The organism is Rhodovulum kholense (assembly GCF_003053725.1).
Lineage (GTDB): Bacteria > Pseudomonadota > Alphaproteobacteria > Rhodobacterales > Rhodobacteraceae > Rhodovulum > Rhodovulum kholense.
In genome coordinates, this window is the sequence record NZ_QAYC01000014.1 from 1 (window position 1) to 111,302 (window position 111,302).

Consider the following 111,302-nt stretch of genomic DNA (forward strand, 5'->3'; position numbering starts at 1 on the left):
GATCGAACCAGACGGCCAGCGAGCCGCGCTGCCTCAGCGCCTGGTTATACGCTTGCCAGTTGATCGTCTTGCAGGTCGGCTTCGGAGGTCTGCTCGTGCTGCCCGGCTAGCATGCTGGATTCACGAGATGAATCCCCTGGATTTGCGCAACAACGCCATCACGGCCTCATCGTCGTGGTTGCCGATGATCAGGTGCTTACGGCCGGGGAGACTGTGAAACCAGCTCTCGAACTGTGCCGTATCATCAGCGCGGCCGAAGGCGAAATCTCCCAAGATCCAGAGGCCGTCATCATGGGCGACACAGGCCTGGAAGTTGGCGATCAAGGCCGCGTTCATCTCCGCGGTTGAGGCGAAGGGGCCCTTGCAGAAGTCGATGATGCGGTGGTGGCCGAAGTGCAGGCCGGCCGAATACCAGCTGGCCATACCTGTGCCGTCCCGTGTTCGTCAGGCCTCAGTCCAGGGACGAGGTCGCACGGGCGCAAATGCCTGGTAGTTCGAAAGGATTCAGGACGAGGAGGCGCTCGGAACGTCAGAAGATGCCAGTCTTGCCCGAGCAAGATGCCAGGTCGGACCGGATAGGCGCCAACCTTGGGCGAACATGACAAAATGAGATTTGGCTGGGGCGGTAGGATTCGAACCTACGGTGCGCGGTACCAAAAACCGGTGCCTTACCACTTGGCTACGCCCCAACGGTGGAGGCGTAGATACGGGATGCCCGGACGGGCTTCAAGCCCAATTTGGCGAAAAAATGCGCCCGGGCCCCCAGATCTCAGACCGATAGAGGATGGGCCTTGGCCAGTCGGTCGAAGCCCATCAGCGTTTCGATCAGGCCGGGCATCTCGGCCAGCGGAATCATGTTGGGACCGTCCGAAGGCGCGCGGTCGGGCGCCTCGTGGGTCTCGATGAAGACCGCGGCAACGCCCACGGCCACGGCCGCGCGCGCCATCACCGGGGCGAATTCGCGCTGGCCGCCGCTCGACCCGCCCTGACCGCCCGGCTGCTGCACCGAATGGGTCGCGTCCATCACCACCGGGTAGCCCAGACGCGCCATGATCGGCAGGCTGCGCATGTCGGCGACCAGCGTGTTGTAGCCGAAGGACACGCCGCGCTCGGTCAGCAGGATCCGCCGGTTGCCGGTCGATTCGATCTTGGCCACCGCATTGGCCATGTCCCAGGGCGCGAGGAACTGGCCCTTCTTGACGTTGACCGCGGCCCCGGTTTCGCCCGCGGCCAGCAACAGGTCGGTCTGGCGGCAGAGAAAGGCCGGGATCTGCAGCACGTCGACCGATTCGGCCGCGGGCGCGCATTGCTCGGCGGTATGGACATCGGTCAGAACCGGCACGCCCAGCTGGCGGCGCAGCTCGGCCAGGATCTCGAGCCCCTTGTCGATGCCGACGCCACGGCGCCCCGACAGCGAAGTGCGGTTGGCCTTGTCGAAGCTGGCCTTGAAGATATAGCCCGCACCGGCCGCCGCGCAGGCGTCCTGCATGGCGCGGCCGATCATCAGGGCGTGGTCCAGGCTTTCAAGCTGGCAGGGGCCAGCGATCACCGTCAGCGGGCGGGCATTTCCGACGGGCAGGCCGCCGATCTCGATATGTTTCATGTCAGGCTGATACTTGTTCGCGTAAGATGGACAGGGTCAGCGAGATCATGAGGTAAATGCCGCCGAAGATCAAAAGGGCAAGCGCGGTATTTTCGAAGGCGCGCGGATAGGCCGCCTTGTCCGGCGCGACCGGGCTGACCCCGAGCGACAGGTAGCGGACCTGACGGTTGGCCTCGATCCGGGCGGTTTCAAGCTGTTCCAGCGCCTGTTGCAGCAACAGCTGGCGGTTGCCCAGATCGGCTTCGGCGATCCGCAGCTCGGCCGAGACCCTGGCCAGCGAGCCACCGCTGGAACTGCCCTCTGTCATGACCGCGCGCAGTTCGCGCACCATGGCATCCAGCCGGCGGATGTCGCCCTCGACGCCCGAGACGCGCGCGGCATTGGGGGTGGCATTGTCCAGAAGCTGCTGCAGTTCCAGCCGCTTGTGTCGGAGTTCGATCTCAAACGTATTGATCTGGCCCATCAGCGCGGCGGTTTCGCTGGCGGGGTCGATCACGCCCAGCTTTTCCTGCAGTGCCAGCACCCGGTTCTGAGCCACGGCCACGCGCTCTTCGGCTGCATCGTAGCTTTGCCGGGCGCCCGCCATCTGGTCCTCGCGCAGGCGCTGGGTCAGGCCGTCGATCCGGTCCTCGGCATAGGAAATCAGCGCCTTCGAGAACGCGGCCGAAACCTCGGGGTCGGCGGCCAGAACCTCCATCTTGAGGATGCCCTCGGTCGGGTCGTAGCCGATCTCGACGGCGTGGCGGTAGACCTTGTAGGCGTCCTCGATCCCGCCGCTGCCGCGCAGGCGCTGGATCGGGTCGATCGAGGGCTGGCTGAAATGCGCGCGGAACTCCTGATCTTCGTCGAGGCGCAGCATCGCATCGCGCGATTGCAGATAACTCTGGACCGCGATCGAATCCTGCTGCATCGCGAGGCTGCTGCCCTGGAAAAGGCTGCCCAGCCCGCCGCCGCCGCTGGGCGCGTCGGCCTGCTGGATGACGAATTCGGACAGCGTGGCGTACATCGGCGTGGCCACGGCGAAGAAGTAATAGCCCGCCAGTGCGGTCGGCAGGACCACGAAAACCGACAGCCGGGCCATCAGCATGGTCAGCGCCCGGCGGCGCCGGTGGGCGATGTCGCGCTGGATGTCGCTGACCGCGCTGGCGCGTTCGGCGGCGGGCGAGGTCAGCGCGGCAGGACCCGGTGCCGGGGCAGGGGCGGCAGGGGCGGCAGGGGTGGCCTGCGAACCGGAGGCCTTGGCGGGGCCGGGTGTCGCCCCCGCCGGAGCGGCAGGGTCGTTGGCCCCGGGCGCGATGGGCCGGCCCTCGCCGAAATTCAGCACGGCGTTGCGGCTGAACTGGTGGATCCCGCGGCTGCGAAGCTGCCGGACGGCGTCGAAGTCCGATGTGATCGACAGGCCCTGTTTTTGCGCGATGCGGCGGGCCATGCGCAATTCCCTGCCGGACAGACCTTCGCGGCGGATCTGCTCGATTTCCTGGAGCGGGGTTTTATCGGCTGAGGCAGAGGCCGGGGCCGGGGCAGGGGGCTGCAGCGCCGATCCCGCCACCGCCCGGCCGTCCCGGGCTGCGCGGGCACGCGCCGCCGCGGCCAGCACGGCCTCGGTGGTCCGGGTGTTGAACGTCCTAGCCTTGGCTTTGGTAGTCATAGAGGGATCTTGCCTCTTCCAGGGTATCGAACAGATGCAGCTGGCCATCCCTGAGCACCGCTGCCGAGCGGCAGAACTTTTCAAGCGTCTCGGGTTGGTGCGAGACAATCACGACCGTGGTGGTTTCCAGCCGCTCGCGCAGGATCGCCCCCGCACGGCGGTTGAACTCGACATCGGTGGTCGAGGGCATGCCCTCGTCGATCAGGTAGATGTCGAAATCGAGCGCCAGCATCAGCGAGAAGGTGAACCGCGCCCGCATGCCCTGGCTGTAGGTGCCGACCGGCATGTCGTAATATTCGTCGATCCCGCACAGCCAGCGCGAGAACGCCTCGACATAATCGGGGTCGAGCCCGTAAAGCCGGGCGATATAGCGGGCGTTTTCGGTGCCGCTGTGGCGGTTGACGACGCCGCCCATGAAGCCCAGCGGAAACGAGATCCGGCAATCGCGCTTGATCCGCCCCTCGTCGGGCTTCTCGATCCCCGCCATCATGTTGATCAGCGTGGTCTTGCCGGTGCCGTTCGGAGCCAGCACGCCCAGCGAATGGCCCAGCTCGACGCGGAACGAGACGCGGTCAAGGATCACCTTGCGCTGCTTGCCCGTCCAGAAGCTCTTGCTGACCTCGATGAACTCCAGCATGCCCCGATCGTCCGCGCGCCCACAGGGGGAACGGCGGTCCAGAATTGTTTCCGGATCGGAGCGTAAAGGACGATTTGGGCCAGATTATGTCCGGCAGCCGGGGCCGATCCCGGCTGCCGAAGCGGTCAGTCGCGCTTCTGCACGCGCATCAGCTTGCCCGCGCCGATGGCCATCAGGGCGGCGGCGAAACTGAACAGGGCGCCCATCTTGGCGGCTTCCTGCACATCGATGCCGTCAAGCGTGATGCCCGAGTTGAAGGCGACGGACGCGATGAACAGCGACACCGTGAAGCCGATGGCGGCGACGCAGCCGACCACCAGCAGATCGGCGGTGCGCATCCCCTGCGGCAGGCCCAGCCGCAGCCCGCGCGCGGCGATCCAGCCGAAGACCAGCACCCCCAACGGCTTGCCGATCAGCAACCCGAGGAAGACCAGCCAGGTCGGCACCCCGATCGACGAGAACTCGACCCCGGCATTGCAGAGCCCGAAGAAGAACAGCACGATCTCGACCGGCACCTTCAGATTATGCTCGATATGGTTCAGCAGGTCGGTCAGGTACTGCTCGGCCTCGGAGAAGATGCCGAAGGCGCGATCCGCATGCGGGATCGCGGGCACCACCGGCAGAAGCCCCAGCGCCGGGTGCAGGCCCGCCTCCTGAAAGCCGAACCAGCTTGCCGCCCCGGCCAGCGCATAGGGCCAGACGTTCAGATAACGCCGCACCCAGCTCGAGACCGGCCGCATCTGCCGGCCCCGGTCCAGCCGCCGCGGCAGCCAGTTGCACAGAACGAACACCGCCAGCGCCGCCCCGCCCGACAAGAGAAGCCACAAGGGCTGCAAGTCGCCCGACGGGTAGAAGACCGCAAGGATGATCAGCCCGGCCGCATCGTCGGCGATGGCCAGCAACAGCAGGAACCGCACCGCCGGATGCCCGGCCCCGAAGACGATCCGGCCGACCAGATAGGAAAAGGCGATATCGGTCGCCGTCGGGATCGCCCAGCCGCGATGCACCGCATCGAAGGTGGTCGAGCCGAGGATCGCCGCCAGCCCCAGATAGACCGCGATGGGACCAAGCATACCGCCCAGCGTGGCGAAAAGCGGCGTTGCTGCTTTCCGCCCCCGCAACGACCCGTTCCGGAGGATGATCGCCTCCCAGACCTCCTTGGCGGCGATGGCGAAGAAAAAGGCCATCAGCAGGTCGTTGACCAGATAATGCACGGTCAGGGTCCGGGTGACATGGCCCTCGACCTCATGCGCATGGCCGATGAAAAAATCGTCGATCAGAACGTATTCGACGAAATCATGATACGAATTCGGGTGCAGGTTGACCCAGACCAGTGCCGTGACGGCGCCCCCGATCAGCAACAGCGAATAGGCCGTCACGAAATTCCAGACTCGGTACATTCCCCCGTCATTCCCTTCCGTTCCGTTTGCCGTGGCTTAATCGAACCCTTGCCGATGGGCAACCTGCCCTGCGGTCATATGCCCGCTGGTCCCCGGCCAAAGACCGCCGGGTGCCTCGATCCGGGCGCCGCGCGCGCCCGTCGCCTTTCGGCGGATGCCGCGGACACGACCCCGACCGCGCGTCTCCGGCCGCCCGCCGCCCCCACCTCACGCGCGATCCCGCCAGCTCGCTTCCGGCACCCCGCCCAAGGCGCGATCCTGCCACCCCACCTCCGGTCGTGTCCAACCTCAGCGCCCCACACCGCCGATGCGCGCGCGATTGCGCGGCCGCCCGTTTCGCCCTAGGTCCGGCCCATGACCGCCGCCCTCGACGATCTGCGCGGCCGCATCGCGGCCTGCCGGCTTTGCGCCGACCGCTTCGCCGCGACCGCCACCGCCCATGCGCCGCGCCCGGTGCCCTGGTTCGGCCCGGCGCCGCGGGTGCTTGTCTGCGGCCAGGCGCCGGGGCTCCGGGTGCACAAGGCCGGGCGGCCCTTCCTCGACCCCTCGGGCGACCGGCTCCGCGCCTGGATGGGGATCGGCCCAGAAACCTTCTACGACCTCTCCCGGATCGCGGTGCTGCCGATGGCCTTCTGCTTCCCGGGCTATGACGGCGCAGGCGCCGACCTGCCGCCGCCCCCGCTCTGCGCCGAGACCTGGCACCGCGCCGTCCTGGCCGCGCTGGGTCCGGTGCCGCTGACCCTGCTGATCGGCGGCTATGCCCAGCGCTGGCATCTCGGTCGCGCGGCCCGGCCGGGCGTGACCGCCACCGTCGCGGGCTGGCGCGCCCATGCGCCGCAAGTCTTCCCCTTGCCACATCCCTCCTGGCGCAATACCGCCTGGCTCAACCGCAACCCCTGGTACGAGGCCGAACTGATCCCCGCCCTCCGCCAGCGCGTCGCCGAGGTTCTCGCATGACCGCCGACACTCCCGCTTCCCAGCCGCGCGGCCGCGCCGCGGCCCTCGACCGCGCCCACGCCGCGATGACCGCCGCGCCCGACGATCCGGGCCCCCGGCTCGCCTATTACGGCCGCCTCGCCGCCAGCGAACTGGTGCTCCTGCTCGACCGCGATGCCGAGGACGACCGGATCGCGCCCTGCATCTTCGACCTCGACGAAGGCCACGTGGTGCTGGCCTTCGCCGACGAGGGCAGGCTGACCGATTTCACCGGCACGCCCTCGCCCTATGCGGCGATGCCGGGCCGGACGCTGGCCGCGATGCTGGCCGGAACCGGCCTCGGCCTCGGCGTCGATCTCGGCACCGAGGCGGGCGAGCTTCTGCCCGCCGCGGCGGTCGAGTGGTGGGCCGGGATGCTGGCCGCGGCGCCAGAGGCGCTCGATCTCGTCCCCGAGGCGCTGACCCCGCCGGGCGATCTGCCCGCGCCGCTTCTGGCCGCGCTCGATACTTGCCTCGCCGATGCCGCCGGGCTCGCCGCCTGCGCCTGGCTCGCCGGGCTTCGCCACCCCGCAGGCGAGACGACGCTTCTGCTCGCCTTCCTCGACCCGGCCGAGGGCGCCGAACCCGCGCTCGCCCGCGCGGTCTCCGAGGCGGTCCGCTTCAGCGGTCTCGACAGCGGCGCGCTCGATCTGGCCTTCTTCGCGTCCCAGGCACCGATGGCCGCCCGGCTCTCGCGTCTCGGTCTCCGCATCGACTTGCCCCAGCCCGAGCCCGAAACCGTGGCCCCGGTCGCCGATCCCGACGCCCCCCCCCGCCTACGTTAGACCGCCTCTTCTTCTTGGCGAAAATACCCCCCGCCGGAGGCGCCGCGCGCGCCCAGCGCGCGGCCGGGCCCAAGGCCGGACCAGCAGGGCGCAGCCCTGTGCAGGCCGGGGGCGGGAGCGCCCGGGCCTGACGCCCCTCAGTACCCTCGCGCGCGGTCGACCCGGAACAGAAGCGGCTCGCCCGCCTCCGAGCGGCGCACATTCTCGGCGATCACCCGCGCGGCCGAGGCAGGGCGGGTCTCCGAGGCGATATGGGGCGTCACCGTGACCCGCGGATGGGCCCAGAACGGATGATCGGGCGGCAGCGGCTCGACCCGGAAGACGTCCAGCGTGGCATGGCCCAGCCGCCCGGCATCAAGCGCCGCCAGAACCGCCGTCTCGTCCAGCAGCGCCCCCCGGCCCGGATTGAGCAGCACCGCGCCCTGGGGCAGCCAGGACAGCCGCTCGGCGTCGATCAGCCCCTCGGTCTCGGGCGTGCGCGGCAACAGCAGCACCACGATCTCGGCCCGCTCCAGCACCGGGCGCAGCCCGTCCTTGCCGTGATGGCACTCGACCCCCACTACGGACCGCGCCGTGCGGCTCCAGCCCAGCACCCGGAACCTCAGCGCGGCCAGCGCCTCGGCACAGGCCCGACCGAGTTCGCCCAGCCCCAGCACCGTGACCGTCCGGTCGCGCGCCAGCGGCGGCACGCGCTTGTCCCAGTGCGGGCCGTCGGCGCGGATGTAGCGGTCGATCCCCAGATGATGGCGCAGCACATGGCCCGTCACCCATTCGACCATGCCTTCCTCGAGGCCCGCATCGACCATCCGGCAAAGCGGTTGGGTCAGGGTCGGGTTGCCGACCACGGTCTCGACCCCGGCCCAGAGGCTCAGGACCGCCTTTGCCCCGGTGAAGGGCGTGAAATCCGAAATCCCGCCCCTTGGCGCGAAGACCACATAGTCGATGGCCGCCGGATCGCCGGTCTCGGTCGTCACCTCGACCGCGATCCCGGCCTCGCCGAAGGCGCGGGCCAGCGGCGCGCGATACTCGGCCCAAAGCTCGGGCGGGGCCGAAAACAGGATCCTTGGCATCAGCGTCCCCGCGGCCGGTGGATATGCGCGCTCTGCACCAGCCCGAAGGCCGCCAGCAGCACCAGCATGGCCGAGCCGCCATAGGACACCAGTGGCAAGGGCACCCCCACGACCGGCGCCAGCCCCATCACCATCGACATGTTGACCGCGAAGAACAGGAAGAAGGTCGCCGCGATCCCCAGCGTCAGCAGCGACGAGAACCGGTCCTTGGTCTGCATCGCCGACGAGATGCAGAAGACGATGATCAGCACGTAAAGCGCCAGCAGCGAGACCCCGCCGACAAAGCCGAACTCCTCGGCCAGCGTGGTGAAGATGAAATCGGTATGCTTCTCGGGCAGGAAGTTCAGCCGCGACTGCGTCCCCTGCATGAAGCCTCGGCCCGCCCAGCCGCCCGATCCCAGGGCGATCTTCGACTGGGTGATGTGATAGCCCGCCCCCAGCGGGTCCGAGGACGGGTCGAGGAAGGTGTCGATCCGGCGGAACTGGTAGTCCTTCAGCAATTGCCAAGGCGTGCCCCGGCTGGCGAAGACCGCCGAGACCAGCCCCACGCCCCCCGCGACCACCACCGCGAAATAGGCCCAGTGCACCCCCGCAAGGAACATGATGATCCCGCCGCCCGCGATCAGCAGAAGGGCTGTGCCCAGATCGGGCTGCTTCAGCACCAGCGCCGTCGGCAAGAGGATCAGCAAAAGCGGCAAGGCCACGAATTGCGGCTTCGAGACATGGCGGATGTCGAGCCAGTCGTAATAGGCGGCCAGCATCATCACCAGCGTGATCTTCGACAGCTCGGAGGGCTGCAGCCGGAAGACCCCCAGATCGATCCAGCGCTGGGCGCCCATCCCGACCGTACCGAAGAAATCGACCGCGACCAGCAGCAGGACCGAGATCCCGTAGGCCAGCGCCGCCATGTTGCGCCAGAACCAGATCGGCACGAAGGCGACGACGAACATCACCGTCATCCCCAGCGCAAAGCGTTTCATCTGCGGATCGGCCCAGGGTTCCAGCCGCCCGCCCGCCACCGAATAAAGCATCATGAAGCCGATGCCCGCCACCGCCGTCAGCAGCAGCACCAGCGCCCAGTTGACATACAGCACCTTCGACAGGCCGGTCGGCACGCGCTTGACGTTATATTCAAGATAGCTCACGCTCGGCTCCTCCCGCCCGACGAGAACGACCCGGGATCGCGCAGCGGCAAGTCGTTCAGGCGCCGTTCGGCCTCCCAGCGCTGGTCGCTCGGATAGGCCTCGCCTGGCGGCACCCGACCATAGAGCGCGCGCAGCGTGATGTCGCGGGCGATGGGCGCGGCCACGGCCGAGCCGCCGCCGCCATGCTCGACCACGACCGCGACCGCGACCTTGGGCGCCTCGACCGGGGCGAAGGCCACGAACAGCGCATGGTCGCGCCGCTCCCAGGGCAGATCCTCGTTGCGGAAGACGCCCGCCGCGCGCTCGGCCGCGGTGATGTTGCGCACCTGGCTGGTGCCGGTCTTGCCCGCCATCGCCATGCCCTCGGCCACGACGCGCGAGCGGTGCGCCGTGCCGCGCCGCGAATTGACCACCGCATCCATGCCCTTGCGGATCCGGGCGAGGTTCACGGGATGAATGTCCAGGGCCGCGCCCGCGCCCGAGGGCTGCTCGACCCCGTCGATCGAGCGCACCAGCCGCGGTGTCACCGCCCGCCCGCTGGCGATCCGCGCCGACATCACCGCCAGTTGCAGCGGCGTCGCCAGCACATAGCCCTGGCCGATCGAGGCGTTCAGCGTGTCGCCGACCTGCCAGTCCTGCCCGTAGCGCGCGCGCTTCCACGCGCGGTCCGGCGCCAGCCCTTCGGCCACCGCCGACATCGGCAGCTCGTGATGCACGCCGATCCCCAGCTTGCGCGCCATCGCGGCGATATTGTCGATGCCGACGCGCTGGCCGACGTCGTAGTAATAGACGTCGCAGGACTGCTGCAGGCTCTCGGTCAGGTCGACATGGCCATGCCCGCCTCGGCTCCAGCAATGGAACCGCCGTTCGCCAAGCTTGAGATAGCCCGGGCACCAGACCGTGTCCTCGGGCGTGATGACGCCTGCTTCCAGCGCGGCCAGCGCGGTCACGACCTTGAAGGTCGAGCCCGGCGGATAGGCCCCCTGCACCGCCTTGTTCGACAGCGGCCGGTAGGGCGTGCCGGTCAGCGCGCGGTAATCGGCGACCGAGATGCCCTGCACGAACTTGTTCGGATCGAAGCTCGGCGACGAGGCGATGCCCAGCACGTCGCCCTGCTCGATGTCCAGCACCACGGCGGCGGCACTTTCCTCGCCCAGCCGGGCCTGCATGAAGTTCTGCAACCCGGCATCGATGGTCAGCTGCAGGTCCGAGCCCGGCTGCCCGTCGATCCGGTCAAGCTCGCGGATCACCCGGCCCGCGGCATTGACCTCGATCCGGCGGGTCCCGGCCTTGCCGCGCAACAGCTCTTCTTCCTTGGCCTCGACCCCGGTCTTGCCGATCTGGAACCGCGGGATCTGCAACAGCGGGTCGGGGTCCTCGAGCTTCGACAGGTCATAGTCCGAGACCGGCCCGACATAGCCCACCACATGGGCGAAATCGGGCCCCATCGGATAGTGCCGCGACTGCCCGACCTCGGGCGTGATGCCCGGCAGGACCGGCGCGTTGACCGCGACGCTCGCGACTTCTTCCCAGCGCATCCGGTCGGCGATCGTGACCGGCACGAAGGGGCTGTGGCGGCGGATCTCCTTCAGCGCGCGTTCGACGGTCTCGTCGTCCAGCCGCACCAGCCGGGTCAGCCGCGCCAGCGCCTGTTCGGGATCGCCCGCATCCTCGCGCACGATGACGATCCGGTAATTCTGCTCGTTCTCGGCGATCACATGGCCCTGGCGGTCATAGAGGATGCCGCGCGCGGGCGGGATCAGGCGGATGTTGATCCGGTTCTCTTCGGCCAGCAGGCGGAACTCGTCGGCCTGGGTCACCTGCAACTGCCGCATCCGCAGTGCCAGCACCCCGGCAAACAGCGCCTGGGCCCCGCCCAGCACCAGCGTCCGCCGTGCGATCCGGCGGCTGCTTTCCTCGGCCTCGCGTTGCGACCGCTTCATCGGTTCAGCCCCCTCGGGTCCAGATCGCCCGGCGTGACCCGGCGCACGCCCAGCGCATAGCGCGAGGCCAGGGCGACCAGTGGATAGACCAGCGCCGTCACCAGCGCGAGGAACATCTGCCGCCCGAAATCGGCCTCGGGCACCGAGAACAGCGCCAGCACCAGCCCGTCGGCCAGATAGATCGCGAAGATCGTGCCCCCGGTCAGCAGCCATTCCGGCCCGAAGGCCGTCTCGACCGAGACCTGCTGGCGCGCGCGCAGGAATTCGGACCCGACCAGCACGAGCGCGGTCATCAGCCCCGGCGGGCGCATCAGCAGCATGTCGAGCATCAGGAACACACCCGCGATCAGCCAGGGCGGCAGGTAGTCGGGGCGGCGCTGCAGCCAGGCCAGCGTCAGGCACAGCATCCAGTCGGGGGCGGGCAGGCGGCCCGGGCGGGTTTCCAGCGGCAGGATCATCACGAAGACCGCCAGCACCGCGAGGCCCAGAAAGATCAGCCGGTACAGCCAGCGGTCCAGCGTTGTCGGGTCAACCATTGCCGGGCTCTCCGCCCGCATCGGCCGCCGGGGCGGGCATCGGCTGCGGCCCCACCGGGGCCGGGATCACCAGCGCGCCGGGATCGCGGATCACCTCGTTGGCGTGGCTTCTGAGCACCCGCAGGAATTCCAGCCGGTCGTATTCGGCGGCCAGCCGCACCCGCAGCCGCTGGTCGCGGCCAAGCGCGAGATGGCCGACCAGAAGCCCTGCCGGAAACACCCCGCCATCGCCCGAGGACACCACCCGGTCGCCGGGCCGCACCACGGCCGGGTCCTCGACGAAGTCGAGCACCGGCGCCGTCGAGTTGTCGCCCGCCAGGATCGCGCGCTGGCCCGAGGGCTGGATCGTGACGGGCACGCGGCTGTTGGAATCGGTCAGCAGGATCACCCGCGCCGTGGTCTCGCCCACGCCCGAGATCCGGCCCACCAGCCCCAGCCCGTCGGTGGTGGCCCAGCCGTCGACGATGCCGTCGCGCGCGCCCACGTTCAGCAGCACCGATTGGCGGAAGGGCGACCCGCTATCGGCCATCACCACGCCGGTCACATAGGTCAGGCTGGGATCGAGCCGCACATTGTTCAGATCCAGCAGCTTGGCGTTTTCCTGTTCCAGCTGCAGCGCGGCCTCTTTCCAGGCCTTCATCTGCCGCAGCTCGCGGCGCAGCTCCTGGTTCTGCTCGGCGAGGCGCGCATAGGACTGAAAGCCCTCGACCAGCTCGGCGCCCTTGGTGATCGGCGCCATCGCCCAGTCGAAACTGGGGACCACCCGGTCGATCAGCGCGGCGCGCATCCGTTCGACGCGCGGGCTGTCGATCCGCCACAGCACGAACAGCGCCATCAGCACGAAAACGGTGCCGCCGATCAGGATGCGGCGGATCGGGCGGGCATAGTCGATCTGGGTGTTGCGATCTGCGGCCAAGTCAGCCTCGCTTGCGGCACGCGCGGCCCGCCGGTGTCATGCCGGGGTCAGGCCGGGCTCAGCTCTCGTAATCTATCACATGCCGGAGCTGTTTTTCGTATTCCAGCGCCTTGCCGGTCCCCAGCGCCACACAATTGAGTGACTCATCGGCGACCGAAATCCCAAGCCCCGTCTGCTCGCGCAGCGCCAGATCCAGCTCGCCCAGCAGCGCGCCGCCGCCGGTCAGCATCACGCCGCGGTCGACGATGTCGGCGGCCAGATCGGGCGGGGTCGCCTCAAGCGCGGTCATCACCGCCTCGCAGATCTGCTGCACCGGCTCGGCCAGCGCCTCGGCGATCTGGGCCTGGTTGATCTCGATTTCCTTCGGCACGCCGTTCAGAAGGTCGCGGCCGCGAATGTGCATGACCGCGCCGCGCCCGTCATCGGGCATCCGCGCCGAACCGATCGAGGTCTTGATGCGTTCGGCCGTGGCCTCGCCGATCAGGATGTTCTGCTGGCGGCGCAGGTAGTTGATGATGGCGTCGTCCATCCGGTCGCCGCCGACGCGGACCGAACGCGCATAGACGATGTCGCCCAGCGACAGGACCGCGACCTCGGTGGTGCCGCCGCCGATATCGACGACCATCGACCCCGTGGGATCGGTGATCGGCATGCCCGCGCCGATGGCCGCGGCGATCGGTTCGGCGATCAGCCCGGCGCGGCGCGCGCCCGCCGACAGCACCGACTGGCGGATCGCGCGTTTCTCGACCGGGGTCGCGCCATGGGGCACGCAGACGATGATCTTGGGCTTGGTGAAGGTGGTGCGTTTGTGGACCTTGCGGATGAAGTACTTGATCATCTCTTCGGCCACGTCGAAATCGGCGATCACGCCTTCGCGCATCGGCCGGATCGCCTCGATGGACCCGGGCGTCCGGCCCAGCATCAGCTTGGCATCCTCGCCGACGGCCAGCACCTGCTTGCGCCCGTCCTTGACGTGGAAGGCCACCACCGAAGGCTCATTGAGGATGATGCCGCGTCCCTTGACATAGACGAGCGTGTTCGCCGTGCCGAGGTCGATCGCCATGTCCGACGAGAACAATCCGCCAAATCCTGCCATGTCGTGGAGTCCCGCTATTGAAAGTCTGGGTCCGCGAGTCAGCCACCGGGACCGGCCCACGTTATAGGCGGTCGGCGGCGGGGCGGTAAAGGGCGCATTCGGCTGGGTGGAAGCGTCTTTCCGCCGCTTTCACCAACCGAACATCTGCCTTGCGGGATTCCCAAGGATCTGCGGAGCGGAATTTCAGTTTTCGAACATCAGCTGGCCGGGGCAGGGCGCTGGACGCTCCGCCCCGGCCGCCGGGGCGCGGATCAGATCGCGGCCAGGTTCCCTTCGGGCTTGGTCTTCTCGCGCCGGACCATCAGCCGATTCAGGGCGTTCACGTAGGCCTTGGCGCTGGCCACCACGGTATCGGTGTCCGAGGCCTGGCCGGTCGCGATCTTGCCGTCTTCCGACAGGCGCACGCTGACCGTGGCCTGTGCGTCGGTGCCTCCGGTCACCGCATGCACCTGGTACAGCTCCAGATGGGCGTGGTGCTCGACCAGCTTCTTGACCGCGGCAAAGGTGGCGTCGACCGGCCCGTCGCCCTGCGCCGTGACCCGGTGCTCGACCCCGTCGATCGACAGGATCAGGTCGGCCGATTGCGGCGCCTCGGTGCCGCAGATCACCCGCAGGAACTTGACCTGGATGCGGTCATGTTCGGCATCCAGATCGCTGTCGCGCATCAGCGCCAGCAGGTCGTCGTCATAGACCTCCTTCTTGCGGTCGGCGAGCGCCTTGAACCGCACGAAGACGTCCTTCAGCTGGTTGTCGCCCAGATCGAATCCCAGCTCCTTCATCTTCGAGCGCAGCGCGGCGCGGCCCGAATGCTTGCCCATCACCAGGTTGGTGGCATTGAGCCCGATATCGGCGGGGCGCATGATCTCGAAGGTCTCGGCATTCTTCAAAACGCCATCCTGGTGGATGCCGGATTCATGCGCGAAGGCGTTCTTGCCGACGATGGCCTTGTTGAACTGCACCGGGAACCCCGAGACGGTCGCGACCTTGCGGCTCAGCCCCATGATCCGGGTGGTGTCGATGCCGGTCTGGAAGGGCATGATGTCGTTGCGCACCTTCAGCGCCATCACCACCTCTTCCAGCGCGGTATTGCCCGCGCGTTCGCCAAGCCCGTTGATGGTGCATTCGATCTGCCGGGCGCCCGCCTCGACCGCCGCCAGCGCGTTCGCCGTCGCCATGCCCAGATCGTTGTGGCAGTGCGTGGCAAAGACGATCTGATCGGCGCCGGGCACGCGTTCCAGCAGCATCTCGATCAGCTTGGCGCTTTCGCGCGGCGCGGTATAGCCCACAGTATCGGGGATGTTGATGGTGGTGGCCCCCGCCTTGATCGCGGTCTCGACCACGCGGCAGAGGTAATCATGCTCGGTCCGGGTCGCGTCCATCGGCGACCATTGCACGTTGTCGCACAGATTGCGGGCATGGGCGACGGTCGCCTCGATCCGCTCGACCATCTCGTCCTGCGTCAGCTTGGTGATGTCGCGATGCAGCGGCGAGGTGCCGATGAAGGTGTGGATGCGCGGCCGGGCGGCATGCTGGACCGCTTCCCAGGCGCGGTCGATATCGGGGAACTGGGCGCGGGCCAGCCCGCAGATCACCGCGTTGCGCGAATTCTTCGCGATGTCGCGCACCGCCTCGAAATCGCCTTCCGAGGCGATCGGAAAGCCCGCCTCGATGATGTCGACGCCCATCTCGTCGAGCATCGCCGCGATTTCCAGCTTTTCGTCATGGGTCATGGTGGCGCCGGGGCTTTGTTCGCCGTCGCGCAGGGTGGTGTCGAAAATCAGGACCCGGTCCTGGTGCGAATTCTCGGTCATGGCAGAATCTCTCTTGTCTTTAGCCTTAGCCTACGGGGGAGTGCGGCGCGGAAGATACCCTCTGAGCGGTCGCGCCTGTCCGGCACGCTCAGAGGCGGCTAAGGAGAAGAAGAAGGCCGAGGGACAGCGTCCGCGCAGGCTGCGCGGTAATGATCGCAATATGTCCGTGGCGTTCCATGGGACGAAGTATAAGCGGCCCGGCCGCTCAGGGGAAGGGTCTTTCGCGGGGCCCGCCGTGCGGTCTGGCCGCAGCCCGGTCGGCCCGGCGGAACGCGTTACAATATGACTTGGAGATTTCCCTCACGGCGTGCATTCGGAAAATTGAATATGTCAACGGTCAAAGCCGGGACGAGTCGCCGTCGGAGGAGGAGCGCGCCCGGCCCGGGGCCTCGCGGGAGGAGCGTGAATGGTGCATGTCGTCGTGTTGGGGGCGGGTCTCGGCGGCACGCTTCAGGCCTTCGAACTGAAGCAGGATCTTGGGCCGGACGACCGGATCACGGTGATTTCGGACAAGCCCTGATTCCAGTTCACGCCGTCCAATCCCTGGGCCGGGATCGGCTGGCGGCGGATGGAGGATGTGACCGTCGATCTGGCCCCGGTGATGGCGCGCCGCGGCATCGGCTTTCTGTGCGCCGGACCCATGTCGAGCCGTTCCGCCATGCGATGATGCTGCCCGCCTTTCGCGGCATTCCGGCATTCCGGCGTTGCGGGGGATCGAGGGGCTGGTCAATTCCCGCGGCTTCGTGCTGACCGACGCGTTCCAGCGCAACCCCGCCTTTCCCAACATCTTCGCCATCGGCGTCTGCATCGCCATCGCCCCGCCCGCGCCGACCCCGGTGCCGACCGGGGTGCCCAAGACCGGGTTCATGATCGAAAGCATGGTGACCGCGACGGCGCGCAACCTGCCGCGGGTGATCGCGGGTCAGGCCCCGGTCGAGGAGCCGACCTGGAACGCGCTGTGCCTGGCCGATTTCGGCGATCGCGGCGCGGCCTTTCTGGCGATGCCGCAATTGCCGCCGCGCAATGTCGGCTGGTCCTCGAAGGGCCGCTGGGTGCATTATGCCAAGCTTGCCTTCGAATGGTATTTCCTGCGCAAGGTCCGCACCGGCATCAGCGAACCCTTCTACGAGAAATTCGTGATGAAGACGCTGAAGATCACCAAGATCAAGGCCTGAGAAGCCCTATTCGCGATCCTGGCCGAACCGACCGGGCGGACCGGATTTGCCAGGCGACGCTGCGTCGTTTTGCGTCGCGCGGCCTTTTTCTTTTGCGTGGCCCGGGTTTTCAGAGACTGTTTTCTCCGGTCGATCCGATTGCGGGAGAGGGAAGGATCCCGCATCGGCGGACTTACAAAGAAAGCCGGTTGCCGGTTCCCGGTCATTTGCAGGGATTTCGGCTGTTCGGCGAAATTACGATTGCAATTTTCACCGCAGGTTGAAATCCGATGCGCATCGCAATTGTCGATCTGAACAATTTCTCCCGCTATCCCACGCTTTCGGTCGGCCAGATCGCCGCCATCCTGCGTCAGGCCGGCCACGAGGTCACTGTGATCTCGCCCTTTGCCGTGGGGGTCGGCAGCTACCGGCGCGTGACCCGGCCTCATGCGCTGGGCTATTACGAATCGGTCCTGCGCCATGCCACGGCGGTCAGCGGCGTCCAGGCGGTGCGCGCGCTGCGCCGGAAACTCGCCGCCGCCCGCAGTCCCGCCCGCGCCCGCGCCCAGGCCGCAACCCTGGCCGAGGTGCAGGGTGTGCTCGACCGCGGCACCGATCTCTTGCTGATCTCAGCCTACAGCATGTATCGCGAGGTGTGCGGGGCGATTGCCGCCGAGGCGGCGCGCCGCGGCGTGCCGGTGGTGGTCGGCGGGCCGATGTTCGGCATGCCAGAAATCGCGGCGCACTGGCTCGACCTGCCGGGGATGTCCGGCGTCTTCGCGGGCGAGGCCGAGGGGCATCTGCTTGATCTCGTCGACAGTGTCATGGGCGGCGGGCACGCGGTGCCCGGGCTGGCCACGCCCGACCGGCCGGACCTTGTCCCGGCGGCGCCCTTTGCCGATTTCGACGCGCTGCCCTTTCCCGACTATGCCGACTTTCCCTGGGACCGCTATCCCAACCGGATCGTGCCGATGATGACCGGCCGGGGCTGTGGCTGGGGGGTATGCACCTTCTGCAGCGACGTGCGGACAAGCGCGGGCCGGACCTTCCGCAGCCGGTCCTTCGCGCATGTGCGCGACGAGATGGCCTGGCAAAGCCGCCGCCACCGCACCGGCATCTTCACCTTTCTCGACCTCAAGCTGAATTCGGACCTCGCGGTCTGGCACGGGCTGATCGACGAGGCCCAGAGCGTGGTTCCGGGCTGCGAATGGACGGCCTCGGTCCATGTCCAGACCAATGGCGAGACCGGGCTGGGGTCCGAGGCGCTGAAGGCGGCGCGCCGCGCCGGGCTGTCGCGCATCACGACCGGGCTCGAATCGGCGGCGCAGGGGGTTCTGAACGCGATGGGGCGGGGTACCACGGCCGAGGCGCTGTCGCGCTTCGTGCGCCACGCCTCCGAGGCCGGGATCAGCGTGCGCATGACCTCGATCCTCGGCTATCCCGGCGAAACCGCCGAGGATGTGCGGCTGACGGCCCGGTTTCTGGCAGACCACCGGCCCTATATCGACCGCGTGGTGGTCAACCGGCTGGCCATTGTCGGCGACACGCCGCTGGGCCAGGCGATCCGGCGCAGCCCCGAGCGCTATCCGCAGATCGGGGCGCTGGCGCCGAACCTCGAGACCGGGCTGATCGACCACGAGAACGCGACCTTCCGCAGTCCCGGGCATCTGCCCGCGGTCCTGCAGATGCTGCACGAGGTGTACCGGATCAACCGCAAGCCGCTGAAGGGCGCCTCGCTGACCTTCGAAGGGGTGATGTAGTCCGCCGCCCCGCCGGGCGCCCAAAGGCGTCGGGGCGCCGACGATCGTCACACGGTCCGAGGGGTTCAGCTGGCGAAAGCTCAGCCGGTGGAAGATCAGTCTGTGGAAGATCAGTCTGTGGAAGATCAGTCGGCGGGCGGCGGGGCGCTGGGTGCCTCGGGGCGGTCTGCCGTGCCCGCGGGCGCCGTCGTCAGAACGCCGTTCGTCCAGGTGCCCGAGCGGATCTCGCCATCCGAGTATTTCATCACGCCCTCGCCCTCGTAGCGGCCATCCGAGAACATGCCCTCGTAGATGTCGCCATTGGCATAGGTGGCGCGGCCGCGGCCGTCGAACTTTCCGGCCTTCCAGCCGCCGGTATAGCTGAACCCGTCGGGCATGGTGATGGTGCCCTGACCCTCGCGCTGGCCCTTGACGAAGCTGCCCGAATAGACCGAGCCGTCGGCATAGGTCGCGGTGCCCTCGCCATGGCGCAGCCCGCCCATCCAGTCGCCGGTATAGCTGTAACCGCCGGCATGGGTCATCGTGCCCTTGCCGTCATAGGCGGCATCCTTGAACTGGCCCTCGTAGACCAGCCCGTTGGGGAAGGTGGCCTTGCCCTCGCCGCCGATCACGCCGGCCGTCCATTCGCCCTCGTAGGTCGAGCCGTCGGCATAGGTGACCTTGCCGGTGCCGTCAGGCAGATCGGCCCGGAACTGACCCTCGTAGACCGCGCCGTCGGGATAGGTCAGCTTGCCCAGCCCCTCGATCCGGCCCGCGACCCATTCGCCCTCGTAGCGATAGCCGTCGGCGCCGATCAGCGTGCCCTTGCCGTGGCGCTTGTCGTTGCGGTACTCGCCCTCGTAGACGTCGCCATTGGCGAAGGTCACCTTGCCGGTGCCGTGCCGCTCGCCATTGACGAAGAGGCCCTCGTAGGTGTCGCCGTTGGGCTGGGTCAGGGTGCCGAGACCGTTCATCTCGCCATCCTTCCAGGACCCGGAATAGCTCAGCCCCTCGGGCGTGGTCAGCGTGCCCTTGCCGGACCGCTGGTTCTGGGACATCTCGCCTTCATAGACGCGCCCGCCCGGATAGGTGATCTTGCCCTTGCCGTCCTTGACGCCGTTGACCCAGGTGCCCTCGTAGACATAGCCGTTGGGGCTGGTCATCTTGCCGATGCCGTGATGGACCGCGTTGCGGAATTCGCCCTCGTAGCGCACCCCGTTGGCATAGACCGCGACCCCGGTGCCGGTGATCTTGCCGTCCTGCCATTCGCCCTCGTAGGTGCCGCCGTCGGCGAAGGTGATCTTGCCGGTGCCCTCGGGCTTGCCGTCCCGGAACTGGCCCTCGTAGACCGACCCGTTCACGAGCCGCGCGACGCCGGTGCCCTCGATCCGGCCGTCGACCCACTGGCCCGAATATTCGTAGCCATTGGGCAGCCGGTATGTGCCGGTGCCGTCCTGCTTGCCGTTCTTGAAGGTGCCCTCGTAGATGCCGCCATTGTCGTATTGCTTGGTGACGACATCGCCATCGTCCTGGGCCAGAGCGGTTCCGCCCGCGGCCAGCGCCGCGACCAAAGCCAGACGCGCCGTGATCCTGCCTGTTTTCTGCACCCGAGCCCCCATCGCCCTGCCGTGTCGCGGTTCTCTTTGAAAGCGCGGAAACCCTAGTGGAGCCTCGGCGGGCTTACAACGCTTTTCACCACCCGATGTCTTTCACTTGGCCGTCAGTCTGCTAAGAGGCGGAACAGGACGCGACGAGGACTTCCATGGCCGACGACCGGTTCCGCCTGACCCTGGCCCAGCTCGACCCGACGGTCGGGGCGCTGGCCGAGAATGCCGCCAAGGCGCGGGCCGCCTGGGCGGCCGGGCGCGATGCGGGCGCCGACATGGTGGCGCTGCCCGAGATGTTCCTGACCGGCTACCAGGTGCAGGATCTTGTGCTGAAGCCCGCCTTCCTGGCCGATGTCGCCACCCATCTCGAGGCGCTGGCGCGCGAGTGCGCCGAGGGGCCCGCGCTGGGCATCGGCGCGCCGGTTGCGGATGAAGAGGGGCGCTACAACGCCTATTTCATCTGCGAGGGCGGCCGGGTCGCGGCCCGCATTCTAAAGCATCACCTGCCCAATGACGAGGTCTTCGACGAAAAGCGCGTCTATCGCAGCGGACCGATCAGCGGCCCCTACCGGGTCGGGCCGCTCCGGATCGGCACACCGATCTGCGAGGATGCCTGGTACGAGGACGTGGCCGAGGCGCTGGCCGAGACCGGGGCCGAGATCCTGCTGGTGCCCAACGGCTCGCCCTATCACCGGGGCAAGCTCGACCAGCGGAAGACCATCATGGTCTCGCGCGTGGTCGAGACCGGGCTGCCGCTGGTCTATCTCAACCTCGTGGGCGGGCAGGACGACCAGATCTTCGACGGCGGGTCGTTCGTGCTGAACCCGGGCGGGGCGCTGGCGCTGCAGATGCCGGTGCTGGACGAGGCCCTGACCCATGTCGAGTTTCGCCGCACGCCCGAAGGCTGGCGGGCCGAGCCGGGCACGCTGGCCCCGCTGCCCGATGCCTGGGAACAGGATTACCGCGCGATGGTGACCGGGCTCGGCGCCTATGTGGCGAAAAGCGGGTTCTCGAAGGTGGTGCTGGGGCTGTCGGGCGGGATCGACTCGGCGCTGGTGGCGGCGATCGCGGCCGATGCGCTGGGACCAGGGAACGTCCATTGCGTGATGCTGCCCTCGGCGTTCACCTCGGCCGCGTCGCTCGAGGATGCGGCGGCGGTGGCGACGGCGCTGGGCTGCCGGCTCGACGAGGTGCCGATCTCGGGGCCGCAGGCCGCGGTCGGCGCCGCGCTTGGCCCGCTTTTCGAGGGCACCGCGCCCGGCATCACCGAAGAGAACGTGCAGTCGCGGCTGCGCGGGCTGATCCTGATGGCGATCTCGAACAAGTTCGGCGCGATGCTCCTGACCACCGGCAACAAGTCGGAAGTGGCGGTCGGCTATGCCACGATCTATGGCGACATGGCGGGCGGCTACAATCCGATCAAGGATCTCTACAAGACCCGCGTTTTCGAGACCTGCCGCTGGCGCAACGCCCATCACCGGCCCTGGATGAAAGGACCGGCGGGCGCGGTGATCCCGCCCCGGGTGATCGAGAAGCCGCCCTCGGCGGAACTGCGCGCCGATCAGAAGGACGAGGACAGCCTGCCGCCCTATCCGGTGCTCGACCGGATCCTAGAGGGACTTGTCGACGAGGACCTGTCGGTCGCGGATCTCGTCGCGGAAGGGTTCGACGAAGAGACGGTGAAGCGGGTGGAGCATCTGCTTTACGTCAGTGAATACAAACGTTTCCAGTCGGCTCCCGGAGCCCGTCTGACGCCGCGGGCATTCTGGCTCGACCGGCGCTATCCCATCGTCAACCGCTGGCGCGACCCGTCCTGAACGGGACCCCGATTTTTCGCAGAAAAATCGCGCCCGGTCGTTCCGTGCCGCGCCGCACGGATGCCCTGCGCCTGTGGCGACTGGACCCAAGGCGCCCGCCCCATATCTCAGGACGCAGAACCACCTGACTGCAACCTGACCGGAGGGACCCGCCATGGCCCAACCCAAAGTCGCCGTGATCTTCTATTCGACCTACGGAACCAACCACCAGATCGCCGAGGCCGCCGCCGAGGCCGCTGCCGCCGCGGGGGCCGAAGTGCGCCTTCGTCGGGTGGCCGAGACCGCGCCGGAAGAGGTCGTCAAGGGCCAGGAGGCCTGGGCCGCCCAGGCCGAGAAGATGGCCCATATTCCCGAGGCCACGCCCGAGGACCTGGCCTGGGCCGACGCCTTCTTCTTCTCGGCGCCCACCCGGTTCGGTGTCGCCGCCAGCCAGTTGCGCGCCTTCATCGACACGCTCGGGCCGGTCTGGCAACAGGGCAAGCTCGCCAACAAGGCCGTGACCGCCACCTCCAGCGCGATGAACCTGCATGGCGGTCAGGAAGGGACGCTGCTGACGCTGTACCCGACCTTCATGCATTGGGGCTCGATCCTGGTGCCGCCGGGCTTTACCGACGAGTCCGTCACCGCGGCCGGGGGCAATCCCTATGGCTACTCCGCCAAGGCCGGCGAATTCGACGACGCGGGCAAGGCCGCTGTCACGCATCAGGCCCGGCGCCTAGTCGAGGTCGCGGGCAAGCTGATCGCCTGACCGCGCGGCGCCCGGCTGCCCTCAGAGTTCGGTGACCGGGCAGCGGTCGAGAAGCGCCTCGGTATCCTCGCGGGTGCAGAGCGCGGTGGCATCGGTCATCACCGCCGCGCTGGCCGCGGCCGCGCCCCATTGCAGCGCGCGGGCCAGTTCGGCGCCGCGCGCCAGCGCCAGCACGAAGGCCCCGACGAAGCTGTCGCCCGCCCCCACCAGCGAGCGCACCGGCACCTTGGCCGCCGCCACGTGCAGCCTCAGCCCCTCGGCCGCCAGCACGTTGCCCTCGGCGCCCCGCGCGATCACCACGACCGAGGCCACGCCCCGCGTCACCAGTTCCGAGGCGAAATCGACGCTGTCCTTGCGGTCGGGCAGGGCGCGGCCGGCCAGCTCCTCGGCCTCGAGCCCGTCCATGCGCAGCACATAGGGCACCGCGTCCCGCGCCTCGGCCAGCCGGGTCAGGGCCGGGCCCGAGGTGTCGGCGATGACCCGCGCCCCGCGCGCCCCGATCTTGGCGCAGACCCGTTCGGTGAAATCCTCGGGCAGGCCCCGCGGCAGGCTGCCCGAGACCACCACGTAGCCCGCCTCGGGCACCGCCGTCGTCACCGCCGCCAGCGTGGCCTTCAGCCCGGCCTCGTTCCAGATCGGCCCCGGCAGCACGAAGCGGAACTGTTCGCCCGTGGTGCTGTCGGTGACGGCAAGGCTCATCCGGGTCTCGCCCGGCGCCACCAGCGGAATGAGCCGGATGCCTTCATGTTCCAGCAACGCCCGCAGCTTGTCGCCGTTATGGCCGCCCAGCGCCACCAGCGCGAGGCTTTCGCCGCCCAGAAGCCTTATCGCGCGCGACACGTTGATGCCGCCGCCGCCCGGATCGGTCACCGGCGGGGCACAGCGCAGCTTGTCGCCGGGCACGACATGGGCGACCGAAGTCGACAGGTCCACGGTCGGGTTGAGCGTGACGGTCAGGATATCGTGCATGGGTGGGATGGTCCTTGGCATTCGCGCCGCGAGAGTGCCACCCCCGCCGCGCGAGGCCAAGCCCGTTTCCTGTCGCCTCGGCCGTCCGGGCCGCAACGACCTTCTGCCTGCCGCCTAGTCCAGCATCATCTGATAGCTGGCGGGCACATAGCGATAGCCGTCGTCCAGCGACTCGACAAAGCCCAGCGCCGGGAACGGCATGTGATAGCCGATGAAGGGCATCCGTTCCGCCGCCAGCATGTCCAGAAGCCGGCGGCGGGTGGCCGCCGCCGCCGCCTTGTCGCGGTCGTAGCGCACCTCCCAGTCGGGATGGGCCAGCGACCAGACATAGTGATTGGCGAAATCGGCGCCGATCAGCAGCGCCTTGCCCTGGCTTTCCAGCCGGTAGGCCATGTGACCCGGCGTATGGCCGAAGGCCGCCACCGCAGTCACGCCCGGCGCGGCCTCGCCGCCATCCTCGAGAAACCGCGTCTTGTCGGCCAGCGGCCGCATCTTGGCCTCGAAGCCCTCGTCGCCCGACATGTCCCAGGCGTCGAACTCGACCGCGCCGGTGACATAGCGGGCGTTCGCGAAGGTCTCGGCCCCGTCCTCCATCAGCCCGCCGATATGGTCGCCATGCATATGGGTTATGACGACGGTGTCGATCTGGTCGGGTGTGTAGCCTGCAGCCTCGAGCGCGGCGACGGTGCCCTGGGGGGCGAGACCGGTATCGAAGAGGATCAGTTCGGACCCGGTATTGACCACGGTCGGGGTGAAGAAGAACTGCGCCCGGTCGGCCGGGATCATCGCCTCTTGGGACACGGCGGCGAATCGTTCGGGCTCGACATTCAGCCCGAAGATCGTCTGCGGGTCGGGGACGGTGCGGCTGCCCGCGAGGATCGTCGTCACCTCGAACCCGCCCAGGACAAAGCGGTTGAAGGGCGGCCGGGCCGGGCCCATCATCGGGGCGGCGGCCCGGGCCGGCGGGGCTGCGGCCGCGCAAAGCGGCAGCGCGGCCCCGGCCAGAAGCGCGTGGCGGCGGGTCATGTCGGTCATCGCGTGTCTCCCTCTGCTGTCCCGGCACACGTCCGGATCTTCCCTGCGGGGAAGGATAGGCGCGATCCGCCGCCTTGCCATGTCACGACCCTGTCAGGACGGCGCGAGCCGCGGACAGGATCGCGGGCGGGCGCGCCCTGCAGCAAGAAGGCACCGGGGCGGATCATTCCCACCAGGGGTCGATCGAGGCGATGTCGTCGTCGGACCAGCCGAAATGATGCGCAATCTCGTGGATCAGCACATGGGTGACCAGCTCGGTCAGGGTGACCTCCTCGCGCTCGACCCATTCGTCGAGGATCGCGCGGCGGAACAGCCAGATCGTGTCGGGCCGGTCGGGCTGGTCCATCACCGATTTCTCGGTCAGCGGGATGCCGTCGTAAAGCCCGGTCAGATCGAACGGGCTGTCGATGTCAAGCTCGTCCAGCATCTCGTCGGGGGCGAGATCCTCGACCCGGATCGCGACTTCGCGGGCCGGGCCACGGAACGGTTCGGGCAGGGCGTCGCGGGCGGCCGCGGCAATGTCGGCGATATCGTCGAGCGAGGGCGGAAGGCCGTGGCGGATCGGGTCTGTCATGGGCCCGATATGGACAAAACGGCGCCGGTGTGGAAGAGCGGGCGCGCAAGGAGAATGCCCATGACCACCGTCACCCGTTTCGCGCCGTCGCCCACCGGCTACATCCATGTGGGCAACCTGCGCACCGCATTGTTCAACTACATGATCGCCCGCAAGGCCGGCGGTACCTTCATCCTGCGCTTCGACGATACCGACCCCGAACGGTCCAAGCAGGAATATATCGACGGCATCCGCGAGGACCTGGAATGGCTGGGCTTCAGCTGGGACCGCGAAGAACAGCAATCGGCGCGGCTCGACCGCTATGCCGAGGTCGCCGCCGAGCTGCGCGCCTCGGGGCGGCTTTACGAATGTTTCGAGACCCCGACCGAGCTGGACCTCAAGCGCAAGAAGCAGCTGAATATGGGCAAGCCGCCGGTCTATGACCGCGCCGCGCTGGACCTGTCCGAGGACGAGAAGGCCGCACTTCGCGCCGAGCGTCCCGGGCATTGGCGCTTTCTTCTGGACCGCGAGCGGATCGACTGGACCGACGGCATTCTGGGCGACATCTCCATCGACGCGGCCAGCGTGTCGGACCCGGTGCTGATCCGGGGCGACGGGCAGGTGCTCTATACCTTCGCCTCGGTGGTCGACGATGTCGACATGGGCGTGACCTATATCGTGCGCGGATCGGATCACGTCACCAATACCGCGACCCAGATCCAGATCATCGGGGCGATCGGCGGCACCGCGCCGCGCTTTGCCCACCATTCGCTCTTGACCGGCGCCCAGGGCGAGGCGCTGTCCAAGCGTCTGGGGCACCTGTCGCTGCGCGATCTGCGCGAGCAGGGGGTCGAGCCGATGGCGCTGTTGTCGCTGATGGCGCGGCTTGGGTCCTCGCAACCGGTCGAGCTGGCCGAAAGCCTCGACGAGCTGATCGAGGGCTTCGATATCGGTACCTTCGGCGCGGCACCGACCAAGTTCGACGAACACGACCTGTTCCCGCTGACTGCGAAGCACTTGCACGGGCTGCCCTTCGCGGCGGTGAAGGACGAGATCGCGGCGCTGGGCGTGCCGGATGCCCTGGCCGAACGGTTCTGGCAGGTGATGCGCGAGAACATCGTCACCCGGCGCGACCTGCCGGGCTGGTGGGCGCTGTGCCGCGACGGCGCCGAACCGCTGGTCGACGAGGAGGACCGCGCCTTCGTGACTGAGGCGCTGGCGCTGCTGCCCGAGCCGCCCTATGACGACGCGACCTGGGGCGCCTGGACGGCCGAGGTCAAGGCGCAGTCGGGCCGCAAGGGCAAGGGGCTTTTCATGCCGCTGCGCAAGGCCGTGACCGGCCGGGCCAAAGGCCCCGAAATGGGCGATCTGCTGCCGCTTCTGCAAAGGAAGCCCGGCTAGGCGCGCCCGTCCGGGTCCCGGCCGCGGAAAATTCGACCGGCCCCGGCCGCGATCCCTTCAGGAAGTTTGCGCGAGGGGCCCTGCGGGGCCCCCTTTTCTTTCGTTTTCCAGCCGCTTTCGGACAGGGTCCGCCAGAACGGCCCTTGCCGGAAAACGACGCATGATCTACGTCTCGCGGCATCCGTCCCCGGGAGAATCCGGCGCTTGTCGCCGGTGCCGAAGGAGCAACCGCCCCGGTAAACTCTCAGGCAGCAAGGACCGCGGACGGACACGGACTCTGGAGAGAGGCGCGCGAGCGTCCGCCGAAGGGATAGCGATCTCAGGCAAAGGGACAGAGGGGGCATCGGAAGGGACGTCCATGGGGGGCGTCTGCGATGCCGCGATGCAAGCACGCATCCGGCCAGGGGAATGGTTTGCCATGTCGGGCTTGCAGCGCACTGCGCTTTACGATCTGCATCTGGAACTGGGCGCGAAGATGGTGCCGTTCGCGGGCTACGAGATGCCTGTGCAATACGGGCTTGGCGTGATGAAGGAACACCTGCATTGCCGGGCGCGTGCGGGGCTGTTCGATGTCAGCCACATGGGCCAGGTCAGCCTGCGCCCGAAATCGGGCATGGTCGAGCATGCGGCCATCGCGCTGGAACACCTGGTGCCGGTGGATCTGGTCGGGCTGAAGCTCGGCCGCCAGCGCTATGCGATGTTCACCAATGAGGCGGGCGGCATTCTCGACGACCTGATGGTGGCGCGGCGCTGCGACGATCTGTTCGTCGTGCTCAACGCCGCCTGCAAGACGGCGGACATCGCCCATCTGCACGCCTCCATCGGCTGCGATTGCGACATCGTCGAACTGACCGACCGCGCGCTTCTGGCGCTGCAGGGGCCCGAGGCCGAGGCGGTGCTGGAAACCCTGGCGCCCGGCGTGTCCGACATGCGCTTCATGGATGTGGCGATCATCGACACGCTCGACGGGCCGCTCTGGGTGTCGCGCTCGGGCTACACCGGCGAGGACGGGTTCGAGATTTCGGTGCCGGTCGAGCGCGCCGAGGCGCTGGCCCGGCAGTTGCTGGCCCATGAGGCGGTGGAACCGATCGGGCTTGGCGCCCGCGACAGCCTCAGGCTCGAGGCCGGGCTTTGCCTGTACGGCCATGACATCGACACCACGACAACGCCGGTCGAGGCCGATCTGGCCTGGGCGATCCAGAAGGCCCGCCGCAGCGGCGGCGCGCGCGAGGGCGGGTTTCCGGGCGCTGCGCGCATTCTGGCCGAGCTTGACACCGGCGCCGCCCGCCAGCGGGTGGGGCTCCGCCCCGAAGGCCGGGCGCCGATGCGCGAGGGCACCGCGCTTTACGCCGCAGAGACCGGCGGCGATCCCGTCGGCACGGTGACCTCGGGCGGTTTCGGCCCGTCGGTCGAGGCACCGGTCTCGATGGCCTACGTGCCCGTTGATCTTGCCCTGGAAGGGGCCAAACTCTGGGGCGAGGTGCGCGGCAAACGCCTGCCGGCCGAAATCGTGCGCCTGCCGTTCCGCCCGTCGACCTACAAGCGCTGAGGGACACTAGCGATGAAATTCACCGAACAGCACGAATGGCTCCGCGTCGAGGACGATCTCGTCGTCGTGGGCATCACCGATCATGCCGCCGAACAGCTGGGCGACGTGGTCTTCGTCGATCTGCCCGAAGAGGGCACGACGGTCTCGAAGGATGACGAGGTCGTGGTGATCGAAAGCGTCAAGGCCGCGTCCGACATCCTGGCCCCGCTGGATGGCGAGATCGTCGAGGTCAACCACGCCCTGACCGACACGCCCGCCAAGGTGAACGAGGACCCGACCGGCGACGGCTGGTTCTTCAAGATGAAGATCGAGGACCTCTCGGCGCTCGACGAGTTCATGGACGAAGCCGCCTATCAGGCCTTCATCGACTGATTTCGGGACACTCATGCCTTATACCCCCAGCACCTACCTGCCCTACGATTTCGCGAACCGCCGCCATATCGGTCCCTCTCCGGAGGAAATGACCGAGATGCTGGAGGTGCTGGGGCTGCAAAGCCTCGAAGAGCTGATCGGAGAGACCGTGCCCGACAGCATCCTTCAGGCCGAGCCGCTCGATTTCGGCAAGCCCAAGTCCGAACGCGAGATGCTGTGGTTCATGCGCCAGATCGCGAAGAAGAACCGTGCCTTCACCACGCTGATCGGACAGGGCTATTACGGCACCGTCACGCCGCCAGCGATCCAGCGCAACATCCTGGAAAACCCCGCCTGGTACACCGCCTACACGCCCTACCAGCCGGAAATCAGCCAGGGCCGGCTCGAGGCGTTGCTGAACTACCAGACGATGGTGTCGGACCTCACCGGGCTTGAGATCGCCAATGCCTCGCTCCTGGACGAATCCACCGCCTGCGCCGAGGCGATGACCATGGCCCAGCGGGTGGCGAAATCGAAGGCGGGCGCGATCTTCGTCGACCGCGACTGCCATCCGCATAACATCGCGGTGATCCGGACCCGGGCCGAGCCGCTGGGGATCGAGGTGATCGTCGGCGACCCCTTCACCGATCTCGAGCCTGAAAAGGTCTTTGCCGGGCTCTTCCAGTATCCCGGCACCTACGGCCATATCCATGATTTCACCGGTCCGATTGCCGATCTGCACGCGGCCGAGGCGCTGGGCATCGTCGTGGCCGATCCGATGGCGCTGGTCGTGCTGAAGGAACCGGGCGCGATGGGGGCCGACATCGCCGTGGGGTCCACCCAGCGCTTTGGCGTGCCGATGGGCTTTGGCGGTCCGCATGCGGCCTACATGGCCTGCCGCGGCGCCTACAAGCGCGCCATGCCCGGCCGGATCGTCGGCGTCTCGGTCGATTCGCGCGGCAACAAGGCGTACCGCCTGGCGCTGCAGACGCGCGAGCAGCATATCCGCCGCGAAAAGGCGACCTCGAATGTCTGCACCGCCCAGGCGCTTTTGGCCGTCATGGCGGGCTTCTATGCGGTCTTCCATGGACCCAAGGGGCTGAGCGCCATCGCCCAGCGCATCCACCGCAAGGCGGTGCGCACCGCGCGCGGGTTGCAGGAGGCGGGGTTCGCCGTGGAACCGGCCGAATTCTTCGACACCTTCACCGTCGATGTGGGCCCGATGCAGGGCGTGATCTACAACGCGGCGCTGGCCGAAAAGATCAACCTGCGCCGGATCGGCACGACGAAGCTTGGCATCGCGCTGGACGAGACCACCCGGCCCGCGTCGATTGAGGCGCTGTGGCGCGCCTTCGGGATCGTGCGCAAGGACAAGGGCGGCGACGGCGAATACCGCTTCCCCGAGGGCATGATCCGCGAGAGCGACTTCCTGACCCATCCGGTCTTCCACATGAACCGGGCCGAGACCGAGATGATGCGCTACATGCGCCGTCTGGCCGACCGCGATCTGGCGCTCGACCGGGCGATGATCCCGCTGGGGTCCTGCACCATGAAGCTGAACGCCGCGGTCGAGATGATGCCGATCACCTGGCCGGAGTTTTCCAACATCCACCCGCTGGCCCCCGCCGATCAGGTCCGGGGCTTTGCCGAGATGCTGGACGATCTGGCCGACAAGCTGTGCCAGATCACCGGCTATGACGCGATGTCGTTCCAGCCCAATTCGGGGGCGGCGGGCGAATATGCGGGGCTCATGACCATCGCCGCCTATCACCGGGCGCGGGGCGAGGGGCACCGGCGGATCTGCCTGATCCCGACCTCGGCGCACGGGACCAACCCGGCCTCGGCGCAGATGGCGGGAATGAAGGTCGTCGCGGTCAAGTCGGCCGCGAATGGCGATATCGATCTTGAAGATTTCCGGGCCAAGGCCGAGGCTGCGGGCGGCGATCTGGCGGCCTGCATGATCACCTATCCCTCGACCCATGGCGTCTTCGAAGAGACGGTGCGCGAGGTCTGCGAGATCACCCATGCCCATGGCGGGCAGGTCTATCTGGACGGCGCCAACCTGAACGCGCTGGTGGGGCTCGTGAAGCCCGGCGAGATCGGGTCGGACGTGAGCCACCTGAACCTGCACAAGACCTTCTGCATCCCCCATGGCGGCGGCGGGCCGGGCATGGGACCGATCGGCGTCAAGGCGCATCTGGAGCCCTATCTGCCGGCCGATCCCGCGACCGGCGAGACCGGCGCGGTCAGCGGCGCGATGCACGGCTCGGCCTCGATCCTGCCGATCAGCTATGCCTATGTGCTGCTGATGGGCGGCGCGGGGCTGACCCAGGCGACCAAGGTCGCGATCCTGAACGCCAATTACATCGCCAAGCGCCTGGAGGGGGCCTATGACGTGCTCTTCAAGGGCCGCAAGGGCCGGGTCGCGCATGAATGCATCGTCGACACCCGCGATTTCGTGGACACGGCCGGGGTCACGGTCGACGACATCGCCAAGCGGCTGATCGATTGCGGCTTCCACGCGCCGACCATGAGCTGGCCGGTGGCGGGCACGCTGATGATCGAGCCGACCGAGTCGGAAACCAAGGCCGAGCTCGACCGCTTCATCACCGCGATGCTGGCGATCCGCGACGAGATCCGCGAGATCGCCGAGGGCGGGATCGAGAAGAGCAACAACCCGCTGAAGAAGGCGCCGCACACGGTCGAGGATCTGGTGGCCGACTGGGACCGTCCCTATTCGCGCGAGCAGGGCTGCTTCCCGCCGGGCGCGTTCCGGGTCGACAAGTACTGGCCGCCGGTCGGACGGGTCGACAACGCCTATGGCGACCGCAACCTGATCTGCACCTGCCCGCCGGTCGAAGAGGTCGCGGACGCGGCCGAATAGGCCCGCGCGGTCAGGAACGCGGCCCCGGCATCTGTCCGGGGCCGACGTCGTTTCGGGCTACGATCCGGCCAGACGTCTCAGCGCGGCCTTGTCCTCGTCGATCACCAGCGCGGTCTCGGCATGGGTCAGCGCCCGGCGGGTCATCGCCGCGGCGGCGCGGGCCAGGGCAGGATCGTCGCCCTGGCGCAGCGTGTTCAGCGCATGCATGAGCCGCAGTGCCACCTCGCGCATCGGCGCACCGTCGCGGGCGATGGCGGCGAAGGCGTCCTCGACCAGATCGTCGGCGCAGAGCGCCGGGGCATGGAGCCTCGGGTAGCGGATCTCGTCGCCCGCCGCCGGGCATTCGGCCAGAAGCCGTTCCAGCCGCCCGAGAATGTCGATGGCGGTGCCCGGGTCGTTGATCCCGGGAGACAGCGCGCGCGAGGCAATTTCGGACAGCACGATCAACGCGAAGCGCGCATCCTGGTCGAAGCTGCGCACCGCCTCGATCTCGAAGGCTGTGGCAATGCGGGCGGCGTCGAGCGCGCCGGGCGGATGGACATGGGCCAGAGCCCGCCCTGAGACGAGAAAGCTGCCGGGCACGGCCGTGATCCAGATTTCGGCCCCGGCCTTTTCGGCCTGCTCGGACAGGGCCGCCATGTCGACCAGCTGGACATAGCCGCCGCGCGGCGCGGGCACGGCCTCGGCGCCGTCGGGCGGGGTTTTGTCGTCGGGCAGGGGAGTGGCCAGCAGGCTTGGGGCGGTGCGGGCCGCGGTCAGCGTCGCGCGGGCGCGAAGGGTCGCCTGGGCGATGGTCTCGTCCATGCTGCCGAGCCGCGACAGATGGTCGATCCAGCGCAGGATCGCGATCACCACCAGCGCCACCACCAGCACGGTGAAGGCGAACAGCACGAAGGGGGCGGCGCCGGTATAGGCGCCCGCCCGGAACAGGATGATCGAGACCAGCGCGAAGATGAAGGCGCCGATGAAGGTCGCCAGCACGGTCTGGGTCGTGGTGTCCTCCAGCAGCAGCCGGTGCGAGCGCGGCGTCACCTGGCTTGAGGCCTGGCGGTGCGTCGTGACCATGATCGACAGCGAGAAGGTCGTGACCGCCAGCATTGACGAGGCCAGCACGTCAAGCACCGGCATCACCGCATCCTCGCCCAGCCGGTCCGCGAGCCCCTGCGGGATGACCGGACCCAAAAGCGCCGCGGCCCCCGCCGCGACGATCCCCAGCACCGCGATCAGGCTGCTGCGCACCCAGAGCCGGCGCGACAGGCGAACGACCTGCCAGAGCCGAAGCGATTTCATCCGTGGGTCTCCCGCTGCCGTTGCATGGGGTCGATCCTAGCCCGCGACCCGGACGGGTAAAGCCGGATGCGGGCCGGACGCCCGGGCGAATCTCCTTGAACGGGACTGGGCCGCCCCGATATATTCATAACACGGAATGTCTCGGAGGCTCGCCCGATGGCCGATGCGCTGAAACTGACCTGCCTTGCCTGCGGAACCGCCAACCGCCTGCCCGTCGACCGGCTGGGCGAGGCGCCCAGATGCGGCGTTTGCGGCACCCGGCTTGCCGACGGGCGGGTGCACGAGATCGACCTCGCCACGCTCGAGAAAAGCCGCAAGGACGATCTGCCGCTACTGGTCGATTTCTGGGCCGCCTGGTGCGGGCCCTGCCGGATGATGGCGCCGCAATTCTCGGCCGCGGCGCGGATGTTGCTGCCCGAGGCGCGGCTGGCCAAGCTGGACACCGAGGCCCATCCGGGGGCGGCGGACCGTTTCGATGTGCGCGGCATCCCGCTTCTGATCCTGTTTCACCGGGGCCGCGAGGTCGCCCGGCTGACCGGGGCGCGGCCCGCGGAAGAGATCGTGAAATTTGTGCGCCATCACGTGGGGCAGACCGCTTGACATCCCCCGCGCCATACTGCAAATGACCGCTCACCGGGGCCGTAGCTCAGTTGGGAGAGCGCGTCGTTCGCAATGACGAGGTCAGGGGTTCGATCCCCCTCGGCTCCACCAGATCACCCATGAAATTTGTGCAGATCAAGCCCTTCGGGGCCCGTCCGGCAGGTCACTGCCGGCAAGCGTTGCGCTTTTGCGCCTTGTTCCGCTTATCGGGAGGCGGACGGCATGACGCGCCTTTGCCCGCGTGACGTCCTGTGCTTTTCTGTCGCTGGTTCGGCCGCGTCGGCACCCCCTGCCATTGGGTCGGACCGGGGCGCCGGTGCGGCAGACCCCATCGTTGCCTTAGCCGAGTTGCCGTGTTTTTGGACCCTCAGACAGCCGCGGATCGCCAGCCATGACATACCCTTCCCGGGAGGGCGGAGCCGTGGCGCCATTGCGCCATGAGGCGGTGCTTGAGGCGGTGGCGGCCATCCGTACCGCCGGGGTGCTCGGGCGCAGCCCGCGCCGCGCCCGCCTGCTGGATTACCTGATCGACCGCGAACTTTCGGGCCATGGCGAGGATATCAAGCCCCATGCCATCGCGGTCGAGGTGTTCGACCGCGACCCGCGGTTCGATCCCGGCCGCGACAGCATCGTGCGGACCGAGATCGGGCGGCTGCGCGAGGCGCTGGCGCGGTTCTATGCGCTGGCCGATCCCGAACTGCCGGTGATCGAGATCCCCCGGGGCAGTTGCCGCCCGACGCTTCGGCCCGGGCCGGGCGAATCCGGGCCGCCGCCTTCGCCCTGGCCGCGCCGCCTTGCGGCTCTGGCCGGGCTGATGATGCTGATCGCGATCGTGCCGATGCTCTGGCAGGCCCATGTCCGCCAAGCCCAGGAGCGGGTCTTTGCCGCAGCGGCGCGCCCGATCGAGGAGGCGCCCTACCGGGTTCTGCGGGTCGCGGTGCTGCCGTTCCGGGCCGAGGGTCGGCTCGAGGGGATCGAGGATCTGGCCTATGGCTTCGGCGCCGAGATCGCCACCGACCTTGCCGCCCATCCCTGGATCGCGACCAGCGCGCCGCGCGATGCCGCGCGGGCGGCCGAGACCGCCGATTACCTTCTGCGGGGGCGGCTGATGTGGCGCCGCGACACGCTGCTGGCGCAACTTGAACTGATCTCGTTTCCCGGCCGCCGCACGGTCTGGACCACCTTCCAGCGGATCGGCGACTCGGCGGATGCGCTGCAGGAGACCGAACGCACGGTGCTGGGTCAGATCGTCCGGCGGCTGGGAGCGGCGCATCGCGTGCGCCCCGAACTGATGCGCGCGCCGCCCCCGCGCTATGCCGAGTCGGACCTGCCCGATCTGTCCTGCCTGATGGGCATTCACCGCTATCTTGCCGCCCCGGCCGCGCCCTCGCATGCGGCGCTGAGCAGCTGTCTGGGCCGGGTCGTCGACAGTCACCCGCGCTATGGCGAGGCCTGGGCGGCGCTGGCCTTGCTGCGTCTGGACGAGGCGCGGTTCGGGCGCAACCTGCGGTCCGGTCCGGGGGCGGTGGCGTCGGCCTGGGGCGATGCGGCCCGGGCGACCTCGCAGGCGCTGCGGCTGGCGCCGCAGGGGCTGATGACGCTGCACGCGGCCGCGATTCTGGCCATCGAGGGGCCGGGGCGCGACACGGCGGCGTTTCAGGCCCATGCCGCGCGGCTTTTGGAGCTTTACCCCCACCATCCGCCGAGTCTTGCGATGGTGGGTCTGGATCTGGCCGCCTATGAGGGGCGCTGGGACGAGGGGCTGGCGCTGGTCGCGCAGGCGCTGCGGCTTGAACCCGATGCGCCGGGCCGGTTCCATCTCGCGCCCGCGTTGAAGGCGCTGATGGGGGCCGACGATGCCGCCGCGCTGGCGGCGGTCGGTCGGCTCGATCCGGCGGGGTCGCCCCTCGAACGTCTGCTGGTCGCGCTGGCGCGGGCGCGCCTGCCCGGGGCCGCCCCGGCCGGGCCGCCCGCCGCGCTGGCCCTGGCCGCGACCGCCACCGATGCGCCGCCGCCGCCTGTCGTGGCGGGCGCATTGTTCGATCGCGCCGCGGCCGAGGCCTTCGTGCGCGGGCAGCGCTATACGCCCGGGCTCGAGACCGAATTGCTGCGCCAGATCGCTGCCGCCGACCCGGCTCCGGCCGCGGCCCTGCCCTGACCGGGCGTTCGCCCCGCGACCGGGCTCAGGTCCGGCACCGGTTCGGCCCCGGTTCGGAAGCGCCCCGCGGGGCCTTCCGGTCCCGGACGGCGGCGGCGTTCCGGCGCATTGAAGTCGGCAATTGTATGCTTATTATTTTCGCGTTATGGCAGAGTCTTGCGCATCGGGCGTATGGCGATGACTGGAAATCCGCTTGCCGCCGAGCGGGGGAATTGCAGCCGTTGTCAGATGCTCCAGATTCTGCGCAAGCATCGGGTTTTTCCGGCATGATTCTGCCACGCGGCACCCTTAATGGTGCGACGGGTCGGGACAAACGGAGAGTCTGGTGGCAATCAAGAATGACGAGCCTTGGTTAAGGGGTCCATTAATGTTTCCAGTCAGTTCCAGTGCCGCGGTCCGTTCCGGACGTTTCGGACCGTCCCGTCGTCGCCTGCTGGCGGCGCTGGCTGGCTCTGCTGCGTCCGTTGCCCTCGGTCTTCCCCGTTTCGCTGCGGCGCAGGAGGCGTCGCCCGAGCCCGAATCCGAGGCGCCTCTGCCGGTCCCCGAAGCCGCACCGGAGCCGGTGCCCGAGCCGGTGCCGTTCTCCTTTGACGTGTTGAGCGACCAGATGCAGGCCCGGGCGAAGGAGGCCTACAAGGCCGCCTCGCTGCCCGAGGGGCCGATCTCGGGGCTCGATTACGATGCCTACCGATCGATCCGCTTCCGGCCGGATCACGCCCGCTGGGCCGGGGACGGGTCGTATTTCCAGCTGCACGCCTTCCATCCGGGCTGGCTGTACAAGGAGCCGGTCGAGATCTTCGAGCTGGTCGACGGCGTCGCCCAGCCGATGCATTTCTCGGGGGCCGACTTCCAGTATGACGGCAAGGCCGCCGACCTGATCCCGCCCGATTTCGAGATGCCGGGCGTCGCGGGCTTCCGGCTGCATGCGCCCTTCAACCGGGCCGACACCTTTGACGAGGTCGTGGTGTTCCAGGGCGCCAGCTATTTCCGCGCCCTCGGCCGGGCCAATGTCTACGGGCTGAGCGCGCGCGGGCTGGCGGTCAACACCGCGTCGGGCAAGACCGAGGAATTTCCGCGGTTCAGCACCTTCTGGCTAGAACGCCCGGCGCCCGGCGCGACCTCGATCACGATCTATGCCGCGCTCGACAGCAAGTCGCTGACCGGCGCCTACCGCTTTATCGTCACCCCCGGCGCGACCACGGTGATGGACGTGACCGCGCGTCTGTTCATGCGCGAGGATGTCGATCAGCTGGGCATCGCGCCGCTGACCTCGATGTTCCTGCTGGGCGACAATGACCGCGGCGATTTCGACGATTTCCGCCACCGGGTGCATGACAGCGAGATGCTGATCCTGAACACAAGCGAGGGCGGCACCTTTGTGCGGCCCTTGAATAACCCGCCCCGACTGGCCAGTTCCTATCTGGCCGCCCGCGATCCGGAAAGCTTCGGGCTGATCCAGCGCAACCGGAACTTCGACGACTATCTCGATGCCGGCGCCCATTACGAGCGCCGCCCCTCGATGATGGTCGAGCCGGTGGGCAACTGGGGCCGCGGCACGGTGCGGCTGGTCGAGATCCCCTCGGATCTCGAGGCCAACGACAACATCGTCGCCTTCTGGGTGCCCGAAGAGAAGGCGCGCAAGGGCGACACGATGGAATACGATTACCGCCTGCACTGGGGAACCAACCCGCCCGGTGCGGTCGGGGAACGCGCCCATGTGGTGCGGACGCTTGTGGGACGGGGCGGTGTCGCAGGCGCCGCCAGCGGTCCCGGACTGCGGAAATTCGTGGTCGATTTCGAGGGGGGAACGCTCGGGGAACTTCCCGACGATGCGGACGTTAAGGCTGATGTATACGCAAGCACGGGACGAATGGAGAAGCCCGTCTTCAGCCGAATTCCGGGGTCTGATACCTGGCGTCTCGTCGTCGATATAACGGCCGACACGGGCGCTCTGGTTGAACTGAAGGCCGAAATAACGGGGTACGGGCAGACCTTGACTGAAACCTGGCTCTACCAATGGATCAACGAATGAGTGCAGATTCCACCTTCGATGCGCAGAACGCGATTGCGGTAGAAGGCCCGCATTGGGCCCCGCCGGTCGCTCCGATGGACATGCCCCAGCAGGTGCTGGAGGCGCGGCGCGAGCTGCGCCTGCCGATCTGGCTGGCCCGTCTGATGCGGCCGCTACAGCTGGGCTGACGGCGGACCAGATGTCCCGCATCCTTGCGTCCGGCCTCCGGACCCGCGTGCTTCGCGGGCTCGCGATCGGCTTTTCCCTTGCAGCCGCGACCGTGGCCGCGTCGCTTCTGGCAGAGGCCTCCACGCAGGATGGCGTCGATGCCTGGGACGTGGCGCGCACGACGCTGATCTTCATCACCACGGCCTGGCTGGCCTGGGGCGCGGCGGGGGCCTTCCTCGGCCTGCTCGGCCATCTGCGCCGCGCGCCCGAGCCGCAATTGCGGCTGCCGCACGAACCGACCGTGGTTCTGGTGCCGATCTGCAACGAGGACCCGGTGACGACCTTCGCCCGGATCGCGGCGATGGACGGGTCGATCCAGGCCGCGGGGCTGCGCTGCGACATCGCCGTGCTGTCCGATACCCGCGATCCGGCCAATGCGGCCCGCGAACGCGACGCCTTCGCCCGGCTTCTGGCCGAAACCGGCGGGGCCGGGCGGATCTTCTACCGCCGCCGGACCGACAATCGCGGGCGCAAGGCGGGCAATATCGAGGATTTCATCCATAACTCGGGTGGCGCCTACGAATTCGCCCTGATCCTCGATGCCGACAGCCTGATGGAGGGCGTGACCGTCCGCCGAATGATCGCGCGGATGCAGGCCGACCCCAGGCTGGGACTGTTGCAGACGCTGCCGAAGATCATCGGCGCGAGTTCGCTGTTCGGGCGGGCGATGCAGTTCTCGGCCAGTTTCCATTCGCCGGTCTTCGCCCGCGGTCTGGCGCGGCTGCAGGGCAATACCGGGCCGTTCTGGGGCCATAACGCCATGGTGCGGGTCCGCGCCTTCGCCGAAAGCTGCGGGCTGCCCGCGCTGGAGGGCAAGCCGCCCTTCGGCGGCCATATCCTCAGCCATGACTACGTCGAGGCGGCGCTGCTGGCGCGGGCCGGCTGGCGGGTTCGGCTCGACGAGACCATAGAGGGCTCGTTCGAGGAAGGCCCTGACAACATCCTCGCCTATGCGAAGCGCGACCGCCGCTGGTGCCAGGGCAACCTGCAGCACATGCGGCTGGTGCTGGCGCCGGGGCTTGCGGCCTGGAGCCGGTTCGTCTTCGTGCAGGGGATCTTCGCCTATCTCGTGTCGCTGCTGTGGGGGGCGTTCCTCATCGCCTCGCTGCTGGCCACGATCTTCGCGCCGGCACCGGACTACTTCCCCGAACCCTATCAGCTGTTCCCGGTCTTCCCCTCCGACCGCACGAAAGAGATCATCACCCTGGTGATCGGCATCTGCGGGCTGCTGCTTCTGCCCAAGCTGTCGATCCTCGCAGGTGCGATCCTGACCCGCCGGGCGCGGGGCTTCGGTGGCGGGGTGCGGGCGGCGGCCTCGGTTGTGACCGAGATCCTGCTGAGTTCGCTTCTGGCGCCGGTAATGCTGATGTACCAGTCGCGTGCGGTGCTGCAGGTGCTGTCCGGGAGCGATGGCGGCTGGCCCGCGAACCAGCGCGGCGAGGGCAAGCTGACGGTCCTGCAGGGGCTGCGCGCCGGGCTCTGGATCTCGCTGACCGGGGCGGCGGCGCTGGCGCTCGTCACCCGGATCGCGCCCGGCCTGACGGTCTGGATGCTGCCGGTCTGCCTGCCGATGCTGATCGCGCCGCTTCTGATCGCCTGGACCTCGCGCCCCCTGACACACACGCTTTTCGCCGTTCCGCAGGAAGCCGACGCGGCCCCGGTCATCCGGGCCTACCGCGACTGCGTCCGCCGCTGGATCGCCGAGGACGCCCGCAAGGAGGCTCTGGATGCAGCGGCCTGACACGGTTTCCGTGCCGAAGAAGCGGCCGCGCGATCCGCGGATCGACGCGTTCCGCGGCCTCGCGCTGGTGATGATCTTCATCGACCATGTGCCCGGCAACCCCTATGAAAACTGGACGATCCGGAATTTCGGCTTTTCCGACGCCGCCGAGGCGTTCTTCGTGATGTCGGGCATCGCCGCGGGGATGGCCTATTCGGGCCGCTTCGCCGCGCCGCAGATCCGGCTGAACGGGCTTTGGGCCGCGATCCGGCCGATCTGGGGCCGGTCCTGGACGCTTTACATCGTGCATGTGCTGCTGAGCGCCTGGGCCATCGCCATCTTCGCCTGGGGCGCGATGGCGTTCGACGTGCCGGATCTGCTGACCAGGATCAACCTGCGGCAGGTCTTCGAGAATACCGGAGAGGCGCTGATCGGCATTCCGCTGCTGACCCACCAGTTCGGCTATGTGAACATCCTGCCGGCCTATTCGGTGCTGCTGCTGTTCGCGCCGCTCGCGATCCTGATCGGCATGCGGGCGCCGCTTCTGATGGTGTCGATCTCGATCGCGATGTGGTTCGTGGCGGGGATGTGGCGGATCGACCTGCCGAACTACCCCAATCCCGGCGGCTGGTTCTTCAATCCGTTGTCCTGGCAGATCATCTTCGTTCTGGGCTTGCTGACCGGCATCCAGATGCGCCGCGGCGAACGCTTCGTCGCGCGGCGGCGCTGGCTGTTCTGGGCGGCAGCCGGGTTCCTGGGCTTCGTGCTGGTCTGGGCGCAGGTTCCGGCGCTGGGCGAGCGGCTGAACGCGATGATGCGGCAGGCGGCCGAGGCGGGGCTGCCCTTCCATGTGGTGGGCTTCGACAAGACCTATGTGTCGCTGCCGCGGATGCTGCATGTGCTGGCGCTGTTCTATGTGCTGTCCTGCCTGCCCTGGGTCACCCGGATCGCTGGCAGCGCGCTGGCCGCGCCGCTGCGGCTGATGGGGCGGCAGGGGCTTCTGGTGTTTTCCTTCGGTACGGTCGTGTCGCTGGCCTTCCAGGCGCTGATGTACGGGCGTCCCGATCTGGCGCTGCTGCCCTGGCTGCTGCCGCCGCTGGGTGTGGCCGCGATGCTGGTCGCCGCTGCGCTGGGCGAGGCGTCCCGCCGGGACCGGCGGACCAGCCCCGTTGCCGCGCCGGTCGAGGCGACGGTCGAGCCGCCGGCCGCGGTGCCCGTACCGCATCCGGGCCTGCCCGGCGATCCGCGCCCGGCGGCCGTTCCGGCTACGGACCGCGCCCCGGGGTTGCAGCCGGCCGAATAGCGCCGGTCCCGGCCATGAGACCACAAGGCGTCCGGCGATCCGGGCGCCTTTGTCTTGTCCGGCGGTCTTGTCCGGGGACGCCGATCAGGCGTAGTCCGACACCAGCAGCCGGGTCGCGGGCACGTCTTCCTCGATGTCGGGAAAGCGCCCGATCGGGTCGGCGAAGACATTGTCGGTGCGGTCGTCATTGACCGTCGAGACCTCGGCCAGCAGGACGTCGTCGCCTTCGGCCCAGAAGGCATGCCAGATGTCGGGGGTCAGCGTCACGCTGCTGCCCGGCGCCAGCCGCAGCAGGCCGCCGGGCGGCAGGTCCTGCGCGATCCCGTCGGACATCACCCGCGGATCGGCGGCGCGGTCGATCCCGCCTTCGGCATCGGCGGCGTAAAGTTGCAGCACCAGCGTGCCGCCGCCGCGATTGATGATGTCCTCGGTCTTCAGCCGGTGCCGGTGCATGGGCGAGAGCTGGCCCACCCGCGAGATCATGATCTTCTCGGCATAGACCATGCCGCGCCCCCGGGCGAGATCTTCGGCGCGCCCGTTTCGGGCTGTGAAAAGCACAAGCCCCAGCGTCGCGAACCGGCCCTGACCGTAATCGGTGATATCCCAGCCAAGACCCCGGCTGCGGATCTCGGCGGCCTCGGGTGCGGCGATCCTGTCGGGGCTCCAGTCGGCGAAGGGCGGCAGGGGCAGGCCGAAGGACCGGATGAAGGCCTGGCTGTCCGCAAGGATCGCGTTGATGTCCGAGCGTTTCACGCGGGCGTCCTGCCGGGCAGGGGCTCGGCGGTGCCCAGCGTCAGGTCGGCGGGCAGGCGCCGCGCGGCCAGCAGGCGGGCATTGGCCATGTCGTTGCGCTCGGCCCTCTCGCGCGCCGCCTCGGGGGCCAGCCCGTGGTCGAGCCAGCGGGTCGTGAGGCGGCTCAGCAGGTCTTCCTCGGGGACGGCCAGGAAGACCGAGACATCCCAGAACCCGGCCAGCGCGCGCCAGGGCGGGGCGTCGAACAGCAGGTAGTTGCCCTCGAGGATCACGGTCCGGTCGGTTTCGGCCACCACGCCGGCGCCGGCGATGGCGATGTCGCGGGCGCGGTCGAAGACCGGATGGATCACCTCGCCGCCTGCGGCGAGCGCCTCGACCAGCCTCAGAAGCCCGGCCGCGTCGAAGGTTTCGGGTGCACCCTTGCGGGCCAGCAGGCCGCGCGCGGACAGCAGCCGGTTGTCGAGGTGCAAGCCGTCCATCGGCACCACCGGCGCGGCATGGCCCGTTTCGGCCAGACGCTCGGACAGCCGCCGGGCGAGGGTGCTTTTGCCGCTGCCGGGCGGCCCGGCCAGCGCCACCAGCCGCCGCGCGCGGCGGGGGGGCGCGGCGAGCACGCGGGCGGCCAGGGTCTGGAGGTCGGGCGGGGCGCTCATGCCGCCTCCATCACGTCGGGCGGGGTGCGCGCCCCGGTCATGAAGGCCACCGCATCCGACATGGAATGATCGGCCGGGCGGATCGTGCACAGCCGCCGCCCGAGCCTGTGGATGTGAATCCGGTCCGCAACTTCGAAGACATGGGGCATGTTGTGACTGATGAGGATGATCGGCAAGCCCCGCGCGCGCACATCGAGGATCAGGTCCAGCACCCGGCGGCTTTCCTTCACCCCGAGCGCTGCGGTCGGCTCGTCCAGAATGATCAGCCGGGACCCGAAAGCCGCAGCCCGCGCGACCGCCACCCCCTGACGCTGGCCGCCCGACAGGGTTTCGACCGGCTGGGTGATGTTCTGGATGGTCATCAGTCCCAGATCGTTCAGCTTTTCGCGGGCGAAGGCCTCCATCGCCCGGCGGTCGAGCCTGCGGAAGAGGCTGCCCATGATCCCCGGACAGCGCAGCTCGCGGCCCATGAAAATGTTGTCGGCGATCGACAGCGCGGGCGACATCGCCAGCGTCTGGTAGACCGTCTCGATGCCCGCCTGCCGCGCCTCGATGGGCGAGGCAAAGCGGACCGGGCGGCCCTCCAGCCGGATCTCGCCCGCGTCGGGGATCACCGCGCCCGAGATCGCCTTGATCAACGTCGACTTGCCCGCGCCGTTATCGCCGATCACCGCCAGGATCTCGCCCGGCATCAGGTCGAAGTCGCAGCGGTCGAGCGCGGTGACGCGGCCATAGCGCTTGACCAGTCCGCGGGCGGAAAGAACCGGGTCCGTCATGCCGAGACCTTTCTGATCCACTGGTCCACCGCCACCGCGCCGATGATGAGCGCGCCGATCAGCAGGAAGGTCCATTGCGGGTTGGCGCCGGCCATCCTGAGCCCAAGTTCGAAGACGCCGACGATCAGCGCGCCGAAGAACGCGCCAAGGATCGAGCCGCGCCCGCCGAAGAGCGAGATCCCCCCGATCACGACGGCGGTGATCGACTGGATGTTGCCGATGACGCCGGTGGTGGCCGAGGGCGAGACCGACCCGAACCGGCCGATCATCACCCAGCCCGCGAGCGCGCAGATGAGGCCCACCAGCAGGTAGACCGACATCAGCGTCCGGTGCACGTTGACCCCGGCCAGCGCCGCCGCCTCGGGATCGTCGCCGACCGCGTAGACATGCCGCCCCCAGGCGGTCGAGCGCAGCGCATAGGCCAGGACCAGCACCAGCAGCAGCATCAGAATCACCCCGAAGGTGAGGGTGGCGCCGCCCAGTTGCAGCTTGCCGCGGAGGAATTGCAGGAAGGGCGCGGTCGCCTCGATATCCTGGGCACGGATGGTTTCGTTGCCGGAATAGAGATAGGTCGCGGCCAGCACGATCTGCCACATCCCGAGCGTCACGATGAAGGGCGGCAGGCGGACCCGGCTGACCAGCCAGCCGTTCAGCCCGCCGATGGCGGTCCCGGCGATCAGCCCGGCCAGCACCGCCAAGGGCGCGGGCAGGCCGACCTCGAAGACGAGCTTGCCCATGATGACCGAGCAGAAGACCGCGGTCGCGCCCACCGACAGGTCGATGCCCGCCGTCAGCACGATCAGGCTTTGCGCCGCGGCCAGCACGCCCACGATCTGCACCTGCTGCAGGATCAGCGTCAGCGCGAAGGGCGAGAAGAACTTGGCCCCCAGCACCAGCCCGAAGACCGCGACGGCGGCGATCAGCACGATCATCGGCACCAGCGCCGGGGTGGCATGCAAGAGGTCGTGGGCGCGCCCCATCGCGCCCTTGCGATGCGGCTGGAAGGCCGCATGCCGGTTCGGGGCGCGGGCCGCGATGCCCTCGAAATCGTCTGTCGGTTCGGCTTGCGACGACATGGTTCCTCCTTCCCCTGGAGCGGTCCGGCTCCGGCAGGGCCGTTGGCGCCTCCCCGCGCGGACGGGGAGGGGGCCGGTCAGCCCCAGCAGAGGCCAAGCGCCTCTTCGGCCGAGATCGACTCGACGCCCTCGACGGGGGCGTCCGTGACCAGGGTGACGCCGGTGTCGAAGAAGCTCTTGCCCTCGGTCGCCTCGGGCCGGGTGCCATCCGCCGCGAAGGCGGCGATGGCCTCGATGCCCTTCGAGGCCATCAGCAGCGGGTATTGCTGCGAGGTGGCGCCGATCACGCCCGCCTTGACGTTCTCGACGCCGGGGCAGCCGCCATCGACCGAGACGATGGTGACGGCGCCGTCGCGGCCGACCGCTTTCAGCGCCTCATAGGCCCCGGCGGCGGCCGGTTCGTTGATGGTGTAGACGAGGCTCAGCGACGGATCGGTCGCCAGCAGGTTCTCCATCGCGCGGCGGCCGCCTTCCTGATTGCCCTGGGTGACATCGTGCCCGACGATCCGCGGGTCGCTTTCGTCGCCCCATTTCTTCGGATCGGCGATGTCGATGCCGAAGCCCTCAAGGAAGCCCTGGTCGCGCAGCACGCCCACCGTGGGCTGGCTGATGTCGAGGTCCAGAAGCGCGATGCGGGCGGTGTCCGCGTCGGTGCCAAGCCGGGCGCGCGCCCATTGGCCGATCAGCTCGCCCGCCTTGAAATTGTCGGTGGCGAAGGTCATGTCGGCCGCCTCGATCGGGTCGAGCGGCGTGTCGAGCGCGATCACCAGAATGCCCGCCTCGCGCGCCTGCCGCACCGCGGGCACGATGGCCGAGGTGTTCGACGCGGTCAGCAGGATGCCCTTGACGCCATTGGCGATGCAGGTCTCGATGGCCGCGACCTGAGTCTCGTTGTCGCCGTCGACCTTGCCGGCATAGCTGTCGAGGTCGATGCCCAGCTCGCGGGCCTTGACGGCCGCGCCCTCGCGCATCTTGACGAAGAACGGATTGGTGTCGGTCTTTGTGATCAGGCAGGCCCCGACGGGATCGGCGGCTGCCGCCCCGGAACCCAGAAGCGCAAGGGTAACAGCCCCCAGCGTCAGGCCCGGCCTTCTGGCGGGTCGTGGCATGGTCTCTCCTCCCAAAGCAGCGACTCGGCCGGTTTTCCGGTTCCGGGTCGGGCGAATTTGGGGGCAGTCGGAGGGCTTTTGTCAATAAATAAATCCAAATGAATTATTTATTGACAAAATGGCATACCATGGGCATTTTCGCGGCGATTTCGGGATGGAGACCCCTGTGAACAAGCTTGCGCTGCTGCAACGACCCATGGTCCGCGGAACCAATCAAAGCGGGATGCGGGCGCATAACGAGCGGCTGGTGCTGACCATCCTGCGCCGGACCGGGCCGTTGCCCAAGGCGCAGATCGCACGGATGACCGGGCTGTCGGCGCAGACCGTGTCGGTCATCATGCGGGCACTCGAGGCCGACGGGCTGCTGGTGCGCAACGCGCCGGTGCGCGGCAAGGTCGGCCAGCCCTCGGTGCCGATCGGGCTGGCGGCGGACGGGGCTTTCTTCTTCGGGCTCAAGGTGGGGCGGCGCAGCCTGCAACTGGTGCTGACCGATTTCCTGGGCGATGTGCTGGCCCGGGTCGGCACGCGCCATGCCTATCCGACCCCCGATTCGGTGCTGCGATTCGCGCTGGCCGGGATGGAGGAGATCATGGGGCAGGTGCCGCAGTCCCATGCGGACCGGATCTCGGGTCTTGGCATCGCGATTCCGTTCCGGATGTGGGACTGGATCAAGTCGATCGGGGCGCCGCGCGCAGATATGGATGCCTGGCGGGTGCGCGATTTGCGGAGCGAACTGGCCGAGCGGGTCGATTTTCCCGTCTATCTGCAGAACGATGCCTCGGCGGCCTGCGGCGCCGAGCTGGTGCTGGGCAGCGCCGAGGTGCCGCCCGATTTCGTGCATTTCTTCATCGGTTCCTTCATCGGCGGCGGCATCGTGCTCAATGGCAGCCTGTTCACCGGCAACACCGGCAATGCCGGGGCGCTGGGCTCGATGCCGGTGCTGTGCGACAGCCGCAAATGCACGCAGCTGATCGATGTCGCGTCGCTGGCGACGCTGGAACGGATGCTGGCCGAGAACAACGAGGATGCCGAGGCGCTCTGGACCTCGCCCGACGCCTGGGCGATCGACGAGATCATCCTGCAGGAATGGATCCTGCTGGCCGCGCAGGCCATCGCGGTGGCCATCGCCGCCACCGGATCGGTGCTCGACATCGGCGCGGCGCTGATCGACGGCTGGATGCCGGCCTCGGTCCGGGCCCGGCTGGTCGAGGAGGTGCGCGTGGCCTTCAGCCGGATCGACACGACGGGCATCCAGCCGCCGGTGATCATGGCGGGCACCGTCGGCCCCGATGCGCGCGCCCTGGGCGGGGCCTGTCTGGCCATGTCGGAACGCTTCCTCGTCGATCAGAACGCCTTGCTGGCGCCGCTCTGAGAGACTGCGCCGCCGGGGTCAATCAAGTGATTGAATTTGGTCAATCGTTTGATTAATGTCGGGCCATGTCCGACGATCCCGCCCCCCGCAGCACGCCCGAGACCCTGATCGAGGCCGCCCTCCATCTGTTCGGCCATCGCGGCTTTGCCCCCACCTCGACCCGCGAGATCGCGGCGCGGGCGGGTACCAATGTCGCCTCGATCGCCTATCATTTCGGCGGCAAGGCCGGGCTGCGCCGGGCCTGTGCCGAGGCCGTGGCCGAGAGGATCGGCAGCGCCATCGGCCCCCTTGACGGGGCCGGGGCATTGCCCGAGACGCCCGAGGGCGCGCAGGCGCTGCTGGATGCCGCGCTGCGCCGCTTTGTCGGCTTCATCGTCGCGGACCCGGCGGCTGCGGATGCGGTGGCCTTCATGCTGCGCGAGCTGACCGACCCGGGCGAGGCCGCCGACGTGATCTATGCCTCGGTGCTGGAACCCCGCCACCGCGCGCTTTGCACGCTCTGGGGCCGGGCGACCGGGCAACCGGCCGAGAGCGATGCGGTCAAGCTGGCCGTCTTCGCGGCCATCGGCCAGGCCGTCTATTTCCGCATCGCCCAGCCGGTGATCGCCCGGCGGCTCGACTGGGCTGCCGTCGGGCCGGACGAGGCCGAGGCCATCGCCAGGCTGCTGGCCGCGAACCTTTCCGCCATGATCGAAAGTCACCGCCGATGATCGGGTTTCTCTGCGCGCTTCCCGTCCTGTCCGCGCTGCTCCCGGCCTGTGTGCCGCCGCCGCTGGCGACCGGCTATGTCGAGGGCGAGTTCACCCTGGTCGCCCCGGTCGAGACCGCGCAGATCGTTTCCGTCGCCGTGGCGCGGGGCGACCGGGTCCCGGCGGGCGCGGTGCTGGCGCGGATGGAACGCCGCGATGCCGAGATCGCGCTGACCCAGGCCGCCGCCGCCGAGGCCCAGGCCGAAAGCCATCTGGCCGACCTGCGCCAGGGCAAGCGGCCCGAAGAGATCCGGGTTATCGAAGCGACGCTGGCCTCGGCCCGGGCCGAAGCCGCCGAGGCCGACCGTCAGCGTGAACGGATGACCCGGCTGGCCGCCCGGGGCGTTGCCAACGAGGCCGACCGCGACGATGCGATCACCGCGGCCGAAGTGGCCCATGCCCGCGTGGCGCAGGTCGAGGCCGATCTGGCGGTCGCGCGTCTGCCCGCCCGCCCGCAAGCCATCGCCGAGGCCGAGGCCGCGCTTCTGGGCGCCCGCGCCGCCCGCGACAGGGCCAGCTGGGCCCTGGACAAGCGGACGCTCAGCCTCGACGAGCCGGTCACCGTCTTCGACGTGATCCGCACCGCGGGCGAGATCGCCGGGCCTTCGGCGCCGGTGCTGTCGGTGCTGGGCGAGGGGGCGGTCAAGCTGCGGCTTTATATCCCCGAACCCGCGCTGTCGTCAGTGGCGGTGGGCGACCGGCTGGCGGTCGGCTGCGACGGCTGCGCGCCGGACCTGTCCGCCCGCATCACCTATATCGCCGAGGCCGCCGAGTTCACGCCGCCGGTGATCTACTCGCTCGAAAGCCGCCAGAAGCTGGTCTATCTGGTCGAGGCGCGGCCTGAGCAGGGGGCCGAGCCGGGGGTCGGGGGGCTGAAGCCCGGCCAGATCGTCGATGTGCGGCTGGCGGAGCCCGGCAGATGACCGACCCCTCCGCCGAACCTGTCCCCGAACCTGCGATCGCCGTCTCCGGTCTGACCAAGCGGTTCGGCGACCGGGTGGTGGTGGACCGGGTGACGCTGTCGGTCGCACGCGGCGAGATCGCGGGGTTTCTGGGGCCGAACGGGTCGGGCAAGACGACCACGATCCGGATGATGTGCGGGTTGCTGGAACCCGATGGCGGCGAGGGCCGCGTGCTGGGCCATGACATCCGGCGCGAGCGCCGCGCCATCAAGCGCCGGGTCGGCTACATGACCCAGCGGTTTTCCTTCTACGAGGACCTCACCATCGAGGAAAACCTGCGCTTTGTCGCCGGGCTATACGGCATGCGGCCGGTGGGCCGCGCGGTGCGCGACACGCTGGCCGATCTGGGGCTGACCTCGCGCCGGGGCCAGCTGGCCGGGGCGTTGTCGGGCGGCTGGAAGCAGCGGCTGGCGCTGGCGGCCTGCCTCATGCACAAGCCCGACCTCTTGCTTTTGGACGAGCCCACCGCCGGGGTCGACCCCAAGGCCCGGCGCGAATTCTGGGACGAGATCCATGCCCGCGCGGCCGAGGGCCTGACGGTGCTGGTCTCGACCCATTACATGGACGAGGCCGAGCGCTGTCACCGCATCGCCTATATCTCTTACGGCAGGCTGGTCGCGCATGGCACGGTGGCCGAGGTGGTGGCGGGGGCCGGGCTTTCGACGCTGGTGCTGACCGGCGGGCGGACCGCAGAGGCGGCGCGCGCGCTCGACGGCGCCGAGGGCGTCGAGCAGGTCGCCCATTTTGGCGCGACGCTGCATGTGGTGGGGCGCGACCCGGACCGGCTCCGCCGGGCGGTCGCGCCGGTGGCGGCCGAGACCGGCGCGCGGATCGACCCGGCCGAGACCAGCCTCGAGGACGTCTTCATCAAGCTCATGGGCGAGGCGAGGGACAACGCATGATCGGGCGGGTTTTGTCGCTGGGGCGGCTCATGGCGCTGCTGGCCAAGGAGACGATCCAGATGCGGCGCGACCGGCTGACCTTCGGCATGATGCTGGGGATCCCGCTGGTCCAGCTGATGCTGTTCGGCTTTGCCATCAACACCGACCCCAAGGAGCTGCCCGCAGCCCTCGTCGCGCCGACTCAGGACCGGTTCACCCGGGCGATGGTCTCGGCGCTGGAGCTGACCGGCTATTACCGCTTCGTCGCACCCGACGCGACCGCGGCCGAAGCCGAGCGGATGATCGCGCGGGGCGATGTGTCCTTCGTGGTGACGATCCCGTCCGATTTCGGGCGCCGGGTGATGCGGGGCGAAAGCCCCTCGATCCTGATCGACGCGGACGCGACCGACCCTTCGGTCGCCTCGGGCGCGATCTCGACGCTGGGCACGGTGGCGGCCCAGGCGCTGTCGCGCGAGACCGGCGCGGCGGCGCCCGCGCCCGGGCTCTCGGTCGTCGTCCATCGCCGCTACAACCCCGAGGGCGTCACGCAATACAACATCGTGCCGGCCCTTCTGGGGGTGATCCTGCAGCTGACCATGGTGATGATGACCGCGATGGCGCTGACCCGCGAGACCGAGCGCGGCACGATGGAGAACCTGCTGTCGATGCCCGCGACGCCTCTGGAGATCATGCTGGGCAAGATCGTGCCCTATCTGGGCGTGGGGGCGGTGCAGGTCGTGGTGGTGCTGGCGGCGTCAAGGCTGGTCTTCGGCGTGCCCTTCGTCGGCAGTCTGACCCTGATCCTCGCGGGGGTCTTCGTCTTCGTGATGGCGCTGGTGATCCTCGGCTATCTGATCTCGACGGTGGCGCGGACCCAGATGCAGGCGATGCAGATCACCTTCTTCTTCTTCCTGCCCTCGCTGATGCTGTCGGGCTTCATGTTTCCCTATCGCGGCATGCCGGGCTGGGCGCAGGCGCTGGGCGAGATCTTTCCGCTGACCCATTTCCTGCGGCTGATCCGGGCGGTGATGCTGAAGGGGGCGGGGCTTGCGACGGTCTCGGGGTCGTTCCTGGCGCTGGGGCTTTTCGTGCTGGTGTTGGCGCTGGCGGCGCTGACGCGATTCCGCAAGACGCTGGACTGAGCTGCTCAGTCGCCAAGGGCGTGCGGCAGCCACAGCACCAGCGCCGGGAAGGCCAGCAAGAGGCCCACGCGGAGAAGCTCGGCCAGAAAGAAGGGCAGCACGCCCCGGAAGGTCTCGGCCATCGGCACGTCGCGGGCGAGCGACGAGATCACGAAGACATTCATGCCGACGGGCGGGGTGATCAGCCCCAGTTCCACGACGATGAGGGCGAGGATGCCGAACCAGATCTTCAGATCCTCGGTGCCCATGCCGAAGCCTGCGCCCTCGGCCATCTGGTAAAGCCCGCCATTGACCTCGACCAACACCGGCCAGAAGAACGGGATGACCAGAAGGATCATCGACAGGCTGTCCATCAGGCAGCCCAGCACGATCAGCGCGGCCAGCAGCAGCACCAGCACCGCGAGCGGCGCAAGCCCCGCGCCCGCAATCCATTCGGCGCCCGCCTGCGGCAGGCCCGCGCGGGACATGAAGATCTTCATCAGCTCGGCACCCAGCAGGATCAGGTAGATCATGCCCGAGGTCGCGGCGGTTTCCAGCACCGAAGCGCGGAGCGCGCCAGGGCCGAGCCTCCCCCGGAGCGTGCCATAGACCCAGACCAGCGCAACGCCCACGGCCGCCCCGGGCGTGGGGTTGTAAAGCCCCAGATAGATGCCGCCCAGCACCAGCGCGAAGATGCCCAGCACCGGCAAAACGCCCAGGGTCGCGGCGCGGAACTCGGCCCGCCCGGCCGGGGCATGGGCGGGCCCGGCGCCGGGGAGGAGCGCGACATAGCCCGCGATGGTCAGAAGGAACAGCAGGACCGCCAGCGCGCCCGGCACGAGGGCTGCCATGAACATGGTGACGACATTGGCCTCGACCAGGACCGCATAGAGGATCAGTACCACCGAGGGCGGGATCAGGATGCCGAGCGTGCCGCCCGCGGCCAGCGTGCCGGTCGCCAGCGCGCCCGAATAATTCTGGCGGCGCAGCTCGGGCAGGGCGACCTTGCCCATGGTCGAGGCGGTGGCGAGCGACGAGCCGCAGACCGCGCCGAAGCCCGCGCAGGCGGCGATGGCGGCCATCGCGGTGCCGCCGCGCATCCAGCCAAGCCAGGCCGCCCCCGCCCGGAAGAGCGCCGCCGACAGGCCCGCCCGCCCGGCAAGCGCCCCCATCAGCACGAAAAGCGGCACGACCGTCAGGTCGTAGATCGAGAACTGGCCCCAGGCCAGCGTCTTGAGCTGGTTCAGAAGCAGCGCCGGGCCGTTCAGAGCGGCGATGCCCGCGCCGCCGATCAGGATCATCGCATAGGCGATGGGCATCCGCGCCGCGATCAGCAGGACCAGCGCGCCAAGCCCGATCAGGCCCAGCATCATCGGATCAGGCATTCCGCCTCCCGCGCGCCGCGGCGGCGTCCTCGGTCAGCGTCGCCACCGCAGCCAGCGCCAGCAGCGCCAGCGACGCCAGCACCGGCAGGAAACAGGGCCAGAGCGGGATCTGCAGGATCGCGGTGGTGTAGCCATAGGCCTGCTGATCGCCGAGCCCGAGGCTCATCCGCCAAAGCAGGACCCCGGCCACGGCAAGGGCGGCCAGCGATCCGGCAAGGCTCATCCGTGCGGCCCAGATCCGCGACGCGCCCATGGTGAAGACATCGGCGGTGACATTGGCGCGGGTCAGCTGGCACCAGGGCAGGAAGGCGAAGACCGCGATGGCAGTGCCGATCTCGGTCAGCTCGAAATCGCCCGGGATCGGGCGACCGAGCAGGCCGCCGAGGATCGAGACCACGTTCAGCGCGACGACACCCGCCAGCACCAGCCCGCCGAGAAGCGCCCAGATCTCGACCGCGGCGGCCAGCGCGCGCCGCAGCCTCATCGGCTGGAATGGGCCGCCACCGCGGCGCGGGCGCGGGCGACCAGACCCGCGCCGTCGATGCCGCGGCTGTCGGCATCCTCGATCCAGCGGTCGACAACGGGCTCGAGCGCGGTGCGGAAGGCCTCGGTTTCGGCGGGGCTCAGCACCTGATGGGCCTTGCCCGCAGCGGTGGTGATGGCGACGCCGGTCTCTTCGGTGCCGCGCCAGATCCGGCCCAGCTCGGCCAGCCATTCCGGCCCCGAGGCCTCGCGGAACGCGGTCTGGATCTCGGGCGGCAGGCTGTCCCAGCGCGCCTTGTTCATCGACAGCTGGAAGGTGGTGGTGCCGAAGCGGGTGTTGCGGTCGCCCTCGATCAGCCGGTCGGTCTGGTCCTGCAGCTTCAGCGCGGGCACGATCTCGAAGGGCACCAGCGCGCCGTCGACCACGCCCTTCTGCAACGCCTGCGGCAGGTCGGGCACCGGCATCGCCACCGGCACCGCGCCCAAAGCCTCGAGCACCCAGGCGCCGGTGCGTGACGGGATGCGCATCTTGCGGCCCGCCAGATCGGCGGGGGCATGCACCTCGGGGCCACGCAGCGCGATGCCGTTTCCGGCATGGACATGCAGGAACATCACCTCAAGGCCCTTGTAGTCGTCCTTGAGGTCGGTCTCGAACAGATCGGCCAGCGCCAGATTGGCCGCACCCGGATCGTTCACATAGACGTTCGGCAGTTCCATCACCTCGGTCCGGGGGAACAGCCCCGGGGTGTAGCCGTTCACGACCCAGATCAGGTCCACGACCCCGTCGCGGGCCTGGGTGACCAGTTCGGGCGGGCGTCCGCCCAGCGTCATCGAGGGATAGATCTCGATCCTGACCCGGCCGCCCGAGCGGGCCTCGACCGCGCGCGCCCAAGGGTCCAGCGTCTCGGTCTGGGTGGGCGAGGTGGCGGGCAGGAAATGGTGCAGCTTGAAAGTGTAGTCCTGCGCCAGCGCGGCCCCGGCGGTCCAGATCGCGGCGGCGGCCGAGGCCAGCAGCCCGGCAAGGCGTCGTCCCGGTTCCATCCCTGTCTCCCCCGTCTGCGGCCGCATGCGGCCGGTCGCCTCGGCCTACACCGGGACGGGAATCCGGTCAACGTCGCGGGGCGGCAGGCGCCGCGCGGCATTGACTGTGCGTTGACGCGTCGGGAGCAGGATCGCCTTGTCCGCAGTCGGGATCGGGGCGGCGCAGGGCGGATCTGACAGGATCGTGAGCCGCTGTGACCGTGCCCGTGAAACGGGATCGCGCCGGGCCGCGTTGAGGGTCTGTCGCGAACGCAAGAACCGAAGAAGGGAGACGAAAATGACCCGCAAACGCGAACGCCGCACCCCGAAACCCCGGGACGAACGGGAAACGCCGCCGACCTGGCGCTTTACCGACTGGGCCATGATCTGACCGGGAAACTGTTCTGATCGGAAGGATACCGGATCGCACCGCCCGGCAAGGGGCGGCGGATCGACGGCAATCGGGCCGGGCTGCGCGAAAGGCGCGTCCGGCCCGTCGTGTGTCTGCGGTCTTTAGAGAGCGACCAGCTTGACAGCCGATTCACGGCCGTCGCGGCCGGCTTCGATCTCGAACGAGACCTTCTGGCCGTCTTGCAGGCCGGTCAGGCCCGAGCGTTCCACGGCAGAGATGTGCACGAACACGTCCTTCTTGCCGCCGTCCGGGGCGATGAAGCCGAAGCCTTTGGTGCTGTTGAACCATTTCACGGTGCCGGTAGCCATCCCGTGTGTCTCCTCATGTGGTGCCGCTCGCGGAAGTGCAGCGGCTCGGCTCGTCAGGGATCGATCGAGGTACTGACGGCCGCTTGAGCGAAGACAGTGGTCGATAGAGGTAACGTCGCGACGTGCCATATGGGGCTTTTCGCGAGTCGCTGCAAGAAAATTCCGTGACAGCGGCCGGTCTTTGCGGTCGCGGGACGCGCTGCCGCAGGGGGCATCCGGTCGCACGGCTGTCGCGCGACGGTTGCAGGGCAGATGACGTGTCGCGGCGAAAGCGGACCCGGCAAGGCGTTGGAGCGTCTGTTAATCCCGCAATCGCTCCCTATCTTGCGCAGGAGCGATTAGGATCGTCTCAGGACCGCTTCCACGGGAAGGTGCATGGTACGGCAAATCGGGTTCTCCGTCCTGCTCCTGGCAGGGACGCTCGCGCTCTGGATCGCCTTCGTGCCCGGAGCGCGGCCGGTGCTTGACCGTCTGGGCGTGTCCGCGCTGATCGGGCTCGACCCGGCCGCGCCTGCCGGGGGTGCGGGATCGGGTGCCCGGCCGGGCGGCCCCGCCGCTGTCACCGTGTCCGAGGTCGGCGAGGGCCGCATCCAGGACCGGGTGGCGGCCATCGGCGACGGCCGGGCGTTGCGCGCGGTGACGGTGCGGTCCAAGGTCGCGGGCGAGGTGGTCGAGATCGGCATCCGCGACGGCGAACGGGTGGCGGCGGGCGCTCTGATCGTGCGGCTCGACGACGAGGCCGAGCGGATCGCGCTCGACCGTGCGCGGCTGGTTCTGGAAGACGCCCGCGACGAGGCCGACCGGGTGACCCGGCTGGAAACCACGGGGGCCGTGACCGAGGTGCGGCGGCGCGAGGCCGATCTGGCGCTTCGCACCGCCGAGCTGGAACTGCGCCAGGCCGAATTCGATCTGTCCGAACGCACCGTGCGCGCGCCCTTCGCGGGCTGGGCGGGGGTTCTCGACATCGCGGTGGGCGACCGGGTGTCCAGCCAGGACGCGCTGGCCACCATCGCCGACCGCAGCCGCATCCTGATCGACTTTCACGTCCCCGAACGGGTGGTGGGCCAGATCAGGGAGGGGCTGCCGCTGACCGCGCGGCCGCTGGGCATGCCCGACCTGACCCTGAAGGGCCGGGTTCATGCCATCGACAATGCCGTCGACGCGGCCAGCCGGACCTTGCGGGTGCAGGGCGAACTGGACAATTCCGACGATCTTCTGCGCGGGGGCATGTCCTTCGAGGTGACGCTGAATTTCGAGGGCGAACCGCTGCCGATGGTCGATCCGCTGGCGGTGCAATGGTCCAGCGCGGGCGCCTATGTCTGGGCGGTGCGCGACGGGCGCGCAGCGCGGGTGCCGGTCGCGATCCGCCAGCGCAATGCCGACAGCGTGCTGGTCGAGGCCGATCTGGCGGTGGGCGATCAGGTGGTGGCCGAGGGGCTGCAGACGCTGCGCGAGGGCGCCGAACTGCGCATCGTCGGGCCGCAGGCGGGGCTTGGCCTGCCGCGCCCGCCGGGCGACGCGGGCTAGGGAGGCGGGGCCATGCTGCAAGAGGCGATGCGCGAGGCCGAATCGGGTGGCACCTCGCTCTTCGTGCGCCGTCCGATTCTGGCGCTGGTGGTCAGCTCGCTGATCGTTCTGGCGGGGCTCGCCGCGCTTTTCGGGGTCGAGATCCGCGAGTTGCCCAATGTCGACCGCCCGGTCGTCACCGTCACCACCGAGTTCACCGGCGCAGCCCCCGAGACCATCGATCAGGAGATCACCAGCCGGATCGAGGGCGCGGTCGGCCGGGTCTCGGGCATTCGCTCGATCGAGTCGAATTCGCGCTTCGGACGCAGCCGGGTGACGCTGGAATTCGCCGAGAACGTCGATATCGACGTGGCCGCGAGCGACACCCGCGATGCCGTCGCGCGCATCCAGCGCGACCTGCCCGACGAGGCCGACGACCCCCGCGTGGTCAAGGCCGATGCCGATGCCCAGCCGGTGATGCGGGTCGCGGTGACCTCGTCCCGGCGCTCGGCCGAGGCGCTGACGGAAATCGTCGAGGACCGGATCGAGGACCGGCTGGTCTCGTTGCCGGGCGTGGCCGATGTGCAGGTCTATGGCGACCGGGCGCCGATCTTCCGGGTCGATGTTGATCAGGCGCGGCTGGCCAGCCGCGGGCTGACGCTGGCCGATCTGGCCGAGGCGCTGTCCGATGCGGGCTTCAACGCCGCCGCGGGCGATCTGGAGGGCGGGCGGCAGAGTCTCAGCGTGCGCACCACCGCCATGGTCGTGTCGGCCGAGGCCTTCGAGGATCTGCGCATCGCCCCCAATGTCTTCCTGCGGGACGTGGCGCGGGTCGATCTGGGCCCCGAGCCCAACACCTCGGTCCTGCGCGCCAATGGCCGGACCGGGATCGGCATGGGGGTGATCCGGCAGGCGGGCAGCAACACGCTCGACATCTCGCGCGAGGTGCGCCGCACCGTGGCCGAACTGGACCGCAGCCTGCCCGACGACATCTCGATCTTCGTCACCTCGGACGACGCGGTCTTCATCAAGGGCGCCATCGCCGAGGTGCTGAACACGCTGGGGCTGGCGGTCGCCATCGTGGTTCTGGTGATCTTCCTGTTCCTGCGCGACATCCGTGCGACGCTGATCCCGGCCTTGACCATGCCGGTTTCGCTGATCGGCACGCTGGCCGCGATCTATCTGGTGGGCTTCTCGGTCAATATCCTGACGCTGCTGGCGCTGGTGCTGGCGACCGGCATGGTGGTCGACGACGCCATCGTGGTGCTGGAAAACATCGTCCGCCGCCGGGCCGAGGGGATGGGGCCGCGTGCCGCCGCCGTGCTGGGCACCAAGCAGGTCTTCTTTGCCGTCGTCACCACCACGGCGACGCTGGCTGCGGTCTTCGTGCCGCTGTCGTTCCTGCCGGGGCAGGCGGGCGGCTTGTTCCGCGAATTCGGCTTCACGCTGGCAATGGCGGTGGCGATTTCCTCTGTGGTGGCGCTGACGCTGTGTCCGGTGCTGGCCAGCCGGATGCTGGCCCGCGCGCCCGGGACCGAGCGGGGCCTTGGCGCGCGGATCGGCGCCGGGCTGGCCGGGCTGTACCGCCGCACCCTCGGCGGGGCGCTGGCCATGCCCGTCGTGGTGGTGCTGGCGGCCGGGCTGTTCGCCGCGACGGCCCTGCTGGTGGCGGGCGGCGTGCGGCAGGAGCTGACGCCGAAGGAGGACCGGTCGGTCGCGCTTTTGCGCATCCAGGCGCCGCAGGGCGTGTCGCTGGACTATACCCAGTCCAAGATGGCCGAGATCGAGGACGCCATCGCGCCGCTGCGCGAATCGGGCGAGATCGTCAACATCTTTTCCATCGCGGGCTCGGGCGGGTCGGACAGCCGCGGGTTCATGGTCTTCACGCTTGCCCCCTGGGAGGCGCGCGCGCGCAGCCAGGACGAGATCGTGACCGATATCAACGCCCGGCTGCGCGCCGTGATCGGGGTGCGCGCCTTTGCGATCCAGCCCAATTCGCTGGGCATTCGCGGCGCTGGCAGCGGCATCAGCGTGGCGCTGACCGGCGAAAGCTACGACCGGCTGGCCGAGACCGCCCAGGCGCTGGTCGAGCGGATGCAGGATGACGGCGCCTTCGGCGAGGTCCGGCTCGATTTCGAGCGCACCCAGCCCGAGCTGTTCGTAGAGGTCGACCGCACTCGCGCGGCCGATCTGGGCATCGACATCTCGGGGCTGGGCGAAGCGCTTCGGGCCTTCCTGAACGGGCGCAGCGTCGTGTCGGTCTTCGTCGGCGACCAGAATTACGACGTGCAGCTTGTGTCCTCGGCCGAGCCGGTCGACGACCCGGGCGATCTGGAGAACATCTTCGTCAAAAGCGCGGGCGGGCGGATGGTCCCGATGTCGACCTTCGTGCGGCTCGAGGAACGGCCCGTCGCGCCCGATCTCGACCGGCTGGATCAAAGCCGCGCGGTCTCGATCTCGGCCGATCTGGGGCCGGGCCAGTCGCTGGGCGGCGCCTTCGAGCGGATCGTCCAGCTGTCGGACGGGCTGCTGACCGACGACAACCGGATCCTGCCCAAGGGCGCCGCGGCCACCATGGGCGAGACCAATTCCGGGCTTCTGATCATCTTCGGCTTTGCCATCGCCGTGGTGTTTCTGGTGCTGGCCGCGCAGTTCGAAAGCTTCATCTCGGCCATCGTGGTGATGGCGACGGTGCCGCTGGGGCTGGCCTGCGCCATCTTCGCGCTGCTGCTGACGGGCCAAAGCCTTAATGTCTACAGCCAGATCGGGCTGGTGATGCTGGTGGGCATCATGGCCAAGAACGGAATCCTGATCGTCGAATTCGCGAACCAGCTGCGCGACGGCGGCGCGACGGTGCGCGAGGCCATCTACGACGCGGCGACGATCCGGCTGCGCCCGGTGATGATGACCATGGTCTCGACCGTGCTGGGCGGCCTGCCGCTGATCCTGTCCTCGGGGGCGGGCGCCGAGGCGCGCGAGGCGCTGGGCTGGGTCATCGTCGGCGGGCTGGGGCTGGCCACGCTCTCGACGCTGTATCTGACGCCGGTCGCCTATCTGCTGCTGGCGCGGTTCTCGCCGCCCCGGGCCGAGGAAAAGCAGCGTCTCGCGCGCGAGCTCGAGGAGGCTCTGGCGGGCTGAGCGGGGGCGCCTCGCGACATGTTCTGGGAGGTCGGGGAAATACGGCCCGGGCGGGGACGTGCGCCCGGGCCGCGACGGCGGGGGGAGGCCATTCAAAAGGCCGGTGAGGGGGCCGGCCCGAGGTGCATCCGTGAACGTGACCCTGTCCGCTATCGTCCCTGTCAAACGCCTTGGCGCGCCATCGGTTCCCGGCCCCGTGCAAAATTCGGGTAGGGCGGGGCGCGGGGGTTTTCTTCCGTCGCGGCGGCTGAGATGCTGGGCGTCGCCCGAAATGCCGCGAAAGGGACCGGAATGATCGGCCGACCCCGTGCAAGATCCGCCTGTGCCCGCCCACCGGGGCGGGTGGGCGTTGTCGAGGGGCTCTGATGGGCGGTTGGGCGGAATTCGCGGCGGCCTTCGCGCTGTTTCTTCTGTCCCATGCGGTGCCCGCGCGACCCGGGGTCAAGGCGCGGCTGACCGGGGCACTCGGGCAAAAGGGCTATCTGGCGGCCTATGTGACGGTCTCGCTGGCGCTCCTGGCCTGGCTGATCGGCGCGGCGGGGCGCGCGCCTTTCGTCGCGCTCTGGCCGCCCGCGCCCTGGCAGCTCTGGCTGCCCAATCTGGTGATGCCGGTCGTCTGCCTGCTGGTCGCGGGCGCGCTGGGCGCACCGAACCCGCTGAGCTTTGGCGGTGCGGGCGATGCGCGCTTCGATCCGGACCGGCCGGGCATCGTCGGGCTGACCCGGCATCCGCTGCCCGTGGCACTGGCGCTCTGGGCGCTGGCCCATGCCGCGGCCAACCCCGATCTCGCGCATCTGCTGCTGTTCGGCGGCTTCGCGGGCTTTGCGCTGGCGGGAACGGTCGTTATCGACCGGCGGAACCGGCGCCGGATGGGGCCGGACTGGGACCGCCTTGCCGCGCGCACCGCGACCCTGCCGCTGGCGGCGCTCGTCTCGGGGCGCTGGCGCCCGTCGGGGCCGCCGCCGCTCGGGCGGCTGGGGCTGGGCCTTTTGCTGTGGGCGGGGCTTCTGGCGGCCCATCGCCCGGTGATCGGGGTGTCGCCGCTGCCCTTCTAGCCAAAGCGCCCCCGTCAGTCCTCGACGGCGTCGGCCGCGGCGCGCGCGCTGCGCCGACCGGCCCAGGCGGGCAGGATCACGACGAGAACCGCCAGGCCGTACAGCGCGATGCTTTTCCAGTCCTCGATCAGGATCCCCCAGTCGCCCGCCGAGATCGACAGCGCCCGGCGCAGGTTGTTCTCGAAGAGGCTGCCCAGCACGAAGCCCAGGATCACCGGTGCCAGGCTGAAATCGAGCTTGCGCAGCACCCAGCCGAAGATCCCCAGCAGGATGATGAGGTACAGGTCGAACGGGTTGCCGACGATGGAATAGACGCCCACGAAGGCCAGCATCGCGATCAGCGGCGTCAGGTAGTGCTGCGGCAGGGTCAGCATCCGCGCGAACAGCCCGACCAGCGGCAGGTTGATGATCAGAAGCGCCACATTGCCCAGATACATCGAGGCGATCAGGCCCCAGGCGATCTCGGGGCGCTGGGTGAACATCAGCGGTCCGGGCTGGACGTTGAACATCAGAAGCGCCCCCAGCAGGATCGCCGTGGTGCCCGAGCCGGGGATGCCCAGCGTCAGCATCGGCACCAGCGCGCCGCCTGCGGCCGCGTTGTTGGCCGCCTCGGGCGCGGCCAGCCCGCGCAGGTCGCCGGTGCCGAAGCTGTCGCCCGACTTGCCCGCCAGCCGCTTTTCGGTGCCGTAGGCCACGGCCGAGGCGACCGAGGCGCCGGTGCCGGGCAGGATGCCGATGAAGAACCCGATGACCGAGCAGCGCAGGATCGTCCAGCGGGTGCGCAGCAGATCGGCGCGGCGCAGGAAGGACCGGTCGACCGGCAGCGTCCTCAGCCGGCCCGAGACCTGCTGTTCGACCAGATGCAGAAGCTCGGCCATGCCGAAGAGCCCGATCACCACCACCAGAAAGTCGATGCCCGCCAGCAGGTCGGGGATGCCGAAGGTGTAGCGCGGCACGCCCGTGTTGGCGTCGATCCCCATGGTGGCCAGCATCAGGCCGATCACCGCGCCAAGCAGCGTCTTGATCCCGTTCCGCCCGACCAGCGAGGCCAGCGAGGCGAAGGCAAAGACCATCAGCGCGACATAATCGGCGGGTGAGAAGGTGACCGCGAATTTCGCCAGCAGCGGCCCGAACAGCGACAACCCGATCACCGCCAGCGTGCCGCCGACGAAGGAGGCGACGGCCGACAGCGACAGCGCCCGCCCGGCCTCGCCCTTCAGCGCCATCGGGTGGCCGTCGAGCGTGGTCATCACCGCGCCCGCATCGCCCGGCACGTTCAGCAGGATCGACGAGATCCGCCCGCCATATTCGGCGCCGTAATAGATGCCCGCCAGCAGGATCAGCGCGCTTTCGGGCGGCAGTCCCAGCCCGTAGGCGATGGGCAGCAGGATCGCCACGCCGTTGATCGGCCCGATCCCGGGCAGCGCGCCGATCAGCGTGCCGGAAAAGCAGCCGAACAGCACCAGAAGGATGTTGAGCGGGGTCAGCGCGACGGCAAAGCCGGTGGCAAGGCCGCTCAGGACGGTTTCCATCGAGGGTCTCCTATAGCCGGGGCAGGGGGCCTTCGGGCAGGTTGAGGTCCAAAAGCCCGGCGCAGAGCAGATAGCCCAGCACTCCGGTTGCAAGCCCGAAGGCGCCCGCCCGAACCAGCGTCGCGCCCAGCAGGCGGGCGGCGACCGTGCCGAACAGGAGCGTCGCCAGCACAAAGCCGAGCGGCTCGTAAAGACCGGCATAGCCGATCAGAAGCGCCACGATCGCCGCAAGCCTCAGCCAGGTGCCGCCCCGGGTGTCGAACCGCTCGACATCGGGTTTCCAGAGGATGCCCGCGAGGCAGATCGCGGCCAGGACCGACAGGATCCGGGGCCAGCTTTCGGGGCCGAGCGGGTCGTATTGAAAGGGCGCCCGGATGACGGCGAAGGCGAGCCAGCCATAGCCCAGAGTGACGGCCAGCAGAAGCCCGGCAAAGATGCGGTCGACCATTCGGGGTCCTCCAGGAACGGGCAGGGATCGGGGCAGGGATCGGGGCCGGCGCAGGCCGCACCCGGCGCGTGGGTCCGGACGCGGGGCGCCGGACCCGGGGTGGGGCTTTCGGGATTACTGGATCAGCCCTGCGTCGCGGGCGATGTCGCGCAGCTCGCCGATCAGCTGCTTGACCTGGGCATCCATCTCGGGGCCCGACAGTTCCAGCGGCATCAGCCCCTTGCTTTCGCGGGCCTGCCGGTAGGCCTCGGTCTTGTAGGCGGCAGCGAAGGCGTCGGCCCAGGCCTGATAATCGGCGTCGGGCACGTTCTTGCCCATGTAGAAGCCGCGCATGATGGTCCATTCGGTGTCATAGCCCAGCTCTTTCGCCGTCGGATAGGCGTCGAAGGGCGGCTCCAGCCGCTCGGGCGCCAGCACCGCGAGGATGCGCATGCTGCCATCGCCGATATGCGCCGCCATCTCGCCCACATCGCCGGTATAGACCTGGATCGCGCCGCCCAGCAGCCCGGCAATGGCGTCGCCGCCGCCGTCATAGGCAACATAGCGCATCTGGCGCGGATCGGCGCCGACCGATTTCAGCAACAGCGCGCCCTTCATCCAGTCCTGCGACCCGACCGAGCCGCCGGCACCGACCACGACGCTGCCGGGATCGGCCTTGAATGCGTCCATCAGCGCGCCGAGGTCGGCATAGGGGCTGTCGGCCCGCACGATCACCGCCCCGTAATCGGCGCCCGCGGTGGCCAGAAAGCGCACGTCGTTCTCGGTGAAGGTGCCGAACTTGCCGGTGGCGATGTTCAGAAGCGAGCCCGACGAGAACGCCACGATGGCGTTGGAATCGTCGGTGCGGGTGGTGTTGAACTGGTTGAAGGCCACAGCGCCGATGCCGCCCGGCATGAAGGTGACCTCGATCGGCCTGTCGAACGCGCCGTCGAGCCCCTGCTGGGCGATCCGGCAGGTCAGGTCGAACCCGCCGCCGGGCTGGGCCGGGGCCACACATTCGGGGGCGTCGATCTCGGCTAGGGCGGGCAGGGCCGCTGCCAGCGCAACACATGCCGCTGCCGCGGCGCTTTTCAGGCTCATGGTCGTCCTCCCATCGGGACGGGCGCGGCCGAACCGGCTGCCCGCGTCTTGCGATGGGTCATTCTTCGTCGGAGGAAGGGGTTGCGTCAAGCCGCCGCAGTTTCGGCGCTGAAACACCCCTGCGTTCCGGCCGGAAGACCCCTGGAGCGGGCGATGAGATTCGAACTCACGACCCTTACCTTGGCAAGGTAATGCTCTACCCCTGAGCTACGCCCGCATCCGTTGGGTGAGGGGGGATTTATAAACTCCGGCCGGGCCCTGCAAGGGGAAAATCGCGGGATCGCACGGGCGCGGTCCGGCGCGCGGCGCAACGCCCGGGAGAAGCGCGCCAAAAGCCGCGAGAGCACCGGTCTGGTACCGCGACTGTCGATCCTGTCGAGAGAAACTGGAGCGGGCGATGAGATTCGAACTCACGACCCTTACCTTGGCAAGGTAATGCTCTACCCCTGAGCTACGCCCGCATCCATTGGGTGAGGGGGGATTTATAAACTCCGGCCGGAGCCTGCAAGGGGAAAATACGGCCCGGTGCGAAAAAACGCGGGAGATGCCGGGCGCAAGACCCGGTGCTCTCGTCGGGCCTGCCGCCCGGGCCGCCCGACGGGGGGGGGGCGGCCCGGGCGGGCAGCGATCACTCGAACTCGACCAGCAGGTCCTTGGCGTCGATCTGCTGGCCCGGGGAGACATGGACGGCCTTGATCTTGCCGTCGCGCTCGGCATGGAGCCCGGTTTCCATCTTCATCGCCTCGATGGTCAGGAGCAGGTCGCCCTCCTTGACCTCCTGCCCGGCCGCGACCGCGACCGTGGCCACCGCCCCCGGCATCGGCGCGCCGACATGGGCGGGGTTGCCGATCTCGACCTTCGGGCGGCGGGCGACGCTGGCCTTGGCCTTGCGGTTCGGCACCCGGATCACCCGGGGCTGGCCGTTCAGTTCGAAGAACACCCGCGCCTCGCCGTCCTCGGCGGTCTCGCCCACCGCCTGCAGCCGGATTTCCAGCGTCTTGCCGGGGTCGATCTCGGCCTCGATCTCCTCGCCCGGCTCCATCCCGTAGAAGAAGGTGCGGGTGGGCAGGGTGCGGACCGGCCCGTATTGCAGGTGCCGCGTGGCGTAATCGGTGAAGACCTTGGGATACATGAGATATCCGTTCAGGTCCTCGTTATCGAGGGTCAGATCCTCGAACTGGCCTTCGACCTCGGCGCGGATCTTGTCGATATCGGCCGGGGGCACATGCTTGCCGGGCCGGTCGGTGAAGGGCTTTTCGCCTTTCAGGATCTTCTTCTGGATCGCCTCGGGGAAGCCGCCCGGAGGCTGGCCCAGATTGCCGCGCATCATGTCGATGACGGAATCGGGGAAGGCCACGTCGCGGTCGGGGTCCTCGACATCGGCGCGGGTCAGGCCCTGGCTGACCATCATCAGCGCCATGTCGCCCACCACCTTGGAGGACGGCGTCACCTTCACGATGTCGCCGAACATCTGGTTCACGTCGGCATAGGTCTCGGCTACCTCGTGCCAGCGTTCTTCCAGCCCCAGACTGCGCGCCTGGGCCTTGAGGTTGGTGAACTGCCCGCCGGGCATCTCGTGCAGGTAGACCTCGGAGGCGGGCGCCGAGAGGCCCGATTCGAAGGCCGCGTATTCCTGGCGCACGGCCTCCCAATAGTCCGAGATCTCGCGCACCGCGGCCATGTCGATGCCGGTGTCTCGGGGCGTGTTGCGCAGCGCCTCGACGATCGAGCCGAGACAAGGCTGCGAGGTGCCGCCCGAGAAGGCGTCCATGGCGGCGTCGACCGCATCGACACCCGCCTCGGCGGCGGCCAGGATGGTGGCCGCGGCGATGCCCGAGGTGTCATGGGTGTGGAAATGGATCGGCAGCCCGACCTCGTCTTTCAGCGCCCTGACCAGAACCGTGGCCGAGGCGGGTTTCAGCAGCCCCGCCATGTCCTTCAGCCCCAGGATATGGGCGCCGGCCGCCTTCAGCTCTTTGCCCATGGCGACGTAATAGTTCAGGTCGTACTTGGCCCGCGCCGGGTCGAGGATGTCGCCGGTATAGCAGATCGTGCCCTCGCAGACCTTGCCGGTTTCCAGCACCGCATCCATCGCGACGCGCATGTTCTCGACCCAGTTCAGGCTGTCGAAGACGCGGAAGACGTCGACGCCGGTCTCGGCCGCCTGCTTGACGAAGCCCTGCACCACATTGTCGGGATAGATGGTGTAGCCGACGCCATTGGCGCCCCGCAGCAGCATCTGGGTCATCAGGTTCGGCATCGCCGCGCGCAGGTCGCGCAGCCGCTGCCAGGGGCATTCCTGCAGAAAACGATAGGCCACGTCGAAGGTCGCGCCGCCCCAGCATTCGACGCTGAAAAGCTGCGGCAGGTTATGGGCATAGGCGGGCGCCACGCGGATCATGTCGATCGAGCGCATCCGCGTCGCCAGCAGCGACTGGTGGCCGTCGCGCATCGTGGTGTCGGTCACCAGAAGCTGTTTCTGCGAGGCCATCCAGTCGGCCAGCGCCTCGGGGCCGAACTGGTCGAGGATCTGGCGCGTGCCCGGGGCATAGCTTTCGCGCCGGGGGACCGGCGGACGCAGGGCGCGGGCCTCGGCGGGCGGTTTGGCGCGGCCCGCCGTCTCGGGATGCCCGTTGACGGTGATGTCGGCGATATAGGTCAGGATGCGCGTCGCCCGGTCGCGCCGCTTCTCGAAGCTGAACAGCTCGGGCGTCTCGTCGATGAAGCGGGTCGAGTATTCGTTGTTCAGGAAGGTCGGGTGCTTCAGCAGGTTCTCGACGAAGGCGATATTGGTCGAGACGCCCCGGATGCGGAATTCGCGCAGCGCCCGGTCCATCCGGGCGATGGCGGCCTCGGGGGTCGGCGCCCAGGCGGTGACCTTCTCCAGCAGCGAATCGTAATAGCGGGTGATGACCGCGCCCGAATAGGCGGTGCCGCCATCCAGCCGGATGCCCATGCCGGTCGCGCCGCGATAGGCGGTGATGCGGCCGTAATCGGGGATGAAGTTGTTCAGCGGGTCCTCGGTCGTGATCCGGCATTGCAGGGCATGGCCGGTCAGCTCGACGTCATACTGGCTGGCGACGCCGGTCGCCTCGATCAGGCTTTTCCCTTCGGCGATCAGGATCTGGGCGCGGACGATGTCGATGCCGGTCACCTCTTCGGTGACGGTATGTTCGACCTGGACGCGCGGATTGACCTCGATGAAGTAGAAATTGCCCGTCTCCATGTCCATCAGGAACTCGACGGTGCCGGCGCATTCGTAATTCACCGCCTCGGCGATCTTCTTGCCGAGATTGCAGATGGTTTCGCGCTGGGCGTGGGACAGGTAGGGGGCGGGGGCGCGTTCGACGACCTTCTGGTTGCGGCGCTGGACCGAACAGTCGCGTTCCCACAGGTGATAGATGGTGCCGTGCTGGTCGCCGAGGATCTGCACCTCGACATGGCGGGCGCGGGTGATCATCTTTTCCAGATAGCCCTCACCGTTGCCGAAGGCGGCCTCGGCCTCGCGGCGGCCCTCGCGGACCTTTTCGGCCAGCTCCTCGGGGCCCCTGATCGGGCGCATGCCGCGCCCGCCGCCGCCCCAGGAGGCTTTCAGCATCAGCGGATAGCCGATCTCGTCGGCCTGGCGGCGGATCTCGTCCATGTCATCGCCCAGGACCTCGGTCGCGGGGATCACCGGCACGCCTGCCTTGATCGCCACCTTGCGGGCGCTGGCCTTGTCGCCAAGCGCGCGCATGGTCTCGGCCTTGGGACCGATGAAGGCGATGCCCTCGGCGGCGCAAGCCTCGACGAAAGCAGGGTTTTCCGACAGAAGCCCATAGCCCGGATGGATCGCGTCGGCGCCCGACATCTTGGCGACGCGAATGATTTCCTCGATCGACAGATAGGCCTGGACCGGCCCCAGCCCCTCGCCGATCTTGTAGGCCTCGTCGGCCTTGAACCGGTGCAGCCCCAGCTTGTCTTCCTCGGCATAGACGGCGACGGTGCGCTTGCCCAGCTCGTTGGCGGCGCGCATCACGCGAATGGCAATCTCGCCCCGGTTGGCGACGAGGATCTTCTGGAAATCGGTCAAGGGCGGGGCCTCCATCGGGTCGGTTCGGGCTGCGACAGCGGCGCGCAGCCGATTGTTAACGGTATAAAGCTGCGTTGCAGCGAAGCAAGGGGAGAGCGGGGGCGGGGCCGAGACCGGGCATGCCTGCCTTGCGACGGGTGCCGGTCTGTACCGATGGCCGCGAGGCACCCGCCCGTGCCGCTGTTCCGCGACGCGGCCCTGTCAGGACGACGAGATCGGTGTGACGGTGACGACCCGGCCCTCGCGCGTGGTCTGACAGCGCCAGGTGCCGTCGCGCCCGGCCATCTTCATGTCGATCCAGAACCCGGCCGCGGTCGGGCCGGTGCCGATCTGGAAGATCCCCGCCTCGGGCTGATGGAATCGGGCCGCCATTTCGGCGGTGCAGGCCGGGGCCGAGGCCGCAGGCGCGTGCGGCAGCATTTCGGGGGTGATGACCTTCGGAACGCCGGTTTCGGGCCGCTCGGGCGTGCCGCAGGCGGCCAGCGCCGCCAGCCCCAGACCCGACAGAAGGATGCGATATCGACTCATTCGCGCTTTCACCCTCGTTTGTTCCGACTATTCGCCTTATGCGCGAAATTGCAACTGCGATGGCAAAAAACGCCTCAAAACGGGAACGGAACGGGAACGGTTCTTTAACTCGTCTCCGGGCCGCGCTAGATTGGGCGCCATGTGTCCCATCGACGACTTTGACGCCTTCGAGGCCGCCGCCCAGGTCCCCCTGTCCGTCCGTGCCATGGCGGCGCGGCCGGCGCCCTATCTGGACGGGTTGAACCCCGCCCAGCGCCAGGCGGTCGAGACGCTGGACGGCCCCGTGCTGATGCTGGCGGGGGCGGGCACCGGCAAGACCCGGGCGCTGACCGCGCGGATCGCGCATCTGCTGGTCACCGGCAAGGCCCGGCCGAACGAGGTCCTGGCGGTGACCTTCACCAACAAGGCCGCGCGCGAGATGAAGGAGCGGGTCGGGCGGCTGATGGGCGAGACGGTCGAGGGCATGCCCTGGCTTGGCACCTTCCACGCGATCTGTGTCCGGCTGCTGCGCCGCCATGCCGAGCTGGTGGGGCTCAAGTCGAATTTCACCATCCTCGACACCGACGACCAGATCCGGCTGCTGAAGCAGCTGATTGCGGCCGCCAACATGGATGAAAAGCGCTGGCCCGCGCGGCAGCTGGCCGGGCTGCTGGACCACTGGAAGAACCGCGCCTGGACGCCCGATACGGTGCCCGCCTCCGAGGCCTCGGGCTTCGACGGCCGGGGCGTGAAGCTGTACGCCGCCTATCAGGAGCGGCTGAAGACCCTGAACGCGGCCGATTTCGGTGATCTGCTGCTGCATGTGGTGACGATCCTTCAGGCCCATCCCGACCTTCTGGACCAGTACCGGCGCTGGTTCCGCTATATCCTGGTCGACGAGTATCAGGATACCAACGTGGCCCAGTATCTGTGGCTGCGGCTGCTGGCGGGCGGGCACAAGAACATCTGCTGCGTCGGCGACGACGACCAGTCGATCTATGGCTGGCGCGGCGCCGAGGTCGGCAACATCCTGCGGTTCGAAAAGGATTTCCCCGGCGCCGCGGTGATCCGGCTGGAACAGAATTACCGGTCGACCGCGCATATCCTCGCCGCCGCCTCGGGGCTGATCGCGGCCAACAAGGGGCGTCTGGGCAAGACGCTCTGGACCGAGGCCGAGGGCGGCGAGAAGGTCCGCCTGATCGGTCATTGGGACGGCGAGGAAGAGGCCCGCTGGATCGGCGAAGAGGCCGAGGCGCTGCAGGGCGGCAGCCGCGGGATGCGGCCCTTCTCGCTGGACGACATGGCGATTCTGGTGCGCGCGAGCCACCAGATGCGGGCTTTCGAGGATCGCTTCCTGACCATCGGCCTGCCGTACCGCGTGATCGGCGGCCCGCGCTTTTACGAGCGGATGGAGATCCGCGATGCGATGGCCTATTTCCGCCTCGCCGTCAGCCCCGATGACGACCTGGCCTTCGAGCGGATCGTGAACACCCCCAAGCGGGGCCTCGGCGACAAGGCGCAGCAGAAGATCCAGTCCGTGGCCCGGACCGAGGGCGTGCCGCTGGTCGAGGCCGCGCGGCTGCTGCTTGAGGCCGGTGGGCTGGGCGGCAAGGGCGGGGCCGAGCTGCGCAACCTCATCTCGCGACTGGAAGATTGGCACTTTCTGGTTGTCAATAAATGCTCTGAAGGTGCTTTGAAGGCGGTGAGCGATAAGATCCAGGATCTTGCCAGTCTCGACTTACATGATCTTCCGGATGAAGAGAGGGAAGTCGCTGAACTAGGACGGGAGTCGCGGATTGCGCTCTTGAAACGAAGAATGGAGATTCTGCAGGGAAACCATGCGCGTCTGGCCGAAGATATTCTTGATGGGTCGGGGTACACGCTTTCGTATTGCAAGCCTCAAACTGATGAACAGTGCGAGCGTGGCGAGCCGCTTGTCCCAAAGGACGCCGAAGCGGCCGGTCGGCTGGAAAACCTCAAGGAGCTGGTCAAGGCGCTGGAGGAATTCGACAACCTGCAGGGCTTCCTCGAGCATGTCGCGCTGATCATGGACAATGACAGCGAGGCGACCGGGGCCAAGATCTCGGTGATGACGCTGCATGCCGCCAAGGGGCTGGAATTTCCGGTGGTGTTCCTGCCGGGCTGGGAGGACGGGCTGTTTCCCAGCCAGCGCGCGATGGACGAGACCGGGATGAAGGGGCTCGAGGAGGAACGGCGCCTCGCCTATGTCGGGCTGACCCGCGCCGAGGAGCTGTGCACGATTTCCTTCGCCGCCAATCGCCGGGTCTACGGGCAATGGCAGTCGCAGCTGCCGTCGCGCTTTATCGACGAACTGCCCGCGTCCCATGTCGACGTGCTGACGCCGCCCGGGCTTTACGGCGGCGGCTATGGCGCGGCGGCGCCGTCCCATGGCGGGGGCTCGGGGATCGAAGAGCGGGCCTCGCGCGCGGATGTCTACAAGTCGCCGGGCTGGCAGCGGCTGCAGGCGCGCAGCGCCGCCCGGCCGGTGGCGCAGCCGAGCCAGGCCCGCCACATGGTGATCGACGCCGAGGCGGTCCCGGCCTTCGAGACCGGCACGCGGGTGTTCCACCAGAAGTTCGGCTATGGCGTCGTGACCGGAATTGAGGGCGACAAGCTCGACATCGCCTTCGAGAAGGCGGGCCCCAAGAAGGTCGTGGCCCGATTCGTGGTCGCCGCGGCCAGCGCCGACGACGTGCCCTTCTAGGCGCCCTTCCGGCGCGGACCCGCGGGCGGATCGGGCGTGTCGCCGCGTCGGATGGCGGAAGGCCCGCTGTCCCCTTGCGCAGTTAACCCTTCTTTCGCTGGCGCCGGGCAAAACTCGGCCGGAAGAGGACCTTCATGCGCATCAGATTTCCGGCCAGGGATACAGAATTCGCGATCTCCAGCGGCGCCAATGTCGGCAGCAATGCCGGCGGCGCGGGCACGTCGACCTTCGACGGCCCGCCGGGCGCGGCCCATGGTCTGGTCGTGACCGCGCGGCCGGGCGATCCCGATCCCGGGCTGTTCGAGCCCGGCGATCTTTACGACCTCGCCTGGCAGGGGGCCGGGGCCGGGCGGCTGCGGGAGGCGGTGGTGATCCGGTCGGACGAATCGGCCGACGGCGCCGGGCATGTGGTGGTCTTCGAGGGAACCGACCGAGACGGTGCGCCGGTTCAGGTGGTCTGGACCCCCGGCGTCGATCTGGCGGCCTGGTACCACGCCCATGCCGAAGGCGGCCGCGCCCCCGCTTTCTTTGTCTGTGATGCCCGGCCGGGGGGCGATCCGGGCCAGCCCGGGCTTTGCTTTGCGGGCGAAACGCCGATCGCGACGCCGCGCGGGCCGGTGCGTGCCGCAAGCCTGGTGCCGGGCATGACGGTCGAGACGGTCGATCACGGGCCGCAGATGCTGCTTTGGGTCGGCCAGCGCGTGGTGCCGGGCAGCGGTCGCTCCGCGCCGGTCGAGATCCCGCCCGGCGCCTTCGGCAATGCGCGTCCGCTGTTGCTGGCCCAGCAGGCCCGGGTGCTCTATCGCGCGCCAAGGGTGCAGACCCTGTTCGGCGTGCCCGAGGTTCTGGTGCCTGCCCGTGTCCTGGCCGCGCTGGGTGTCGGCGGCGCCGCGCTGCGCGAGGCCCCGGTGATGATGCGCTATGTCCATCTGCTGTTTGCCCGGCACGAACTGGTGCGCGCCGGGGACGTGGTCTGCGACAGTCTTTTCCTTGGCGATCTCTTCCGCCACCGCTCGGCCCGGCCGGTGCCGTCGGGCCCGTTCGGGCGCGAGGGGCCGGGATTTCTCCCCGACCTCGATCTCGACTCCGGCGAGGCCGCGCACTTGCAGCCGGTCCGCCCGGTGCTGCGCGGCTGCGAGGCGCGCGCGTTGTTCGAGCCCGGCCCCGGCTTCGGCGCCGCCGCCATCGCCTGACGCGGCCGCTGCAAGGCCGGTCCCGGCTTCCGATCACTGGACTGCTGAAAAGAGAAACGGCGACGCCAGGGAGGAGGGGCGCCGCCGTTCTGCACAACGGCAGTGTCAGGGAGGAGGAGACAAACTGCCGTATTCCGATGGGGCCGGGGCCCCGAATGAAAAGTGCGGCGACACCTGGGAGGAGGTAGGTGTCGCCGCGAGATGAGGAAACCCAGGGAGGAGGAGGGGTTTCCTATCTCTGCACGGTCGAGCGTTGGCTGTGCCGAACGATCCCAACCGCGCCGTTGGTCCTATAAATACGCTTTTGCTGCACTTGCACAATGGCAAGACGCTGAATTGCTGCCATGCGGAATCTGCATAAGTCGTTCTGACATAGTTTTGGGCGAGATCGGGGCGATTGGTGCAGGAACGGGCAATGATGAAACGGCTCTTGCCCTTTTGGGGCATCCGACCAAGGTAAAGGGAGGTCTCGCGCGAAACGGAGTCTCAGATGCCTCTTTCCAATGACGTCATCCTTGCCGAATTGTCCCGAATCGTTTTGCCCGGCGGGGGCGATCCGGTCTCGCGCGACCTGATCCGCGCACTGTCGGTCGAGGGCGATACCGTGCGCTTCGTCATCGAGGCCGACTCGGCCGAGATGGCGCGCGGGATGGAGCCCGTGCGGGCCGCCGCCCAGGCCGCGGTCGAGGCGATTCCCGGTGTTCGCCGGGCTTCGGTGGTGCTGACCGCCCATGATGGGGGGCAGCGCGGTGCGCCTGCGGCCCCCGCGCCCGGGCCACGGATCGGGCGCCACCCGACGCCCGATGACGGCCCGCGCAACCCTTCGGGCGTCGACCGCATCCTGGCGGTCGCCTCGGGCAAGGGCGGCGTCGGCAAGTCGACGGTGGCCAGCAACCTGGCGGTCGCGCTGGCGCGGCAGGGGCGGCGCGTCGGCCTGCTGGATGCCGACATCTACGGCCCCTCGCTGCCGCGGATGATGGGCACGACGCGCCGGCCGGCCTCGCCCGACGGCAAGATCATCGAGCCGGTCCAAGCGCATGGCGTGGTCATGATGTCGATCGGATTGCTGCTGAAGGAAGAGGAAGCGGTCGTCTGGCGCGGGCCGATGCTGATGGGCGCGCTTCAGCAATTGTTGGGCCAGGTTGACTGGGGGCGGCTTGATGTGCTGGTGGTCGACCTGCCGCCGGGCACCGGCGACATCCAGCTGACACTGTGTCAGCGGACCCGCCTGACCGGCGCGCTGGTGGTCTCGACCCCGCAGGATGTGGCGCTTCTGGACGCGCGCAAGGCGCTGGACATGTTCGCCAAGCTCGGCACCCCGGTTCTGGGGCTGATCGAGAACATGTCCACTTATATCTGCCCCAATTGCGGGCATGAGGCGCATATCTTCGGCCATGGCGGGGTCGAGGCCGAGGCCCGCAAGCTGGGACTGCCCTTCCTGGGCGCCTTGCCGCTGGCGCTGGAGGTGCGGCAGGCGGGGGATGCCGGGCATCCGGTCGCGCTGGACGACGGCCCGATGGCCGACGCCTATGCCCGGATCGCCGCCCGTCTGATCGGCGGCGGCATGGCCTGATATCGCCGCCTGCGCGGGACCGGACGCCTCCTGACCGGGATCGGGCCGGGTCTTACGGGAATTCATGGCCCCGCACGGAACCAGCCTCTCGCCCGCGTGATTCGGCGCGATTTTCTGGCAAGTTTCACGGGCTGCGGCCGGGAATGGCCCGGGAGGCCCGATGAGGCGCATTTTTCGCAACCATGGCGCGAAGAAATTTTCAAGCTTCGCGCAAACGTCGCAGAATGGCCGTTAACCACGACATATAGAGGATTGAGGTCCTGCACTCGCAATTGGCTGTGTTTTAGCTGCTCCGGGCTCTTTTCGGGTAGGGCGCATTTCCGCCTTTGGAGGGGGCCGGGTCCACCACATTCCCGCCAAAGTCAGTTGATCTCCATGAAATCCCATGGCATAACGATCACACAAAGGCGATGGCGGTCGGACGGATCAAGGGGCGGAACAGCCTCCCAACGACAAGAAAGCAGTTTCATACAGGCACCCGCCATTGCCTCCATACGAGATCCGGCGCGCGGGCGAGCAGACATCCCCCAGGTGGCACGCGCAGCCGGGCACCCCGGAACGGGACGAGGGCGGCGGATTGGGCGGTGGCAGCAGCCCAATCCGCCGTTTTCGTTGAAACGGCCGCGCGGCGGTCGCGGACGGCGAGGCAAGGGAGCGTCGGGCAGGTGGCGCGCAGGTTCAGAGGCGAAAGCCAGCACAAGGTGGATGCGAAGGGCAGGGTGTCGATCCCGGCCCTCTTTCGCCGTGTGCTCGAGGCCTGCGACCCGGACTGGACCGAGGGGCTGCGCCCGCAACTGGTGATCGTCTATGGCGACCACCGCCGCAAATATCTGGAATGCTACACCATCGAGGCCATCGATGAGGTCGACGAAAAGATCGCGGCGCTGCCGCGCGGGTCGATGCAGCGGCGGATGCTGGAACGGATGTTCCATGGCCAGTCGCACCCGACCGAGGTCGACAATGACGGCCGTCTGACCCTGCCGCAGAAGCTGCGCGACAAGATCGGGCTGGAAGGCGAGGCCTTCTTCATCGCCTCGGGCGACACCTTCCAGATCTGGAAGCCAGAGACCTACGAGTCCGAGGAACTGGCCAAGACCGAGGCCTGGCTGGACGACCTGCCCGAGGATGTCGACCCGCTGAGCTTCCTCGACGGTGCCGGGGCGGTGGCCGGTCCGGCCGGGGATGGCTGACGCCATGGCTGCTGCGGACCGATCCGTTCCCGCCGATCCGCCGCATATCCCGGTCCTGCTGCGCCCCCTGCTCGAGGTGGTGTCGCCGGTCGCGGGGCTCTGGCTTGACGGCACCTTCGGCGCGGGCGGCTACAGCCGCGGGCTTCTGGAAGCCGGCGCGGACCGGGTGATCGGGGTCGACCGCGACCCCAGCGTCGCCGATCTGGCCGCGTCCTGGGCCGGAACCTGGGGCGACCGGCTGGGTCTGGTCGAGGGCGTCTTCTCCGAACTCGACCGCCATGCCGATGCCCCGCTCGACGGAGTAGTGCTGGACCTTGGCGTGTCCTCGATGCAGCTGGACCAGGCCGAGCGCGGGTTTTCCTTCGCCAAGGACGGCCCGCTCGACATGCGGATGGGGGCCGAGGGGGCGTCGGCCGCCGATCTGGTCGCCACCGCTTCCGAAGCCGCGCTGGCGGACATCCTCTTTCATTACGGCGAGGAACGCGCCTCGCGCCGGATCGCGCGCGCCATCGTCAAGGCCCGCGCGGTGGCGCCCATCGTGACCACGGCGCAACTGGCCGAGGTCGTGGCCCGCTGCCTGCCGCCGCAGCGCCCGGGCCAGAGCCACCCGGCGACCCGCAGTTTCCAGGCGATCCGCATCGCGGTGAATGACGAGCTGGGCGAACTGGTGGCCGGGCTCGAGGCGGCCGAACGGGCGCTGAAGCCCGGCGGCAAGCTGGCGGTCGTCACCTTCCATTCGCTGGAGGACCGGATCGTCAAGCGTTTCCTGCAGCTTCGTTCGGGCCAGGCCGCGGGCGGCAGCCGCTATGCGCCCGAAACGATCCCCGAGCCCGCGCGGTTCGATCTGTTGACCCGCCGCGCGGTGGCGCCCGATCCGGTCGAGCTTGACGCCAACCCGCGCGCGCGGTCTGCCAAGCTGAGGGTCGGGGTCCGCACCGACGCCCCGGCGGGGCCGGTCGACCGCGGCCAGCTTGGCCTGCCCAAGATCATGGAGGACTAGATGCGCAGCCTCGTCTATGTGCTGACGGCCCTGGCGGTGATGGCGCTGGCCTTCTGGGCCTATCGCGAGAATTACCGCACCCAGGCGGCGCTCGACAATGTCGAGAGGCTGAACCGCGCCATCGGATCGCTGCGCGAGCAGCTGGCGATGCAGAATGCCGAATGGGCCTATCTGAACCGGCCCGAACGGCTGCGCGAACTGGCGGCGCTGAACTACGACCGGCTGGCGCTTGGGCCGCTTGCGCCCGAGCAGTTCGGCCAGATCGACCAGGTCTCTTACCCCGAGATGGTGCTGCCCGACATCGTCCTGCCCGACGAGCTGTTTAAGTCGATCCTGGCCGAGGCCGACCAGCCGGCCCAGAGCGCCAGCCCGACCGTGCCGGTCGAGGAGGCCGCCGCCGCCTCGGCCGTGCCCGAGGCGCTGGATGCCGGGGATGAGGAGACCGCGCAATGATCCGCACCCCGCTGCGCCCGCTGGCCCGCATTCTTGAGGCCCGTGCCCGGGGCGAGAATCCCGACGCCATCGAGCGCGAGAACAAGCGCCTGCGCCATGAGACGATGCGCGATCAGGCCCGCGCCCGGGCCGAGGGGCGGCTTCTGGTGCTGGGCGTGGTGTTCTTCGCGGCTTTCGCCGTCGTCGGGGTCCGGATGGGGCTTCTGGCCGGGTCGGACCCGTCCGAGCCGCGCGCCATCGCCTCGGGCGCCTCGATCGTGGCGCAGCGGGCCGATATCGTCGACCGCAACGGCAACATCCTGGCCACCAACCTCGCCACCCATTCGCTTTACGCCCAGCCGCCGCTGATGATCGACCCGAAGGCGGTGGCCCATGAGCTGGCGCAGATCTTCCCCGATCTCGACGAGGCGCGGATGGTCAAGGACTTCACCGGCAGCCGCAAGTTCGTCTGGATCAAGAAGAAGATCAGCCCCGAGCAGATGCAGCAGGTGCACGATATCGGTGATCCCGGGCTCAGCTTCGGCCCGCGCGAGATGCGGCTTTACCCCAACGGAGCGCTGGCCGCCCATATCCTCGGGGGTGCCGGGTTCGGGCGCGAGGGCGTGCAGTCGGCCGAGGTGATCGGCGTCGCCGGGGTCGAGAAATACTTTGACGACTATCTGCGCGATCCGGCCAATGGCGGTCAGCCGCTTCGGCTGTCGCTGGACCTGACGGTGCAGGCCGCGGTCGAGCGGGTGCTGGCGGGCGGCATGAAGCTGATGGATGCCAAGGGCGCGGCCGCCGTGCTGATGGATGTGCATACGGGCGAGATTCTGTCGATGGTCTCGCTGCCCGATTTCGACCCGAACGAGCGGCCGCGCCAGCAGGTGAAGGGCGATCCCTCGGACAGCCCGCTGTTCAACCGGGCGGTGCAGGGGCTTTACGAGCTGGGCTCGACCTTCAAGACCTTCACCCTGTCGCAGGCGCTGGACGAGGGTATCGTCAACCCCAACACCATGATCGACACCAAGGGGCCGCTGGTCTGGGGCCGCTACCGCATCCGCGACATGCACAATTACGGGTCCAGCCTGTCGGTGACCACGGTGCTGGTCAAAAGCTCGAACGTGGGCACGGCGCGGATCGCCCAGCGCATCGGCGGGGTCCGGCAGAAGGAGTTCCTGGGCAAGCTCGGTCTTCTGGAGCCGACGCCGGTCGAGCTGGTCGAGGCGGCGGGCGCCAAGCCGCTTTATCCAGCCAACTGGAGCGAGATCTCGACCATGACGATTTCCTACGGGCACGGTCTGTCGGCCAGCCCGCTGCATCTGGCGGCAGGCTATGCGACGCTGGCCAATGGCGGCCGCCGGGTGCGGCCGACGCTGCTGGCGGGGGGCGGGACGCTGGGCGACCGGGTGGTGTCGGAAGAGACCTCGCGCCAGATCCGCTCGATGCTGCGCGAGGTGGTGGTGCACGGCACCGCGACCTTCGGCGACGTGCCGGGCTACCGGGTCGGCGGCAAGACCGGCACCGCCGACAAGCCCAAGCCCACCGGCGGCTATTACGAGAAGAAGGTGATCGCGACCTTCGCCAGCATGTTCCCGGCCGAGGCGCCGCAATACGTGCTGATCGTCACCCTCGACGAACCGCAGGATACCACCGGCCCGCAGCCGCGCCGCACCGCGGGCTGGACCGCCGTGCCGGTCGGCGCCGAGATCATCCGCCGCGCCGCGCCGCTTCTGGGGCTCCGGCCGGAGATTGAACAGGCGCAGGGCTTCGGGGTAACACTGACCGCGAACTGAAGGCGCGGGGATCATGAAAATCCGGACTGAAACGACGCTCGCCGACCTGGGGCTGACGGCCCAGGGCGGGCGAGAGGCGCATATTACGGGGCTGTCGGTCGACAGCCGCCACACGAAACCGGGTCATCTTTTCGCGGCGATGCCGGGGACGCGGGCGCATGGCGCCGAATTCGTGTCCTTCGCGCTGCGGATGGGGGCTGTGGCGGTGCTGACCGACCGCGCGGGCGCACGCATTGCGGCCGAGGCACTGGCCGGCAGCGAGGCCGCACTGGTGGTGGCCGAGGACCCGCGCCAGGCGCTGGCCTGCGCGGCGGCGCTGTTCTACGGCGCCCAACCCGCGACCATGGTGGCGGTCACCGGCACCGCGGGCAAGACCTCGGTCGCGAGCTTCACCCGCCAGATCTGGACCGGGCTTGGCCGTGCGGCCTGCAATCTGGGCACGATGGGGGTGCAGGGCGCCTATGAGGCGCCGCTGGCCCATACCACGCCCGAGCCCATCACCCTGCACCGGCTGCTGGCCGAGATGGCGCGCGCGGGCGTGACCCATGCGGCGATGGAGGCCTCGAGCCACGGGCTTGAACAGCGGCGTCTGGACGGGGTGGCGCTGAAGGCCGCGGCCTTCACCAATTTCAGCCAGGATCACCTCGATTATCACGCGGGTTTCGAGGAATATTTCGCGGCCAAGGCGGGGCTGTTCGACCGGGTGCTGCCCGAGGACGGGACCGCGGTGATCAATATCGACGATCCGCGCGGCGCGCAGATGCTGGGCCATGCCCGGGCGCGCGGCCAGACCATCCTGACCGTCGGCCGTGCCGAAGAGGCGGATCTGCGCATTCTGGCCCAGCGCTACGACGCCACCGGGCAGGATCTGCGCTTTGCCTGGGAAGGCCGCCCGCAGCAGATCCGGCTGGATCTGATCGGCGGCTTCCAGGCCGAGAACGTGCTGGCCGCGGCCGGGCTTGTGATCGCCGCGGGCGAGGCACCCGGGCGGGTCTTCGCGACCTTGCCCGAACTGGTGACCGTGCGCGGCCGGATGGAGCTGGCGGCGACCCGTGCGAACGGGGCCACCGTCTTTGTCGACTATTCGCACAAGCCGGGCGCTCTGGCCGCCGCCATCGCCTCGCTGAGGCCCCATGTGATGGGCCGGATCGTGGTCGTTTTCGGTGCGGGCGGGGATCGCGACCGGGGCAAGCGGCCGCTGATGGGGCAGGTGGCCTGCGAACAGGCGGATGTTGTAATCGTGACAGACGACAACCCCAGATCCGAAGAACCGAAGGGTATTCGTGCAGAAATACTGCAAGGCTGCGCCGAGGCGATCGAGGTCGGCGACCGCGCCGAGGCGATCCTGCGCGGGGTCGATGCGCTGGAGCCGGGCGATGCCTTGCTGATCGCGGGCAAGGGCCACGAAACCGGCCAGATCGTCGGCGACGCGGTCTATCCCTTCGACGATGCCGAACAGGCCAGCGTGGCCGTCGCGGCGCTTGACGGGCGGCTCTCGTGACCGTGCTCTGGACCGCGGCCGAGGCGGCCCGGGCGACCGGCGGGCGCGTCACCCGGGACTGGTCGGTCACCGGCGTCAGCATCGACACCCGCAGCCTCAAGCCGGGCGATCTGTTCGTGGCGCTGAAGGACCAGCGCGACGGGCATGATTTCGTCGCCGATGCGCTGGCGCGGGGGGCGGGGGCTGCGCTGGTCTCGCGGCTGCCCGAGGGGGTCGACGAAGGCGCACCGCTGCTGATCGTGGACGACGTGCTGGCGGCGCTGGGCGCGCTGGGGCAGGCCGGGCGGGCGCGCAGCGACGCCCGGATCGTCGCGGTTACGGGCTCGGTCGGCAAGACCTCGACCAAGGAGATGCTGCGCGCCGTGCTGGCCGGGCAGGGGCGGGTCCATGCCGCCGAGGCGAGCTTCAACAACCATTGGGGCGTGCCGCTGACGCTGGCGCGGATGCCGCGCGACGCCCAGTTCGCCGTGCTCGAGATCGGCATGAACCATCCGGGCGAAATCGCGCCGCTGGCGCGGCTGGCGCGGCCGCATGTGGCGCTGATCACCACCATCGCGCCCGCGCATCTGGAGGCCTTCGACGGGCTTGCGGGCATCGCCGCCGAGAAGGCCGCGATCTTCGAGGGGTTGGAGCCGGGCGGCATCGCGGTTTATCCGGGCGATCTGGATACCAGCCCGGTGCTGGCGGCGGGCGCCGCCGCCCATGCCGCGGCCGAGACCCGTTTCGGCGCCGCCGAGGGTTGCGAGTTCCGCCTGATGCGGGCCGACCTGCATGCCGAGTCGACCGTGGTGCAGGCCGAGGCGCGCGGGCATGAGCTTCTGTTCAAGATCCACGCCGCCGGGCGCCATTTCGCGACCAATGCGCTGGGTGTGCTGGCGGTGACCGAGGCGCTGGGGATCGATCTTGTGGTCGCGGCCTGCGATCTTGGCCAGTGGCGGCCGCCCGGCGGGCGCGGCGCGCGGCTGAGGATCCCGCTCGACCCGGTCGAGGAGAGCCTGTCGGTCGAGGTCATCGACGACGCCTTCAACGCCAATCCCGCCTCGATGGCCGCCGCTCTCGAGGTTCTGGCTGCGGCCCGGCCGACCGACGGGCTCGGGCGGGTGGCGCGCGGGCGGCGGATCGCGATCCTGGGCGACATGCTGGAGCTTGGCCCCGAGGAACAGGCGATGCATGCGGGCCTGGCCGATCTGGCCGCGATGGCGCGCGTCGATCTGGTGCATTGCGTCGGGCCGCGGATGCGCGCCCTTTATTTTGCGCTGCCGCTCTCGCAGAGAGGGCAGTGGTTCGACGAAGCCGATCCCCTGGCCGCCAAGGTCCATTCGCTGGTCGATGCCGGCGATGTGGTGCTGGTCAAGGGATCGAAAGGCAGCCGCGTGTCGGTCGTGGTCGACGCGCTGAAAAGGCTGGGGCAAGGCGGCTCCGGCTCCGACGAGGATCTTTCGTAATGCTCTACTGGCTTGCCGACCTGTCCGATGGCGGTGGCGTCTTCAACCTGTTCCGCTACATCACCTTCCGGGCAGGATGCGCGTTCTTTACCGCGCTCGTCTTCGGCTTCCTGTTCGGGCGGCCGCTGATCAACCTGCTGCGCAAGCGGCAGAAGAACGGCCAGCCGATCCGCGCGGACGGCCCCGAAAGCCATATCGCCTCGAAGGCGGGCACGCCCACGATGGGCGGCGTGCTGATCCTGGGCGGGCTGATCGTGTCGACGCTGCTGTGGGGGCGGCTCGACAATGCCTATGTCTGGCTCTTGCTGTTCGTGACGCTGTCCTTCGGCGCCATCGGCTTTGCCGACGACTATGCCAAGGTGTCGAAGAACAACACCAAGGGCGTGCCCGGGCGGGTGCGCTTCGGGCTGGGCCTGCTGATCGCGGCCATTGCCGGGCTCTGGGCGGCCTGGGTGCATCCGGCCGATCTGAGCTTCAACCTGGCGATGCCGGTCTTCAAGGACACGCTGATCCATATGGGGGTGCTGTTCATCCCCTTCGCGATGCTGGTGATCGTGGGCTCGGCCAACGCGGTGAACCTGACCGACGGGCTGGACGGGCTGGCGATCATGCCGGTGATGATCGCGGCGGGGGCGCTGGGTGTCATCGCCTATGCGGTCGGCCGAGTCGACTTTACCGACTATCTCGATGTGCATTACGTGCCGGGCACCGGCGAGATCCTGGTTTTCACCGCAGGGTTGATCGGCGCGGGGCTTGGGTTCCTGTGGTATAACGCCCCACCCGCCGCCGTCTTCATGGGCGATACCGGGTCGCTCGCGCTGGGCGGCGCGCTGGGCGCCATCGCCGTCGCGACCAAGCACGAGATCGTTTTGGCCATAGTAGGCGGGCTTTTCGTGGTCGAGGCGCTGTCGGTCATCATCCAGGTGGGCTACTTCAAGGCGACCGGCAAACGTGTGTTCCTTATGGCACCCATCCACCACCACTTCGAGAAGAAGGGCTGGGCCGAGCCCCAGATCGTGATACGATTCTGGATCATCAGCCTGATCCTTGCGCTGATCGGTCTGGCGACCCTCAAGGTCCGGTGAGTGGTCGGGCGGGGGTCCGAGGAGAAGAGAGATGCAGATGAACCCGGTCGAAGACACCTACAACTATCTTTCGCCGGCCGCCCGGCTCGGCACCCCGTCCCTGCACGCGGTCACGCCCGACGTGAAGCTTGGGTCCTGGAACGGCGTCCCGCCCTATGCGGTCTGGGCGGGCCTTGGCTACCTGCTGGTCCTGGCGGTGATCTTCTCCGATCAGATCGTGCCTTACTGTGAGGCGAATTTCGCCCAGCCGCAGAACTGCGCGCCGATCTTCGGCAAGATCATCCCGATCTTCGTGGCGGGCATCATCCTGGCCCCGGCGCTTGCGGGCGCGGTGCAGCGGATGGGCGGCAACAAGGCCGCGGGTCTGGCCTTCTCCTTCGCCGTGGCGGTGGTGCCGCCGGTGATGCTGGGCTGGTCCTACCTGCTGGGCTGAGTTTTCCGGTCCCGGTCCGGGGGTCGGCCCCGGAGGTGCTTTGCGACGCGTGATCCCTGGCGCCCGCCTCCTGACCGGAGCGGGCGCCTTTCCGTTCCGCCATCCCGTGCCCGGGGCCGTCGCCCGGCCCGCCGCCGCTTGCGCCCGGTCCGGGCCGAGGGCATCGTCGCGCCGCTGAAAGCGAAAGGACAGGGCATGATTCCGGTGCGTGGGGTAGAGGGCCAGAGGCTGGCCGTTCTGGGGCTGGGCCGCTCGGGCCTGTCGGCGGCGCGGGCACTGCGCGCGGGCGGCGCCGAGGTGCTGGCCTGGGACGACAACGAGGCTGCCCGCGCCGCCGCCGAGGCCGAGGGCTTCGTGCCCGTCGATCTGACCCGCGCCGGGGCGCTGGCGGGGGCCGCGGCGCTGATCGTCAGCCCCGGCATCCCGCATCTTTACCCCGCTCCGAACCGCGTGGTCGCGGCTGCCTGGGCGGCGGGCGTGCCGGTCGACAACGATATCGGCCTGTTCTTCCGCTCGTTCGCGACGCCCGACTGGGACCGGCTCGAGGCGACCCCCAAGGTCATCGCGGTGACCGGCTCGAACGGCAAGTCGACGACCTCGGCGCTGATCCATCACGTGCTGGAAAGCGCGGGCCGGCCGAGCCAGCTTGCCGGCAATATCGGCCGGGGCGTCCTCGACATCGACCCGCCGGGCGAGGGCGCGGCGGTGGTGCTGGAGCTTTCGTCCTACCAGACCGATCTTGCCCGGGCGCTGACCCCCGATATCGCGGTCTTCACCAATCTCTCGCCCGACCATCTGGACCGGCATGGCGGCCGGGGCGGCTATTTCGCGGCCAAGCGCAGGCTATTCGCCGAAGGCGGGCCGGACCGCGCCATCATCGGCGTCGACGAGCCCGAAGGGATGTTCCTGGCCAACCAGCTGGCCGAGGGCGCGGCGGATGACCGGGTGATCCGGATCTCGTCGGGGCAGAAGCTGTCGGGGCCGGGCTGGCTGGTCTTTGCCCGCAAGGGCTTCCTGACCGAATGGCGCAAGGGACGGCAGGTGGCCAGCATCGACCTGCGCGCCATCGCCGGGCTGCCGGGGGCGCACAACCACCAGAACGCCTGCGCGGCCTATGCGGCGGCGCGCTGTCTGGGGCTGGGGCCGAAACAGATCGAGGAGGCGCTGGCCTCCTTCGCCGGGCTGCCCCATCGCAGCCAGCTGGTCGCCGAGGCGGGCGGCGTGCGATTCGTCAACGACAGCAAGGCCACCAATGCGGCGAGCGCCGCGATGGCGCTGGCGGCCTTCCCGAAGATCCGCTGGATCTGCGGCGGGCTGGAAAAGGAGGGCGGTCTGGGACCGCTTCTGCCCTATCTCGGCAATGTGTCCCGCGCCTATGTGATCGGCCGCGAGGCGGCGGCCTTCGCCCTGCACCTCAAGGACATCCCGCACGAGGTCTGCGGCACCATGGAGGCCGCGGTCGCGCGCGCCGCCGACGAGGCCGAGCCGGGCGAGGTCGTGCTGCTGGCGCCCGCCGCGGCCAGCTTCGATCAATATGACAGCTTCGAGCGCCGCGGCGAGGATTTCATCGCCCGGGTGCAGGCGCGGCTCGGCGGCTGAGCCGCCTCACAGCCCCAGCGCGTCCGAGGTGTCGCGCAGCATCCGCGCGCTCGCGGCCAGCGCCGCGATCTCGTCGGCGTCGAGGGTCGGCATCAGCGTCGAGCGCAGCCCGCCCGCGCCCACGACGCGCGGCAGCGACAGGGCCACGTTCTGCACCCCCGCGACTTCGGGCGTGACCAGCGACAGCGACATCACCGCGCCCTCGTCGCGGCCGATGGCCTGAACGATCCGGGCCAGCCCCGCGCCGATGCCGTAATTGGTGGCGCCCTTGCCCTCGATGATCCGGTAGGCCGCGCGCCTGACGCCGTCGTCGATCCGGGCGCGCACATCGGCGGTGATGGCACAGCCAAGCTGGGCCGCGACCGAGGCCAGCGGTTCAGACCCCACCCGCGCGCCGGACCAGCCCAGCACCTCGCTGTCGCCATGCTCGCCCAGCACGTAGCCGTGGATCGAATGCGGCGCGATGCCCAGATGATGCGCGACGAGGCTGCGGAACCGGGCGGTGTCGAGGATCGTGCCCGACCCGAAGACCCGCCCCGGCGCAAGCCCCGCAAGCTTTGCCGTGACATGGGTCATCACGTCGACCGGATTGGTTGCGACCAGCAGGATCGGGTCGGGCGTGGCCCGCAGCACCGCCGCGATCACGTCCTCGAAGACCGCGGCGTTGCGTTCCAGAAGTGCCAGGCGGCTTTCGCCGGGTTTCTGACCGACGCCCGCCGCCAGGATCACCACATCGGCGCCCGCAAGCGCCTCGTAGCCGCCCGCCTCGACCGCCACCGCCGAGGCGAAGGGCACCGCATGGGCGATGTCCTGGGCCTGCGCCAGCGCTAAGGCCTCGCTGCGGTCGACCAGCACGATCCGGCTGGCCGCCCCGGTCAGCGCCAGCGCATAGCCCGCCGCCGACCCCACCATGCCCGCACCCACGATCCCAACCTTCATCCGCCTCTCCTTTCCAATAGCAATACAACCGGGGCGTGGTCTGACCGCCAGCGGCCCCGAACATAACGGAATCTTAAACAACCCTTGGTTCTTCTTGGCAAAAATACCCGATTCCCCGGCCGATCCCGAGCTCTTCGGATCACGCTTTCGTGTAGCCGGCGGAAAACGACGACTCGCCTCTGATTTTCTCTTGCGTCGACTCAGGTCCGGCCCTATTTGGCCGATTTACAGACGCCAACGCACGCGCCTCTGGCCCTCATGGTCACGTAGCGACGGTAACGTCTCCCTTGGAACTGAGCGGTCATAGATGGCCGGGTCTATTGGAGATGACCATGTACGCTACGCAAGCCGACTTCGTCGGCGGCACCGATGTGCTGTCGAACTCCCGCGTCGAATCCTACATTCGTGCCAACAGCTTCGAGCGCCCGACCCTGGTGCTTGACACCGATCGCGTCGCGGACCGCTTTCATGCGCTGCGCGCGGGCCTCGGTCAGGCCGCCATCCATTACGCGGTCAAGGCGAACCCCGCCCGCGAAGTGATCGAGCGCCTTGTCGGCCTCGGCTGCCATTTCGACGCCGCCTCGCGCGGCGAGATCGAACTGTGCCTCGGGCTCGGCGCCGCGCCGCATCAGATTTCCTTCGGCAACACCGTCAAGCGCGTCGCCGACATCGCCTTCGCCCATCGCGCGGGCGTGACCCTCTTCGCGGCCGATGCCGAGGAAGAGCTGGACAAGATCGCCGAACACGCCCCGGGCGCCGAGGTCTATATCCGCGTGCTGGTCACCGCCTCGCAGGCCGACTGGCCGCTCAGCCGCAAGTTCGGCTGCGCGCCCGCGAAGGTCGCGCCGCTGATGGCCCGCGCCGTCGCGCTGGGTCTGCGTCCGGCCGGGCTGTCCTTCCATGTCGGCAGCCAGACCCGCCGCGCCGACATGTGGGTGCCGGTGCTGAACGAGGTGGCCGAAATCTGGCACGCCGCCCGTGCCGAGGGCTACGATCTGGACCTTCTGAACATCGGCGGCGGTTTCCCGGCCTATTACGGCGAAGACGTGCAGCCGCCCGCGCTTTACGCGGCCGAGGTGATGCGTCTGGTGACCGAGCGTTTCGGCGCGGTTCCGCGTGTGATGGCCGAGCCGGGCCGTGGCATGGTGGCCGAGGCTGGCGCCATCGCGGCCGAGGTGATGCTGGTGTCGCAGAAATCCGACGACGACACCTATCGCTGGGTCTATCTGGACATCGGCAAGTTCTCGGGTCTGGCCGAAACCATGGACGAGGCGATCCGCTACCAGTTCGCGACCGACCGCGATCACGAGGCGACCGGCCCCTGCATTCTTGCCGGTCCGTCCTGCGACAGCGCCGACGTGCTGTATGAAAAGCGCCCGGTCCAGCTGCCGGTGGGGCTTCGCTCGGGCGACAAGGTCATCATCCGCAACTGCGGCGCCTATACGTCCAGCTATTCCTCGGTCGGCTTCAACGGCTTCCCGCCCCTGGACGTCGTCGTGATCTGATATCACAGCGCGATCACCGGGCCGCCTGCCGCTTCGGCATCGGCCCGGTCATGGGTGACCAGCAGGACCGGCAATCCCCGGTCCCGCGCGCGGGCAAAGACCAGCGCGCGGATCTGGTCCCTCAGCGCGGCATCGAGCCGCGAAAAGGGTTCGTCCAGCAACAGCGCCTGCGGCTCGGCCAAGAGCATCCGCATCAGCGCGACCCGGGCCTTCTGCCCGCCCGACAAAGTGGCCGGGTCGCGGTCGGCAAACCCGGTCATGCCGATCTCGTCCAGCGCGGCCTCGATCCGCGCGCGGCGGGCCTTGCGGCCGCGCAGTGCGCGGGGCAGGGCGAAGGCGAGGTTGCCGCCGACGCTGAGATGGGGAAACAGCAGCTCGTCCTGATAGAGGATGCCGATCTTCCGCGCCTCGGGCGGCAGGGCGGTCACGTCGCGCCCGTTCAGCACGACGCGGCCGGTCATGGTGAAGGCCGGAGGCAGGGTGCCGATCACCGCGGCCAGCAGCGTCGACTTGCCCGAGCCCGAGGGCCCCATCACGCTGAGAACCTCGCCGGGGGCGACATGGGCCTCGACCGCGATCAGCGGTTCGCCCCCCCGGGCGAGGACGATATTCTCAAGCCGCAGTCCCGTCATCCGGCCCCCCGCATCCCGCGGCGGTGGCGGAAGACCAGCCGGGGCGCCGCCAGCGCCAGCGCGAAGGGCGCCGCGACAAGGACGGTCTGGACCAGCACGGTCACGCCGATGATCCGCCGGTCGCCGCCTGCGGCCAGCGCCACCGCCTCGGTCGTGAGGGTCCTGATCCGCCCGCCACCGGGCAGCAAGGTCGGCAGATATTGCCCGACCGAAACCGCGAAGCCCACCGCCGCGGCGGTCAGGACCGGCGCCAGCAGCATCGGCAACCGTACGGTCCGGAAGATGCGGCCGGGACCGGCGCCAAGGGCCGCGGCCACGGTGGCATGGCGCGGGTCCCAGGCCCGCCAGGGCGCCGAGAGCGCGAGAAAGACATAGGGCAGCACGAAGACCAGATGGGCCAGCACCACCGTACCGCGCCCGGTCCCCGCGCCGAGGCTCAGCGCAAGGGTCTGCAACCCCGGCAGGAAGGCCACTTGCGGCACCAGCAGCGGCAGGTACAAAAGCCAGAGGCTGCGGCTGCCGGGGGCAAGCCCGAAGCGATGCTCGGCCTCGAGGCAGGCCAGCGTCAGGGCCAGCGCGAGGGCCGTCGCCAGCGCTGCGAGGACCAGCGTCTCGCGCGCGGGCGCGATCAGGGCCGGGCCGTGGCGCGCCCAGCTTCGCAGCCCGATGCCGTCCGGCAGGGCGTCGGGAAAGCCCCAGAAACCCGCGATCGACCAGAGCGCGAGCCCGGCCAGCCCGAGGATCACCGCCGCTGCCGCCAGCGCCGCAAGCCCCAGACCGGCGGCGCGCAGCAGGGGCTCGGCCAGACGCCGCGCGCCGCCCTCGGCCCAGCGGCGCCCAAGCCGCGCCGCCGCCAGCTCTCCCAGCCGCCACAGCGCAAGGACCGCAAGCACCAGCCCCAGTTGCAGGATCGCCCCGGCCGCGGCCTGGAACCTGAGGCTCAGGTCGGGATCGGACATCCAGCGCACCACCTGCACCGCCAGCGGCGGCGGCGTCGAGGGGCCCAGCACGATGGCCACATCGACCGCCGACATCGAATAGGCCAGCACCGCATAGACCGGCAGCCGGATCTGGGCATAGACGGCCGGAAAGACCGCCTTGAGCCAGCCGGTCGTCCGCCCGTATCCCAGCGCGCGCGCTATGGTCAGCCGCCGGGCGGGTGCCGCCTGCGGCAGGGCGGCCAGCGTCATCAGAAACAGAAACGGGATTTCCTTGGCGGCGAGCCCCGCGATCATCGCCAGCCCCAGCGGGTCCTGCAGGATCAGCAGATCGGGCGGGCGCTGCCAGCCGGTGGCCCAGGGCGACAGGGCGCGCGCGATCCAGCCCGAGGGGGCGATCAGGAAGGCCAGCCCCAGCGCGGCGGCCACATGCGGCACCGCCAGAAGCGGCGAGAGCAGCCGTTCAAGCAGGGCCATCGCCCGTGTGCCGGTCCATCCGGCGGCGAACAGCGTGACCGTGACCAGCGCGAGGATCGTGGCGGCAAGCCCGGTCCCGACCGACAGCGCCACCGCCTGCCAAAGGCCCGGCCAGGCGGCAAGCGCGCGGGCGGGCGCGAGGCTGAGCGTGTGACCGCCCAGCGCCGGCAACACCCCCAGCGCCGGGGCGAGGGTTCCGGCAAGTCCGGCCAGCACCGGCCCCAGCATCAGCGCCAATGTCAGCGCGGGCGCGGCGCGCAGCGGGCGCATGGGCTACCGCGCCGTGCCGTAACGTGCGGTCCAGTCGGCCTCGATCCGGGTGGCCCAGTAGGGATGCGGCTCGGGCAAGGCGGGGCCAAGCTCGGCGGGCGAGAGGGTGGCGATGCCAAGATCGAGCGCCTCGAACCGGGCGCGGTCCTCGGGGGCGAGCTTGTCCATCGCCAGCACGGTGCCATAGCCCAGAATGTCGGGGTCCTGGGCATGGGCCTGCGCCTCGGGCGAGATGAGGAAATTCGCCAGCACCATCGCGCCTGCCTTGGCCGAGGCGTTGTAGGGGATGGCGACGAAGCTGGCATTGCCGATGGTGCCGCCCTCCAGCACGAAGGTCCGGACGGTGTCGGGCAGTTGCCCATTGGCAATGGCGGTCGAGGCCTCGCCCGGGCTGAACGAGATCGCAAGGTCGATCTCGCCATCGGCCATCAGTTGCAGCTGTTGCGGGCCGGTTTGCGGATAGGCCCGGCCCTGCCGCCACAGATGCGGGGTCAGATCGTCGAGAAAGGCCCAGAGCGGTGCGGTCACGGCGTCATATCCGGCCTCGTCGGCGGGGGTTTGCAGAACCGACGGGTCGGGGGCCAACTCGTAGAGCGCCTGCTTGAGGAAGGTGGTCCCGAGGAAGTCGGGCGGCTGCGGATAGGTGAAGCGGCCCGGATGGGCGCGGGCCCAGTCCAGCAGCGCGGGCATGGTCTTCGGCGGCTCGGCCAGCCGGGCGGTGTCGTGATAGAAGACCACCTGTGCCATCGCCCAAGGGGATTCGAACCCCTCGGTCGGGACGGTGAAATCGGCGGTGACGGCGGGCTTGCCCTCGGTATCGACGAAGCGCCAGTTGGGCAGATCCCCGGCCCAGGGGCCGAACAAGAGACCCGCCTCTTTCATAGCAGCGAAATTGGCGCCGTTGATCCAGACAAGATCGACCGCGCCGCCAGTGTCCTTTCCGGCGGTCTTTTCGGCCAGCACCCGGCTGACCGCATCGGCGGTGTCGGCCAGCTTCACATGCTCGATCGTCACGCCGTAGCGGTCCCCGACCTCGTTTGCGGCCCAGCGAATGAAGTCGTTGGTGGCCGCAGCCCCGCCCCAGGCGTTCCAGTAGACGGTCTGGCCCTTGGCTTCGGCCAGCACGGCGGGCCAGTCGGCCGGGTCCGGGTCGGCGGCCAGCGCAGGCAGCGCGAGGCCTGTCAGCAGGCCCGGAAGGCAGGCCCGGGCAAGACGGGAGGCGGTCAGGCGCATGCGGCAGTCTCCTTCATGGCGGTCCGGCGCGGGGGCCGGGAAAGATCAAAAATGAAACGGACCTGTCGCACAAGCCCGTGTAAACCCGTCCCGGCGGGACCGGAGCGGTCCCCGCAGGTGTCATCTGTCAGGGTAAGGGGGCGAGGATGCAAGGCAAGGTGGTGACGGTCGCCCGGGACGGAACGCACCGGTTTTCCAAGACCTGCCAGCCGTCGATCCGGCTGATCGCGGGGCTTGGCGTCGAGGGCGATGCCCATGCCGGGGCGACGGTGCAGCACCTGTCGCGCGTGCGGCGGGATCCGACTGCGCCCAACTTGCGGCAGGTTCACCTGATCGGGGCCGAATTGCTGGAAACGCTGGCCGCAAAGGGCATTGCGCTGGCGCCGGGCGATCTGGGCGAGAACGTCCTGACGCGGGGGCTCGATCTTCTGGGCCTGCCGCAAGAGACCGTGCTGCATCTGGGCGCGACGGCCCGCGTCAGGGTGACCGGGTTGCGCAATCCCTGCGCCCAGATCGAAAGCTTTCGCCCCGGGCTTCTGGCCGAGGTGCTGGAGCACCGGGCGGACGGAAGCCTGCGGCGGAAGGCGGGGGTGATGGGCGTGGTCGAGACGGGCGGAGAACTGCGGCCGGGCGATCCGGTCGGGGTCGAGCTGCCGCCCGGGCCGCACCGCCCGCTCGACCGGGTCTGAAAGTGGCCTGAATTGCCCTCCCGAGGGCGGATCTGCGGGTTTTCCCCAAGTTGCCTCGCAGGCGGCGTCACGAGACACTGTGCCCGGGAAAGGATGCGTCCAAACGGGGTCCAGTCATTCTTTCCAGATCATTCGGTCAAGTTGCGCGGGTTAGGCGCAGCCTCGCCGACGGTTCCTTTCCCGCCTTTCCGCTCCCGGGCCACCGTGGCCCGGGTGGTGGGCCATCGCCGGGGCGCAGGTCAGGCGGCCAGCGCCTCGGGCTGCCGCCCCTCCGAGACGAGGGCGCTGTGCAGCGCGCGGATCGCATCGTCCATGGCCTCGCGCGGCACCACGAACTGGGCATCGACATCGCGGGTGGTCTGCTGCACGGCGACGGGGTCGATCCCGCCCGCCTCGAGCGCGGCGAGCCCGCGGGCCAGAACCTTCAGCCCCTTCAGGTCGCGCCCGATCGCGGCCACCACCGCCAGATTGCGCGCGGTCAGCGTGGCGCCCGGGAATTTGGCCTCGAGATCGCGTTCGACCCGGCGCACCGATTTCAGCGGCGCGTCGAGATAATGCGTGATGGTGTTCGCGTTCGAGGTCTTGGCGACGATCCGCACCTGATGCCGGGTCAGCACGTCGAGAATCGCGCTGTCATAACCCTTCACGCCCACCATGTCCTGTTCGAACAGCTCAAGCGCATAGACGCCAAGCCCGGTCACCATCTCGACCCGCGCGGTTTCCGCTTCGGCATCGTCGATCAGCGTGCCCGGGTCCTCGGGCTCGAAGGCATTGGTCACGCGCAAGGGAATGCCCGCCTGCCGCAGCATCTTGGCGGCCTTGGGATGCACCGCCTCCATGCCCATGTTCGACAGCTGGTCGGCCACGTCGTAGTTGGTATGACCCAGCTTCACCACCGCATCGGCGCCGACCAGTTTCGGATCGGCCGAGGACAGGTGGAACTCCTTGTGGATGATCGCCTCGCCCGCGCCGGTCAGGGCCGCGATCCGGGCGAAGGTCACTTCGGAATAGCCGCGGTCGAATTCGGCCATCAGCCCTTCGGAACACTGCGCATAGCCGGTCACGATCGGCATCTCGTGGAAGATGTCGACATCGCGCAGCCCCTCGACGATGCGATCCTCGAGCGTGCATTCGGTTTCGTCCCGCCAGCCCGACAGATCGACGAAACGCGCGTCGATCCCGCGCCGCCGCAGGAGCGCGGCCGTGGCAAAGGCGGAATGCGCCTCGCCCAGCCCCGACAGCAGCTCGCGGATCAGGCCCATGTGATGGGCCAGCCGGAAATGCCCGTAGGAACACAGCCGCTGCAGGTCGATCAGGCAGGAACGCGCGCCCTCGATCCGCTCGCGCACGAAATCGTCGGCGGCGGCGATGTCGGCCGGATGGTCCAGGACCTTGCCATGGGCCTCGCGCATCGCGCCCGCGACGCGGTTCAGCGCGTCCGACCAGGCGTGGTCGTTATCGGCATTGGCAAAAAGCCCGTAGACCCCGGGCTCGCCGGTTTTCTTCTGTTCCAGCAGCAGGTCGGTAATGCCGCCGAAGGCCGAGACCACGAAGATGCGGCCGTACTCCGGCGCCTCTCGGCCCCGGGTGAAAAGCGTGTCCACCAATTCGTGGACCCGCGCCATGGATGTGCCGCCGATCTTCTCGACGGTATGATGTCGCTTGGTCACTGTTTCTAAGCCCGCCGGGTTGCCCCGGGGACGTCCTTTATTGGGATCAGTCGGCGAGTTCGGCGACGGGCGCGTAGGACCCGTCTTCGCGGTGAACCTCGGTGCCGGTGACCGGCGGGTTGAAGCAGCAGGCCATCACCAGTTCTTCCTCGGCCCGCAGGGTGTGGTGGTCGTGCTGGTCGAGCGCGTACATCACACCGGGCCGGATCTGGAAGGTTTCGCCCGAGGCCAGGTCGGTGATCGAGCCCTTGCCCGAGATGCAGTAGACGCTTTCGAAATGGTGCTTGTAGTGGAAGGTGTGTTCCGAGCCCGCCTGCAGCGTCGTGATGTGGAAGGAAAAGCCCATCCCGTCATCGGCCAGCAGCATCCGGACCGAGGTCCAGCGCGCATCCGACACGGCCTTGTCGGTGTCCTTGAGCTTGTGAAAATCGCGTACAATCATTGTCTTACTCCGCTGCGATAGGAAAAGGGGCGCAGGCTTCGACGGCGGCATCGAGGATGTCGAGCCCCTTTCGGAACTGTTCCATCGGGATGGTCAGGGGGGCCAGCACCTTGACCACCTCGTCCTGGGCGCCCGAGGTTTCGATGATCAGCCCGCGCCGGAAGCAGTCGGCGCAGATGCGGGCCGCGAACTCGCCGTCACCGACGTCGATGCCGCGCATCATGCCGCGGCCCTTCAGTGCCGCGCCGTCGATCCTGCCGGCGATCTGGCTCAGGCGTTCTTCCAGCACCTGCGACTTGCGCGCCACCTCGTTGCGCAGGTCGTCATCGGCCCAGAATTTCTCGAGCGCGACGCGGGCGGTGACGAAGGCATGGGTGTTGCCGCGGAAGGTGCCGTTATGTTCGGCCGGCTTCCAGATGTCGTGTTCAGGCCGGACCAGCACGCAGGCGAAGGGAAGCCCGAAACCCGACAGCGACTTGGCCAGCGTCACCATGTCGGGCTCGATGCCCATGTGATCGAAGCTGAAGAAGCTGCCGGTGCGGCCGATCCCGGCCTGGATGTCGTCGACGATGAACAGCGCGCCGTGCTTTTCGGCAAGCCGCGCCAGCCCCTGCACCCATTCGCAGGAGGCGGCATTCAGCCCGCCTTCGCCCTGCACCAGCTCGACGATGAAGGCGGCGGGCGCGTCGATGCCCGAGGACGGGTTCGACAGCATCGTGTCGAGATAGTCGAGCGTGTCGAGATCGCCCATCGAGTTCTCGAAGGGCATGTGGGTCACGTCGGGCAGCGGCACGCCCGCGCCGCCGCGCTTGCCGGCATTGCCGGTCAGGGCCAGCGCGCCCAGCGTCATGCCGTGAAAGCCGTTCGAGAAGGCGATCACGTTGCGCCGCCCGGTGACCTTGCGCGCCAGTTTCAGCGCCGCCTCGACCGCGTTGGTGCCGGTCGGGCCGGTCATCATCACCCGGTGCTCCATCCCGCGCGGGCGCAGGATGTGGTGTTCGAAGGCGGTCAGGAACGCCGCCTTCTCTTCGGTATGCAGATCCAGCGCATGGGCCAGCCCGTCGCGTTCGATATGGGCGATCAGCGCGGCCTTCATGTCGGGGTCGTTATGGCCGTAGTTCAGCGACGAGCACCCGGCGAGGAAGTCGGTATAGCTGTTGCCGTCGGCATCGGTCAGGGTCGCGCCCTCGGCGCGGGCGAAGCTGACGGGAAAATTCCGGCAATAGGACCGGACCTCCGATTCGCGGCGGTCGTAAATGGCGGTTTCGGCTGTCTCAACAGTCGACATGGGAATGTCCTCGGGTTTCTGGAACGGGAAAAAACGAAACGCAGGTAAAACGCCGTCACGCCGCCCGGGGCAGGGCCTCGGCCAGCCGGATCGTCACCATGTGTTCGGTGGCGTGGCGTCCGTCGAAATGGTCGGACCGGGTGAAATGGGGTTCGTCCTCAATGCGGGCGCCCAGACGCCGGGCGATGCCGCGGAACAGCCCCCAGGAGGCGTCGTTGTCACGGGTGATCGTGGTCTTGAGCCGCATCACGCCGTCGCAGGCCTCGCGGTCCAGCAGTTCGAACAGCATCCGCCGCCCCAGTCCGTGGCCGCGTGCCTTGTCCGACACCGCGACCTGCCAGACGAACAGCGTCTCGGGATCGTTCGGCAGCAGATAGGCCGAGATCCAGCCGACGATCTCGCCGTCCATCTCGGCCAGGATGCAGGTATCGGCGAAGTGATCGCACTGGATCAGGTTGCAATACATCGAGTTCTCGTCGAGCGGCTTGCAGGCGCGGATCAATGCCCAGACGGCGGGACCGTCCGCGCCGGTGGGCGATCGGAAGGTGATCGGCGCCGACTTGCGCCGGGGAGTCGCTTGGATCGTGGTGGCCATGGCTCTGCTGTCCTCCTTGTGGCACGGGCTGTCTGACACGCGCCCTCAATATAGTTAGCCTTACGAAATTTCAACATGCCGATGTAAAAGGCACAAAATTTGGTACATTGACGCAAAAATGAACTACGATGCACCGAACATGTCGCGTTATGCCAACCTGCGGTTGCTGAAAATGTTCCCTTGAATTTTGCCTGTCTAAGCGCATTCCGCTTGCGCCTGCCGTCGATTGGTGAAATCCGTGCGCGGTCAACGGGCTGCCGACAGATGGAGGGGGCGTGAAACGGTCCGAACTGAGCCTGATAGCGCTGCGGCGCATCCTGCGAGCCACCGAACTTTACGGGCGCGAACTGGCCCGCGCCGCCGGGCTGACTGCGGTGCAGATCCGCGTCTTGCAGATCGTGGCCGAGACCGGGCAGAGCACGCCCAAGACGATCGCGACCCGGATGGGCGTGTCGCAGGCGACCATGACCACCCTCATCGACCGGCTGGTGGCCAAGGGGCTGGTCGACCGGCGCCGGTCCGAAACCGACCGCCGTCAGATGAACATCGCGATCACGTCCGAAGGCCGCGCCGCCATCGACCGGGCGCCCGATCCGCTGCATGATCGCTATGTCACCGCCTTCGAAAAGCTGCCGGACTATGAACAGGCCATGCTGGTCGCCGCGCTCGAACGGGTGGCGGCGTTGCTGGATGCGGGCCATCTCGATGCAGCCCCCGTCCTCGATCTGGGCGATATCCGGAAAACGCTGCCCGAAGAATAGGCAGCCGCCCGCGGCGACGCTGCGTCGAGGTGCAGCAGTCCGGGGCGCCGACCGCCCCTGGAGACGGATCGTTAACGCGCCGCGGCGCAGCCTGGGCAGGCCGTCCCCGACCTTTGCGGCCGCGCCCCGGGCGGGGCAGGGGGCAGGCGCGGCGGAAAGGAAAAGATCCCATGGCCCTTGCAGGGGGTCTGGCGCGAAACTAAGACTCGTTCTGACACGCGGGGCGCATCCACGCCCGTCAGCATCCAACGGCCGAACGTACCCAGAGGCAGGCGACTATGACCGACATGATCCAGCATTACATGAACAACCTGGTACCCATGGTGGTCGAACAGACCTCTCGTGGCGAGCGGGCCTATGACATCTTCTCGCGCCTCCTGAAGGAGCGGATCATCTTCATCACCGGGCCGATTCACGACGGCATGTCGAGCCTGATCGTGGCCCAGCTTCTGCATCTCGAGGCCGAGAACCCGTCGAAAGACATCTCGATGTACATCAACAGCCCGGGCGGCGTTGTGACCTCGGGCCTGTCGATCTACGACACCATGCAATACATCAAGCCGAAGGTCTCGACCCTGGTGGTCGGGCAGGCCGCCTCGATGGGTTCGCTGTTGCTGACCGCCGGGGCGCCGGGCATGCGCTTCTCGCTGCCCAACAGCCGGATCATGGTGCACCAGCCCTCGGGCGGGTTCCAGGGTCAGGCGACCGACATCATGATCCATGCCCAGGAAACCCAGAAGCTGAAGGACCGGCTGAACCAGATCTATGTCAAGCATACCGGGCAGGATCTTCAGTCGGTGATCGACGCGCTGGAACGCGACAATTTCATGGATGCCGAAACCGCCAAGGGCTGGGGCCTGATCGACGAGATCGTCGAAAGCCGCAGCGCGCTCGAGGACGCGAAGTAACCGCTTCCGCCCGGCGCGGGGCCCGATCCGGCCCCGCCAAGGGTAAGGAATTTGACATTGTGCCCCGGTGCGCCTTGGCCTACGCTGACCCGAGGCCGAGGCAACCGAGGTAAGCCAGCCGCTCCTGCCCGGACAGGGTGGCACAGACGACGACCGCAGAGGACCGACATGGCGACGAATTCAGGCAGCGACTCGAAGAACACGCTCTACTGCTCGTTCTGCGGCAAGAGCCAGCACGAAGTCCGCAAGCTGATCGCCGGACCCACGGTGTTCATCTGCGACGAATGCGTCGAGCTGTGCATGGACATCATCCGCGAGGAAACCAAGACCTCGGGGCTGAAGGCGACCGACGGCGTGCCGACGCCGCGCGACATCTGCGACGTGCTGGACGATTACGTGATCGGCCAGATGCATGCCAAGCGCGTGCTGTCCGTCGCGGTGCACAACCATTACAAGCGCCTCAATCACGGCGCCAAGTCCGCCGATATCGAGCTGGCCAAGTCCAACATCCTGCTGATCGGCCCCACGGGCTGCGGCAAGACCCTGCTGGCGCAGACGCTGGCGCGCATCCTCGACGTGCCCTTCACCATGGCCGACGCGACCACGCTGACCGAGGCGGGCTATGTCGGCGAGGATGTCGAGAACATCATTCTCAAGCTGCTGCAGGCGTCGGAATACAACGTCGAGCGCGCGCAGCGCGGCATCGTCTATATCGACGAGGTCGACAAGATCACGCGCAAGTCCGACAACCCCTCGATCACCCGCGACGTGTCGGGCGAGGGCGTGCAGCAGGCCCTGCTGAAGATCATGGAAGGCACCGTCGCCTCGGTGCCGCCGCAGGGCGGGCGCAAGCATCCGCAGCAGGAATTCCTGCAGGTCGACACGACGAATATCCTCTTCATCTGCGGCGGCGCCTTCGCCGGCCTTGAAAAGATCATCGCGCAGCGCGGCAAGGGGTCTGCCATCGGCTTCGGCGCCGATGTGAAGGACAACGACTCGCGCGGTGTCGGCGAGATGTTCAAGGAACTGGAACCCGAAGACCTGCTGAAATTCGGCCTGATCCCCGAATTCGTCGGCCGTCTGCCGGTGATCGCCACGCTGACCGATCTGGACGAGGCCGCGCTGGTGCAGATCCTGACCGAGCCGAAGAACGCGCTGGTCAAGCAGTATCAGCGGCTCTTCGATCTGGAAGACACCAAGCTGACCTTCACCGACGATGCGCTGTCCGCCATCGCCAAGCGCGCCATCGCGCGCAAGACCGGCGCACGCGGCCTGCGGTCGATCATGGAAGACATCCTGCTCGACACCATGTTCGACCTGCCGGGCATGGATTCGGTGCAGGAAGTGGTGGTCAACGAGGAAGCGGTCAATGCCGCGGCCGCGCCCCTGTTGATCTATGTCGACTCCAAGAAGGAAGGAAAGACCGCGGGCTGAGCCTTGGCCCGCCGTCTGATCTCGACCGGATCGCCCTTCGAGGCGAAGATCGGGTATTCCCGCGCGGTTGACGTCGACGGCTGGGTCTTCGTGGCCGGGACGACCGGCTATGACTATGCCACCATGACCATGCCCGCCGCGGTCGAGACCCAATGCGCCAATGCGCTGGCGACCATCGCGGCGGCGCTGGCCGAGGCGGGGGCCACGCTCGACGACGTGGTGCGGGTCCGCTACATCCTGCCCGATCCGGCCGACTGGCCCGCCTGCTGGCCGGTCGTGTCCGCGGCCTTTGCCCGGGCCCGGCCCGCAGCCACGATGATCTCGGCCGGGCTGCAGGAGCCCGAGATGAAGATCGAGATCGAGGTCACTGCCCGGCGGATCGCCGCGCCCTAGGGGCCGATGCCCTGACCCGGCTCCCCTGGACCCGAAGCGCCTGACCCGACTGCTTTTGCCCGACCGCTCACCGCTTCGTGACGCACCGTGGCCGCGGCCGATGCATCCGCCGGGGGCTCGGCTGCGTAGTGCCCTTGCGTGACCCATGAAAAGGGAGGGATCTCATGGACCGTCTGAGCCTGCTTCTGACCCCGATGACCGGGGCCGTCATCACCGGGATGCTGGTGATCGTCATGTTCTCGCTGGGCTTTTACAGCTGGATCTCGGTCGCCATCGGCGCCGGGATCGGCTGCATCCTCGCCTGGCCCTCGGCCTATGTCGTCTCGCGCCGGATCAAGCAAGCCGATCCGCGCTGGCCGACCCGCGCCGAGGCCGACCGCCTGCGGGGCGGCCTGCCCGAAGTCTGACCGACCGTCTGATTGGCCCCGGCAGGTGCGCTGTCGGGGCCTCTAGTCGGCGCCTCGGGCAGCGTCGGGATGGGCGATCAGGAAGGCGTGCAGCACGCCGTAAAGGGCGCGCGCGCCGTCCAGATCGTCGGCATGCAGGGCGGCACGGATGTCGTCGCAGATCATGGCCGTCACCCGCTGCGGGCCGTTATGGACATGCATGAGATACTCGCCCAGCAGCGAGGCATCGGCCTCGGGGACATGCTCGTGAAGTGCAATGGCCGCGATCTCGTCGCGGGTCAGGCTGGTCATGTCCTCGATATCGTCGAGTGAAATCATCCCTGTCTTCCCCTGATGCGTGCGGCCAAGCCTACCACCGATACCGTGCCGTCCGTTTGATTCCGGTCAAGTGCTATTCCGCGCGTCAACTCCGGCCTCGGCCTTGTCTCCGCGTCTCTGTGCCTTAGTCACTGCCCGGTCCGGCCCGGCGGTCTATTCCCTTTAGGCAAGAGTTTCGAGAACAGGGAGAGACCTCATGACACCCCGAAAAACGACCCTGATCGCGGCGGTCGCACTGGCGCTGGCAGCGGCCCCGGCGGCGGCCAGGGATGTGCGCAGGCTTGTCACCGTGCTGACCGATCCGAACCCGCAGACCCAGCTGATGGGCCTTGTCCTGACGCTGCAGGCGCTCGATCGCGGGACGGCGGTCAGGGTCCTGCTGTGCGGGCCCGCGGGCGATATCGCGCTGGCAGACCCGCCCGCACCGGCCACAGCGCCCCAGCCCCCGGCGGGGTTAAGCCCGCAGACCGCCCTTGCGGCCGCCATCGGCAAGGGGGCCCGGGCCGAGGTCTGTGCGATCTATCTGCCCGGGCGGGGCGCCGGACCCGAGGCGCTGATCGAGGGCGTGGGCGTCGCGAAACCCGATGCCATGGCGCGCGATCTGCTGGACCGCCAGAGCCGGGTCTGGTCGTTCTGAACGGCCGCGCCGGTCGGCGCGCCCGGTGGCGCCCCTGCGCCCCGGACGGGCGGGATGCTTCGCCAAGCCGCACTGCCCGCCGCGCGGAATTCCACTACCTTTGCGGGCGTGAGCCTTGCCGCCGTCTCCGCCCCGGGCGACGGCACGCCGATGCCGGGTCCCGCCCATTGCGGCAGCGGGGAGGGCGGTGGCCGTGCCGGTGTTCTGGCGAATGGCGCAGGCCATCTTCCGACCGCCCGCGACGCCGGCGGTCGTTTCGGGCAAAGGACCATCGGAGGGCCATCGATGTCGGTCAAGGGCTATTCAAGGATGCAAATCCGCCTGCATTGGGCGGTGTTTGGGCTGGTCGTGGTGCAGTTCCTGTTCGGGGACGGCATGGGCCATGCCTTCGGGCAATACATGGATACGGGCGAGAAGGGCTTCACCCTTCTGGTGGGGCTGCACATCCTGATCGGGCTGTCGATCCTGGTGCTGGCCTTCTGGCGGCTGGGGCTGCGGTTCCTGCACGGGGTGCCGGCGCCCGATCCGACCCATTCGCCCGCGCAGATCCTGCTGGCGCGGGTGATCCATGGCGGGCTTTACGTGCTGATGGTGGCGCTGCCCGTCTCGGGCATGCTGGCCTGGTCGCTGGGCTCGGGCCTGGCCGCGGGGCTGCATGCCGGGCTGCGCGTGATCCTGGTGCTGCTGATCCTGCTGCACGTGGCGGCCGCCCTGATGGGGCAATACGTCAAGAAGGACGGCACGCTGACCCGGATGCTCAAGGCCGAGGGCTAGGCGCCAGGTCGAGGAAGGCGCGCACCGCCGCCTCGAACTCTCTCGGTTTCTCGGCGTGGAGCCAATGCCCCGCGCCGGGGATCTTCGCAAAGCGCGCGGCCGGGAACAGCGCCTTGATCCGGTCGCGATGTTCGGGGCGGATATAGGTCGAGTTCGCCCCGGCCAGCACCAGCGTCGGGCCGCCGAACTGCCCGTCGATGGCCTCGGGCCAGTCCATGATCCGGGGCATCTCGGCCTCGAGCGTGTCGAGGTTCAGCCGCCAGCGATGCGGCTTGGACCGCAGATCCAGCGATTGCAGCAGGAAGGCCCGGGTCGAGGGATCCTCGACCGAGGCGGCCAGCGCCCGGTCGGCGTCGCCGCGCCGCTCGATGGCGGACAGGTCGAGCCCGCGCATCGCATGGATCAGCCCGACCTGGGTATGGTCATAGGCCACCGGCGCGATGTCGGCCACGATCAGCCGGTCGACCAGCCCGGGGCGGGTCAGCGCCAGTGCCATCGCCGCCTTGCCGCCCATCGAATGACCCAGAACGTCGGCGCGCCCGCCCTCGGCCTCGATCACCTCGGCCAGATCGGCGGCCAGCTCCGGATAGCCGTGGGTCGAGGTCCAGGGGCTGTCGGCATGGTTGCGCATGTCGACCGCGACCACCCGGCGGCTGTCGGACAGCCGGCGGGCGACGGCCCCCCAGTTGCGGGCCGACCCGAAAAGGCCATGGACGATCAGAAGGGGCGGGGCGGCGGTGGCGTCGCCGTGAACATGTGTCGCGAGCATGGGGCAGAGATAGCGGCCCCCCGCGCCCGGGACCAGTGCCTTGCACCGCCCGCGCAGCGATCCCGGGGCGGGGGCCCCGCGCGGGCACTGCACGATTTCCGCCGACGCCCCCCGGGCCGATCGAGCCGGTCGGTCCTAGCGCGGTTTCGCGGTCCCGGTCCCGCGCCAGAGGATGAACAGGCCCGACACGAGGATGAGGGCCGAGCCGACGAGGGTCGCGGCGCCCGGACGTTCGCCGAAGAGGGCGACCCCGAGGCCGATGCCGAAGAGCAGCCGCGTATAACGGAACGGGGTGACCGCCGACACGTCGCCGGTGCGCATCGCCCGCATCAAGAGCCCATAGGCCGCCACGCCGACCAGCACCGCCCCCAGAAGACACATGGCAGCTTCGGGGTCCGGCAGGATGAACCGTGTCCCCTGCAAAAGCGAAAAGATTGCCCCCGCCGCCAGGGCGGCCAGGAAGCCGTAGACTCCGAGGATCGAGGTCGACAGCGACCGGGGCGCCGCGCGGCTGGCCAGATCGCGCCCCGCGAAGCCGATCATTCCGAGCACCGCCAGGACCGAGAGCAGGGAAAACTCGTCCGTCCCCGGCTTGACGATCACCAGAACGCCGGTCATGCCAAGCAGGATCGCCGCCCATCTGCGCCAGCCGACCCGCTCGCCGAAGAGAACCGCCGCCCCGGCCACCACCAGAAGCGGGGTGGCCTGCAGGATGACCGTGGCGGTCGACAGCGGGATCAGCGCCAGCGCGAGGACGTAGAAAAGCCGCCCGGCGACCTCGAACAGCACGCGAAGCAGCATCGGCCGCGAGACGGCGTCGGCGCTGACCAGGCGCTGCCCGCCGAGCCGGGTCAGTCCCGCGAAGAGAAGCGCGCCCCCGAGGCCGAAGAGCATCAGGATCTGGCCTGGCGGCAAGGTTTCCGATGCCGCCTTGATCAGGGTGTCCTCGACGGCGAAGCCCGCCATGGACCCGATCATGCAGGCCCCGCCCAGCAGGTTCTGGCGGTGATCCGCGACAATGGTCTTCACGCTCGGTCCTTCCTGCAGCCCCGAGCGGTGCCGTTTGCCGGCCCCTTCCTTCGGGCGGGGGCCATGATCGGGCGTTGCCGCCGGCTTTGCAACACCGGCGTCCCGCCAGGTCCGCATCGCGCCAGCGGTCCTTGCGCCGCGGCGGCGGCCGGTCGGCGGCCGGTGCCGGGGTGGGAAAGCCCGCCTGTGGGCGCTTCTGGCGCCGCCGGCTCCGCGGCGCCCCTGAGCTTTTCGCGGGGCCGAAGGACGCGTTACCTGACCCGAAAGAGCCTTCCCACAGGGCGGGCCACGGCCGTCAGGCCGCCTTGTCCGCCCGCGCCGGCACGAAGCGCAGGTCGAAGCGGGCGGCGAGCGCGTCCAGGGCCTGCGGGTTTTCCGGCGTTTCGGTCTCGACCGCCGAGAAGAAGCCCTCGAAACCGCCGGGCGTCATCACGACCATCAACCGTTCCGGCGCGGCGCCGATATTCTCGAAGCGGTGGACCGCGCCGCGCGGGATCGCGATCACGCCGCCCGCCCCAGGATCGACGCGGATGCCGTTGCACCAGAAGGCGAACGCGCCCTCGAGAACCCGGAAGAGTTCCTCCTCGCGTTCATGGACATGCAGGGGCGGGCCGGAGCCTTTGGGCACCTCCGCCTCGAAGACGCCAAGGCGTCCGGCGGTATCCCCGGATGCGAGGCGGATCCTGTGCGGCCCGAAGCCATGCGCGATATGGCCGGCACCCGGGGCCGAAAAGACGGACTGGTCGGAGGGGTTCATTTGCGTCTCCATCAGGATTTTCTTGCTCCAGGCCAGCGATTTGATCCTTTTCAGGAGGCCGATAAACGGGGTCCACTTGGCATGATTGTCCGGATGAGCTGACAAATGAAGACGGTCGATCCTCTGCATGGCGTGGCGGTTTTCCTCGCGGTGGCCCGACACGAAAGCTTTACCGCTGCCGCCGACGCGATGGGCCTGACCCGCTCGATCGTCAGCGCGCAGGTGGCGGATCTGGAGGCGCGGCTCGGGTTGCGGCTGTTCCACCGCTCGACGCGCCTGGTGCGCCTGACGCCCGCGGGGCAGGTCTGTCGCGCTCGTCTGGACGATCTGTCCGAGCGCGTGGCGACGGCCGAACGCGCGGCCCGGGCCGAACATGCCGCGCCCGAAGGACGGCTGCGCATCTCGGCGCCTCCGGATTTCGGCCAGCGCTATCTGGTGGGCCGGGTGACCGAGTTTCTGGAAGAGCATCCGGGGATGCGGATCGAGCTCGATCTTTCGAACGTGGCCGGGAACCTGATCGAGCGGCGCTTCGATCTGGCCATCTGCGGCACGCTCGAGGTCGCGCCGCCCCTGATCGCGCGCAAGCTCGGCGCGTCGCCGCTGCTCTTGTGTGCAGGTCCCGGCTATCTGGCCCGGCGCGGACCTTTCCGGACGCCCTCCGACCTGGCCGGCCATGACATCCTGCATTTTTCGGCCCTGCGCACGGGGTGGATCCGGCCATTGATGCGCGGCGCCGACCGGATCGACGTACGGTCGCGCCGAGGCTGCAATCGAACGAGGGCTGGGCGCTTCGGATGGCGGCCGAGGCAGGCGCCGGCATCTGCCAGCTGCCGGGCTTCCTGGTGGGCAACGCGCTGCGGTCGGGTGCTCTGGTGCCTGTCCTTCCCGACTGGAGCGCGGGCGAGGTTCCGCTGCATGCGGTCTATCCCGACAATCGCCTGATCGCCGAGCGCGTCCGCACCTTCGTCGACTTTGTCGCCCGAAAGTGGAAAGCGGACCCGGATCTGGCTGGCGGGTAAGTCGGGTCGGACGCCCGCCGTCCGCCACGTGCCGTGCGCGCCATATCCGTTTTCCGCCAACCCTTCGAAAGAAAACGCAATGCGGCAACCGGCATCCGGGCCGCTGGCACTTTGCATCCGGCCGGATCATGCGCCGCGCATGCGAGGGAGGGGGGCTGGTGGCGCCAGAGCAGGTGTCCGCGGATATATTGCTGGACGCGTGGAATCGGTATGTATCTTAATTAATTCAACTCGAAGATTTCAGGTGCCTCGATGCCCGTCCCGGCCTCGCGTTCAGTGGGTCTTTTTGTTGTGGTCTTTTCATCAGGCGCTGCCCTGGCGCAGGACAATTGCCGGGATACGGCCGAGGGCCGCATTTGCAGCGTGCAACAGCCGATCACGTCCGGCACCCCCGTGGATCCGACCACGCAGCACCGGCTTGGCTTGATCCGGGTCAACAACGGCTGTTCGGGCCGTTTGCTCAATCGCAACTGGGGGCTGACCGCGCGGCATTGCGTGACGACGGACGGCCGGGTGTCCGGACCACTGATGGCCCCCGATCAGGTCTCTGTCTCCGCCGCCTGGGCTTCACGAAGAACCTGGTGACGATCCTCGCCGAAAAGTGCCTCGCCCTGGCCACCTATCGCCCGGGCGCCTTCATCTACGGCGATTTCGGCCGCGAAGACTGATCGGCTCTCCGAGGGGGCAGGCAATCCGCCCTCTTTCCTGAGCCGATAGGAGGACGACATGCCGACATACACGGTCCTGCGCCAGCATCTTGGCGAGCGCATGTATCTGGAAGGAGAGATGCGCGAGGCTGCCGAGGCCGAGGTGGCCCATCTCATCGCCGCTGGCGTGCTGGGCGCGCCAGATCCCGAGCCTGAGCCCGCCCCCAAACCGCGCCGCACCCGTAAGGCGGGCGACGCATGAGGGCGATCCCGGTTCTGGTGACGCCGCCCGCGCGGCCGGTGGTCTCGCTGGAAGACGCAAGGGCGCATCTGCGGATCGCCGACTATCTTGGCCCCGAGCTCGGCCCGGTGCTGGGCCGGGTGATCTCGGCTTGCGGCTTCCTGACCGATCTGGCGAGCGAGGCCCCCGCGCCGGGAAAGCCCGAGGGGGCCGAGGCGGCGAACGGGTCGGCCGGGACGGGCGCGGCGAGCGTGTCGGGCAAGGCCTGCCCCCCGCGGGCTGGTTCGATCTGCTGAAGGACTATTGCGCGGCCGGGTTCGATCCGGCCGCCTTCTGGTCCCTGACCCCGGGGCTTTACCGCGCCCAGATGGCGGGCGCCGCGGCCCGGGCGAAGGTGGGTCATCACCGCGACCGCTGGCTGGCCTGGCATGTCGCGGCCCTGACCCGGACGCCCGACTTCCCCCGGGCCGATGACTTCATCCTGCCGCCCGACCCTAGGCGCGAGGCGCCGGTGATGATCCTGCGCGCGCGGGTCCTTCACGCGCGGTTCGAACAGCAAAACCAGAGAAAGAGGTGATCCATGGCGCTGAAGGCGGTGATCGGCGCGCTGCGCGTCAACCTGGGGCTCGACTCGGCCGAGTTCCGCAACGGGCTCAAATCGGCCGATGACCGGTCGAAACGCTTCGCGCGCACCGTCACGGTCGGGCTGGCGGGGGCGGTCACCGCCGCGACCGGGGCGCTTGGCCTGATGACCAAACAGGCCATGGGCGCGGTCGATGCCCAGGCGAAGCTGGCGCAATCGCTCGGGACCACCGTCAAGTCGGTGCAAGTGCTGAGCCGGGCGGGCGATCTCTCGGGTGTCGCCATGGGCACGGTCGAACAGGCCACGAAGGACCTGACCCGCCGCCTCAGCCAGGCCGCGACCGGCACCGGCCCCGCGGTCGACGCGCTGAAGCGGCTGAACCTCACGGCCGGGGATCTGCTGGCGATGCCGCTCGATGCCCGGGTCGAGGCGATCAATGCCGCGATCCTCGACTTCGTGCCCGCGGCCCAGCAGGCGGCCGTCGCGGGCCAGCTCTTCGGCGAGGAAGGCTCCATCGCCATGAGCCGGATGGATCCGGCCACCCTGCGCCAGGCCGCCCGCGACGTCGAGGACTTCGGCGTCGTGGTGTCGGAACTGGACGCGGATAACATCGAAAGCGCCAATGATGCGGTCTCGCGGCTGGGGCTGGTCGCGACGGGGCTTGGCAACAGCCTGGCCGCGGCCGCCGCCCCTGGGATCGAGCGGCTGGCCAACGGCTTTGCCGATCTCTGGCGCAAGGGCGCGCCGCTGGCCTCGGCGCTCGATCTGGTGCTGACGAACCTCGACCGGGTCGCGGCCTATGCCGGCACGGCCGCCACGCTGATCGCGGGGCGGTTTGCGGCGAGCTTTGCCGCCGCGACCGTGGCGGCCGCGGCGCTGAACGCAAAGCTCCTGCTGACCCGGGCCGCGCTGATGCGCACGGGGATCGGCGCGCTGGTGGTCGGTGCGGGCGAACTGGTGCTGTGGTTCGGGCGGCTGGTGACGGCGGCGGGGGGCTTTGGCGCGGCGCTGGATCTCATGAAGGATGTCGCGGCCGAGGTCTGGGACCGGATCGTCATGGGGCCGGAGCTGATGCGGCTCCGGATGGAAGAGCTCGGCGCCCGGATGAAGGCGATCTGGGGCGATGTCATGGTCTATCTGCAGGAGAAGTGGTCGGGGTTCCTGGCGCGCTTTGCCGATCTGCCGGACATCCTGCCCGGCGCGGCGGCCCTGAAGGAGGCGGCGGACGGCGCGGCCGAGGGGCTGGCGGCGGCGAAAGAGGCCGCGGCGGCAGCGGGCGACGAGGCCAAACGGCTGAAGCGCGAGGCCAATGGCGTGGCCGATGCGATGATCCGCACGCCGCTGGCCTCGATGGCGGCGCTGAAGGAAACGCTGGCCGGGGTCTCGGACGAGGCGGGCAATACCGCGACCAGCCTCGCGCGGATCGGCGAGGCGGCCAATGACGGCGCCGGGATCGACAAGCTGAAGACGACGACGAAGGATCTGGCCGACACCGCGAAGGCGACCGGCGACAGCTTCAAGACCTTCTTCAAGGATCTGGCCAAGGGCTCGGGCGACGCGGGCGACGCGATCTCGGCCTTGGCCGACCGGATGCTCGACGATCTGCTGGACCGGGCGCTCTCGCCGGTCTCGACCGCGATGGGCGGCTTCTTCGACAGCCTCTTCGCGGGGATGTTCGGCGGTGCGGGCGCGGGCGGCGGCGTGACGGTCAACGCGCTTGGCAATGTCTTCGAGGGCGGCCGCATCCGGGCCTTTGCCGCGGGCGGCGTGGTCGACCGGCCGACCTTCTTTCCGATGAAGGGCGCCACGACCGGGCTGATGGGCGAGGCAGGCCCCGAGGCGATCCTGCCGCTGACCCGGCTGGGCAATGGCAAGCTCGGCGTCGCCAGTCTTGGCGGCGGCGGGTCTGTCCGCATGGGCGATGTGCATGTGTCGGTCGCGGGCAGCACTGCCAGCCCCGAAGAGATCGCGGAAGTCGTGCGGCGGGTGACGCGCGACGAGGCGCAGCGGGTCTATGCCCGCCAGCGCCGGGAGGGCGTCTGATGGCCTTCCCGCCTGAGGCCGTCCGCATCGCGGGCTTCACGCTGCGCCAGATCTCGTCGGCGATCCGCACCCAAAGCCCCTACAGCTTCGCGCAGACCGCCTATGACTTCATGGGCGGAACCTGGGCGGGCGGTATCGTCATCCTGCGCGTTCCCGCGCCGACCGAGGCGCCAGCGGATGCCACGGCAGAGGCCGCCGGGTCTCTCGGTCTTGCGGGCTCGGCCGCGGCCACGGCCGAAGCGTCCGGCGCCGTCTCTGGCGGCCTTCGCGTCCAGGGGGGCGCGACAGCGACCGCGCGCGCCGCAGCTGCGACCGCCGGGGGCATCGGTCTCGCCGGGGCATCGTGGGCCGCGGCGGTGGTCAGGGCGGCGGCGGCCGACACGCTCCGGCTGGACGGGGCCGCCGTCGGCGTCACGCAGGCCGGTGGCGGGATCGGGCGGGCCTCCGGCAGGGCAGCGCTCGCGGGCAGCGGGGCTGGCACCGTCAGGGTCGGCGGCGCGGCCTCCGGAGCGGTTCCGCTGGCGGGCCATGCGGCAGGGGCGGCGGCGGTCTTGGGGGCCGCTGGCGGGGCGCTCGACCTGGCGGGGGCTTCGGCGGGCATCGCCGCCGATCCGTCGCCGCCGCCCGACGCGGTGCTGATCCGCGCGGCCGGAGAGTGGAGAGCGCAACGGGCCGCCGGTCGCTGGCGGCAGAACGGGGTAACGGGCAGATGGAGGGCCGCATGAAAACATGGGTATTCGACGGGCTGCGGCTCGCGGTGGATGTGGCGATAGACGCCGGAGCGCAGATCGCGGAGCTGACCGGCGGCAGCGCCGAGGCGGTTGCCCGCCGCGAGTTCTCGGGCGGCATCGTCACGGGCGCGGCCACGATCACCGGCGCGGCCGAGCTCGCCGGCCTCTTCCCGCCCGGCGCGCTTGCGGTCGGGACGTGGCTTGTGCAGGGGTCGACGGCGAGACGCAGACGGTGTTCGAAGACCGTATCGCCGTGGCCGAAAGCCTCGTGGCATGAGGGTACGGGCCGGGATGCGGTAGGACCTTGGGCGGGGAACGGACGTTCGAGTTCTTAGCTCATTATCGCGCGGGCTTCCCCGAAGCGGACCTTAACGGCACCGCAATCGCTCACGCGGCGGTCCTTGGCGAGCTGGCGGGGAAGCCGACCTTCGCGGCGGCCTATACGAACGGTGGCGAAGCGCAGGAACCTGACCCTCAGCCTCGCGACCCGGACGGCAGCAAGGCGCAGGAAGCGGGCCTACAATCACACGGAATGTGACGCCTAAAAATGTGGAATCGCGAAAACCCTAATGGCGCCGATGGAAAAAACCAACAGGAGTGAAACATGCTCCTCTATGTACTTTGCAAGTATTGAACTATTGGGCCTGTGTTTTCGAATTGCGTTGCCAATTGACGCACATATTATCAACCACAGACTCATAATGCTGACGAGCGCCGGAGGGAAGAATAATATTGATAGTTGCGCAGGCTGTTCCAGAAAGCCCCTTGCGTAGAAAGTAGTCGTTCGATCAATTGGCCAAAGACTCACCTCAGGATTTCCAAGATATGCAATGCAAGACTCGTCGTTCCCGAGAGATGTAGAGATTAATTCTCCGGATTTATTCTTGCGTACGAAAAGAATATTTCTGTACAGCGTGTCAACACCTATAAGTTCGTAAGTCTTGATGGAAATAATCTGACCGGAGAGCAGCGGGTAAAAGCTATCTTCTATATTGTCATAAAAGGTCCATACACTCGAGAAGTAAGAGAAAATATTAGGCTTGAGGGGGGGATTGGCGAACTTGAAGTATTCTACGGTAATGAGTTGCTCCATCTAAATAAGAAGCATCAAATCCAAGATACTTCTCACCCTCAGATAAACTTATTGGCTCAACCTCTACTTCTTCATATTCGGCATGGCCCAAAAAGAGCGAGATGACCGAACTCAGGGGGATTTTTTCTGTCGACTGGATGGTTAGAACTGGATGACCAGTCGGATAGGCACTGACTGCGACGACATTGTTGCCGAACAGGCTCGCCTCAGTGGTGACTACTGCTGACCCGTACTTGGTGTCTTCAGGAGGTTTTAAAAAATAAGCCGTAAGGAATAAGTAGCATGAAACAAAAGCAGCCAAGGTGAACACACCGATCTTCAGGGACAGGAAGACATCCCCAAGGAGAATGAACGCTGAGCTTGCTAAACTTTTTGAGTCCCTTGCAAGTTTAATAAAGGTAGAAGTTTGCCAGATAGAGAAAAATGTTGCCGCGATTATTGCGAAAATAGTTGCTACACCTAAGTCAGAGCGAAGCATGTCTGTTAATGAATAAATGCTCACTTCTGGGTTAAGCGTCTCTGCCAAGAGGTACACTCCGACCGGCAGCGCAAATAGGATCAAGGATCGTTCGGCAACTATAAGAGCGACGCCACGTGCAGTTAATCCTTTGATTGAGTAAAACTCAGAGGCCACTTCAAGTGCAGAAGGAATTGACAGGGGTTCGTTATATATAATCCTTAGCCTTTTTCTTGTCCTTAAAATGTGCTGGTCTATTGATATTGCAGCAATTGCGACGACGAGCAAAAATGTTCCACCCATCTCCATGATATCAATTATCAAACCGTCCATTGGTTCCTCGAAATATTTTGATTCGGTGGTGTTGAAAAGTGTATCGCTCATTATACAGTAGTGGGTGGACGCGATGCGCGCTAAAATTGGCGCCTTTTCAAGGGACTGAAGCAAGTCGTCGCGGTGCCTTTATTTAAGTCGATTACGTCCGCATCGCGCGGACAGATAATGCGAAAAATTTATTAGGTCATGTTCGCAGATAACAGAACCAGATGTTCCTCTCCTGATGATCGCATAGAGCCGCGCCACTCTCTTCATGGTCGCCGACCGACACCGCAGCCGGCAGCTCTGGGTTGGCTGCGGTCATCCGGCGTGCTCGACATGAACGGCCGCTATCGGCAGGGAGCGCCCGAGTCGGCAGCGCCAGGCGCTCAGGCGCCATGCTGCGCCGCCGCAGGTCCGCTCCAAGCCCTTAGTGACGGATGCCGCACCACGCCTGAAGGACGCGGATCGCACTTAGTCGACATTGCTTAGCAAGATCACAGTGACGCCAGGCGAGGTTTGTTCCCAAAAAGGGGGCTATACCGCTTCGAGCCATCGCCTTCCCGGAACACCGCTCACGTCTTGCAAAGTGTGTTGAAGAAGGTTTGTAATTCCTCTTTGCCACCTTCAGTTGAAACAGACGATATTCCGAGGAATACAGGCGCCTCATCACAAAACCTGATCCGCACGCCAAAGCTTTCTGAGAAGGCGATTGCACGAGCCTCCTCCTCCGTGATCCGCGCGAGCACGTTCGTATAAATGCCGCTCACTTGGCGCTCGCACCTCTGCGAGATGTCAATTCGAATATCCTCTCCGTTCACAACAATCTCGACCAAGCCAAAACTCATCAGTTCATGTTCTCTGCCCTGAGACTCGATAACGGCCCAGAACATGAAACCTGTCCCTTTTGCATAGCAGAGCATGACTTTGTGGTGCCCGTATAGCGAGTCACGCTCGCCCCGGACGTACATGATGTGATTGCGCGCCTGAAGGGTCCATTCCGCTTCGGTTTCACCATCGGTAATCACCTTGAGTGCGCGGAGCTTTTCTTCGTCTACCGTGTCAATTTCCGTACTGGATGTGGCAGATGAGAGCTCAAGGAAGTCAGTGGATACCCCCATGTCCTCCACATAGCTCGCTATTCTTGCTGAGAGCACTTGTGACCGGCCCACATCATCTGGAGACGGATTTCGGAACGAGAACCGATGGACCCCAAATCTCGATCCATTAGGAAGATAGCGCAGTCGGCCACCGAGGTACACCAGCGTGGCTGCGCTAGCACAAGTGCCAGCGATGTGCTTCCGAGGCAGAATATAGGAAGGGTCTTGGTCTTGGTCCAATACATACGAACCCACCGATGTTGAAAACCAGCGTTCGCGAATAAGGCGACCGATGCCAATCGCCGCTTCAACGTCGCCGCCCACCGAGTCGATATATACGGTCAAGCGTGGCGGAGGCGTGACCTTAGTCAGAAACTCGCGAAACCGAGCATCGTCACCTGCCTCGATTCTTCCGATCGCGTTGATGTAGTGGAAGCCGCCAAACAGCCGCTCAGCGTCAGTCTGAGGCTCTGTGAAGTGAAAATCCACTAGCCGCTCCGTGAGAGTTCCCGAGGGAAAGAGACTATCCAGTAGGGTTCACGACATACAATATCGAATTCTTCGTTTTCGCGGCCGCGTGATTAGCTATCGTTCGTCCCTGCGGGGTGCAGGTCGGGATCGTCCGTACTGCGCGGCATTGCGGTCGCCTGCGCTGTAGCAGCGAACGTTTCCTGTGTCCCGCTCTCCGGACCCTATCGGCTCCAGGGCGTGCTGCAACCGCAATGAACGGCCGCTTTCGTGATTCCGCAGGCGGCTGAGGCCGGGGCGTTCAACGGCGGCTCTCGGCAGCAAGCGTCCGACGCCCCCTGATGGGCCCTTAGATTCGACGAGTCGATCAGACCGCGGTCTGATCCGCTGCCACCGAGGCCAGCCCGTCAAAGATCCCGGCAAACACGACGACCCCGCGCCAACGCCTTCACACGTTGTAGAGTGTCTCGGGCGGGCCAAGTTCCGGTGGAGCATCGCGCCAGGCGTTGTTGCAGAACGTCGGCCTGAGGTGTGAGTGGCCCTTTCCCGTCGGTGCTCAGGCCACGCGGACAACCTCGGCGGTGCCGAGTGCATTGAAGCGATTGATAAGGGCGGCCCGGATGTGGATTTCGGCGGTTTGGCGATCGGGATCCCGCGCGGCGATGCGCTCACCGAAAGCCGTCAGGCA

Annotated in this window: 97 protein-coding genes, 4 tRNA genes, 2 pseudogenes and 2 riboswitches; of the genes and pseudogenes, 54 read left to right on the top strand and 49 right to left on the bottom strand. The window is 68.3% G+C overall.

Features of this window, described 5'->3' with window-relative positions:
• Positions 1 to 120: 120 nt before the first annotated feature.
• The 6 genes from C8N38_RS16045 to C8N38_RS16070 all read right to left on the bottom strand — a co-directional run bounded on the left by C8N38_RS16045 (position 121) and on the right by C8N38_RS16070 (position 5,288).
• The gene (locus C8N38_RS16045; protein ID WP_245895776.1) at positions 121 to 423 is read right to left on the bottom strand and encodes a metallophosphoesterase family protein; all 303 of its coding nucleotides are present in this window, start codon (positions 421 to 423) and stop codon (positions 121 to 123) included.
• A gap of 191 nt (positions 424 to 614) precedes the next feature.
• Positions 615 to 689: transfer RNA gene (locus C8N38_RS16050), tRNA-Gln, on the bottom strand.
• An 80-nt stretch (positions 690 to 769) separates the two neighbouring features.
• Positions 770 to 1,603: a 3-deoxy-8-phosphooctulonate synthase gene (kdsA, locus tag C8N38_RS16055; RefSeq protein WP_108028171.1), complete on the bottom strand. Its 834-nt coding sequence runs from the start codon at positions 1,601 to 1,603 to the stop codon at positions 770 to 772.
• A 1-nt stretch (position 1,604) separates the two neighbouring features.
• Positions 1,605 to 3,251: a KpsE/RkpR family capsule polysaccharide export protein gene (locus tag C8N38_RS16060; RefSeq protein WP_108028172.1), complete on the bottom strand. Its 1,647-nt coding sequence runs from the start codon at positions 3,249 to 3,251 to the stop codon at positions 1,605 to 1,607.
• Positions 3,229 to 3,888: an ABC transporter ATP-binding protein gene (locus C8N38_RS16065; RefSeq protein ID WP_108028173.1), complete on the bottom strand. Its 660-nt coding sequence runs from the start codon at positions 3,886 to 3,888 to the stop codon at positions 3,229 to 3,231. Before C8N38_RS16065 ends, C8N38_RS16060 begins: the two co-directional genes overlap by 23 nt.
• A 125-nt stretch (positions 3,889 to 4,013) precedes the next feature.
• Complete coding sequence (locus C8N38_RS16070) at positions 4,014 to 5,288, bottom strand: Na+/H+ antiporter NhaA (protein WP_108028174.1); 1,275 nt, start codon at positions 5,286 to 5,288, stop codon at positions 4,014 to 4,016.
• Between the two features lie 354 nt (positions 5,289 to 5,642).
• Here C8N38_RS16070 and C8N38_RS16075 point away from each other — a divergent pair, with 354 nt between their 5' ends.
• Positions 5,643 to 6,245 carry a uracil-DNA glycosylase family protein gene (locus tag C8N38_RS16075; RefSeq protein ID WP_108028175.1) on the top strand — a complete coding sequence of 201 codons (603 nt, stop codon included), beginning with the start codon at positions 5,643 to 5,645 and terminating at the stop codon, positions 6,243 to 6,245.
• Entirely contained in the window at positions 6,242 to 7,048 is an 807-nt protein-coding gene (locus C8N38_RS16080) for an SseB family protein (RefSeq protein ID WP_108028176.1), read from the top strand. Before C8N38_RS16075 ends, C8N38_RS16080 begins: the two co-directional genes overlap by 4 nt.
• 137 nt (positions 7,049 to 7,185) lie before the next feature.
• Here the strand turns inward: C8N38_RS16080 and C8N38_RS16085 are convergent, their stop codons facing one another.
• The 7 genes from C8N38_RS16085 to C8N38_RS16115 all read right to left on the bottom strand — a co-directional run bounded on the left by C8N38_RS16085 (position 7,186) and on the right by C8N38_RS16115 (position 15,565).
• On the bottom strand, positions 7,186 to 8,118 hold the full coding sequence (locus tag C8N38_RS16085; RefSeq protein WP_108028177.1) for a 2-hydroxyacid dehydrogenase: 933 nt from the start codon (positions 8,116 to 8,118) through the stop codon (positions 7,186 to 7,188).
• Positions 8,118 to 9,263, bottom strand: a complete 1,146-nt coding sequence (gene rodA, locus C8N38_RS16090) for a rod shape-determining protein RodA (RefSeq protein WP_108028178.1) — start codon at positions 9,261 to 9,263, stop codon at positions 8,118 to 8,120. The genes C8N38_RS16085 and rodA overlap by 1 nt, the downstream gene beginning before the upstream one ends.
• On the bottom strand, positions 9,260 to 11,206 hold the full coding sequence (gene mrdA / locus C8N38_RS16095) for a penicillin-binding protein 2 (protein WP_108028179.1): 1,947 nt from the start codon (positions 11,204 to 11,206) through the stop codon (positions 9,260 to 9,262). Before mrdA ends, rodA begins: the two co-directional genes overlap by 4 nt.
• On the bottom strand, positions 11,203 to 11,742 hold the full coding sequence (locus C8N38_RS16100; RefSeq protein ID WP_108028180.1) for a rod shape-determining protein MreD: 540 nt from the start codon (positions 11,740 to 11,742) through the stop codon (positions 11,203 to 11,205). Before C8N38_RS16100 ends, mrdA begins: the two co-directional genes overlap by 4 nt.
• Positions 11,735 to 12,658 (bottom strand): rod shape-determining protein MreC, encoded by a 924-nt coding sequence (mreC, locus tag C8N38_RS16105; protein WP_108028181.1) that lies wholly within the window; start codon positions 12,656 to 12,658, stop codon positions 11,735 to 11,737. The genes C8N38_RS16100 and mreC overlap by 8 nt, the downstream gene beginning before the upstream one ends.
• Positions 12,659 to 12,716: 58 nt before the next feature.
• Positions 12,717 to 13,754 (bottom strand): rod shape-determining protein, encoded by a 1,038-nt coding sequence (locus tag C8N38_RS16110; RefSeq protein ID WP_108028182.1) that lies wholly within the window; start codon positions 13,752 to 13,754, stop codon positions 12,717 to 12,719.
• A gap of 251 nt (positions 13,755 to 14,005) precedes the next feature.
• A complete protein-coding gene (locus C8N38_RS16115) occupies positions 14,006 to 15,565 on the bottom strand; it encodes a 2-isopropylmalate synthase (protein WP_108028183.1) in 1,560 nt (519 codons plus the stop codon).
• 704 nt (positions 15,566 to 16,269) lie between these two features.
• Here C8N38_RS16115 and C8N38_RS22020 point away from each other — a divergent pair.
• Together C8N38_RS22020 and C8N38_RS16125 are read left to right on the top strand one after the other, a co-directional pair.
• Positions 16,270 to 16,740 (top strand): NAD(P)/FAD-dependent oxidoreductase, encoded by a 471-nt coding sequence (locus tag C8N38_RS22020; protein ID WP_245895777.1) that lies wholly within the window; start codon positions 16,270 to 16,272, stop codon positions 16,738 to 16,740.
• A 269-nt stretch (positions 16,741 to 17,009) separates the two neighbouring features.
• Entirely contained in the window at positions 17,010 to 18,479 is a 1,470-nt protein-coding gene (locus tag C8N38_RS16125; RefSeq protein WP_108028184.1) for a B12-binding domain-containing radical SAM protein, read from the top strand.
• Positions 18,480 to 18,604: 125 nt separating this feature from the next.
• On the opposite strand, the gene C8N38_RS16130 is transcribed toward C8N38_RS16125, so the two are convergent.
• Entirely contained in the window at positions 18,605 to 20,077 is a 1,473-nt protein-coding gene (locus C8N38_RS16130; protein WP_108028185.1) for an MORN repeat-containing protein, read from the bottom strand.
• Positions 20,078 to 20,220: 143 nt separating this feature from the next.
• Between C8N38_RS16130 and C8N38_RS16135 the strand changes: the two genes are divergently transcribed.
• Positions 20,221 to 21,882: an NAD+ synthase gene (locus C8N38_RS16135; RefSeq protein ID WP_108028186.1), complete on the top strand. Its 1,662-nt coding sequence runs from the start codon at positions 20,221 to 20,223 to the stop codon at positions 21,880 to 21,882.
• A 154-nt stretch (positions 21,883 to 22,036) separates the two neighbouring features.
• The gene (gene wrbA, locus C8N38_RS16140; protein ID WP_108028187.1) at positions 22,037 to 22,630 is read left to right on the top strand and encodes an NAD(P)H:quinone oxidoreductase type IV; all 594 of its coding nucleotides are present in this window, start codon (positions 22,037 to 22,039) and stop codon (positions 22,628 to 22,630) included.
• 21 nt (positions 22,631 to 22,651) lie between these two features.
• Here wrbA and C8N38_RS16145 read toward each other — a convergent pair whose 3' ends face one another.
• From C8N38_RS16145 to C8N38_RS16155, 3 genes are all read right to left on the bottom strand, one after another.
• The gene (locus tag C8N38_RS16145) at positions 22,652 to 23,599 is read right to left on the bottom strand and encodes a 1-phosphofructokinase family hexose kinase (RefSeq protein ID WP_108028188.1); all 948 of its coding nucleotides are present in this window, start codon (positions 23,597 to 23,599) and stop codon (positions 22,652 to 22,654) included.
• A 114-nt stretch (positions 23,600 to 23,713) separates the two neighbouring features.
• A complete protein-coding gene (locus tag C8N38_RS16150; RefSeq protein WP_108028189.1) occupies positions 23,714 to 24,634 on the bottom strand; it encodes an MBL fold metallo-hydrolase in 921 nt (306 codons plus the stop codon).
• 163 nt (positions 24,635 to 24,797) lie between these two features.
• Complete coding sequence (locus tag C8N38_RS16155; RefSeq protein WP_108028190.1) at positions 24,798 to 25,208, bottom strand: metallopeptidase family protein; 411 nt, start codon at positions 25,206 to 25,208, stop codon at positions 24,798 to 24,800.
• A gap of 54 nt (positions 25,209 to 25,262) precedes the next feature.
• On the opposite strand from C8N38_RS16155, the gene gltX reads away from it, so the two are divergent.
• The 4 genes from gltX (at position 25,263) to gcvP (ending at position 31,372) form a co-directional block, all read left to right on the top strand.
• Positions 25,263 to 26,588, top strand: a complete 1,326-nt coding sequence (gene gltX, locus C8N38_RS16160) for a glutamate--tRNA ligase (RefSeq protein WP_108028191.1) — start codon at positions 25,263 to 25,265, stop codon at positions 26,586 to 26,588.
• Positions 26,589 to 26,766: 178 nt separating this feature from the next.
• Positions 26,767 to 26,859: riboswitch (glycine riboswitch) on the top strand.
• Between the two features lie 4 nt (positions 26,860 to 26,863).
• Positions 26,864 to 26,925: riboswitch (glycine riboswitch) on the top strand.
• An 81-nt stretch (positions 26,926 to 27,006) separates the two neighbouring features.
• The gene (gene gcvT, locus C8N38_RS16165; RefSeq protein ID WP_108028255.1) at positions 27,007 to 28,137 is read left to right on the top strand and encodes a glycine cleavage system aminomethyltransferase GcvT; all 1,131 of its coding nucleotides are present in this window, start codon (positions 27,007 to 27,009) and stop codon (positions 28,135 to 28,137) included.
• Positions 28,138 to 28,149: 12 nt separating this feature from the next.
• A complete protein-coding gene (gene gcvH / locus C8N38_RS16170) occupies positions 28,150 to 28,509 on the top strand; it encodes a glycine cleavage system protein GcvH (protein WP_108028192.1) in 360 nt (119 codons plus the stop codon).
• A gap of 13 nt (positions 28,510 to 28,522) precedes the next feature.
• Complete coding sequence (gene gcvP, locus C8N38_RS16175) at positions 28,523 to 31,372, top strand: aminomethyl-transferring glycine dehydrogenase (protein WP_108028193.1); 2,850 nt, start codon at positions 28,523 to 28,525, stop codon at positions 31,370 to 31,372.
• 57 nt (positions 31,373 to 31,429) lie between these two features.
• Here the strand turns inward: gcvP and C8N38_RS16180 are convergent, their stop codons facing one another.
• Positions 31,430 to 32,662 carry a DUF2254 domain-containing protein gene (locus C8N38_RS16180; protein WP_108028194.1) on the bottom strand — a complete coding sequence of 411 codons (1,233 nt, stop codon included), beginning with the start codon at positions 32,660 to 32,662 and terminating at the stop codon, positions 31,430 to 31,432.
• A 156-nt stretch (positions 32,663 to 32,818) separates the two neighbouring features.
• Between C8N38_RS16180 and C8N38_RS16185 the strand changes: the two genes are divergently transcribed.
• The 7 genes from C8N38_RS16185 (at position 32,819) to C8N38_RS16210 (ending at position 40,682) form a co-directional block, all read left to right on the top strand.
• Positions 32,819 to 33,262, top strand: a complete 444-nt coding sequence (locus C8N38_RS16185; RefSeq protein ID WP_108028195.1) for a thioredoxin domain-containing protein — start codon at positions 32,819 to 32,821, stop codon at positions 33,260 to 33,262.
• 35 nt (positions 33,263 to 33,297) lie between these two features.
• Positions 33,298 to 33,373, top strand: a tRNA-Ala gene (locus C8N38_RS16190).
• Positions 33,374 to 33,653: 280 nt separating this feature from the next.
• Complete coding sequence (locus C8N38_RS16195; RefSeq protein WP_146176299.1) at positions 33,654 to 35,420, top strand: hypothetical protein; 1,767 nt, start codon at positions 33,654 to 33,656, stop codon at positions 35,418 to 35,420.
• Positions 35,421 to 35,787: 367 nt separating this feature from the next.
• Positions 35,788 to 37,452, top strand: coding sequence for an OpgD/OpgG family glucan biosynthesis protein (locus C8N38_RS16200; protein ID WP_108028197.1), 1,665 nt, complete (start codon positions 35,788 to 35,790; stop codon positions 37,450 to 37,452).
• Positions 37,449 to 37,619: a hypothetical protein gene (locus C8N38_RS21435; protein WP_158272371.1), complete on the top strand. Its 171-nt coding sequence runs from the start codon at positions 37,449 to 37,451 to the stop codon at positions 37,617 to 37,619. Before C8N38_RS16200 ends, C8N38_RS21435 begins: the two co-directional genes overlap by 4 nt.
• Before the next feature lie 11 nt (positions 37,620 to 37,630).
• Positions 37,631 to 39,400 (top strand): glucans biosynthesis glucosyltransferase MdoH, encoded by a 1,770-nt coding sequence (mdoH, locus tag C8N38_RS16205; RefSeq protein WP_108028198.1) that lies wholly within the window; start codon positions 37,631 to 37,633, stop codon positions 39,398 to 39,400.
• Complete coding sequence (locus C8N38_RS16210) at positions 39,387 to 40,682, top strand: OpgC family protein (RefSeq protein ID WP_215731165.1); 1,296 nt, start codon at positions 39,387 to 39,389, stop codon at positions 40,680 to 40,682. The genes mdoH and C8N38_RS16210 overlap by 14 nt, the downstream gene beginning before the upstream one ends.
• 84 nt (positions 40,683 to 40,766) lie before the next feature.
• Here the strand turns inward: C8N38_RS16210 and C8N38_RS16215 are convergent, their stop codons facing one another.
• From C8N38_RS16215 to C8N38_RS16235, 5 genes are all read right to left on the bottom strand, one after another.
• Positions 40,767 to 41,435: a D-lyxose/D-mannose family sugar isomerase gene (locus tag C8N38_RS16215; protein ID WP_108028199.1), complete on the bottom strand. Its 669-nt coding sequence runs from the start codon at positions 41,433 to 41,435 to the stop codon at positions 40,767 to 40,769.
• Positions 41,432 to 42,088: a nucleoside/nucleotide kinase family protein gene (locus tag C8N38_RS16220; RefSeq protein ID WP_108028200.1), complete on the bottom strand. Its 657-nt coding sequence runs from the start codon at positions 42,086 to 42,088 to the stop codon at positions 41,432 to 41,434. Before C8N38_RS16220 ends, C8N38_RS16215 begins: the two co-directional genes overlap by 4 nt.
• Complete coding sequence (locus C8N38_RS16225) at positions 42,085 to 42,864, bottom strand: ATP-binding cassette domain-containing protein (protein ID WP_108028201.1); 780 nt, start codon at positions 42,862 to 42,864, stop codon at positions 42,085 to 42,087. Before C8N38_RS16225 ends, C8N38_RS16220 begins: the two co-directional genes overlap by 4 nt.
• Positions 42,861 to 43,940 (bottom strand): ABC transporter permease, encoded by a 1,080-nt coding sequence (locus C8N38_RS16230; protein ID WP_108028202.1) that lies wholly within the window; start codon positions 43,938 to 43,940, stop codon positions 42,861 to 42,863. Before C8N38_RS16230 ends, C8N38_RS16225 begins: the two co-directional genes overlap by 4 nt.
• 77 nt (positions 43,941 to 44,017) lie before the next feature.
• Positions 44,018 to 45,049 (bottom strand): sugar ABC transporter substrate-binding protein, encoded by a 1,032-nt coding sequence (locus C8N38_RS16235; RefSeq protein ID WP_108028203.1) that lies wholly within the window; start codon positions 45,047 to 45,049, stop codon positions 44,018 to 44,020.
• Between the two features lie 166 nt (positions 45,050 to 45,215).
• On the opposite strand from C8N38_RS16235, the gene C8N38_RS16240 reads away from it, so the two are divergent.
• The 5 genes from C8N38_RS16240 (at position 45,216) to C8N38_RS16260 (ending at position 50,155) form a co-directional block, all read left to right on the top strand.
• Entirely contained in the window at positions 45,216 to 46,421 is a 1,206-nt protein-coding gene (locus C8N38_RS16240) for an ROK family transcriptional regulator (RefSeq protein WP_342750311.1), read from the top strand.
• A 65-nt stretch (positions 46,422 to 46,486) separates the two neighbouring features.
• Positions 46,487 to 47,131, top strand: a complete 645-nt coding sequence (locus tag C8N38_RS16245; RefSeq protein ID WP_108028204.1) for a CerR family C-terminal domain-containing protein — start codon at positions 46,487 to 46,489, stop codon at positions 47,129 to 47,131.
• Positions 47,128 to 48,093: an HlyD family secretion protein gene (locus tag C8N38_RS16250; protein ID WP_108028205.1), complete on the top strand. Its 966-nt coding sequence runs from the start codon at positions 47,128 to 47,130 to the stop codon at positions 48,091 to 48,093. Before C8N38_RS16245 ends, C8N38_RS16250 begins: the two co-directional genes overlap by 4 nt.
• On the top strand, positions 48,090 to 49,034 hold the full coding sequence (locus C8N38_RS16255) for an ABC transporter ATP-binding protein (RefSeq protein ID WP_108028206.1): 945 nt from the start codon (positions 48,090 to 48,092) through the stop codon (positions 49,032 to 49,034). The genes C8N38_RS16250 and C8N38_RS16255 overlap by 4 nt, the downstream gene beginning before the upstream one ends.
• On the top strand, positions 49,034 to 50,155 hold the full coding sequence (locus C8N38_RS16260; RefSeq protein WP_215731167.1) for an ABC transporter permease: 1,122 nt from the start codon (positions 49,034 to 49,036) through the stop codon (positions 50,153 to 50,155). The genes C8N38_RS16255 and C8N38_RS16260 overlap by 1 nt, the downstream gene beginning before the upstream one ends.
• Positions 50,156 to 50,160: 5 nt before the next feature.
• On the opposite strand, the gene C8N38_RS16265 is transcribed toward C8N38_RS16260, so the two are convergent.
• From C8N38_RS16265 to C8N38_RS16280, 4 genes are all read right to left on the bottom strand, one after another.
• Entirely contained in the window at positions 50,161 to 51,519 is a 1,359-nt protein-coding gene (locus C8N38_RS16265; RefSeq protein ID WP_108028208.1) for a TRAP transporter large permease, read from the bottom strand.
• Positions 51,512 to 52,003 carry a TRAP transporter small permease gene (locus tag C8N38_RS16270; RefSeq protein WP_108028209.1) on the bottom strand — a complete coding sequence of 164 codons (492 nt, stop codon included), beginning with the start codon at positions 52,001 to 52,003 and terminating at the stop codon, positions 51,512 to 51,514. The genes C8N38_RS16265 and C8N38_RS16270 overlap by 8 nt, the downstream gene beginning before the upstream one ends.
• Positions 52,000 to 53,043, bottom strand: coding sequence for a TRAP transporter substrate-binding protein (locus tag C8N38_RS16275; protein WP_108028210.1), 1,044 nt, complete (start codon positions 53,041 to 53,043; stop codon positions 52,000 to 52,002). The genes C8N38_RS16270 and C8N38_RS16275 overlap by 4 nt, the downstream gene beginning before the upstream one ends.
• A 492-nt stretch (positions 53,044 to 53,535) precedes the next feature.
• Entirely contained in the window at positions 53,536 to 53,742 is a 207-nt protein-coding gene (locus C8N38_RS16280; RefSeq protein ID WP_075785262.1) for a cold-shock protein, read from the bottom strand.
• Between the two features lie 375 nt (positions 53,743 to 54,117).
• On the opposite strand from C8N38_RS16280, the gene C8N38_RS16285 reads away from it, so the two are divergent.
• The 3 genes from C8N38_RS16285 to C8N38_RS16295 all read left to right on the top strand — a co-directional run bounded on the left by C8N38_RS16285 (position 54,118) and on the right by C8N38_RS16295 (position 59,441).
• On the top strand, positions 54,118 to 55,269 hold the full coding sequence (locus tag C8N38_RS16285) for an efflux RND transporter periplasmic adaptor subunit (protein ID WP_108028211.1): 1,152 nt from the start codon (positions 54,118 to 54,120) through the stop codon (positions 55,267 to 55,269).
• A gap of 12 nt (positions 55,270 to 55,281) precedes the next feature.
• Entirely contained in the window at positions 55,282 to 58,386 is a 3,105-nt protein-coding gene (locus tag C8N38_RS16290; protein ID WP_108028212.1) for an efflux RND transporter permease subunit, read from the top strand.
• Between the two features lie 365 nt (positions 58,387 to 58,751).
• Positions 58,752 to 59,441: an NnrU family protein gene (locus tag C8N38_RS16295; RefSeq protein ID WP_108028213.1), complete on the top strand. Its 690-nt coding sequence runs from the start codon at positions 58,752 to 58,754 to the stop codon at positions 59,439 to 59,441.
• Positions 59,442 to 59,455: 14 nt separating this feature from the next.
• On the opposite strand, the gene C8N38_RS16300 is transcribed toward C8N38_RS16295, so the two are convergent.
• The 7 genes from C8N38_RS16300 to C8N38_RS16330 all read right to left on the bottom strand — a co-directional run bounded on the left by C8N38_RS16300 (position 59,456) and on the right by C8N38_RS16330 (position 67,101).
• A complete protein-coding gene (locus C8N38_RS16300; protein WP_108028214.1) occupies positions 59,456 to 60,973 on the bottom strand; it encodes a tripartite tricarboxylate transporter permease in 1,518 nt (505 codons plus the stop codon).
• A gap of 10 nt (positions 60,974 to 60,983) precedes the next feature.
• Positions 60,984 to 61,421, bottom strand: a complete 438-nt coding sequence (locus C8N38_RS16305; RefSeq protein WP_108028215.1) for a tripartite tricarboxylate transporter TctB family protein — start codon at positions 61,419 to 61,421, stop codon at positions 60,984 to 60,986.
• Positions 61,422 to 61,535: 114 nt separating this feature from the next.
• Complete coding sequence (locus C8N38_RS16310) at positions 61,536 to 62,501, bottom strand: Bug family tripartite tricarboxylate transporter substrate binding protein (RefSeq protein ID WP_108028216.1); 966 nt, start codon at positions 62,499 to 62,501, stop codon at positions 61,536 to 61,538.
• 142 nt (positions 62,502 to 62,643) lie between these two features.
• Positions 62,644 to 62,718, bottom strand: a tRNA-Gly gene (locus C8N38_RS16315).
• Between the two features lie 169 nt (positions 62,719 to 62,887).
• A tRNA-Gly gene (locus C8N38_RS16320) sits at positions 62,888 to 62,962 on the bottom strand.
• A gap of 167 nt (positions 62,963 to 63,129) precedes the next feature.
• Complete coding sequence (locus C8N38_RS16325; RefSeq protein WP_108028257.1) at positions 63,130 to 66,573, bottom strand: pyruvate carboxylase; 3,444 nt, start codon at positions 66,571 to 66,573, stop codon at positions 63,130 to 63,132.
• A 201-nt stretch (positions 66,574 to 66,774) separates the two neighbouring features.
• Positions 66,775 to 67,101, bottom strand: coding sequence for a hypothetical protein (locus C8N38_RS16330; RefSeq protein ID WP_108028217.1), 327 nt, complete (start codon positions 67,099 to 67,101; stop codon positions 66,775 to 66,777).
• A gap of 139 nt (positions 67,102 to 67,240) precedes the next feature.
• On the opposite strand from C8N38_RS16330, the gene C8N38_RS16335 reads away from it, so the two are divergent.
• The 12 genes from C8N38_RS16335 to murD all read left to right on the top strand — a co-directional run bounded on the left by C8N38_RS16335 (position 67,241) and on the right by murD (position 83,052).
• Positions 67,241 to 69,805, top strand: coding sequence for an ATP-dependent helicase (locus tag C8N38_RS16335; protein WP_108028218.1), 2,565 nt, complete (start codon positions 67,241 to 67,243; stop codon positions 69,803 to 69,805).
• A 134-nt stretch (positions 69,806 to 69,939) separates the two neighbouring features.
• Positions 69,940 to 70,998, top strand: a complete 1,059-nt coding sequence (locus C8N38_RS16340; protein WP_108028219.1) for a Hint domain-containing protein — start codon at positions 69,940 to 69,942, stop codon at positions 70,996 to 70,998.
• A 490-nt stretch (positions 70,999 to 71,488) separates the two neighbouring features.
• Positions 71,489 to 72,571 (top strand): Mrp/NBP35 family ATP-binding protein, encoded by a 1,083-nt coding sequence (locus C8N38_RS16345; RefSeq protein WP_108028220.1) that lies wholly within the window; start codon positions 71,489 to 71,491, stop codon positions 72,569 to 72,571.
• Between the two features lie 665 nt (positions 72,572 to 73,236).
• On the top strand, positions 73,237 to 73,761 hold the full coding sequence (gene mraZ, locus C8N38_RS16350; protein WP_108028221.1) for a division/cell wall cluster transcriptional repressor MraZ: 525 nt from the start codon (positions 73,237 to 73,239) through the stop codon (positions 73,759 to 73,761).
• Positions 73,762 to 73,765: 4 nt separating this feature from the next.
• The gene (rsmH, locus tag C8N38_RS16355) at positions 73,766 to 74,761 is read left to right on the top strand and encodes a 16S rRNA (cytosine(1402)-N(4))-methyltransferase RsmH (RefSeq protein ID WP_108028258.1); all 996 of its coding nucleotides are present in this window, start codon (positions 73,766 to 73,768) and stop codon (positions 74,759 to 74,761) included.
• Positions 74,762 to 75,214 carry a cell division protein FtsL gene (gene ftsL, locus C8N38_RS22340; RefSeq protein WP_425440051.1) on the top strand — a complete coding sequence of 151 codons (453 nt, stop codon included), beginning with the start codon at positions 74,762 to 74,764 and terminating at the stop codon, positions 75,212 to 75,214.
• The gene (locus C8N38_RS16365; RefSeq protein WP_108028222.1) at positions 75,211 to 76,989 is read left to right on the top strand and encodes a peptidoglycan D,D-transpeptidase FtsI family protein; all 1,779 of its coding nucleotides are present in this window, start codon (positions 75,211 to 75,213) and stop codon (positions 76,987 to 76,989) included. The genes ftsL and C8N38_RS16365 overlap by 4 nt, the downstream gene beginning before the upstream one ends.
• 13 nt (positions 76,990 to 77,002) lie before the next feature.
• The gene (locus C8N38_RS16370; protein ID WP_108028223.1) at positions 77,003 to 78,490 is read left to right on the top strand and encodes a UDP-N-acetylmuramoyl-L-alanyl-D-glutamate--2,6-diaminopimelate ligase; all 1,488 of its coding nucleotides are present in this window, start codon (positions 77,003 to 77,005) and stop codon (positions 78,488 to 78,490) included.
• The gene (locus tag C8N38_RS16375) at positions 78,487 to 79,935 is read left to right on the top strand and encodes a UDP-N-acetylmuramoyl-tripeptide--D-alanyl-D-alanine ligase (RefSeq protein ID WP_108028224.1); all 1,449 of its coding nucleotides are present in this window, start codon (positions 78,487 to 78,489) and stop codon (positions 79,933 to 79,935) included. Before C8N38_RS16370 ends, C8N38_RS16375 begins: the two co-directional genes overlap by 4 nt.
• Positions 79,935 to 81,020, top strand: coding sequence for a phospho-N-acetylmuramoyl-pentapeptide-transferase (mraY, locus tag C8N38_RS16380; protein ID WP_108028225.1), 1,086 nt, complete (start codon positions 79,935 to 79,937; stop codon positions 81,018 to 81,020). Before C8N38_RS16375 ends, mraY begins: the two co-directional genes overlap by 1 nt.
• A gap of 31 nt (positions 81,021 to 81,051) precedes the next feature.
• On the top strand, positions 81,052 to 81,453 hold the full coding sequence (locus tag C8N38_RS16385; protein WP_108028226.1) for a hypothetical protein: 402 nt from the start codon (positions 81,052 to 81,054) through the stop codon (positions 81,451 to 81,453).
• Positions 81,454 to 81,648: 195 nt separating this feature from the next.
• A complete protein-coding gene (murD, locus tag C8N38_RS16390) occupies positions 81,649 to 83,052 on the top strand; it encodes a UDP-N-acetylmuramoyl-L-alanine--D-glutamate ligase (protein ID WP_108028227.1) in 1,404 nt (467 codons plus the stop codon).
• Positions 83,053 to 83,058: 6 nt separating this feature from the next.
• Here murD and C8N38_RS16395 read toward each other — a convergent pair whose 3' ends face one another.
• Positions 83,059 to 83,991, bottom strand: a complete 933-nt coding sequence (locus tag C8N38_RS16395; protein WP_108028228.1) for an L-lactate dehydrogenase — start codon at positions 83,989 to 83,991, stop codon at positions 83,059 to 83,061.
• Between the two features lie 332 nt (positions 83,992 to 84,323).
• Here C8N38_RS16395 and C8N38_RS16400 point away from each other — a divergent pair, with 332 nt between their 5' ends.
• Positions 84,324 to 85,496 (top strand): type III PLP-dependent enzyme, encoded by a 1,173-nt coding sequence (locus tag C8N38_RS16400; protein WP_425440052.1) that lies wholly within the window; start codon positions 84,324 to 84,326, stop codon positions 85,494 to 85,496.
• Between the two features lie 2 nt (positions 85,497 to 85,498).
• Here C8N38_RS16400 and C8N38_RS16405 read toward each other — a convergent pair whose 3' ends face one another.
• From C8N38_RS16405 to C8N38_RS16415, 3 genes are read right to left on the bottom strand one after another with little or no spacing between them, the layout of a single operon-like run.
• A complete protein-coding gene (locus C8N38_RS16405; protein WP_108028229.1) occupies positions 85,499 to 86,128 on the bottom strand; it encodes an ATP-binding cassette domain-containing protein in 630 nt (209 codons plus the stop codon).
• Positions 86,125 to 87,813, bottom strand: coding sequence for an ABC transporter permease (locus C8N38_RS16410; RefSeq protein ID WP_108028230.1), 1,689 nt, complete (start codon positions 87,811 to 87,813; stop codon positions 86,125 to 86,127). The genes C8N38_RS16405 and C8N38_RS16410 overlap by 4 nt, the downstream gene beginning before the upstream one ends.
• 3 nt (positions 87,814 to 87,816) lie before the next feature.
• Positions 87,817 to 89,046: an ABC transporter substrate-binding protein gene (locus C8N38_RS16415; RefSeq protein ID WP_108028231.1), complete on the bottom strand. Its 1,230-nt coding sequence runs from the start codon at positions 89,044 to 89,046 to the stop codon at positions 87,817 to 87,819.
• Between the two features lie 146 nt (positions 89,047 to 89,192).
• On the opposite strand from C8N38_RS16415, the gene C8N38_RS16420 reads away from it, so the two are divergent.
• A complete protein-coding gene (locus C8N38_RS16420) occupies positions 89,193 to 89,735 on the top strand; it encodes an MOSC domain-containing protein (protein WP_108028232.1) in 543 nt (180 codons plus the stop codon).
• 239 nt (positions 89,736 to 89,974) lie between these two features.
• Here the strand turns inward: C8N38_RS16420 and C8N38_RS16425 are convergent, their stop codons facing one another.
• From C8N38_RS16425 to ectA, 4 genes are read right to left on the bottom strand one after another with little or no spacing between them, the layout of a single operon-like run.
• Complete coding sequence (locus C8N38_RS16425) at positions 89,975 to 91,405, bottom strand: aspartate kinase (RefSeq protein WP_108028233.1); 1,431 nt, start codon at positions 91,403 to 91,405, stop codon at positions 89,975 to 89,977.
• A gap of 46 nt (positions 91,406 to 91,451) precedes the next feature.
• Positions 91,452 to 91,847, bottom strand: a complete 396-nt coding sequence (locus C8N38_RS16430) for an ectoine synthase (protein WP_108028234.1) — start codon at positions 91,845 to 91,847, stop codon at positions 91,452 to 91,454.
• Between the two features lie 4 nt (positions 91,848 to 91,851).
• Positions 91,852 to 93,135: a diaminobutyrate--2-oxoglutarate transaminase gene (gene ectB / locus C8N38_RS16435; protein WP_108028235.1), complete on the bottom strand. Its 1,284-nt coding sequence runs from the start codon at positions 93,133 to 93,135 to the stop codon at positions 91,852 to 91,854.
• 55 nt (positions 93,136 to 93,190) lie between these two features.
• Entirely contained in the window at positions 93,191 to 93,730 is a 540-nt protein-coding gene (gene ectA / locus C8N38_RS16440) for a diaminobutyrate acetyltransferase (RefSeq protein ID WP_108028236.1), read from the bottom strand.
• 275 nt (positions 93,731 to 94,005) lie between these two features.
• On the opposite strand from ectA, the gene C8N38_RS16445 reads away from it, so the two are divergent.
• The 5 genes from C8N38_RS16445 (at position 94,006) to C8N38_RS16465 (ending at position 97,633) form a co-directional block, all read left to right on the top strand.
• Positions 94,006 to 94,491 carry a MarR family winged helix-turn-helix transcriptional regulator gene (locus C8N38_RS16445; protein WP_108028237.1) on the top strand — a complete coding sequence of 162 codons (486 nt, stop codon included), beginning with the start codon at positions 94,006 to 94,008 and terminating at the stop codon, positions 94,489 to 94,491.
• A gap of 278 nt (positions 94,492 to 94,769) precedes the next feature.
• Positions 94,770 to 95,399 carry an ATP-dependent Clp protease proteolytic subunit gene (locus C8N38_RS16450; RefSeq protein ID WP_108028238.1) on the top strand — a complete coding sequence of 210 codons (630 nt, stop codon included), beginning with the start codon at positions 94,770 to 94,772 and terminating at the stop codon, positions 95,397 to 95,399.
• A 168-nt stretch (positions 95,400 to 95,567) separates the two neighbouring features.
• Positions 95,568 to 96,833, top strand: a complete 1,266-nt coding sequence (clpX, locus tag C8N38_RS16455; RefSeq protein WP_108028239.1) for an ATP-dependent Clp protease ATP-binding subunit ClpX — start codon at positions 95,568 to 95,570, stop codon at positions 96,831 to 96,833.
• A gap of 3 nt (positions 96,834 to 96,836) precedes the next feature.
• Positions 96,837 to 97,226, top strand: coding sequence for a Rid family hydrolase (locus tag C8N38_RS16460; protein ID WP_108028240.1), 390 nt, complete (start codon positions 96,837 to 96,839; stop codon positions 97,224 to 97,226).
• 164 nt (positions 97,227 to 97,390) lie between these two features.
• Positions 97,391 to 97,633 carry a hypothetical protein gene (locus C8N38_RS16465; RefSeq protein WP_108028241.1) on the top strand — a complete coding sequence of 81 codons (243 nt, stop codon included), beginning with the start codon at positions 97,391 to 97,393 and terminating at the stop codon, positions 97,631 to 97,633.
• Between the two features lie 42 nt (positions 97,634 to 97,675).
• Here C8N38_RS16465 and C8N38_RS16470 read toward each other — a convergent pair whose 3' ends face one another.
• Complete coding sequence (locus tag C8N38_RS16470; RefSeq protein WP_108028242.1) at positions 97,676 to 97,951, bottom strand: hypothetical protein; 276 nt, start codon at positions 97,949 to 97,951, stop codon at positions 97,676 to 97,678.
• 196 nt (positions 97,952 to 98,147) lie between these two features.
• Between C8N38_RS16470 and C8N38_RS16475 the strand changes: the two genes are divergently transcribed.
• On the top strand, positions 98,148 to 98,588 hold the full coding sequence (locus tag C8N38_RS16475; protein WP_108028243.1) for a DsrE family protein: 441 nt from the start codon (positions 98,148 to 98,150) through the stop codon (positions 98,586 to 98,588).
• 309 nt (positions 98,589 to 98,897) lie between these two features.
• Positions 98,898 to 99,362: a cytochrome b gene (locus C8N38_RS21440; protein WP_158272372.1), complete on the top strand. Its 465-nt coding sequence runs from the start codon at positions 98,898 to 98,900 to the stop codon at positions 99,360 to 99,362.
• On the opposite strand, the gene C8N38_RS16485 is transcribed toward C8N38_RS21440, so the two are convergent.
• The 3 genes from C8N38_RS16485 to C8N38_RS16495 all read right to left on the bottom strand — a co-directional run bounded on the left by C8N38_RS16485 (position 99,346) and on the right by C8N38_RS16495 (position 102,046).
• Complete coding sequence (locus tag C8N38_RS16485) at positions 99,346 to 100,131, bottom strand: alpha/beta fold hydrolase (protein WP_108028245.1); 786 nt, start codon at positions 100,129 to 100,131, stop codon at positions 99,346 to 99,348. The genes C8N38_RS21440 and C8N38_RS16485 overlap by 17 nt on opposite strands.
• A 135-nt stretch (positions 100,132 to 100,266) precedes the next feature.
• A complete protein-coding gene (locus C8N38_RS16490) occupies positions 100,267 to 101,109 on the bottom strand; it encodes a DMT family transporter (RefSeq protein ID WP_108028260.1) in 843 nt (280 codons plus the stop codon).
• 346 nt (positions 101,110 to 101,455) lie between these two features.
• Positions 101,456 to 102,046, bottom strand: a complete 591-nt coding sequence (locus C8N38_RS16495; RefSeq protein WP_215731166.1) for a cupin domain-containing protein — start codon at positions 102,044 to 102,046, stop codon at positions 101,456 to 101,458.
• On the opposite strand from C8N38_RS16495, the pseudogene C8N38_RS16500 reads away from it, so the two are divergent.
• From C8N38_RS16500 to C8N38_RS16535, 8 genes and pseudogenes are all read left to right on the top strand, one after another.
• A pseudogene (locus tag C8N38_RS16500) lies at positions 102,023 to 102,936 on the top strand (LysR substrate-binding domain-containing protein). The gene C8N38_RS16495 and the pseudogene C8N38_RS16500 overlap by 24 nt on opposite strands.
• Positions 102,937 to 103,188: 252 nt before the next feature.
• Positions 103,189 to 103,521: a trypsin-like serine protease gene (locus tag C8N38_RS16505; protein ID WP_108028247.1), complete on the top strand. Its 333-nt coding sequence runs from the start codon at positions 103,189 to 103,191 to the stop codon at positions 103,519 to 103,521.
• Between the two features lie 141 nt (positions 103,522 to 103,662).
• Entirely contained in the window at positions 103,663 to 103,845 is a 183-nt protein-coding gene (locus C8N38_RS16510; RefSeq protein WP_108028248.1) for a hypothetical protein, read from the top strand.
• Positions 103,842 to 104,120: a hypothetical protein gene (locus tag C8N38_RS16515; protein ID WP_108028249.1), complete on the top strand. Its 279-nt coding sequence runs from the start codon at positions 103,842 to 103,844 to the stop codon at positions 104,118 to 104,120. The genes C8N38_RS16510 and C8N38_RS16515 overlap by 4 nt, the downstream gene beginning before the upstream one ends.
• A gap of 71 nt (positions 104,121 to 104,191) precedes the next feature.
• Positions 104,192 to 104,401, top strand: coding sequence for a hypothetical protein (locus tag C8N38_RS16520; protein WP_108028250.1), 210 nt, complete (start codon positions 104,192 to 104,194; stop codon positions 104,399 to 104,401).
• A 3-nt stretch (positions 104,402 to 104,404) separates the two neighbouring features.
• Positions 104,405 to 106,450: a phage tail tape measure protein gene (locus C8N38_RS16525; RefSeq protein WP_108028251.1), complete on the top strand. Its 2,046-nt coding sequence runs from the start codon at positions 104,405 to 104,407 to the stop codon at positions 106,448 to 106,450.
• Entirely contained in the window at positions 106,450 to 107,175 is a 726-nt protein-coding gene (locus C8N38_RS16530) for a hypothetical protein (protein ID WP_108028252.1), read from the top strand. Before C8N38_RS16525 ends, C8N38_RS16530 begins: the two co-directional genes overlap by 1 nt.
• The gene (locus C8N38_RS16535; protein WP_146176300.1) at positions 107,172 to 107,516 is read left to right on the top strand and encodes a hypothetical protein; all 345 of its coding nucleotides are present in this window, start codon (positions 107,172 to 107,174) and stop codon (positions 107,514 to 107,516) included. The genes C8N38_RS16530 and C8N38_RS16535 overlap by 4 nt, the downstream gene beginning before the upstream one ends.
• A gap of 699 nt (positions 107,517 to 108,215) precedes the next feature.
• On the opposite strand, the gene C8N38_RS21195 is transcribed toward C8N38_RS16535, so the two are convergent.
• The 3 genes and pseudogenes from C8N38_RS21195 to C8N38_RS16545 form a co-directional block, all read right to left on the bottom strand.
• Complete coding sequence (locus tag C8N38_RS21195; protein ID WP_146176301.1) at positions 108,216 to 109,115, bottom strand: hypothetical protein; 900 nt, start codon at positions 109,113 to 109,115, stop codon at positions 108,216 to 108,218.
• A 506-nt stretch (positions 109,116 to 109,621) separates the two neighbouring features.
• Positions 109,622 to 110,635 (bottom strand): COG3904 family protein, encoded by a 1,014-nt coding sequence (locus C8N38_RS16540; protein ID WP_108028254.1) that lies wholly within the window; start codon positions 110,633 to 110,635, stop codon positions 109,622 to 109,624.
• 535 nt (positions 110,636 to 111,170) lie between these two features.
• Positions 111,171 to 111,302 (bottom strand): annotated as a pseudogene (locus tag C8N38_RS16545) (IS5/IS1182 family transposase); the annotation flags it as partial.

Excerpts from the sequence above, each read along its gene's own strand:
- C8N38_RS16045 (WP_245895776.1), bottom strand. The coding sequence starts at position 423 with ATGGCCAGCTGGTATTCGGCCGGCCTGCACTTCGGCCACCACCGCATC.
- kdsA (WP_108028171.1), bottom strand. The coding sequence starts at position 1,603 with ATGAAACATATCGAGATCGGCGGCCTGCCCGTCGGAAATGCCCGCCCG.
- C8N38_RS16060 (WP_108028172.1), bottom strand. The coding sequence starts at position 3,251 with ATGACTACCAAAGCCAAGGCTAGGACGTTCAACACCCGGACCACCGAG.
- C8N38_RS16065 (WP_108028173.1), bottom strand. The coding sequence starts at position 3,888 with ATGCTGGAGTTCATCGAGGTCAGCAAGAGCTTCTGGACGGGCAAGCAG.
- C8N38_RS16070 (WP_108028174.1), bottom strand. The coding sequence starts at position 5,288 with ATGTACCGAGTCTGGAATTTCGTGACGGCCTATTCGCTGTTGCTGATC.
- C8N38_RS16075 (WP_108028175.1), top strand. The coding sequence starts at position 5,643 with ATGACCGCCGCCCTCGACGATCTGCGCGGCCGCATCGCGGCCTGCCGG.
- C8N38_RS16080 (WP_108028176.1), top strand. The coding sequence starts at position 6,242 with ATGACCGCCGACACTCCCGCTTCCCAGCCGCGCGGCCGCGCCGCGGCC.
- C8N38_RS16085 (WP_108028177.1), bottom strand. The coding sequence starts at position 8,118 with ATGCCAAGGATCCTGTTTTCGGCCCCGCCCGAGCTTTGGGCCGAGTAT.
- mrdA (WP_108028179.1), bottom strand. The coding sequence starts at position 11,206 with ATGAAGCGGTCGCAACGCGAGGCCGAGGAAAGCAGCCGCCGGATCGCA.
- C8N38_RS16100 (WP_108028180.1), bottom strand. The coding sequence starts at position 11,742 with ATGGTTGACCCGACAACGCTGGACCGCTGGCTGTACCGGCTGATCTTT.
- C8N38_RS16110 (WP_108028182.1), bottom strand. The coding sequence starts at position 13,754 with ATGGCAGGATTTGGCGGATTGTTCTCGTCGGACATGGCGATCGACCTC.
- C8N38_RS16115 (WP_108028183.1), bottom strand. The coding sequence starts at position 15,565 with ATGACCGAGAATTCGCACCAGGACCGGGTCCTGATTTTCGACACCACC.
- C8N38_RS16125 (WP_108028184.1), top strand. The coding sequence starts at position 17,010 with ATGCGCATCGCAATTGTCGATCTGAACAATTTCTCCCGCTATCCCACG.
- C8N38_RS16130 (WP_108028185.1), bottom strand. The coding sequence starts at position 20,077 with ATGGGGGCTCGGGTGCAGAAAACAGGCAGGATCACGGCGCGTCTGGCT.
- C8N38_RS16135 (WP_108028186.1), top strand. The coding sequence starts at position 20,221 with ATGGCCGACGACCGGTTCCGCCTGACCCTGGCCCAGCTCGACCCGACG.
- wrbA (WP_108028187.1), top strand. The coding sequence starts at position 22,037 with ATGGCCCAACCCAAAGTCGCCGTGATCTTCTATTCGACCTACGGAACC.
- C8N38_RS16145 (WP_108028188.1), bottom strand. The coding sequence starts at position 23,599 with ATGCACGATATCCTGACCGTCACGCTCAACCCGACCGTGGACCTGTCG.
- C8N38_RS16150 (WP_108028189.1), bottom strand. The coding sequence starts at position 24,634 with ATGACCGACATGACCCGCCGCCACGCGCTTCTGGCCGGGGCCGCGCTG.
- C8N38_RS16155 (WP_108028190.1), bottom strand. The coding sequence starts at position 25,208 with ATGACAGACCCGATCCGCCACGGCCTTCCGCCCTCGCTCGACGATATC.
- gltX (WP_108028191.1), top strand. The coding sequence starts at position 25,263 with ATGCCCATGACCACCGTCACCCGTTTCGCGCCGTCGCCCACCGGCTAC.
- gcvT (WP_108028255.1), top strand. The coding sequence starts at position 27,007 with ATGTCGGGCTTGCAGCGCACTGCGCTTTACGATCTGCATCTGGAACTG.
- gcvH (WP_108028192.1), top strand. The coding sequence starts at position 28,150 with ATGAAATTCACCGAACAGCACGAATGGCTCCGCGTCGAGGACGATCTC.
- gcvP (WP_108028193.1), top strand. The coding sequence starts at position 28,523 with ATGCCTTATACCCCCAGCACCTACCTGCCCTACGATTTCGCGAACCGC.
- C8N38_RS16180 (WP_108028194.1), bottom strand. The coding sequence starts at position 32,662 with ATGAAATCGCTTCGGCTCTGGCAGGTCGTTCGCCTGTCGCGCCGGCTC.
- C8N38_RS16185 (WP_108028195.1), top strand. The coding sequence starts at position 32,819 with ATGGCCGATGCGCTGAAACTGACCTGCCTTGCCTGCGGAACCGCCAAC.
- C8N38_RS16195 (WP_146176299.1), top strand. The coding sequence starts at position 33,654 with ATGACATACCCTTCCCGGGAGGGCGGAGCCGTGGCGCCATTGCGCCAT.
- C8N38_RS16200 (WP_108028197.1), top strand. The coding sequence starts at position 35,788 with ATGTTTCCAGTCAGTTCCAGTGCCGCGGTCCGTTCCGGACGTTTCGGA.
- C8N38_RS21435 (WP_158272371.1), top strand. The coding sequence starts at position 37,449 with ATGAGTGCAGATTCCACCTTCGATGCGCAGAACGCGATTGCGGTAGAA.
- mdoH (WP_108028198.1), top strand. The coding sequence starts at position 37,631 with ATGTCCCGCATCCTTGCGTCCGGCCTCCGGACCCGCGTGCTTCGCGGG.
- C8N38_RS16210 (WP_215731165.1), top strand. The coding sequence starts at position 39,387 with ATGCAGCGGCCTGACACGGTTTCCGTGCCGAAGAAGCGGCCGCGCGAT.
- C8N38_RS16220 (WP_108028200.1), bottom strand. The coding sequence starts at position 42,088 with ATGAGCGCCCCGCCCGACCTCCAGACCCTGGCCGCCCGCGTGCTCGCC.
- C8N38_RS16225 (WP_108028201.1), bottom strand. The coding sequence starts at position 42,864 with ATGACGGACCCGGTTCTTTCCGCCCGCGGACTGGTCAAGCGCTATGGC.
- C8N38_RS16230 (WP_108028202.1), bottom strand. The coding sequence starts at position 43,940 with ATGTCGTCGCAAGCCGAACCGACAGACGATTTCGAGGGCATCGCGGCC.
- C8N38_RS16235 (WP_108028203.1), bottom strand. The coding sequence starts at position 45,049 with ATGCCACGACCCGCCAGAAGGCCGGGCCTGACGCTGGGGGCTGTTACC.
- C8N38_RS16245 (WP_108028204.1), top strand. The coding sequence starts at position 46,487 with ATGTCCGACGATCCCGCCCCCCGCAGCACGCCCGAGACCCTGATCGAG.
- C8N38_RS16250 (WP_108028205.1), top strand. The coding sequence starts at position 47,128 with ATGATCGGGTTTCTCTGCGCGCTTCCCGTCCTGTCCGCGCTGCTCCCG.
- C8N38_RS16255 (WP_108028206.1), top strand. The coding sequence starts at position 48,090 with ATGACCGACCCCTCCGCCGAACCTGTCCCCGAACCTGCGATCGCCGTC.
- C8N38_RS16265 (WP_108028208.1), bottom strand. The coding sequence starts at position 51,519 with ATGCCTGATCCGATGATGCTGGGCCTGATCGGGCTTGGCGCGCTGGTC.
- C8N38_RS16270 (WP_108028209.1), bottom strand. The coding sequence starts at position 52,003 with ATGAGGCTGCGGCGCGCGCTGGCCGCCGCGGTCGAGATCTGGGCGCTT.
- C8N38_RS16275 (WP_108028210.1), bottom strand. The coding sequence starts at position 53,043 with ATGGAACCGGGACGACGCCTTGCCGGGCTGCTGGCCTCGGCCGCCGCC.
- C8N38_RS16280 (WP_075785262.1), bottom strand. The coding sequence starts at position 53,742 with ATGGCTACCGGCACCGTGAAATGGTTCAACAGCACCAAAGGCTTCGGC.
- C8N38_RS16285 (WP_108028211.1), top strand. The coding sequence starts at position 54,118 with ATGGTACGGCAAATCGGGTTCTCCGTCCTGCTCCTGGCAGGGACGCTC.
- C8N38_RS16290 (WP_108028212.1), top strand. The coding sequence starts at position 55,282 with ATGCTGCAAGAGGCGATGCGCGAGGCCGAATCGGGTGGCACCTCGCTC.
- C8N38_RS16295 (WP_108028213.1), top strand. The coding sequence starts at position 58,752 with ATGGGCGGTTGGGCGGAATTCGCGGCGGCCTTCGCGCTGTTTCTTCTG.
- C8N38_RS16300 (WP_108028214.1), bottom strand. The coding sequence starts at position 60,973 with ATGGAAACCGTCCTGAGCGGCCTTGCCACCGGCTTTGCCGTCGCGCTG.
- C8N38_RS16305 (WP_108028215.1), bottom strand. The coding sequence starts at position 61,421 with ATGGTCGACCGCATCTTTGCCGGGCTTCTGCTGGCCGTCACTCTGGGC.
- C8N38_RS16310 (WP_108028216.1), bottom strand. The coding sequence starts at position 62,501 with ATGAGCCTGAAAAGCGCCGCGGCAGCGGCATGTGTTGCGCTGGCAGCG.
- C8N38_RS16330 (WP_108028217.1), bottom strand. The coding sequence starts at position 67,101 with ATGAGTCGATATCGCATCCTTCTGTCGGGTCTGGGGCTGGCGGCGCTG.
- C8N38_RS16335 (WP_108028218.1), top strand. The coding sequence starts at position 67,241 with ATGTGTCCCATCGACGACTTTGACGCCTTCGAGGCCGCCGCCCAGGTC.
- C8N38_RS16340 (WP_108028219.1), top strand. The coding sequence starts at position 69,940 with ATGCGCATCAGATTTCCGGCCAGGGATACAGAATTCGCGATCTCCAGC.
- C8N38_RS16345 (WP_108028220.1), top strand. The coding sequence starts at position 71,489 with ATGCCTCTTTCCAATGACGTCATCCTTGCCGAATTGTCCCGAATCGTT.
- rsmH (WP_108028258.1), top strand. The coding sequence starts at position 73,766 with ATGGCTGCTGCGGACCGATCCGTTCCCGCCGATCCGCCGCATATCCCG.
- ftsL (WP_425440051.1), top strand. The coding sequence starts at position 74,762 with ATGCGCAGCCTCGTCTATGTGCTGACGGCCCTGGCGGTGATGGCGCTG.
- C8N38_RS16365 (WP_108028222.1), top strand. The coding sequence starts at position 75,211 with ATGATCCGCACCCCGCTGCGCCCGCTGGCCCGCATTCTTGAGGCCCGT.
- C8N38_RS16370 (WP_108028223.1), top strand. The coding sequence starts at position 77,003 with ATGAAAATCCGGACTGAAACGACGCTCGCCGACCTGGGGCTGACGGCC.
- mraY (WP_108028225.1), top strand. The coding sequence starts at position 79,935 with ATGCTCTACTGGCTTGCCGACCTGTCCGATGGCGGTGGCGTCTTCAAC.
- C8N38_RS16385 (WP_108028226.1), top strand. The coding sequence starts at position 81,052 with ATGCAGATGAACCCGGTCGAAGACACCTACAACTATCTTTCGCCGGCC.
- murD (WP_108028227.1), top strand. The coding sequence starts at position 81,649 with ATGATTCCGGTGCGTGGGGTAGAGGGCCAGAGGCTGGCCGTTCTGGGG.
- C8N38_RS16395 (WP_108028228.1), bottom strand. The coding sequence starts at position 83,991 with ATGAAGGTTGGGATCGTGGGTGCGGGCATGGTGGGGTCGGCGGCGGGC.
- C8N38_RS16400 (WP_425440052.1), top strand. The coding sequence starts at position 84,324 with ATGTACGCTACGCAAGCCGACTTCGTCGGCGGCACCGATGTGCTGTCG.
- C8N38_RS16405 (WP_108028229.1), bottom strand. The coding sequence starts at position 86,128 with ATGACGGGACTGCGGCTTGAGAATATCGTCCTCGCCCGGGGGGGCGAA.
- C8N38_RS16410 (WP_108028230.1), bottom strand. The coding sequence starts at position 87,813 with ATGCGCCCGCTGCGCGCCGCGCCCGCGCTGACATTGGCGCTGATGCTG.
- C8N38_RS16415 (WP_108028231.1), bottom strand. The coding sequence starts at position 89,046 with ATGCGCCTGACCGCCTCCCGTCTTGCCCGGGCCTGCCTTCCGGGCCTG.
- C8N38_RS16420 (WP_108028232.1), top strand. The coding sequence starts at position 89,193 with ATGCAAGGCAAGGTGGTGACGGTCGCCCGGGACGGAACGCACCGGTTT.
- C8N38_RS16430 (WP_108028234.1), bottom strand. The coding sequence starts at position 91,847 with ATGATTGTACGCGATTTTCACAAGCTCAAGGACACCGACAAGGCCGTG.
- ectB (WP_108028235.1), bottom strand. The coding sequence starts at position 93,135 with ATGTCGACTGTTGAGACAGCCGAAACCGCCATTTACGACCGCCGCGAA.
- ectA (WP_108028236.1), bottom strand. The coding sequence starts at position 93,730 with ATGGCCACCACGATCCAAGCGACTCCCCGGCGCAAGTCGGCGCCGATC.
- C8N38_RS16450 (WP_108028238.1), top strand. The coding sequence starts at position 94,770 with ATGACCGACATGATCCAGCATTACATGAACAACCTGGTACCCATGGTG.
- clpX (WP_108028239.1), top strand. The coding sequence starts at position 95,568 with ATGGCGACGAATTCAGGCAGCGACTCGAAGAACACGCTCTACTGCTCG.
- C8N38_RS16465 (WP_108028241.1), top strand. The coding sequence starts at position 97,391 with ATGGACCGTCTGAGCCTGCTTCTGACCCCGATGACCGGGGCCGTCATC.
- C8N38_RS16470 (WP_108028242.1), bottom strand. The coding sequence starts at position 97,951 with ATGATTTCACTCGACGATATCGAGGACATGACCAGCCTGACCCGCGAC.
- C8N38_RS16475 (WP_108028243.1), top strand. The coding sequence starts at position 98,148 with ATGACACCCCGAAAAACGACCCTGATCGCGGCGGTCGCACTGGCGCTG.
- C8N38_RS21440 (WP_158272372.1), top strand. The coding sequence starts at position 98,898 with ATGCAAATCCGCCTGCATTGGGCGGTGTTTGGGCTGGTCGTGGTGCAG.
- C8N38_RS16485 (WP_108028245.1), bottom strand. The coding sequence starts at position 100,131 with ATGCTCGCGACACATGTTCACGGCGACGCCACCGCCGCCCCGCCCCTT.
- C8N38_RS16490 (WP_108028260.1), bottom strand. The coding sequence starts at position 101,109 with ATGATCGGGTCCATGGCGGGCTTCGCCGTCGAGGACACCCTGATCAAG.
- C8N38_RS16495 (WP_215731166.1), bottom strand. The coding sequence starts at position 102,046 with ATGCAGAGGATCGACCGTCTTCATTTGTCAGCTCATCCGGACAATCAT.
- C8N38_RS16505 (WP_108028247.1), top strand. The coding sequence starts at position 103,189 with ATGCCCGTCCCGGCCTCGCGTTCAGTGGGTCTTTTTGTTGTGGTCTTT.
- C8N38_RS16510 (WP_108028248.1), top strand. The coding sequence starts at position 103,663 with ATGCCGACATACACGGTCCTGCGCCAGCATCTTGGCGAGCGCATGTAT.
- C8N38_RS16515 (WP_108028249.1), top strand. The coding sequence starts at position 103,842 with ATGAGGGCGATCCCGGTTCTGGTGACGCCGCCCGCGCGGCCGGTGGTC.
- C8N38_RS16520 (WP_108028250.1), top strand. The coding sequence starts at position 104,192 with ATGGCGGGCGCCGCGGCCCGGGCGAAGGTGGGTCATCACCGCGACCGC.
- C8N38_RS16525 (WP_108028251.1), top strand. The coding sequence starts at position 104,405 with ATGGCGCTGAAGGCGGTGATCGGCGCGCTGCGCGTCAACCTGGGGCTC.
- C8N38_RS16530 (WP_108028252.1), top strand. The coding sequence starts at position 106,450 with ATGGCCTTCCCGCCTGAGGCCGTCCGCATCGCGGGCTTCACGCTGCGC.
- C8N38_RS16535 (WP_146176300.1), top strand. The coding sequence starts at position 107,172 with ATGAAAACATGGGTATTCGACGGGCTGCGGCTCGCGGTGGATGTGGCG.
- C8N38_RS21195 (WP_146176301.1), bottom strand. The coding sequence starts at position 109,115 with ATGAGCGATACACTTTTCAACACCACCGAATCAAAATATTTCGAGGAA.